Source organism: Arthrobacter sp. UYCu712 (genome assembly GCF_040547005.1).
In the GTDB taxonomy this organism is placed as follows: Bacteria; Actinomycetota; Actinomycetes; order Actinomycetales; family Micrococcaceae; genus Arthrobacter.
In genome coordinates, this window is the sequence record NZ_JBEPOZ010000012.1 from 1 (window position 1) to 112,391 (window position 112,391).

A 112,391-nucleotide genomic window follows, 5' to 3' on the forward strand; every position below is an offset into this window, starting at 1 on the left:
TCCGAACGAAGCCTCCAGCCCACGCTTGACTGGATCACCGGGAATATCAAGCACAGCATGACAGTCTCTGAGATGGCGCGCATCGCTGGCATGCCTGAAAGGACCTTCGGGCGCCGTTTCGCGGCGGAGATCGGCTGCGCACCACATTTGTGGCTTATCCGTCAGCGAGTTGCACGCGCCCAGGAACTGCTCGAGGAGACTCGTATGTCGGTGGAAGATGTCGCCTCTGAGTCTGGTTTCGGCGCAGCTCCGCTGCTACGGCATCACTTCATGCGGACGATCGGCATCACACCCACTGAATACCGCAGAAAGTTCTTTGACCAGAAGGATCTCCGGTACTAAGACCCGCCCGGAGAAACGGCGCTTCGAACCGGGATTTTTCCCTCACCAGCACGCCCCCTGTCATGTGGCCAGAGCGCCGTGTGGTCACGAGTTGCGAAGTTCCTCCAGCGCCCCCCCGTCGAGCAAGTGCGCGCGACGTGCTGGCAGCGCCCACACACCGCCGGCGGCCAGTTGGTAGTCGACCGGTTTCCGGCCCACTGCCTCGACCCGTGCCCAATACTCCCCCGCCCGGAACCGGCCGATCTGCCTCCGCCAGGCGCAGGAACGACTGATGTCCGGGGCGGTCAGGCGTTGGTGCTCACATCATTCCACTAGTCCTGGGCGGCATTTTCGTCTGACCTACGAGCAGATCAGTGTCCGGCGTAGGCGGGCACGTCGGAGATCAGTTCGCGGTAGCGCACTGCGTGGGCCGCTAGTTCATCTGGCGTAACCCGGTACGCCGAGTGCAGGATCAGAGGCTCCGCCAGGTCGAGGCCGCAGAGGTGTGCGGTGACTTCCAGCGGGCGCAGCAGCTCGGCCATGGTGAAGCGGTTGTGCCCCGAGGGCGTGTACGACGACTCAGGGGCGCCGGTGGAGATGACCAGCTGCAGCCGCTTGCCCTGCAAAGCATCGCCGCCGGCACCGTAAGCGAAACCATATGTGAGGACCTGGTCCATCCATTCCTTCAGCACGCCGGGGACGGAGTACCAATGCCAGGGGAACTGCAACACGATGGTGTCATGCTGACGCAATAGCTCCTGCTCCCGGATTGCGTCGACACGCCGGTCCGGGTAGGCGGCGGAGAGTTCATGGACCGTGACGTGTTCCAAGTCCTTGACGGCGGCGGAAAGCTGGGCGGTGATTCGCGAGGTTTTCAGATCGGGGTGGGCAACGATGACGAGGGTGCTGTGGGTTGCCCGTAGATCCGGGCCAGCGCGCGTTTCGCCGCGGTGTAGGGCTCAGCCGAGCCGGTGAGGAGCGAATGCGCATTGGCCGCCTCCAGGAATGCCGTCGTCTCGAACACCAGTTGGTTCACGTCGGCGCCAGATAGTTCTCCGGCGTCGGCCGCGGTCTGGATTTCCGAGGCCAGCAGGGAATGCCATTCCAGAACCGCCTTCGCAACAGCTTCCCTCACCGGGCCGGATTTGGAATCCAACTCCGTGCTGGCGGCCGTGAAGAAACATCCGCCGCTAAAGACCCGGTCGCGGCTGTAGGCAAGCCAGTCGTCCAGAAGGACCCGAAGTCTTGCCAGACCGGGTGCGGTCTTAAGGGCAGGCGCCACCACCGCGGCCATGAAAACTTCCCGCGCCGCCTCGACCGTCGCGAGTTGTAGCTGCTCTTTCGAACCGAACAGCACAGCTACCCCGCTCTTACTTAGCGCTGCACGGGCGGCCAGGCCCCCGATCGAAAGACCCTCGAGCCCCTCGATTGAGGCCATGTTCACCGCTTGCTCCAGGACAGTTTTTCTCGATTTCAGGCCTCTGGCCGTTCTGCCATCCATGTTGACCTCTCTTCGTGCACTTGACAGTGATTATACTGTACGATCGTCCGTATAGTGCGACCCCTGCCATGACGCCCGTCCAGCTTCGCCCCTTGATCGCGTCCCTCACGCCGGTCGCCAAGTAACCCTACCGAGCCCCCGGAGACCTGCCTGACATCGAACGCGGACAGAGGTGAGCTGAATGGATACCGACTACAGCAGTGACCCGGGTTGCTGCGACGACGATCAGGGGTGCTGCTGACCCGCTCCCGCCTGCCGGCCCCCACAGGACCGGCAGGTGCCTCCCAACAGAACCGCCACACCTACGGATGAAACAGAGGACACCATGGATTCGACGAAGAGCCTTCCCGTTGCCGTGATCGGTGCCGGGCCCGTGGGCCTGGCCGCCGCGGCCCACCTGATCGAACGCGGGATGGAACCGCTGATCCTCGAAGCCGGCCCCTCCGCGGGCGCCGCGATCGAGCAGTGGCGCCACATCCGGCTGTTCTCGCCCTGGCAGTACAACGTCGATGCCGCCGCCGTCCGCCTGCTCGAAGCCACCGGCTGGGAATCACCCGGGCCCACGGCCCTGCCCTACGGCGGGGAACTCATCGACCAGTACCTGACACCGCTGGCCGCGCTCCCGGCCATCAGCTCCCGGCTGCAGACCGGTTCCAGGGTCATCGCCGTGACCCGGGCCGGCATGGACAAGACCCACACCCGCTACCGCGCGAACACACCGTTCGTCGTCCGGGTCGAGCACGCGGACGGCGAAACCCGCGACCACGCCGTGGCCGGGGTCATTGACGCCTCCGGCACCTGGTCCACCCGCAACCCGCTGGGGACCTCCGGGCTGCCCGCCGCCGGCGAAGACACCGCCGCGGACCGGATTTCCTCGCCGCTCCCGGATGTCACCGGCCGTAACCGCGGCTCGTTTGCCGGCCGCCGGGTCCTGGTGGTCGGCGCCGGGCACTCCGCCGCCAATACCCTGATCAATCTTGCGGACCTGGCCACGGACGAACCGGACACCCGGATCCTCTGGGCGGTCCGCGGCGAGTCCGCCTCGAAGGTCTACGGCGGCGGCGACGCCGACGGACTGCCCGCCCGCGGCCAGCTCGGTGCCCGCCTGCGCCGCCTCGTCGAGGCCGGGACCATCGAACTGCACACCGGCTTCGGCATCGGCTCGCTGAAATCCCTCGCCTCGCACGTCACCGTCGGATCCGTGGACGGCCGGACCCTCGAGGCCGACATCGTCGTTCCCTGCACCGGGTTCCGCCCGGACCTGGACATCCTGCGCGAACTCCGGCTGAACCTGGACCCGGCCGTGGAGGCCCCCACCGAACTCGGCCCGCTGATCGACCCGGAATTCCACTCCTGCGGCACCGTCCCCCCGCACGGCGCGGCCCTGCTGGCCCACCCGGACCAGGACTTCTACATCGTCGGCATGAAGTCCTACGGCCGGGCGCCGACCTTCCTGCTCGCCACCGGCTACGAACAAGTCCGCTCCGTCGCCGCCGCCCTGGCCGGTGACCGCGAAGCAGCCGACACCGTCCAGCTCGAACTCCCCGAAACCGGCGTCTGCTCCTCCGACGCCGGCACCAGCTGCGACGTCCCGGCAGCCCACGCCGTCGCATCCGAGTCCTCGTGCTGCGCCGCTCCCGAGCCCGTGCTCGTCGGATTCCCCACCGGACTCTCCCACGGCCGCTCCGGCGACAACTGACCACCTTCCCCTGCTTGCGACCACTGAAGACACTGGAGAGCTGACATGACTGAACACCACGAACGCGGCATGAAACCAGCCGGGGGGCTGCAGGAGAACACCGAACTGCTCCGCCGCATCAGCTTAGTCCTCATGGACCAGCTCGTTGGTGGGTCCGTCACGGTGCACTCGGCCGGAACCAAGCCCGCCCAATCGCTGAACCCCCAGTCCGTGGAGTTCCTGAATGAAATCGGCATCGACATCACCGGCGAACACCCCAAGCCCGTCGGCGACGAAGTTCTGGACGCGGCGGATGTCGTCGTCGCCCTGGGCACCGAAGCCAAGCTCGAACCCCGCGAGGGCAAGCGGCTCGAGGTCTGGGAAACGGACGAGCCCTCCGATCGCGGCATCGAAGGCATGGAACGCAGGCGCCTGGTCCGGGACGATATCAAGGCCCGGGTCCAGAAGTTGCAGGCAGAACTGACGGGGAGCTAGGAAATGACTGCCCCGGCGTTATCCCGGACACTGGTCGCGGAGGGTGCACCGCGCGGCGGCCTCGCCGCACTGTGTATCACCCAGACCACCGGAGGGGGCATCCTCTACTACGCCCTGCCCGCAGCGGTTCACCCGATCAGCATGGACACGGGCTGGGACCCCGCCCTCGTCACCGGAGCCTTCTCGGCCGCGTTGTTCGTCTCCGCCGCCGCCGGGATTCTCGTTGGCCGTGTCCTGGACCGGACCGGGCCGCGCAACCTCATTGTCGCAGGCTCCCTCACCGGCGTGTTCGCCCTGATCCTGGTCGGGCTGGCACCGAACCTGCCGGTGTTCTATGCGGCCTGGCTGGTCGCCGGAACCGCGCAGGCCGCGGTGCTCTACCAGCCGGCGTTCACCGTGATCAGCCGCTGGTACGGCCCCGCCCGCATCCGGCCCCTGACCATCCTGACCCTCACCGCAGGATTCGCATCCACCATCTTCGCCCCACTCATCGCTGCCCTCAGCAACAGCATTGGCTGGCGGGCCGCTTTTCTGGTCCTCGCCGGCCTGCTCGGTGTCATCACAATTCCCCTGCACGCCCGTTACCTCAACCGATCATGGACCTCAGCTCCGCACCGAGACCTTATCGCCACCGATAGGACAGTGCTCAGAGCCGTCCGCCGCAGCCCTGCATTCATCGGTCTGCAGGCCCTGATGGTTCTGCTGTGCTTCGGGCTCTACGCTGTGACGCTGAATCTCATCCCTGTCCTTATGGAAAAGGGCGCCGACTACACCACGGCCGCGCTCGGCTTCGGACTTGTAGGAGCAGGAGAGGTCGGCGGCAGTCTGCTCTTCGCCGCCATCCCGGCCACTGCACGTATATCTGTCGTCACCGGAACCGCCACTGGTGCCATCCTCGTGCTGGCTCTCCTGCCAGGACCGGCACCCATGCTGATCGCCGCCGGCATGCTGGCCGGTGCCGTCCGCGGCTGCCACACCCTGTTGCAGGCCACCGTCGTGGCCGACCGGTGGGGAACAACGAGCCTCGGCACCCTGCAAGGAAGCTTCGCCGCACCCATCACGGCCGCCGCAGCCCTTGCCCCGGCAGCCGGCTCAGCAATCGCAAACTGGCTCGGCAGCTACACCTCCTTGGCCTACGCGATGGCGGCCATCACCGGAACCGCTGCACTCATCGCCGCCACGCGCCTCTCCAGAGGCCCCAAAGTCAGATGAAGGATGACCGGACGGACCAATCGTGCTCGGAGTCGGGTGGAAGTGCCCATTGCACCTGATCGGCACCGCCGCGAAGTTCGCAGCTGCCTGGAACAGAATCTGAGATTCTTGACCTACCGGCTGTGTGTCGATTCGCTGGCCCGCATCGGATACTGTCTCCATGGATGTAGGCACCACAACGGCACAGCACGGCAAGGAGACCCGGCCGGATGATTGAACTGGTCCCCGAAAATTGGACTGGCCAAGTAAGACCCTAGGCCGCGAGGGCCTGGGTCCGGTATTGCATCGGGCTCAGGCCCTCCAGCTTTGTCGAGATCCGTTCGGTGTTGTACCAGCGGATGTATTCCTTCAGCTGGGCTGCCAGCGCGTCGGTGCTGATGAACCGGACATGGTGGAAGAGCTCTTCCTTGAGGTGGCCGAAGAAGTTCTCCATCACCGCGTTGTCGTAGCAGTTGCCCTTGCGGGACATCGATTGAACAGCACCGGCGCCTTGCAGAAGGTTCCGCCACGAGGCGTGCTGGTACTGGAAGCCCTGGTTCGAATGCACGGGCGGTTGCTGCCCGCCCTAGAGCGTGGCCAGCGCCTTGCGCAATGAGGTGGTGGTGGGCTCCAGGTTCGGGGTTGAGCTGATGGTGTGGGAGGTGATCTGCCGGTCGAAGAGGTCCATGACCGGTGAGAGGTAGAGCTTCCGGTCGCCGACGCTGAACTCGGTCACCTCCGTCACCCACTTCCGGTTCGGTGCCTCGGCGTCGAACTCGCGGTTCAGCACGTTCGGGGCAATCCTGCCCTGCTCGCCCTGGTAGGAGTTGTACCGCTTCCTCCTTCGGACCTTGCAGACCAGCCGCAGTGCACGCATGAGTTTCTGCACGGTCTTCTTCGCGATCGTCCACCCTTGCTTGGCCAGTGCAGTGTGGATGCGGCGGTGCCCGTAGCGGCCATGGTTCTGCTCGAAGATCTCTGTGACTGCGGCCTTGAGTGCCGCCTGCGGATCGGGGGCCTGGAGGCGGGCCTGGTGATAGAAGAACGTGGACCGGGCCAGACGGGCGACCTGCAGCAGAACCGGGAGCGGGAAGTCAGCCTTGAGGGCGATGAGGGCCTGGACCTTCACCGTCGTTGTTGTGCCCTCAAGGCCCGTAATTTTCCCAGGTAGGCCACTTCCGCCCGTAACCGTTCGTTCTCCCGTCGCAGCCGTTCCAGCTCGGGCAGCTCCGCCGGCGGCGGGGAATCGGGCTTCCTGGGTCTGCCTTTGGGGTTCGGGCGCAGGGCATCCGCGCCCTCGCGGCGATAGGCAGCTGCCCAGTTTTCAGTAGGCCGGACGAGGGCTGCCGGCCTCCGCCGCGAGATACTGGGCAGTCTCGCCCGCGGTGAACCGTTCGACCAAGGCGAGCTTGAATTCGAACGAGTACACCTGTTTCGTCGGCTTGGCCGCCAGTGCTCCTCGACCATGGATCTTCCACGGCAGATAGAGAAGCTTCACCGGTGAGTGAGACACACCCAGCAGCCGCGCAGCCGCTTTATCCGCGATGCCCTTCTCAAACCACGCTACAGCGGCCTCGCGCTGATCTTCGGATATCGGACTCCGTGCATGCATAAAACTGCTCCCCGAGAGTCAGAACTGATTTCTCAGTCCAACTTTCGGGGAGCAGTTCAGATCCGGCCGGGGCTCCCCTTGCATCAGCTCAGCTTGTATCAGGGCTCCTTTGCATCACGTCCAAGGATCAGGCAGACGCGCGGGCTTCCTCCTGTGAGCGGACGGCCTTCCATTCCACAATCCGTGCCTGCTGCAGCGGGGTCTTCCGGTTGAAGTGCCAGGCCGCACCCAGCAGCAGGAACCAGATGGGGGTCACGAAGAGTGCCATGCGGGTGTCATCGGCTTGCGCCAGGGCCACCAGCATGAAGACGAAGAACGCGAGCACCACGTAAGGCATGAAGGCGGAGCCGGGCATCTTGAAGGCCGAAGCCTCGTGCAGGGCCGGCCGCCGGCGGCGGAAGGCGATGTAGCTGATCAGGATCATGGACCACACAAACATGGTCAGCACGGAGGCCACGGAAGTGACGATCGTGAACGCGCCGATCACGGAGTCGCCGGAATAGAGCAGGATCAGACCGGCCAGCAGGAAGATGCAGGAGAACAGCAGCGCGTTCTGCGGCACCTTGCGGATGCTGAGCTTTCCGAATGCCTTGGGCGCGTTCCCGTCCTGGGCGAGCCCGTAAACCATCCGGGACGTTGAGTAGATTCCGGAGTTGGCGCTGGAGGCGGCGGAGGTCAGGACCACAAGGTTGATCACCACTGCGGCGATCCCCAGCCCGGCGAGAGTGAACATGCCGATGAACGGGCTGGTCGCGGGATCGATGGTGCGCCACGGGTTGACAGCCATGATGACCACCAGGGCGCCCACGTAGAAGAGGAGGACGCGGACCGGGATGGAGTTGATGGCCCGCGGGAGGTTCTTCTCCGGGTCCTTGGTTTCGGCGGCGGCGGTGCCCACCAGTTCGATCCCGGCGAAGGCGAAGATGGCGATCTGGAAGCCGAGGACGAAGCCGAACATGCCGTGCGGGAACATGCCGCCGTCGTTCCACATGTTGGCGAGGTTGGCTTCCGCGCCGTTCGGGGACGTGAAGTGCGTGGCGATCATGACCGCGCCGGTGATGATCAGGGCCACGATGGCGACCACCTTGATGATGGCAAACCAGAACTCGGCTTCACCGAACGCCTTCACGGTGGGGAGGTTCAGGAGGATCAAGACCACGGGCGTGAGCAGCGCCGGGATCCACAGGGGCGTGCCGGGTGCGAGCTTGTCCAGGTATCCGGCGATGGCGACGATGTCGGCCACCCCGGTGACCACCCAGAAGAACCAGTAGGACCAGCCGGTGAAGAAGCTGGCCCAGGGCCCGAGCAGGTCGCCGGCGAAGTCGCTGAAGGATTTGTAGTTCAGGTTGGAGAGCAGGATCTCGCCCATCGCACGCATCACGAAAAACAGCATGGAGCCGATGATCATGTAGACGAAGATCACGGACGGTCCGGCCAGCGAGATGGTCTTGCCGGAGCCCATGAACAGTCCGGTGCCAATTGCGCCGCCGATGGCGAGCAATTGGATGTGGCGGTTGCCGAGGGCGCGGGCGAGGTGCGGTTCGTGGTTCCCGGCGCCGGAGTCACCGTTGGCGGAGGCGGCAGTGTCAGATTCTGAAATGGCCGGAGCGGCCGAGGTGGTGCGTTCAGACATGAGGCTTCTTCCTTGTCACGGGCGGTCGCAGCGGGCGGGGGTTGCGCAGTGCGGGCCGCACGGAACCGTCAGGGTGTGACGGAGTTAACAGTTTTGGCGGGTAAATCAAGGTTAGGGCCGGTATTTCGTGGTCCCCGTTGTCGCGACGGCCCCCGCAGTGGGCCCGGCCGGCAGGGGAAGTGGTGTGGCACTGCCGGCGGAACGGACCCCCGGAAGGCGCGTTGCGGCTGTGGCCATTGGTTAGCGTGTATAGATTGCGCGCGATAGCTTGCCCTAGTAACTCTCCAGGATCGTTTGGGTCGTCACGACGGCGGCAAAGTCTCCACCAAACAAGTTGGTTGCTGTGACCTTAGATAGGTCCGCCGCTTTCATCACCACACCGTCTGGACCTTGAAGGTCAAAGGTATGGCAGGCGTCGATTGCCACAACCGTGCCGAATCCCAGGTTGTCGGACATGCGTGCCGTGGTTTCCACGCACATGTTGGTTTGTATTCCGCATAGGACGACCTCCTCGATTCCGCTGGTGGTGAGCCAGTCAGCAAGATCGGGTGACCCATAGAATGAGGAATTTACCGTCTTGGTGACGGCTAAAGTCGGTTCGATGCCAGCCAAGAATGGTTTAAGTTGGGAACTACTCCGGTCTGGGTGAAAGGTTGATTCAGGACGCTCGGACGTGTGTGTCACCATGACAAGGGGAAGTCCGTGTTCTTGCCAGTGTTCGACTAGACGGAGGATGTTCTTTTCAGCGTCCGGGTTGTCTCGTTTTCCCCAGTAGCTGTGATCATCAAAAGTCTGTTGCACGTCGATGACGATGAGTGCCGCATTCGCAGACACTCGAAAATCATGGCTTCCAGCAAGCGAACTCTGCGCTGATGCGTGCGGGGGGTCTGTAGGAGTAGCAATATTCAAATCAGCTGTATTCATGGGTACTACTCTGCCTGCGCTCATTCACCACAGGTGAGTGGCAGTTATGGCATTGTGCGATGGTTTCCCGCCATATACTGATCTGATGCTCTCCGTCGCTCTTCTCCTACTTCCAGGCGCCCGGCTGTTTGATGTTGCCATCATCACCGAAACTTGGTCACCCGACCGCCTTTCTTCGCCGCCCCTGGCCATCGAACTGCGCCGCTGTTCCGACGGAACCGGCTTCGTTCCGCTGACCGAAGGGGCCCATTGTGCCCCGGACGCACCCTTGGCTTGGGCTGAGACGGCCGACGTAGTCCTAATCCCTGGCCTGGGCGACTGCGGCGTGATCCCGGACGCCAAGTATCTGCGAGCGATCACCGAAGCGCACCGCCGCGGTGCCATTATCGCGTCCCTCTGCTCGGGTGCGTTTGTCTTGGCAGAAACCGGCCTTTTGGACGGTGAGACCGCAACGACCCACTGGGGATTAACCAGCACGCTGTCTGCACGTTACCCCGCAGTCCGCGTTGACCCGTCGGTGCTCTTTGTCGGCAACAACCGTGTATGGACATCGGCCGGCGTCGCTGCAGGAATCGACCTGAGCATCCACCTCATCCGAATGCTCTGCGGTGGGCAAGCGGCAACGGCGGTAGCGAGGTCTATGGTCATGGCGCCCCATCGGGCTGGTGGGCAAGCACAATTTGTGCGTTCCCCAGTGGCCGTGAAAGAACCCGACGGGGAAGCCTCGGATGTGGTTCGGTCGTTGTTGGCGGCCGACCCCCGCCAAACGCGGACGGTGGCAGAGTTTGCCCGGAACGCATGCATGTCCGAGCGCACATTCGCTCGACGGTTTATTGCCGAAACTGGAACGACGCCCCACCAATGGGTGATGAACTGGCGCATCGACCAGGCCAGCCAACTGCTGGAAGAAAGCGACGCATCCATAGCGGAGATTGCCAGCGCCGTTGGATACGCGACGCCGGTGTCTTTCCGCCAGCGGTTCCGGGCGGTCAAAGGTGTGGCGCCGTTGGAATATCGCAGAGCGTTTCAGATGCGAGGCTAGGCTCCCGCCCGGTGCTCACAGTTGTGAAAGGATTCTTCACGCCGAGGAATCACACGGCGTGGTGGCGGCCACTTTGGTGTCGGATGCCGTCTCTTGCCGAGTTTTACGGGGTCGTCTACGACTGGGAATTAGCAGTCATCACGGCGGAAGGCTACGCCCGATTTGACGTTGCCCGAGCGCTCCGCACCGGTCGCGTTTAGGAACCACCGTCCAGATGAAGGCTCACCGCTCGAGTGTCGCCTTCTTTCGTTTACTTGGTCATCAGGGAAGCGTTCCCGCGGCCGGCCATCCAACCGGAGAGGCCACTGTCATCTTTTGATGGCGTTGCAGCCGTCCCGTTTGAGCAGCCCGCAGCGGGATAGCCGCCTTAAGGCCGGTCCGAAGAATGAGTGATCGCGGCCCGCCGTCCGTCGCCGGGAGCTTCTATACGATGGCCTGGGTGAGCGCCGCGATAGCTCTGGACATCGATCGACGAATCAGCTCGTCACGGACTAGTCCATGTTCATCGATGGATTGCCTGGATACCGGGACGTCGACGCAGGCGCTATCTATCAGAGTCGCACCCGTATACCCCAGAACGATCGCCAGCGACGCATATGTCTTTTCCGCCCTGAGGGGGTTTGTCGATGGATTGATCCACCCTGTTGGTTTATCGGAAATCTCGGTACCGCCTATCGTCCACTCCAGCAGATTCTTGAGGGCACCAGGCATCGCCCCAGCATATTCGGGCGTGCTGATCAGCAGTGCAGACGCATCTCGAATTGCCGCCCGCAGTTCTGTGACCTCAGATGGGAGGGCTGCGTGATCCAGGTCCGGATTGAAATGCGGAAGGCCACCTAGTCCATCGTAAGTATCTGTGGCGAATGGCGTCCTCACCAGATCGGCAACGGTCGCGATGACCGCCGCGTTGACGGAACCGACCCTGACACTCCCACAGATCAGCAGGATTGAATGAACCACGTCTCGTCCTTAGAATCTTCAAGTTCAACGTCCCGGCTTTTTAGCTGGCACCAGGGCATCCGTAGTGAGGAGCATACGGGTACCCGAGCATCAATGGCCGCAACGCACAGCTTCAGCCAAAGCCGGGAGGGCGATACGCCGAGTCGGTAACTATACGGACGATCGTATAATACAATCGCGAATGTGAATACTTCTTCCTCGCCCCTCATCCTTGGTCCCCGCGCCGCGCTGGTGATCGTCGACGCCCAAAAGGCCTTCGATGACGCCGCCTACTGGGGTCCGCGCGATAACCCCTCCTGCGAGGCAAACATCGCCGCCCTGCTGACGCGGTGGCGAGAAACCAGCCGCCCCATCGTTTTCGTACGCCACGACTCCACCGCCCCGTCTTCGCCCCTGCATCCGGACAACCCAGGCAACGCGTTCAAGGACATCATCACCGACACCCCGGATCTATTGGTGCGCAAGAGCGTCAACTCCAGCTTTCACGGCACTCCCGATCTACACGCCTGGCTGCAGGAAAACGGCATCGAGGAACTGGTCGTTTGCGGAATGACCACCAACCACTGTTGCGAGACCACCGCCCGAGTCGGGGGCAACCTCGGTTACCGGGTGTTCTTCCCGTTGGATGCCACCCACACCTTCGACCGCACCGCTCCGGACGGTGAGGACGTCGCCGCAGCTGCCCTATCCCGGATAACCGGGGTGAATCTACACGGGGAGTTCGCCACGGTAGTAACCACCGCCGGCCTGCTCGAACAGGTACCGCAACTTGCAGCCACCGCTCAGTAGCCGGAGCGGACGGGACTATCCGTCAACGCTCCCCTATCGGTATTGATCAACAACTTCGGCGCTTTCGGAGACGGCTAAATCCGACGACGCGTTTCAATCACGATCCCGCCTTCGACGAAAGTGAGTCCATCTCCATGGGCAACGAAACAGAAGGATTTTCAGACCCGCTGATACATGTCACCGTTGATGGCCCGGCCACGGAGGACGTCCGCGTGGCGTCCGCGGCCACGATCCGTCCCATGCGCGACGGCGACTGGCCGGCCGTGCAACGGATCTACCGTGAAGGCATCGCCACCGGCCACGCCACATTCGAAGCAGAGGCGCCCGACTGGGAAAGGTTCAACACCTCGAGACTGCCCCGCCACCGGCTCGCCGCCGAAACCGCAGACGGCAGGATCCTTGGCTGGGCTGCCGTCTCCCCCGTCTCGACCCGCCCCGCATACTCGGGCGTGGTCGAACACTCTGTCTACGTCGCAGCCGTTGCACGCGGGCAAGGCCTGGGCACAGCGCTGCTGCGGGCCTTGGCAGACTCCACAGAGGGTGACGGGATCTGGACCATCCAGGCCAGTGTCTTCCCCGAAAACGAAGCCAGCCTCAGACTCCACCTCGCCAACGGCTACGTCGTCGTCGGGCGCAGACGCCGCATCGCCCGCATGACCCACGGTCCGCTCACCGGGAAGTGGCGCCACACCATACTGATTGAGCGCCGCTCCCCCATCATCTGAACGGCCACGTTGCCGGACCTACCTCAAATGACCGGCGAATACTGAATTCCCCCTGGCCGACAAATGCTCCGGCCCGTCCCGTCGCGACCCATTATGGAGCCATGCGCAGCGGCTCGAGGACATCCAAGCCTGAAGAAGGTTACTGCACGGCGTGGAACCAACCACTGCGGACATCCTGGCGGATACAGGCAGGCCCACACGCCCTTGACACCTGGTTGGGTAGCGCCACGGTTGCGGATCATCGCCGCCGGAACAACGGAGTCCGGCGAACCAATGGAGAAAGTGCCTAGTTTTCGGATAAATGGTCATCCACACCCTGCTTACGATGGTCCACGTCCTCAGCCCTTCCGAAACCGGTCGACGTAGCGTTGGCCGCCGACCTGAACGCCGGAACCCGAGCCTTTGGCGTCATCAATTTGCGGGGGCTAATGGTACGGTCTTCATCCACAACAAGCACTCACGGACCATCTGGACCACGCTCGCGGCCAATACTTAGCAGGAGGACCGGGGCGCATGGTGAGCCACTGGGACCCCGACGAATGCTTCGATGTTCGCCGTGATCCCGCCGAACGGCGAGTCGGTCCCGGAAGTGCTCACGCCACCGTAGGCCGCATCGGCTTCGCCCAAGACGGTTTGTTGGCTGACGGGGACCCTCCGTGAGAATCGAGACGGATCCCCCTTAAAAAAATATACAGACTGGTCTATTATCCTCGTATGTCTTCGCTTTCCTCGAAGGGCAGCGCTACCCGGCAGCGGCTGACCGGATCGATGCTCCAGCTCATCCAGACCAAGGGCTACCATGGTGCCGGGCTCACCGCGGTGCTGGAACACTCGGCTGCGCCCAAGGGGTCCCTGTACTTCCACTTTCCCGGGGGCAAGACGGAACTGGGGAGCGCGGCAGTCTCACTGGCCGCCGAGCAGTTCAGGTCATCGATCGCGGATGCCATGGCGGTGAGCAGGTCCTTCGAAGAACTGGTCGACGTCGTGATCAGCGGGCTCGCGGGCCTTCTTGTGAGCAGTGACTACCGGGCAGGCTGCCCGGTCGCAGCCGTCACCCTCGACGCCGGAGCCGAGGACGAGCAGCTTCGTGCGGCGTGCAGTGATGCCTACGCATCGTGGGTCGCAACCTTTCACGCCTACCTGGTGTCATCCGCCGGCGACACGGATGACACCCGCAGCCTCGCCACCTCGGCGGTCTGCCTCATCGAAGGTGCGCTGGTAGTTTGCCGCGCACAAAGGACCACGGAACCGCTCGTGTCGGCTTCACGGACCCTCAAGGGTCTGCTCGGTCCGATCCTTGAGCAGGGAGGGGCGCAGTGAGCGCGTCTCGGATGGCACTCGTCTTCGGAGCGAACGGTTTCATTGGCCGCTGGCTCGTGCGCGAACTCCTGCTGCAGGGCCTCGCGGTCGTGGCCGCCTTGCGAAGCGCAGGATCCCACGCCCACCTGGCCTCGTGGCTCTCGGACCACGGCGCGGGGCAGCCCTTCGATCATGTCGTCGTCGATTTCGACGACGACAGCCTGGGCCTCGACCCGGTCGGCCCGGTACTCGCCGGAGTTACCGAGGTCTACAACGTTGCAGGTTCCTACCGTTTCGGGATGACCCCCGATCAGGCACGGGCGGCCAATGTTGGATCCTCCGAGCGGATTGTGGTTCTCGCCTCACGGCTGCCGTCACTGGGCCGCCTGGTGCACCTGTCCGGCTACCGTGTGGGCGGCCAGGACCCAGCCGATGTCCCCTGGCCGGCCGAACGGGTGCGCTCCGAGTACTCGCGGCTGGGTGCTTATGAGGCATCCAAGGTCGAGTCGGACGCGGTGGTCCAAGCGACTGCGTCCAGGCTTGGGGTTCCGTGGACCATCGTTAATCCGGCCACCGTGATCGGGGACTCGGTCACCGGCGAGTCTGAGCAGATACTCGGCCTCGCCGGCACCATCCGAGACCTCTGGAACGGCGATCTCGCAGCCTTGCCGGGAGCAGAAGACACCTTCGTTCCCGTCGTGACCGTGGACTATCTCGCCGCGTTCATGGCGTTGATCCCGATCGCAGCCGACACACTGGGGCGCTCCTATTGGCCACTGGACGATTCAACACCGGCGCTACCGGTCATGCTGTCGATGCTCGCTGACCATCTGGGAGTCCGGACACCACGACTGCGCATACCGATCCGACTCCTGCGCGCGCTTCCCTCATGGATCACCCGGGCCCACCCCGAAACGCTGAGTTTCCTGTCGACGGAGCGGTACCCAACCTCCTCGGCCGACCACCTCGCGGAACGCCACGGACTGCACCACTCTGATGTCACCGCCTCCCTCACGCGCTGGGCCGACCACCTCGTCACCCACCGCTTTGGCGCGATTCCCGGCTCGGGACCGGTGAGAGGATTCACGCGCGAGTCCGGCATCCGGACACTGTCCGTCGGGGATTCCGGGGCCTGCACAATCATCCTGCCCGGGCTGCCCGTCAATGCCGACACCTGGTCCGAAACCGCCGCCCTGGTCGACGGCAGGGCAGTCGACTTGCCGGGACTGGGCGCCAGTTCAGGAACGCCGGATGATTGGCACCATTGGCTCGACGCTGTGATCGGCGGCCGAACGGGCATTCACCTCGTGGGCCATTCCGTGGGTTCCGCGCTGGCGCTGCAATACGCGTCTGAGCATTCCGACGCCGTCGCGCGTCTCTGGCTGGTCTCGCCCCACTTTCTCCAGACGCGGGCAGCTCTCCCCCAACGACTGGTCCCGCTCACCCGGCTCTATCTCAGGAGGGTCTCAGCGGCGCGGCTCGCAGGAATTCTCACCGGGAACGGGGACCGGACGGAGCAGCTCGAGTCGAGCGCCGCAGATCTCCGCCGCGCGAGTGCCCCGACCGCCGCGCGGCTCCTGCGCCGGGCGTCCAACCCGGCCCAGCGCGCGGACCTGGCTCGGCTGCTCGCCAACTATCCAGGCCAGATGCACCTGATCGTCGGGTCAGAGGATCCCCTGCTCATGGACAGGAAGAACGCCGCCGTGACGGGGCGTAATGGGCATCCGGTGCCCGTCCATGTGATCGATGGCGCCGGCCACCACCCTCAATTGACGCATCCCGATGCTGTGGCGCGGCTCATCGGCGTCGCCCCGGGGCGTCAATAGGCGCGGACCTCTCGTCGCCCCCGAAGATCTCTGGGGCATCGACAGCGTCCCGGTCAAGCAGGACCTCAGTCCGGCAACGTCGACGTGGGATTCCGGAAGCGCAGGTTGCTGGTCCCCGCGGCCCCTGCTGGAGATCAGTGGAGCGCAAGGACCAGATAGAGGAGCGCTAGGGCCAGCGTGGTGGGGGTCATGATGAGGCGTTCGGGCTTGCTGCGGGAAATCCCGTTCATGAAGACTCCGAGCACGAAGTATGCCGTCATCACCCACATGGTGACCGCAGTAAAGGATTCGCTGACCAAGACCGGGACCAAACCAGCCTTGGCCAGCGCTGCATAGGCAAAAAGGGCATACACGGCTATGGACAGGGCGCTCCCGATTCTCAGTTTGGCAGGGAGGACGCGGTGCTGTCCGCCCCACGCCGCTCTTCCCAGCGGAGCCCCGGCGATAAGCGCGCCCTGGAAGATGGTCAGGCCGGCCAGAAGTGCGCAGGCGAGTGTTGCGAAAAGCTGATCCAACGGCATCTAAATCCATCCTCTTGTCTAGTGCCAAGCACTTTATGGGGCGCGTTTCTTCCCGGGCCTGTGGTCGCTCTCCGTGATGCCGCCCCTCTGGGCCGTTTCCCTGCCTCGAAAGTGAGCGTGGCGTGAGCGCGGAATGAAGGCCGGCTAAGAGCCACCCGGGCAGCGGGGAAGACGGCATTGTGACCACGACCTTGCCGAAGTGCCGGCCATTTTCCAGGTGCTCGAGTGCCTCGTGGATCTTGTCCACTGTGTATGTCGAGTCGACCAAGGGCCGGACATCGCCGCGATCTTCACCAGCACTTCACCGGGCCCTGGTGCCGGCATCGGCAGCTGGCGTGGTGAGATCTTTTCGACCCCGTCACCGCGGGTGGTCCAGGCAGTCATGGGGCCGGCATGCCCGCATATCGCGGGCATGCTATTCACGGCCCTGGGACACGAAGCTGGGGTCCGCCGAGCGGGAGCCGACGACGGCGTCCGCGGCGGCGTCGAGCGTCTTCAGCTGCGCTGCGGTAAACTCGAGCGCCAGGGCGCCCAGGTTTTCGTCGATCCGGTCCGCCTTGCGCGTGCCGGGGATGGGGACCACAGGCAGCCCCAGCTGCCGGCCCTGTACGAAGAGCCAGGCCAGCGCTACCTGCGCGGGCGTTGCCTCCAGCTCGGCGGCGACCGATTGCAGGGCCGCGACCACCCCCTGATTGGTGTCCAGGGCCGCCTCGGCAAACCGCGGGATGGTGCGGCGGAAGTCGTTGCTGCCCAGCGTCGAGGCGTCCACGGTGCCGGTGAGGAATCCCCGGCCCAGCGGCGAATAGGGCACAAAACCCACCCCGAGTTCGGCGGCGGCGGGAACCACATTGCGTTCCACGTCGCGGCTCCAGATGGACCATTCGCTCTGGACCGCGGCGATCGGGTGGATGCTGCTGGCCTCCCGCAGCTCCTCGGCCGTCACCTCTGACAGGCCCAGATGCCGCACCTTGCCGGCCTGCACCAGCCCCGCCATGGCCTCCACGGTTTCCACTATCGGAACGCGGAGGTCACGGCGGTGCATGTAGTACAGGTCGATCGAGTCGGTGCCCAGCCGCTGCAGGCTGCGGTCCACCGCCTGTTTCACGTAGGCGGCGTCGCCCCTGACTTCGCGGCGGCCCTCAGCCGGCCCGTCGACGAGGCCGAACTTGGTGGCCAGCTGGACTTCGCCGCGGCGTTCCTTGAGCAGCCGGGCAATCAGCTCCTCGTTGCTGCCGCCGCCGTAGATGTCCGCCGTGTCGATGAAGCTCACCCCGGCATCCACCGCGTGATGCAGGGTCCGCAAGGCCTCGGCCGGATCCACCTCACCGTACACCGGGGTCAGGGCCATGCCGCCGAACCCCAGGGGGCTGACCGTGAGGCCGTCGCCAAGATGGACTGTTGTTGCTTTATTCATGGGTTTCCCGTTCCTTCTGAATGCGGATGTCTCAGGCCTTCCCGGTCTTAACGTCACCGGCAAGGACAAACCCGCCGAGGCACCCGGCGGCCGTAGAACAATCTCAATGTCTTCCTGCCCAGCGGGCACGCCGCCGGCCATCCGCAGGCGGAAGCCGGCTGGAGGTGTTGATTATCATTGCCCGTAGATCCGGGCCAGCGCGCGTTTCGCCGCGGTGTACGGCTCGGCCGAGCCGGTGAGGAGCGAACGCGCATTGGCCGCCTCCAGGAATGCCGTCGTCTCGAACACCAGTTGGTTCACGTCCGCGCCGGGGAGTTCTCCGGTGTCGGCTGCGGTCTGGATCTGGGAGCCCAGCAAGGAATGCCATTCCAGAAGCGCCTTCACAACCGCTTCCCTCACCGGGCCGGATTTGGAATCCAACTCCGTGCCGGCGGCCGAGAAGAAGCAACCGCCGGTAAAGACCCGGTCACGGCTGTAGGAAAGCCAGCCGTCCAGAAGGACCCGAAGTCTTGCCAGACCGGGTGCGGTCCTAAGGGAGGGCGCCACGACCGCGGCGATGAAAACTTCCCGCGCCGCCTCGACCGTCGCGATTTGAAGCTGCTCCTTCGAACCGAACAGCACAGCCACCCCGCTCTTACTAAGCCCTGCCCGGGAGGCCAGGCCCCCGATCGAAAGACCCTCGAGCCCTTCGACTGAGGCCATGTTCACCGCCTCATCGAGAACAATTTTTCTCGATTTCAGCCCCCTGGCCGTTCTGCCATCCATACTGACCCTCTCTTCGTGCACTAACACCAATCATACTGTACGATCGTCCGTATAGTTACGAACTCGCCCCCCATCCCTCGTTGAAATTCAAGATTCAAAGGAAGACCCATGCAGACAACCCTGACGCATATCGGCACCGCAACGATGCTCGTTGAATTTGGTGGCCTCACGTTCCTCACCGATCCGGTGTTCGACCCCGCCCCCACTGAGTACGTATCGGGGCCGGTGGTTCTGCGGAGCACCACTGAGCCGGCCATAGCCGCAAGCGACCTTCCTCCATTTGACGCCGTGCTGCTCAGTCACGACGAACACCCGGACAATCTCGACGAGGCCGGCAGGAGGCTGCTGGAGGGAAAGCCCGTGATGACCACCGAAAGCGGTGCGGGTCGGCTGGGCGGCCAAGCAGTTGGCATCGCCCCCTGGAGCAGTCACACGCTCACAGTGGGAGAGAAATCCGTGATCATCACAGCGACGCCCGCCCATCATGGTCCGGCCGGTGACGTGGTTGGATTCATCCTCCGGGTCCCCGGGGAAGAGAAGGTCCTCTACATTTCCGGCGACACCACGTACGAAAGCGATCTTGATCAAATCGGGGAAAAATTCTCGATCGGAGTAGCGGCGCTGCATCTCGGCGCGGCAAAGTTCGCCATACTCGGGGACCAGATGATCAGCATGGACAGCGCGAACGCAGCGAAGTTCACTGCCTCCCTCGGCGCCCACACGGTGGTGCCGATCCATTTCTCCTCGTGGGAACACTTCACCGAAACGGAAGACGAGATCGCGGCCTCCTTTGCCGAAGCCGGCCTGACTGACCGCCTGAAATGGCTTACCCCGGGGGTGCCGCGGGTCCTTGAGATCTAACCACCAGAGCCGCGAAGGGATCCAACCTCGTAACCACCACGGCAGCGGTGACACCAGTGACTTCTGCTAAGACCCTCCGCCTGCCGGCCCTACGGGAGACCGGCAGGCACCTGCCAACTGAACCCGCCACACCTACGGATGAAACAGAGAAACAGAGATCACCATGGATTCAGCGAAGAATCTCCCCGTTGCTGTGATCGGCGCCGGCCCCATCGGCCAGACCGCCGCGGGCGCCGTCATCGAGCAGTGGCGCCACATCAGGCTGTTCTCCCCGCGAAACTGGAGGATGCAATGAGCGAGACCCATAAGGCGGTTCTTCAGGTCACGGCCACAGACCGCGTCAACATGGACTCCGTCCTTGGTCAGGCAGAGCAAAGGCTAAGGGATCGAGCCCTCAAGATGCGGAGGGGCGGCATCCTCATCACCAGGGAAAGCATGTCGTCGTTTTCACTCGAGATCACCGACGAGGTCCCGTTCGGTATTACCGTGGAGCGCCAAAGGTGGTCGCCCTAAAAGTTCGGAATCCTGCCCGGGCGTTCCGCATCCCGGGCTCCGGGCCAGGTAACCCGACGACTCCACGACCCGACGGATGCCCCAATGTGCACTCCTGTGCAATCGCTGCGAGCACTAGCAGAAAAACAGAGGCCGCCTTTCCAAGGCCATTGGTGTCATGTACCATTGCACATATGATGTGACATAGCCCACACGGGCAATGTTTACCTAGTCCACACATGGAAGATCGCTATGACCCTTTCAGAAATCGCGAACGCCACGCTCGCCCCCCGTACCGGCATCAGGCTGGACAATATCTCAAAGCGTTATGGCGACCACGTCGTCCTTGACGATGTCTCCCTGCACGTCGAGCCCGGGACGGTAACGGCGCTCATTGGCCCCTCCGGCGCAGGAAAGAGCACATTCCTTCGGTGCATCAACCTCCTGGAACGGCCTGACTCCGGCACCATTCAGGTGGGCGAGCACACCATTCAGCCGGGTCACGATGTCAACGCCCGGGACCTTGCCGCGCTGCGGCGCACGGTCGGCATGGTTTTTCAGTCCTTCAACCTCTTTCCGCACATGTCCACGCTGAAGAACATCAGCTTTCCGCAGCAGAAGGTTCTCGGCCGCAGTAAGGAAGAGGCCGATGAGCGTTCGATGCAGTTGCTCGAGCGGGTAGGCCTGACGGAGAAGGCGGCCCAGCACCCCGGCCGGTGCTCGGGAGGTCAGCAGCAGCGCATTGCCATCGCGCGGGCTCTGGCCCTGGACCCGGGCATCATGCTCTTCGATGAACCGACTTCAGCCCTCGACCCCGAGGTGGGTCTCGAGGTCCTGGCCGTGATGCGCGAGCTGGCAGCAGATGGGATGACGATGATCGTTGTAACCCACGAGATGCAGTTCGCCCGTGACGTCTCGGACACGCTTGTCGTGATGGCCGACTGCAAGATCATTGAGCAAGGCGATCCGAGTGCCATCATGAGAGACCCGCAGGAAGCCCGGACCCGCCGCTTCCTGCGTGCCGTGCTGGAGCGCTGACATGGAGGCGCTCTCCGCTCTCCTGCAGGGGCTGCCCATGACCCTGGGTCTGACGCTGTCGGCGTTTGCCATTGGTATTGTCGGGGCCGTTCCCCTCGCCATCTGCCTGTCATCGTCAAACTTCGCGGTGAGGCTGGTCTCCCGGTTCTTCGTTGACCTTGTGCGGGGAGTTCCAATCATCGTGTGGCTGTTCCTACTCAAGTTCGGCATCCAGATCGGCACGTTCAAGTTCAACCCGGTCGGCGCGGCCATCGTCGGCCTCGGTATCGTCTCCGTGGCCTACCTCGCCGAGATCCTTCGCGGCGGTCTGCAGTCTGTTCCCCGTGGTCAGGGCGAGGCGTCACACGCCTTGGGGCTGGCCCCGACCGCCACGTTCTACGGTGTGCTGGCCCCGCAGGCTTTCCGTATCGTATCCCCGTCCATCGCGACCTACCTGACCGGCCTGCTCAAGGATTCCTCGATCGCGTCGACGATCATCGTTGCCGAGATGGTTTTCCAGTCCCAGGCCTTCGCACGGCAGCACCCAACGGTCGAGGGGATCCTGCCCTACATCATCGTGGGCGTCCTCTACATCGTCCTTAGCCTGCCGGTCGCCTACCTCTCCCGTCGACTCGATTCCCGCATGAGGAAGGCGATCTACGTATGACCTGGCTTACAGAATGGGCGGGCTATCTCCCGCAGATGATGTCCGGCCTCGGCGTCAGCCTCATGATCGCAGGCATCTCAATCCTCTTCGGCCATCCGCTGGGTCTGGGCCTCAGCCTCATGGTGAACGCCGAGAATCTGGCCATCCGTACTCTCGGACTCGCCGTCGTCGAGATTGGCCGCGGCGCACCGGCCCTGGTGATTCTCTACCTCGTCTACTACGGCCTGCCGAAGTTCGGGATCGCATTCGAAAGCATCACAGCCGCCTGCCTCGCCCTCACGTGGAACTCGGCTGCGTACTCGAGCGAAATCATGCGAGCCGGCTTCCAGTCCGTGGCCCGCGGACAGAGAGAGGCATCCAATGCCCTGGGTCTGTCGCAGCGCGTCACCTTCTTCCGGGTCATCATGCCGCAAGGCATGCGGTCAGCAATCCCCGGACTGATGGGCGTCGCGATCCAGGTCTTCCAAGGCACGTCGCTGGCCTACGGCATCGCCGTCCCTGAATTGATGAAGACCGCCTACAACATCGGCAGCCAGGACTTCAACTACCTGCAAATTTTCACCCTTGCAGGCCTCTGCTACGCCGTCATCTCGATGCCGGCAACGTGGATCACCGTCTTCTTCGAGAAGCGGCTGGCCCGCCACACCTGACCGTTCCACCCAACACACTCGGCACCATCCCCAACATACCCAGGAGAAGACATGAAACCGCACCCACTCAAGACTGCCGGCATACTTACTGCCACCGCGATCACCCTCGGCCTCGCACTGACGGCGTGCGGCGGATCCTCGGAAGCCAGCACAACGTCGTGCACACCCCAGCATTCCGGAATCCAGACCGTCGCCCCGGGCAAGCTTACGGTGGGCGTTATCGATATCCCGCCCTTCAGCAGCTACAACAGCGGCCAACCCAACGGGATCGACATCGCAATCATCAACAAGATCGCTAAGGATGAGTGCCTCGAACCGGCCTACCAGCAGGCCACTTACGCGGATGCCGTCCAGTCCATTTCCGGTGGCAACATCGATCTGGCTGTCGGTACGATCGACGCAACAGAGAAGCGACTCAAGGCCGTTGACTTCTCCGCCTCCACCTATCTGGACGGCATGGGCATAGCCTCGAAGACCGGCGCCACCACTGTTACGGATCTCGAGAAGATGAACAAGGTGGGCACGGTCGACGGCTACCTGTGGGTTGAGGACCTCAAGAAGATCCTGGGCGATAAGCTTGCCACCTACCCCAGCAGTGTTGAGCTAAAGGCCGACTTCGATGCCGGCCGACTCGATGCGGACATCGACGCTTATGGCGTTCAGGTGCTCCAGTTCAAGGGCGCGGCCGGAGTCAATGTTGCGCTGTCGAATGACAAGCCCGACCCGCGGGTGGGGGCAATCGCCCACGCACCGGAGGCTGCGTTCCCGATGACCAAGGGCAACACGAGCCTGCGCGAAGCGCTGGACGCCGGCATTTCGGCACAGCGCGCCGACGGCACGATCACCAAGCTCCTGACCGACGCCGGCCTGTCCGAGGGGCTCGGGAAGGTTGCCGCTAAGCAGTACGTGGTCCCAGCAAGCTAACGCCGCGGACCGACGCAAGGTGCCGGGCTTCGGCCCGGCACCAATTTTAAACTGCATGTGCAATGTCACATGGTAGATTAGCTGTGAGGAAGCTCACGGCAAGAAATAACGGCGCCGTGTGTGCCCACGAAAGGACATCATCATGACGGAATCCCGCAAGCCCTGGCACGGCGTACTTGTCGCAACGGCCCTGCCTTTCCATGACGATCTGAGCATCGACTACGACGCCTATGCCGAACATATCCGGTTTCTGGCCAATGCAGGCTGCGACGGTGTGGCCCCCAACGGCTCCCTGGGCGAATACCAGACCCTGAGCGAGGAAGAGCGCGCCCGCGTGATCACGACGGCGGTCGAGGCAGCGCCGGAGGGTTTCACCGTCATGGCAGGTATTGGCGCCTACGGGGGGCTGCAGACTCAGAAGTGGGCGGAGCAGGCCGCCGCGGCCGGAGCCGGCGCGCTGATGCTGCTACCTCCGAACGCATATCGGGCGAATGATGACGAGGTGGTGGACCACTACCGCCGCGCCGCCGCCATCGGGCTGCCAATCGTGGCGTACAACAACCCCATCGACACCAAGGTGGACCTGACCCCCCAGCTCATCGCCCGTCTTCACGGTGAAGGCCTCATTGTCGGTGTCAAGGAATTCACCGGCGATGTACGCCGTGCCTACGAAATCAAGGAACTTGCCCCCGAGGTCGACCTGCTCATCGGTACGGACGACACCGTGGTCGAGATGGGCCTGGCTGGCGCCGTCGGCTGGGTGGCCGGCTATCCCAACGCCATTCCGGAGTCCACCGTCGAGCTCTACCGGCTCTCCACCTCCGGCGACGTTGCCGATCTAGAGCGCGCCCGTGAAATCTACCGCGATCTGCACTCGCTGCTGCGCTGGGACAGCAAGACGGAATTCGTCCAGTCCATCAAGCTGTCCATGGACGTCGTGGGCCTGCGCGGCGGTGCCTGCCGGCCTCCGCGCGGACCACTCACCGCAGCGGTCCGCGACGCCGTCGTCCGTGACACCGAGGCAGCCCTCGCCAAGGGCTACAAGTAACGCTCAGGCCCGAGCCAGATTCGCGGCCAAGCTGCCTTCCCGGTGCGGCGCCACGCGCCGCACCGGGAACCGACACCATAGGAACCAAAGGAGAACCCGATGAGGACCAATCGCATTTTCCACGCCGTGGACTCGCATACCGAGGGAATGCCAACGCGCGTCATCACGGGCGGCATCGGGACGATCCCCGGAGCCACCATGGCGGAGCGCAGGCTGTGGTTCATGGAACACAGCGACTGGATTCGCACCCTCCTCATGACCGAGCCCAGGGGCCACGCTTCGATGAGCGGAGCCATCCTCCAGCCGTCCACACGGCCGGACGCGGACTTCGGAGTCCTCTTCATTGAAGTGTCCGGGCTTCTGCCCATGTGCGGGCATGGCACCATAGGCGTCGCGACCGTGCTGGTGGAGACCGGAATGGTCGAGGTGGTCGAGCCAGTCACCACGGTGCGGCTGGACACGCCGGCTGGCCTTGTGATCGCCGAGGTATCAGTCGAGGACGGAAGGGCGGCATCGGTCACGCTGCACAACGTTCCATCCTTTGTGGACCGGCTCGATGCCAAGGTGGAAGTCCCAGGTTTCGGCACCGTTGCCTATGATCTGGCCTTTGGAGGAAACTTCTACGCCTTCGTAGACCTTGACAGCCTCGGACTGCCTTTTGAGCGCGCGCGCAAGGATGACCTGCTCGTGGCCGGCCTTGCGATCATGGACGCCATTAATGCGGCGGACGAGCCTGTGCACCCCGAGCGTGCCGATATCCGCGGTTGCCACCACGTCTATCTCCAGGCTCCCGGCTCCACTGCAGAACACTCGCGTCACGCCATGGCCATCCATCCGGGCTGGTTCGACCGCTCTCCATGCGGCACAGGAACCAGCGCCAGGATGGCTCAGCTGCACGCCCGTGGTGAGCTCGCTCTGGGCGCTGACTTCATCAACGAGTCCTACATCGGTTCCCACTTCACTGGCCGACTGCTCAGGGAGACAACAGTGGCCGGCCGACCCGCAGTCGTCCCCACCGTGACAGGCAGGGCCTGGCTGACCGGAACGGCGCAGTACTTCCTCGATCCCACCGATCCGTTCCCCGCCGGGTTCCTACTGTGAGCCTTCCCTACTTTGATGCGGCAGCGGTGCGCCGGGCCGCTCCGTGGACAACAGTGATCGCCGCCCTGGAGCGGGCCCTGAGGGATGGCGTGAATCCGGAGGAAGACAGCCCGAGGCTCTTCAGCCCTGCCCCGGGCGGGGAGTTTTTGCTCATGCCGGCGGTCGGCCGCAGTTTCAGCGGCATCAAAGCCCTCACCGTAGCGACGGGCAACCCTGCGCGCGGACTGGAAAAAATCCAAGGCGTCTTTCTCCTCATCGACTCCGACACCCTGGCGCCCCTGGCCGTGATGGACGGCAATGAACTCACCGCAATCCGCACGCCTGCCACCACGCTTCTGGCTGTAAAGCACATCCTGGCGGCCGCGCACGGGGGCGCACCCGAGGCTCCCCGTGTGCTCGTTTTCGGCGCCGGAATCCAGGCACTCAACCATATCCGCGCAGCGCACGCCGTCATCCCTGATGCAAACTTTTCAGTCGTCGGCCAACGCCCCGAGCGCACGCAGACGCTCATCGCACAGCTGGCCACCGAAGGCATCGAGGTCCGTCCGGGCACCGTCGCGGAGGTGCCCGCCGCGGACCTCGTACTCTGCACGACCTCTTCGCGCACGCCGCTCTTCGACGGCAACCAGGTCGCCCCCGGAGCCGTGGTCGCCGCAGTGGGCCAGCACGGACTGGACGCACGCGAAGTGGACGCCGCGCTCGTGCGCCGCAGCGACGTCGTCGTGGAAGGTCGCGCCTCGGCCTGGCGCGAGGCCGGGGACCTCATCCCGGCCCGAACCGCCCAGGAATGGGAAGCCATCCATCCCGCCAACCTTCAAGACCTCATCACCGGACGGTTCAACCGCACGCCCGGCCACCCCTGCCTGTACGCCGGTGTTGGCATGGCATGGGAAGACCTCGTCACCGCTGCCTTGGTGTATGAAAGAGGCAGCACGCCATGAAGACCGCACAAGGAGTTCCCACAGTGTCAGTAAACAACGAACTCCCCATAGCGCCCCTCGGCCGCCAGTACAGCCTGCGCGAGTCCGTCACCGAGTCCCTGCGCACCGCCATCATTGCCGGCACACTCAAGGAAGGCACCTTGTACTCGGCGCCCGCCCTGGCCGCGGCCTTCGGCGTCTCGGCCACCCCCGTGCGGGAAGCCATGATGGACCTGACCCGCGAGGGTCTGGTCGAGACGATGAAGAACAAGGGATTCCGCATCACCAGCATGAGCGATCGTGAGCTCGACGAGCTCTCAGAGATCCGGCTACTCCTTGAGCCTCCAATGATGGCTGACATTGCCGGTACCATCCCACCCTCAGGCATCACCACACTTCGCTCGATGGCCGACGCCATCGTCAACGCCGCGCGCGAGGGGGACCTGGCCGCATACCTGGCTGCTGACCGCGATTTCCATGCCGAGCTTCTGCGCTACACCGGCAACAACCAGCTCGTCGAGCTCGCAACCAGTCTGCGTGCGCGCACGCGGATGTACGGTCTCAAAACTCTGAGCGAGAGCGACCGCCTGGCCGACTCGGCCCAAGAACACCACGAACTGCTCGACCTCATTGAATCCGGCGACGGTCCGGGGGCACGCGAGCTCATGCGACGCCACATCGGCCACGCCCGCGGTCTCTGGGCCACCGGCGAGAACGAAGAACCAAACCAGGAGCAAAAGCCATGAAAGCAGGCTGCGACGTGCTCGTCATCGGTGCCGGAGTCATCGGCGCGGCCACCGCGTACTTCGCCACACAACAGGGCCTGGCCGTCACCGTCCTGGACAAAGGCCTGCCGGCCAGCGGGACATCCTCCGCATGCGAGGGAAACATCCTCGTGTCGGACAAGGAACTTGGCCCCGAACTCGAACTGACGCGTTACTCCCTCGGGGTATGGCATGGAGACCTCAGCGAACACAAGAAGCTCTGGGAGTTTGAATCCAAGGGCGGGATCATAGTGGCCTCCAAAGAAAGCAGCCTCGCCTCCCTGCACCGCATCATGACCATCCAGACCGGCTACGGCGTCGCCGTCGAGGAGCTGGACCGCGACGCACTCCGGGAAGCCGAACCACATATCTCACCGGCGGCCCTTGGTGGGGCCAGCTACCCCGAGGACTGCCAGGTCCAGCCGATGCTCGCAGCGACCCACCTCGTTAGGCTCGCAGCCGAAGCTGGGGCCCGCTTCCTGGCCGAGACGCCCGTGACGGGTTTCCTGCGCAGCGGCGGCCGCGTCACCGGTGTGCGCACCCCACGCGGAGACTTCTCCGCCGGTGCCGTCGTTAACTGCACCGGCACATGGGCCGGTGAACTCGCCGCACTGGCTGGCGTCAACGTTCCGGTCCTGCCCAGACGGGGCTTTGTTCTGGTCACCGAACCGCTCCCCCCGATGGTCCACCATAAGGTCTACGCGGCAGAATACATCGACAACGTCGGCAGTTCAGATGCTGGCCTGCAGGCCTCTCCGGTGGTGGAGAGCACGCCCGGAGGAACCATCCTGATTGGCTCGACGCGGGAGCGCGTCGGCTTTGACCGCTCGGTGAGCACCAGCGCACTACGCTTGCTGGCCCGCAACGCGACCGCCCTCTTCCCTTTTCTCGGCGACGTCAAGGCAATCCGCCACTACCACGGCTTCCGCCCATATTGCCCGGACCACCTGCCGGTGATCGGCCACGATGAGCGCGCCCCGGGGCTCTGGCACGCAGCCGGGCACGAGGGCGCCGGCATCGGCCTGTCCGCCGGAACCGGCAAGCTCCTGGCCCAAGCCCTCGCCGGCCAATCCCCCGATCTGGACCTTTCCCCCTTCGCACCGGCCCGCTTCGGCTCGCCGGCTGACCCCACCGCCGCACATCACGAGGAGGCTACCGCATGAGCACCCAGGCACAGGGCGCGGCAGAGACGCCCGGAAGGCCCGCCGGTGCGTGTCCGGACATCACTCGGCGCAGCAGCGCATCTGATGCAGTAACCGTCAGCTTCGACGGCCGTCCACTCGAGGCTGCACCTGGCCAAAGCGTCGGCGCAGCCCTGGCGGCCAACGGCATCACTGCCTGGCGGAGCACCCGCATGGGAGCGCGGCCGCGCGGACTATTCTGCGGAATCGGTGTGTGCTTCGACTGCTTGATCACGGTCAACGGGGCGGAAAACCAGCGTGCATGCCTCGTTGAAGTAAGTAATGGCATGAAGATTGACGGCTCGTACCCCCAAGCCGAGGGAGGCCGACCGTGAGCCCTAACGAGGTGGGCAGCACCGTGAAAGCTGACGTAGCCGTCGTGGGCGCCGGACCCGCCGGTCTGGCCGCGGCAGTAGCTGCCGCCGAGGCGGGGTCGCTGGTTGCAGTTGTGGACGCCGGTGCGCAGCCCGGCGGACAGTTCTGGCGCCATCGCCCCGAGACCGTAGTGCCGGAACCAGACGGTGCCGGACACCACGGCTGGCGCAGCTACCTTGAGCTCCGTGCCCGCTTCGACACAGCACGCCGCCGTGGGCGCATCATCTATCTTCCCGGTCTCCAGGTCTGGATGCCGGAAAAGAACGGCACCGGCTTCACCTTGCACACGACACCGACCGTGGCCCGGGCACGACCCGAACACCCTGCGGTCCCCGGCGCAGGTCGGGCCGTCATCGCGCCCCGCCTGGTGCTGTGCCCGGGAGGCTACGACCGGCAGCTGCCGGTCCCCGGCTGGGAGCTGCCGGGGGTCATGGCCGCCGGAGGCATCCAGGCCTTCCTGAAAGGAAACGGAACACTGCCTGGCCGAAGATTCGTGATCGCCGGCACCGGTCCATTCCTGCTCCCGGTAGCGGCCGGAATCGCGGAAGCCGGGGGCCGGGTCCTTGCCGTACTCGAGTCATCGTCCGTGACAGCATGGCTGCCGCATCTAGGTGCGGCCGCCATGGTTCCCGAGAAGGCCCTGGAAGGGGCCGAATATGCCACAGTCTTCGCCCGGCACCGGATCCCTTACCGGACCCGCAGCATTGTCACCGAGATTCTCGGCGAGGACCGTACCTCAGGGGTGCGGACGGCCAAAGTCGATGCCGACGGCCGGACCCGCCCCGGCACCGAAGGCATCTACGATGACGTCGATGTCGTCGGCTTCGGCTGGGGCTTCACCCCCCAGATGGAACTGCCCGTAGCCCTAGGGGCCGGTACCAGGCTCGACGCCGACGGTTCCCTTGTTGGCCTCGTCGATGAGAATCAGGAATCCAGTATCCCCGGCCTGTTTCTGGCCGGTGAGGTCACCGGCGTCGGAGGGGCAGTTCTGGCCGTAATTGAGGGTCTCACGGCAGGCGCGGCGGCAGCGCGGGAATCCGGCTCTGGGGCCTCCGTCAAACCATCCCCCGCCGCACGGCATCGACGTTTCGCACAGGCCATGCACCGGGCTCACCCGGTGCCCGCCGCTTGGCAGGAATGGCTCCAACCCGACACTACTGTGTGCCGGTGCGAGGAGGTCACGGCCGGCGAGATCAGAAAGGCCCGGGAAACCCTTCAAGCCCGCGACGGCCGCAGCCTAAAATCCGTCACCCGCGCCGGCATGGGCTGGTGCCAGGGCAGGGTCTGCGGTTTCGCCGCAGCCTGCCTCGGGGCCGGGCCAGGTGCTCCGGCCTCCGCCCAGTCCCTGAATGACGCCGCCAGGCGACCGGTCGGCGCGCCCGTCAGCATTGGTGAACTTGCCTCCCTCGAAACTGCAGACAGCTGGACTCAGGCCACTGACCCCGTCCCGAAAGGACTCCACACATGACCGCGATCGCCGCCATTTCGTCCACAACTGATGCCGAACTTGAGTCGTTCCTCGCCGCCGCGCACAGGGCCGCCGGGCCGCTCGCGGCCTTGCGCCCGGCCGAGCGCGCCGCCCTGCTCGACCATTTGGCAGACGCCCTCGACTCGGCGGCGGACCAGCTGATCCCGGTCGCCGAACGCGAGACCAACCTGCCCGAGGCCCGGCTCCGGGGCGAGCTGAAACGCACCACATTCCAACTGCGCCTCTTCGGAGAAGTCCTGCGCGATGGCGCCTATCTAGACGCCCGCATCGACCACGCCGACGCCGACTGGCCCATGGGCGCACCCCGTCCAGACCTGCGCCGCATATTGGTGCCTCTGGGCCCCGTTGTCGTGTTCGCGGCCAGCAACTTTCCCTTCGCGTTTTCGGTTGCAGGCGGTGACACCGCTTCTGCCCTTGCCGCGGGCAGTCCGGTGCTGCTCAAGGCCCATTCCGGGCACCCGGTCCTCTCCCGGATGACCGGCGAGGTAGTTACAGCGGCCCTCAGCGCGGCCGGCGCACCAGAGGGCGCCTTCGCCCTCGTCACCGGTACCGCTGCGGGCTCCGCTGCGTTGCGGGACGCCCGAGTCAAAGCCGGAGCGTTTACCGGCTCCATCCCCGGCGGCCGGGCACTCTTCGACATTGCCTACTCCCGGCCCGAACCGATCCCCTTCTTCGGTGAACTGGGCAGCAACAACCCGGCATTCGTCACCAGGGCCGCAGCGGCAGAGCGTTGCACGCAGATCGCCGAAGGGTTCCTTGCATCTGTCACCCTTGGGGCCGGTCAGTTCTGCACCAAACCCGGCATGCTCTTCGTGCCCGCCGGCTCGGGCGTCGTGGAGGCCTTGCGTAATGCCACCGTGCCGCCAGCCGCCGCACTGCTCAACGAACGGATCCAATCCGGCTACACCGCGGTGCTTTCTGCTCTGCGGACCAACCCCCGCGTCGAGGTCCTGATCCAGGGCGAGGCGCCACTGGCCACACCGCCCAGCCCCACTGTCCTGCTCACCACGGCCGCGGACGTGCTTGCTGAGCCGCAAACACTCCAGACAGAATGCTTCGGCCCGGCGGCCGTCGTGGTGACATACGACGACGAGTCCCAACTTCCGGAACTTGCCCAGACCTTCGAGGGGCAGTTGACCGCCACCATCCAGGGCACCGAATCCTGCAATGTCGGAGACCTGGTCGAGGTCCTCGCCAGCAAGGCCGGGCGCGTGGTCTGGAACCAGTGGCCGACAGGAGTCTCGGTCACGTACGCCCAACACCACGGTGGGCCCTACCCTGCCACGACTTCTGTTGCCAGTACCTCTGTCGGCACCGCCGCGATCGACCGCTTCCTCCGACCCGTCGCGTACCAGGGCTTCCCGCAGCACCTGCTACCCGACGCCCTCCGGGAGGACAACCCACTCGGGCTGGCACGCCTCGTGGACGGCCGCCGGATCGGCTAGCCACACCAAACCACAACAATGCCTTGCAAGGCGGACTCGGCAGCCTTTCACATCGGGCGACCATACGGGCCAAAGGGATGACCCCGAAGAAACACCGGCGCGGAGCGGCTCTCCCCCTCTGCATGAGCATCACGAAAAGGAACTGAGCTGATGGCATCCTCAAGCTGGCTGAATGCCGTTGTCTCACAGCTTGCTCGCTGGAGACGGCAGCCGGTGAGCCCGGAACAAGTGGTCCTTGGGCGGCGACTCTATGGCGATGACCCTTTCTGGTGGATACTCGCCGGCGGCATTCATGTTGACGGATTCGGCGCGTATAGGGGAAAGCAGCACGGCAATGAATTGTCAGTCGATTGCGGTCATCTACCAGTTAACACAAAGACGATCGATTAATAGGACGGTCGGGCAGCTTTCCAGTGGGCGTCGGGACTGTCGAGGATCGCGCGGTTCGGCTCGGACCTCCGCTGCTCAAAAACCGTCCGCACAGGCAGTCTCAGAACGAAAAATTGTCCGGGATTACTCGGACTATGAGAATACTGGGGCAGTCATCGGGCATGCCGAAGTTTCCACCGCAGAACAGAACCTCGATCTGCGGCTCACAGCCCTCAAGGCCGCCGGCGCAGCCCAGACCTTTGCTGACAACGGAGTCCGCGGGTCTCCGGTGGAACGTATCCAGCTTCCAAGGCCCTGGACCGTGGCAAGGCGCCGTTCCTGTTCGCCAACGGGGCAGCTGACCATTCTGAAACCCCAAGTACGCCACGACGGGCGGGGTCATGACGGACATCCCTGTCATAACCGGCCACACGCCGTTGCCCAAGAAGCAGATGTGCCCGCGGTTAGCTCTTACCGAAGACCAAACACACGTTCTGGCCACCGAATCCGAATGAATTGGAGATGGCCGCGTTTTGTGTGCCGTGACGCGTCGCCATGGCGACGTCCAGCCCGATCTTCGGGTCGACATTTCCATCGTAGAGATTGCGTGTGGGGGGGATAACATCCTGCGCAATGCTTCGGACCGTCAAGATGGCCTCGACGGCTCCGGCGGCTCCGAAGAGGTGGCCCAAGGAAGCCTTGGGCGCGGTCACAACTGCGGCGTCACCAAAAACGGTCCTGATCGCCTTTGCTTCCGCTAAGTCACCGAGAGATGTGCCGGTAGCGTGCGCGTTAATGTGCCCTATATCTGCTGTGCTCATGCCTGCATCCTTGAGAGCCTTATGGATGGCGGTGATCTGACCCGCCCCGTCATCCGCCGGTGCAGTCATATGGAACGCGTCAGAGGCGATACCCACCCCCCGGAGGACCGCATGGACGACAGCACCGCGGGCCTTGGCATGCTGGGCGCTTTCCAGCACCAGAATGCCGGCACCCTCCCCCAGAACGAAACCGTCGCGGTCGGCCGCAAATGGACGCGATGCTGAGCCCGGGTCAGCGGTACGTGTTGATAGCGCACGGGTCTGGAGAAATGCTGCGACGGTAATCGGGGTGATGGCGGCCTCAGCACCGCCAGCTATGACCACGTCAGCTTCGCCGGAGCGAATCAGCCGGGTTGCCTGGACCAGCGCTTCCGCGCCCGAGGAACACGCCGAGACGGGCGTATACGAACCTGCCTTGGCGCCATAGCGAATGCTCAAAGCCGCAGCCGGACCATTAGCCATCAGCATTGGCACGGTTCGTGGTGAAACCCGGCGCAGGCCCCGGCTCTCAAAAACGTCGTCCTCCCGGAGCAGCGTCCCAATCCCTCCAACACCGGTCCCCACAACCACGGCCAGCCGGGTGCCATCGACCTCAGGAGTGCCAGCATCTGCCCAAGCCTCCTCCGCCGCAACCATGGCAGCCTGCTGAACGCGGTCCAACCGCTTCGCTTCCACGGGGCTAAGGGACATTGCCGGGTCTGCCGCCATCGGAGCGGCGATCGTAACCGGAAGCCCACTACCCTGCAGAAAGTCCATGCCGACGTCCCGGATCCCGGAACCTCCAGCCAGGAGTGACTGCCACGTCGTGGCCACGTTCCCGCCCAAAGGCGTAAAAGCCCCCACCCCCGTCACCGCAATATCTGTTGCATCCACAGCAATCACTCCATCCAGTTGAATATCTTGTATGGCATACAAGATATCGCTTTAGTTGTATGAAGTACAATTTTTGTATGGCGGCTGAACGCAACAGAAAACTTCGCCCGGAGGGACCATCTCAGGCCCGGGGACATTCAACCCGGCAAAGAATCCTTGACAGTGCCGAGAAGCTCTACCTTTCCAAACCAACAGGTGACGTCAGCGTGGCGGCCATCGCAGCCGCCGCTGGCGCTTTCCCCAACCAAGTGACCTACTATTTCGGCTCAAAGGACTCGCTCTTTATCCACGCAGCTTTCCTGGCCCTGCTCCACGACGCCGAGCGCGTTGAAGCCGTCGGGCTCACAGTGAAAAGTCCGTCATCATTCCGCAGCGCCATGGCTCGGACCGTGCTGATTCTGCCCGCCATGCCACTCGTTGTCCGCGCCTTGGCAGTGGGAACCTCACGTCCGGACCTTGCGACAGTCGTCGACCAGCACCTGAACTTACTGTTTCGCCAGTCAGAGCGGTACCTCGCCCGCCTATTGAGGCAACGAAACTGGGAAATCCGACGTCCCCTGCCGGTCGAAACCAGGACCTTTTGGAGCGCAGCATTCGGAGCAACACTCCTTTCCCAGGCTGGCGTTACAGGAAACGGCAATGACCTCGATCTTGCAGGAACTTTGACTGTAAGAAGTGATGAGAGCGATCCCATCACCCCCTGAGACCAGGCGGACAATGCCGCCGGAGACGATGTAGCAGGTGAAGCCGTGGGATTCGAGATACCGGACCAGTTCGATCATGGGCTGGAAGATGGCCACCAGCCGTGGCTGCACGGCCAGCGTTAAACGCTGGGTGACATCGTGGGACAACAGTGTCCACACCTCCGCCTCGACGGTGCAGATGGACCACACGGTTCCGGTTCATGAACCCTGGGGATCCGGGGAAGGGTGCTGGTCCCAGGCGCGTCGCCTGGCCTTCTACGACGACATCGGCGACACCCGCACCCTCAGCGCCCAGACGTCCGCTCTCACCTCCTCAAAGCAGGCCAGCGGGCCGGAGGCGTGGATGCCGCCGAAGAACCGCTGCGCGTACATCGGCCAGTGGGTGGCGGTGACGATCCGCTGGGGCCTTCGCGTTGACAGCACGGAGAAGGCGGCACTTGTCCGCTACGCAGACTCCTGCCCCAACGTCACCCTCACGGTTACCAACGCCTGATCGTCAGACGCCCTCCCCCGCACTCCCCTATGTCTACCCACGCCTACTAAACGGCACCAACTGTGCGGCATTCCATGGGCATCCGCCTGCCCATCGACAGCCGATATCAACTGGCTGTCGAACAGCGGTCGGGCGGCCTTATCGCTTAGGAGTGGGCGTCGTCGTAGGCGTTCTTGATGTCCTGGCTGATACGCCCGCGGGAGCTGGGGCTGTACCCGTTGGCCATCGCCCACTCCCGGCCGTTCTGGGTATCTTCGCTTCCGCTCGAGCCGGCGCGTACGCGCCGGCTCCCCGAAGCGCCGCGGACGCGCCGGCCGCCGGAGACGAACCGGGCAAACGCCTCGCGCAGTTCGGCTGCGTTCCCGGCTGACAGGTCTATTTCGTATTCGACGCCGTCGAGGGCGAATCGGATGGTTTCCTGTGCATCCTCGCCGGAAAGGTCATCAATCAACTGGACATGGGATTTTACGGGCCAACAGGGGGTCCTTCGTTTGTGGTTCACGCTGTCGTCTCCCCCAAAGCCAACTCCAGCCTCGTCCTCAACACTATTTCACTTCCACCATCGTTGAGACCGCAGACCAACCATCAGGTACTGGCGGCGGGATCGCCGTGGACGGGTGTCAGCCTGGCCCCGTAGAACCTCACGGCAAGGTATCAGGAAATGCCACATCAGACCCCCGCCTGACGCCCGCGGGCAAGATCACCTGACATCCGGTTGGGTATGCCCTAGGCTGACGATATTTGAGTCGGAGTCGGCCTTAAACCATGATGTGCAATTGTGAGTTCCTAGGGAACCGCAGCGTGCCCCTGGGCCAGCGCACTCTCCGGTCGGGCCGCCTCGCCCTGAGGCCCTGCCTGCGCGCTCCACGGTGCAGGACGACCTGTCGGGCGGCGGCCGGAAGCGAACTGGATTGAATGCATGCATGAAAGAAAGCTTGCATTCAAGCCTGCTCGCTTTCCACAAAGCATGCATTCATGCATGAAGGAAAGCCTGCAAGCATGCAGGCAGTCTCTCCTGGCGTCCCATGCCCGCAAGCTCGAATGCATGCTGTCATTCCAGCTTGCCTTCATGCATGAATGAAAGCCCCCGCCGTGCAAGACGACCGACCGGGCAAGCAAGCTTTCATGCATGAATGCGTGTTTGCCTTCTTGCATGGTGGCGTGTGGGTCATAACTACTGTGGTTCTTGGGCTGGTATTAACTGGATCGAGTTAATTCGAGGCCTGCAAGAAAGCCTTCCTGCAAGCTGGCTTTCAGGCCGGGCCCATTGCCTCCCATCTCTACTGGTTGGCGCCGGCGGCCGAGACTCCATTTAAGGCTACGAGTATCTGCGCGATAGCGGCAAAACCGCTGAAACACAGGGATCCGGAGTAGTGATCCTTCATGCATGCCTGCTTTCTTTCATGCATGAAGGAAAGCTGTCTTTCATGCCAGCTTGATCACAGTGGGGGAGTGGTCGGCGTGGCTCCTTGTAACGCACATGTGCGCCCTGAAAACTGGAACGCATGCAAACAATCATGGTGTACAGCGAAGCCGGCGGCGCCACCAAAACCACATCAGCGGTCTCCTTGGCCGCTGTTACCGCGGCATCCGGACGCAAAGTTGTCCTGGTCGATCTCGATCCGCGAGCAGCGGCAACAAAGTGGATCGGCGTCGAACCGAAGGAAGAAGGCCTGCACGTCGGGGCTATCCTGGGCGATACCGACCCTGAAGGCTGGGCGCAAGACCTGGCTGTGGAATCCAAATGGTTTCCCAACCTACGCGTGGTCCCGTCCGCCCGGAGTGTCTCCAACCGGGAAGCTGACCGCGCCGATCATGCCGAACTGCGTCTGCGCACCTCGCTCATCGGGATTGACGCCGATGTCGTCGTCATCGACTGCCCAAACCGCCAGGGCGGTCCGCTGACCCTGTCGGCGTTGAACGCCGCCGACACGATCGTGTACGCCGCCGGGGCCACCGTCGACGGTGTGGACGGCGTGGCAGGGGCCCGCAAGAGCGTCGAGCAGTTCCGCATGTCCCGTAAGCGCATCGGCGCTCCGGACAACCTTTCCGAGGCTGGCATCATCGTCGGCGCTGTCGCCTCCACTGTCATGTCGCGCATCGCGGTGGCCAGCATCGAGGAGATGCGCGAAACCGGAATGCTACTCACGCCGCTGGTGCCGCACCGGACCATCGTCCAGGAAATGCGCATGACCCAGGAGTGGTACGGGGACTACCGGAAGGGCCTGCCCGTCGTGGAGGCCTACAACGAGCTGATGAAGGAGATCGTCCGATGACTGAGGGACTCAAAGACCGTCCTGCACTGCTGCGCCGCACACCCCGGCCGGCTCCCGATGAGAAAGTCGACCCTGTCGACTACTCGCCGACGGCCATCGCCCCTGCACCCGAGGCGGCACCAGTAGCCATTCCGGCAACGACGCCGGCGAGCGGGGGAGTGGACCCGGTTCCAGCGGCCGCCCCCGTACAGACTCACACCGAGACGGCGGAAGAACCTGCAATGCAGCCGGCGCAGGTCACGGCCCCTGCCCCGGCGCCCCGTGCGCCGCGCCAAGCTGCACGGACCCCGAAAGCGTCCAAGGCGCCGACCTCGAGGAAGTCCAGCCGCCGAGAGGTGACGTTCCCGCTCAGCACGCGGATTTCCGAAGAAGTCAGCGACATCCTCTACGCCGCTGCTGAGGACGAGGATATCTCCGTTCGGGAAGCGATCGAACAGGCAATCAAGGCTCGCTGGGGCCGGGACTAGGAGAGCGGCCGTCGGCGCATGCTTGCATGCAAGCATGCAAGCATGCAAGGAGGCATGGTCCCGGCAGTCACTGCGGCCCAACACCGGGGAGTGGTCGGCGCCGGGTTGGAGTATATTGAGTGCCCTGGATTCCGATCCCAATCCAATACGGCCGCGGATCGGTCCGAGGCACGAGCCCGGATCCATGCTGACCACCCGCGGGACTTCGGGAGAAAGCGCAGTCCGGCGTTCGTCGAACAAACGCCTGAAAACCCCAGGTCTGTACTTGGCGCGATGGCCCAGCACGCCTTCGCCAAGGAGACTCATTCGCGCTCGACGAGCGAGGAATGCGCATGGGTGATCTCTCTCCGGCCACCGGGCTTGAATACCAACGGCTTACCCTCATACTGCGGGGGAGTGCCATTATGCGTATCGAGGACATCGGGATGATCTCAAGGGTGATGCCCGAGGTATTCCAGGCTGGCGTCACCGCCATGGTGAAGTTGGCTTCCGCTCCTACCCAGCACGACTGAACGCGATGTCGGAGAGGGCCCAGTCATCGGGCGGACCCTCGAAGGCCTCCCATGGGTAGTCCTCCCCGGGGGAGAGGAGCTCGGCGACGGTGTTGACGTTGCTGGCAAGCCATTCGCGCCAGATGATCCGCTCGATCCGGTAACGCTGCAGCTGCGCGGCGACGGCTTCGAGAACACCAAGGTGTTCGGCGAGCTGCCTCAGCGACGTCGTTGCCACCACCGCCCAGGACTTGCAGGCGTTCCGTGTCACCAGGTTCCAGGCGGCAAGTATTTCCAGAGCCTCGTTCACTGCTGAGCGGGAGAGCCGGGTGACCCTGACGAGTTCGGTAATCGCCAGTGCGGGGGAGTGCTCCAGGGCTTCGTAGACGAACGCGGCCGGCAGGCCCAATTCCCGGAATGCCGGGCGCAGCGCGTGGATTTTCCCTTTCCGCCAGGACGCATCCTCGGCCGCGGTCTTCAGCTCTTCGGGGACTGTGAGCATATACAGATCACCCTTTGTCCCGCGGGCTTCCTCGACCAGGGTGATGAGGGGATCTTTCTCCGCCCGGAGGGCCTTCAAGTGCAAAGCCACGGTCGTGTGGTCGAGTCCGGTAGCGACGGCGATGGACCGGACACCGAACTCAATGAACCTAGATGCTGTCATGTGGGCCGCCTCCCCCAGCGATCTCAGCACCATTCTTCGTGCCATCCCTATCCGGGACTCCGTGTAGTTCACCTCCCTGATTCGTAGCGCATTCCGCCAGGTCCGGATGAACCGATGCTCAGCATCGGGATTTGTCGAAATTGGATTCAAGCCCTTTAGTTCTGGGGGCTGTGTATTTGGCGGGCTTGTGGGGGATCTGCGGACATTGTTATTCCCGTCCCCGTTTGAGTGGTTTTTGCCCAGGTAGCTGACTGCATTGATCCAGTCCCTCCGCAGTGCAGGAACACGGTGCTTGGAGGCATAACGGGCATAGAAGGAGGCGAGTCCTGGCCAGGTCCCCTGCATCATGCGGCGCTCCACGTCCAGAAGCTGGAGGCCGGCGGCCGCGGCCGCCGTGACGATCGCCTGGCGGGCATCCGAATCGGAGGCGTACCGGTTCGCGTCGTAGATTCCGGTCTGCGCCATGATCTGCATGGCCCGGGACATTCGTCCGGCCGGGCGCTTGACGGCCGGGGCTTCCTCGGTCACCGGGGTGAAGGTCGCCTCGAGTCGCAGCGCCCGGACCGCGTTGATCTCCCCCGCCAAGTCAGCGGTCATCGCGGCCCAGACGTCGGCGGAGTTGGGCCGGCGGGCGACGTCATAGGCCATGGACAATGACATGGCGAGTTCCTGGTGGCCGCCGCGCTTGTGCGGGGAACCGGGTGTACGCATGCAGCCGTGCAGGAGGTTCTGGTGCGGGGTCTTGTCCAGGGTCCGGTACCGGGTGCCCAGCGCCTCGACAAGATCACGCCCTTCAGTAAAGGTGACCCGCTGCGCGAGCGGGATGTAAACGTGGCGGCCGCCGTTGGGGGAGTAGTCCTCAATCCAGCGGGCACCGACCGAGTGCAGCCAGGTCTGGACGGCCCGGACGTCAGCCAGAACCCAGTCGACGCCGGCTACCGAGGAGTCGAAGTCAAGGAATATCGCGGCGCACGTTCCGTCTTTTCCGAAGATCCGGACGGCAGCAGGGAATGTGGGCAGCGCCTCAGTGAGAGCCCGCTCGTGCTTCTGCGGGTAGGTCTTTCCGGCGTCCCTGGAGAGCCGAACACGCGGCTGACCTGCGAGGATAGGCGCCAAGGCGGCCCACGCGTCAGCGGGCGAGTATGCCGAGTAAGAGTTGCGCGACACGCCAACGGTAGATATAGCTGGCGGCGCACATGATTGTCCATGTACGATGTGTTTGTTCCTGTTCAGGGAATAGCAAAGGGCCGATCCTGCCAGATCGGTTTCATAGCAAAACTGAAGGACCTGAGAAGGTCCATCTACGATTTACGAACTGTCTCGCCGGCAAGCAAATCCAGTTCGTGAATCAGAGGCTTCGAAGGCCCGCCTAGTGCGGGCCTTCAACTTTTTAAGATGCTAATGCGATGGGGAGCTCCTGCTGGTACTCGTGCTGATCAAGTGCCGCCAGGTCAGACTGCAGCTGTGGTTCCACTGCCGACAGGACGTACTCAGATACGGTTAGGCCTTTGGCTGCTGCGACCTTAGCAATGCCGTCAGCGGTGCATTCCGGGCTTCGGAAGCCAATAAATTTGCGCAGGCCCTTGCTGGGGCGCCCGCCGCCTCGATTAACTGCTACTGCCGTCATGTGCTTAGTCCTTTGAATCTCGTACCGGAGCCGTAGAGCCGGTAGTGCTTCATCGTTCGTTGGTGCTGCAGCTGCTTCCGGATATAAACGAATCCTTCATGCGGCTGTCTTGAAGCTACCACCACGGAATTACAAGTTCGGGTATTTGTTTTCAGAAAACGGGCGCGTGTCGCGTTTTCTGAAAACGATTGACTTCGGCGCCGGGCCGACGACATTGGAGCTGCGCCGCACACAAACGGGCATGAACACATCCACCCGACCTCGCGTCGACAAAGGCGCCCCGACCACGAACTCCGACTTCGTCGCCCACCGCCTCGGTGAGTTCGGCTTCGCCGGCCACATGTCCGCCGAAGAGATCCCCAGGTCACCGCCGAGCTGAACGCTTCGCCAGCCTTCCGGGATGAAAACATTACCGCCGTTGCCGACCGGGTCCATTACGACACGGCCGGACACATCGTCAGCGACGCCCTGGCGGTAGACAAAGCATCGTCCACCTGACCGCTCGGGCACGAGGACCAGGCCGCCGCCCTCCGCAGCGTGATGGCCAAGGACGACTAGGTACCGCTGCGTTGCCAGCCAGGTACCGCTGCGTTGCCAGCCAGGCTCGGTAACGCTGGTCTGGCAACAGAAGGCAGTTCGGTGGTGCCTTCTTCCCAATAAGCTTGGGCACGCGGTACTCCTCCATTTGTGCGAATCACCCTTACCCGGCTTCAGGGAACTGTAGCTGGGGTGGCTTGTGAAAAAGTGAAATATCCGACGCTAAGGGTTTGCGGGGCGTCGTAGTGGCCTGTATCTACCGGGTTTGATCTGGTTGGCGCGGGGCCAGGTGTAGTCGCCGGTGAGGTTGATGTGTTCCCAGCCCAGCGGTGAGAGGAACCGCAGGAGCTCCGGGTCGATGTCACCGCCGTTGCTGGTCAGGGTGGTGATGGTGCGGTCGAGGTAGACGGTGTTCCAGAGGACGATGGCTGCGGTGAGGAGGTTCAGTCCGCTGGCCCGGTAGCGCTGTTGTTCGAAGGAGCGGTCGCGGATTTCGCCGAGCCGGTTGAAGAACACGGCCCGGGCGAGGGTGTTCCGGGCTTCGCCCTTGTTCAGGCCGGCAGTGACTTTGCGGCGCAGGGCGGGGTCTTGGAGCCAGTCCAGCAGGAAGAGGGTCCGTTCCATTCTTCCCAGTTCCCGCAGGGCGAGAGCAAGCCCGTTCTGGCGGGGGTAGGCGCCGAGCTTTCGCATCATTAGGGACGCTGTCACGGTGCCGGTTTTGATGGACGTGGCAAGGCGGAGGATCTCGTCCCAGTGTTGGGCGATAGTTTTGGTGTTGATCGTGCCACCGATCAGCGGCGCCAAGGCCGGGAGTCCTGGGCCGTTGGTGGGTGTGTAGAGGCGGGTGTCGCCGATGTTGCGGATCCGTGGTGCGAACCGGTAGCCGAGAAGGTGCATGAGGGCGAAGAGATGGTCGGTGAACCCGGCCGTGTCGGTGTAGTGCTCCTGGATGGCCAGGTCTGATTCGTGATAGAGCAGCCCGTCCAGGACGTAGGTCGCGTCGCGGTCTCCGACGTTGATGAGTTTGCTGTGGAAGGGCGAGTACTGGTCCGAGACGTGCGTGTAGATCAGTCGTCCCGGCGCGGCACCGTACTTGGGGTTCACATGGCCGGTGGATTCGGCTTTGCTGCCGGCACGGAACCGCTGCCCGTCGGAAGAAGAGGTGGTTCCGTCACCCCACTGTGCGGCGAGGGGGTGACTGTGCTGGGTGTTCACCAGTTCCACCAGTGCGGCGCTGTAAGTTTCGTCCCGGATGTACGAGGCCTGGTGGCGGTCCAGTTGGGCGTACGTGACTCCGGTGCACGATTCGGCCATCTTGGTCAGTCCCAGGTTGATTCCGTCAGCGAGGATGGCGGTGAGCAGGAGTTGCTTATCCTTTGAGGGGTGGCCGGATTTGAGGCTGGTGAACTGGTTGGTGAATCCGGTCCAGGTATCAACTTCCATTAGCAGGTCGGTGATCCGGATCCGCGGGAACATGGCGCTTGCCTGGTCGATCAGTGGTTGCGCGTGCGCGGGGACGATCGTCTCGAACGGGGTGATTTTAACGCCCTTGTCGGTGACCAGCACCCCGGGGAGTTCATCGCGGGCGGCGAGCTCGTTGACTTCCTTCAGCCGGTCCTGAAGGAGGGCCAGCCGGCCCTCGAGATATCGCGCGCTTCCATCGGTCGTGACCAGCGGCAGCTTCCCGGCGTTCTTCTTGCCGGTGTAGTCAACGCCAGCAAGAAGGTAGTCATCGAAGTCACGGAATTGGCGCGATCCGGTGACCCACATGTCTCCAGACCGCAGCGCATTCTTTAGTTCCGTGAGGGCACAGAACTCGTAAAACCCCCGGTCCAGGCCGTCATCGGTGAAAACCAGCGGCTTCCAGCGGGGCCGGATGAAAGAGACCGGCGCATCGTCGGGGACCTTCCGGGCGCCGGTGGTGTTCAGGGCGCGGATGACATTGATCGCTGCCAGCAGGTCTTGTGCTGCGGGGGCTGCGTGGAGGTCAAGGACGGCAAGAAACGCTGGGGTGTAGCGGCGCAGGGTCGTGAAGTGGGTGCTGACGAGCGCGAGGTGGTCGTCGAAGGCTGGCCTGGTCAGTTCCTTGGCCTGGGCGATGCTTTCGGCCAAGGATTCCCAGCCAATGGCTGTTTCGATCGCGGCGAAGGGGTCTTCACCGTTTTCCTTGGCCTCAAAGAGGACATCACCCAGCCTCGAGTGAATGCGCATCATGGTGGCGACTGTGGATCGGGACGCCAGGGTGTGCTGGTTTTGTTTGTTCTGCGCGGTCCGGATGAGCCGGCCAATGATGCGATCGTGCAGATCGATAATTTCGTCGGTGACCGTTGCCATGCTTTCCACTGCCATGGCAAAGAGGGTCGCGCACCGGCGTGCGGGTTCGAACTTGGACAGATCGGCCGCGGTCATGGAGGCACCCTCACGGGCAAGCTTTAACAACCTGTTCCGGTGAACCAGCCGGCTCGCTGCCCAGGGAAGATCAAGGGCACGCCAGGTGGTGAGCCGGTCAATGTGCTCACGCATCGCCCGTGCGTTGGGGCGCAGCGGTGCCTGCCGCAGCCAGCCGATTTCGGTCGATGAACTATCAGGGCGACGGAGAAGCAACCCGTCCAGGCGTTTCCGGTGCTCGACCGAGAAGTGGCCGCATAGCGTGGCGTAAATGTTCCGGTTCGCCCTGGTCAGGGCCTGTGCGCAAGCCCGTTCAATGACGCTGACGCCGGGCAGAGCAACCTTCTTTGCTTGCAGGAAGTCCCTCGCGCCTTCAACCAGGAGCAGGCCCTTGTCTGTTTGCGCAGCCACATCGCCCACGTGCTCCACGAGCTGGCGGAAGTCTGCAATTCCGAACGCAGACATGCCCAGATACGCGCGAATCTCCCTTCCGTGCTCCTGCCGCGTTTCCTCACGTTCCCCGTAGTCTGCCCATGCATCGGCGGGGACGACCAGACGGGAGGCCAGCCAGGAAACCAGTTCAGGCGGCACTTCGGTGTCTTCGGCCAGCGCGATTCCCGGGTGTCGCAGGAGACACAGCTGGACGGCAAAGCCCAGCCTGTTCGCTTCTCCGCGGCGTTGCCGGATCAACGACATATCCGCATCACTGAGCGTGTAGTGGGCTGCAAGGTCCTCTGTTCCAGCGGGCATTGCCAGGATCTGGCCACGCTCGGCAGCCGTGAGCAAAGAACGTAGAGCCACGTCAGAAGTCCTTATCTACTAAACGGCCGTGCCTCACGGACATGCCGTCGTTCTGCTGTGGCGCGCAAGGCCCACCACTCATGGTTTCGCGAGGTGCCGGTAGATCGTGGGCCGGGTGACGCCGAATTCATGGGCGATGTGCTCAACCGTGTGGGCCCGTTTCCCATCGGGGCCCTTTTCGTCATACATTTCGCGGGCCAGCTTGACCTGCCGGGGACCGAGTTTTGGTTTCTGCCCGCCGGTCCGACCCCGCGCACGGGCGGCGGCCAGCCCGTCACGGGTCCGTTCGGACATCAGGGAGTGCTCGAACTCGGCGATCGAGCCGAGGATCTGGAAAAACATCCGCCCAATGGAGGTGGACGTATCGATGCCCTGGTCAAGAACCACCAGATCCACACCGCGCCCCTGCAGCTTTTTGGACAAATCGATGAGGTTTTCCAACGACCGGCCGAGCCGGTCGAGTTTGGTGACGACAAGCTGATCACCGGCCCGGTTGGCCGAGAGTAGCGCCTTGTCGAGTTCGGGCCTGCGGGCCAGCTTCCCCGACGCCGTGTCGAGAAAGATCTGCTCGCAGCCAGCCGCGCGCAGGGCGTCGTGTTGGGCTTCGGGGTGCTGATCGCGTGTTGAGACACGGGCGTATCCGATTCGCATCGCCGAATCGTATCACCAACCGGGTTTAGCGTTACACAGACGCGTACACGGCAAGCATTACAAAATTGGCCCCGTGGTTCCGCCACTCTGCAAAGACGTCCGGAGTGTCTTACGAACGATCGTTACCGGGCGTGGAGGCCGGCACGAACACAGCCCAGGCCGCGTGCCCGGACTCCGCGCCACCGCTGGGCCGCACTGCTGGGGCCGCAGGAGTCCTGGAGGAGTACTCTGTGATATATCCGTCCTGCACGGACGGACCGCTCCGGTTATTAGGGGATGACGAAACGTGGCTGCTGATCCGGCACCGGGTCCATCGACGGGGCCGCGCCCCGCCTCCCGTCCGGCAAACAAACCTGCTCCTTCCAAGCCGAAACGCCCGCCCCCGGACAGGGCCGCGGACGTGACTCGGGCCGGGATGATCTGGGTTGCCGTGAGCGCCGGGCTGATCCTTCTGGTATTGCTCATCATCTTCATCCTGCAGAACCAGGATCGCGTGACCGTGCAATACCTTGGCGTCGCCGGGGAGCTTTCCCTGGGCATGGCGCTGTTCATCGCAGCGGTGGCGGGCGGGATCCTGGTCGCGATCGCCGGGGCAGCGCGGATTCTCCAGCTTCGAAGCCAACGCCACCAGCGGCCCCTGGCTTCTCCGGGACCGGCGTCAACCGTCCGGCACGAACCCACACCCGGGGCCTGAGTTCCCCCGCACTTATCGCGGCCCAGCTGCAGGGACCCTGCAGGGCGGCCGAATCCAACATTCAGGGGCGCACCCTGGAAACCGGCGGTCCCGGACACGCTGCCGCGGCGGCTCGCGTCGGGCCCCGGTTCCGACACTCCGCTCCGGCCGGGCCCTTCTCCTCCGCTGGGGATATGCCGCCGATGAAAGGCAGGATACCGTGGCCTCTTCGCCCGCTCCGGCCCCTCATTCCTCCCCGTGGCCCATGCTCGGCCGCCGGGCCGTGGCCGGAGCGCTCGGCGGCTTCGCCGGCGGGATCGTGTTTGGCTTCCTGATGGCGCAGATGGGCCTGCTCCCCGTGGTCGCGTCCCTGATTGGCTCCGACTCCGCCGGAGCCGGGCTCATCCTCCAATTGATGATCTCAGTCGTCGCCGGCCTGGGCCTGACGGTGCCCTTCGCGGGCAGGTTCCTCACCGGTTACCGCAACGGCATCCTCGCGGGTCTGGCTTACGGGGTCCTGTGGTGGGTCCTTTGGTGCGTGGCGGGGCTGCTGCCCATGCCGCGGATGCCGGGAATGCCCGTATCCGCCCTGGCGCTAATAGCGGCGCTGTCCCTGATGGGTCACTTGATCTACGGGGCTGTTCTCGGTCTGACGGCTGTGCGCGTACTCAAAGGCCGGACACGGCCACTGGATGAGACGCCATGACGGCCCGGATCGGGCGAAATTGCGGTCCTCAGGCGGTACCGCAGACAGCAGATGTGATTGACTGCCATCCCCAACTGACGGTCACGGGTCAGCAAAGCTTCTCCACCACCCGCTCTCGAATACAGCGGGGCCTGCAGGTTTGCGTATCAAAAATCCGGCGCGAGCACCCTGGCTGGTGCCCGATGGGGCGGGTCCTCGACCGGACAGGTCGTGCCTCACTTGCGCCGTTGCTATGATCCGCAGGGCTAAACGGCGGCCTTTTTCCTACCGCCCGCCACCGGATATTCGGCGCCAGAGCCTCCCCGGACGGGTCCGGCAACACGTCCGTGCCCGGGTCCCCGCATATGGACCTGACCGGGCACCGGCGGCCGAGGGCCCTGCTGCCGCGCTCCCTTCGCAGGGTCCCCTTGGACATGCCCGCGTGCTGGAACCAGGCCGTGGAAGCCAAGGCCAAACACCTCGAAGCACAAGACAACGGCTCAAAATAAACCGCACCATCCCCGTAGCCTGCCTCGCCCCGGGAGCACCCATAAGGTATGGGAAAGTCGTAAGGGATGGGAGAGTCGTGAGGGCGGAAACCGCAGCGCCGCCCTGCCCTGGGTGGGAGGTGTCCGGTTCGGATACGTCAGCACCTCAGTAACCGTTCCGTCAGGAATGTTGCTGACACCGGTCTTCGAGTTCAGTAATCCTAAGAGTTGACTGTCCGGGGATGAGTGACCCCCGGGATTAGCCAAGCACAACCCCGCAGCGCTGGACGATGGTAGCTGGATAGTCCTCAGTCGTTGTCGTTATCGCCGCTGGTGTTGATGCTTCCGTTGACCCCTGCCGGGAAGAAACCGCCAGAGGTGACCTGCTCGGAATCGAGGTAGGCGATGTTCAACACCTGGGCCGCGGTCCGGCTAAAGGCCAGCCCGTTCGCGTCGGTGGGAACGAGGTTGGCCGTAGCTGCTGTGCCGATGCCCTGGTCCAAATCGGTGGGCCCGTCCAGGCTGTCCCGGGCATCCGAGATCTTCTGCACCGTGGTGTAGATCGCAGGCGTTTCAACCCCCAGGGCGTAGAGGGTCGTGCGGATCTTGACGTGGTCATCGTGGGAACTGCCGTGTCCGAAGCTCAGTTCTGCCACCAACAGAGAAACGTTGAAGCCGATTCCGGCTAACAGGGAAACGCCGAAAACATCGATCCAGGTGAAGGGACTTGTCCAGGGATGCCCTGGTGGCCTTGGTGATGACCCAGGTCGTCCCGAGGATTCCTGCCGGTTTGCCCAGCACGAGCGCGGCAATGATGCCGACCGCCGGCGGGTCCGCAAGCGCGGAGCTCAGGCCGCCCCACCCGCCGACTGCGACGCCGGCGGAGAAGAACGCAAAGTTGGGGACGGCGATCCCGGCCGATATTGGCCGGAAGCGGTGTTCGATGATCTCCGAGAGACCGGGCCCGGCGTCCGGCCCGCCGCTGCCTTTTTGGAACGGATCACGGGAATCGCAAATCCATTGTCAGAATCACCAGCAAACGACTGGCCAAGCGGGTTCAGGAACAGGCTCTTAGCGAACCGGTTCAGAACAGGTAGTACCGCAGGAGCAGGTAGGGCACGCAGAGACCGATGGTGACGGCGGTGACCACCAGCCCGTATTTTGTGAACGTCCAGAACGAGATGGGGTGATCGTAGCGCTTCGCTATCCCGATGACGACGACGTTTGCACTGGCTCCGACGGCGGTGGCGTTGCCGCCGAGGTCCGCACCGAGGGCCAGCGCCCACCAGAGGGGCTTGGCTGCGGCGCCTCCTGCCTGCACAAGGTCATGCGTAATCGGAGCGAGTGTGGCCACGTAGGGGATGTTGTCAATGATGCCGGACGCGAAAGCCGAGCCTACGAGCATTGCGACGGCGGCGACGTCGTAGTTGTCCCCGATCAGGGAAGCCACAGCCGCTCCCACCGCGTCGATGACTCCAAGGTTGACCAGGGAACCGATCATGATGAACAGGCCCGCAAAGAACAGCAGCGTCTCCCATTCGACGTCCCCGAACACTTTTCGCGGTTCAAGCCGGGCCAGCAGCACCAGGAGCCCTGCGCCGAGCATCGCGACAACGGACGGTGCGAACCCCAGCACAGGGCGGGCAACAAAACCGATCAGCACCAGGCCCACCACCACGAGCGATTTGATCAACAATGACTTCTCCCCCAGCGCCTCCTTCTCGTTCAAGGCCATGACGCGCGCGGCACGGTCCGGATGGAAACGGAAGGCGGAGCGGAACATCCAGCGGCACAGTCCGATGAAGACGACGAGGAGCACCGCGACGATCGGCGCAAGGTTGATGATGAAGTCGTTGAAGGTCAGGCCCCCCCGGCTGGCGATGATGATGTTGGGCGGGTCGCCAATCAGAGTGGCCGTGCCGCCGATGTTGCTGGCCATCACCTCCGCAATCAGGAAGGGAACCGGCGGCGCGGCGAGCCGTTCACACACCAGGAGCGTGACGGGGGCGGTGAGCAGCACCGTGGTGACGTTGTCCAGTAGTGCCGAGAGCACCGCCGTGATGACCACCAGGATCACCATGATCCGGAACGGGTAGCCCCGGGCCTTCTTCGCCGCCCAGATCGCGAGGAACTCGAAGAGTCCCGTCTGCCGGAGGATGCCGACAATAATCATCATGGCCAGCAGCAGGAAGATGACATTCCAGTCGATCCCGCTCTCCGGCGAAAAAAACATTCCCGCGTCATTCGTGGCACCGATCAAAACCATTGCAGCTGCGCCGCCCAGCGCGGTGGTCATCCGCGGCAGTTTTTCGGTAGCGATCAGAACATACGCTGTGAGAAAGACACCGAGAGCAAGAATGACCTGGACCGTCACTGCTCCTCGCTCCGTGAGCCAGGGCCGCCGGCGCTGGCCAGGACAGCCTTGATGACGGCGGGAAGAGTGACAAACATCGGGGCATCCCGAGGTGAGTCGCGGACCAGGGCAATCTGGGTGCGGGCATCCACCATGCGCGCCGCGATCTCGACCAGGGTCGCGTCGGACTCGATGGAAAGGATCTTGCGGACGGCGACGCCCTCATCGTCAAGCATCTCCCCGACGGTCCGTTCTGCGAGGTATTCCCACAACTCGCCTGCCCCGGCCTCGTCGAACACGGCCGCCAGCGACACGTCATCCAGAAGGTAACCGGGCACCATGAGCCGCAGCACGTCCACGGCCGAGACTATCGCTGTGGGAACTCCCAGCTTGTTTGCAATAACCAGCCCCACCAGGCCGCTATCGGCGATCAGGCGTCCGGCTTCCACCGCATTGGTCTCGCGGCGCACAACGGGTAAAGCAACTTGCAGGTCGGCTGCGCGCACAGCGGCTCCTCATGCCTCCGAAGACAGAACGTAGGCCCATCCAACCACCGATTCCCTGCGCTTGGCAGGGGTTGTCTTCGTGTTCAGCGATCAGGCCACCTGCCGAACCCGTTATTCTGCAGGCACGGCCCTGGACGTGGCTTTGTCGCTTGCCTGTCCAGAATTACTCTCAGGCGCGTGCGTTCCCTTCCTTGAGGGGAAAGTGCGATCTTACCGGCCTCGATAGGGCCGGGCCAGAGGTGACTATGACCGTACCGATGCTACCCGTGTCGGTGAGAGCGGAGGTTGGTGGTTACTTTGCGATCCTGCCCACGATCTGGCGGGCCACCAGCCGATCGATGCCGGGCAGGTGCGTCCCCCGTATGATCCAGCGGCGCAGGAGTCGCTGGGTCCTGTTCGCGGGAAGGAACGACGACGACGCGCGCCTCCCCGCGGCCTGTGCTTCCTCCACGACCGGCCGCCAGCGCCGTTCGAACTCGGCCATGGCCGGCTCGATCCCGGACGGAGAGTCCACGGGCCCGAGGAGGTCCCCCAGAAGCGCTGCCCCGGCTATGGCGAGGGAGCCGCCTTGGCCGGCCAGGAGCGAGACTGCCCCGCAGGCGTCCCCGATCAGAATGGCTCTGCCTTTGTGCCAGGCGGGCATGACGATTTGGGCGACGACGTCATCGTATGGGTGCTCAGGGCACAGCTCGAGCAGCCTGTCGACGGCGTCGCCCAGGCCGGCGAACTCCCGGCGGAGCCGCTCCCGGGTACTCTGAGGCTGCCCGTCCCCCTGTGCTCTGTTGGCGTCACGGTAGACGAGGAAGGCGGCCACCTCGTCGGTGCGCAGGCTGTAGAGCCCGGCCATCCGGTCGAGGGTGTCGGTGAGCAGGAAGCGGTTCGCGAAGCGGGCGTTCAGCCCGGGATCGGCCACGATGAACGCGGCGGCGCGCATGCCCAAGGGGCGCAGGTAGTCCTTTTCGCGGCCGAACACGTGGGCGCGCACCTCGGAATGGACGCCGTCGGCGCCGATGAGGAGATCGGCGCCGGGCAGGGGCACCGCTGAGGCGTCGACGGCCACTCCCGCGCTGTCGTCGTCAGCCCAGGCGCCGGAGACCCGCGCCGCGTAGCGGACGCGGACCCGGCCGGAGGGAACGTCCTCGAGCGCGGTGAGGGCGGCGCGCTCCATGTCCGGGCGCAGCAGGCTCAGGACTTTCCCGCCAGCGAGCCGGGCGAACTGGTCGTAGTCCAGGCACGCGGTCGGGCGTAGCTCGGCGTCGACGTACTCGAATGCTTCGACGTGGTAGGAGTCGGCCGCCAGGCGCGGGTAGAGGCCGATCCTCTCCGATGCCTCGACCCCGGGACCGAAGAAATCCATCATGTACCCGTCACGTCGGGGGGCAGGGGATTTCTCCAGGACCTCGACCTCCCACCCCGCCAGGCCCAACTGGCGGGCTGCGACGAGCCCGGCAATTCCCGCCCCGGCGACTATGGCCTTCACGCCCTACCCCACTCCATCGGCTCGGCCCCAGAGAAGCCGCCGGCGCAGTGACGAGCACCGACGGCAGCTGTTGCCTCATTCTTGGACCCTCCAGGAGGCTCGTCAAGAGTGCAGGACACCCGCGAGGACCAGACGCGGATTCTGCTCGGTCCCTGGGGCAAGTCAAGGAGTCAAGCAAACAGTCCCAACAGCCAGCCGCCTAACTCCCGTCGGTACCGCTCAGCTTGAAAAATTCCGCGTCCGTCGTCTCGCTGGCCGATGCCATCGCTTCACCGTTCTGGCTGGAATCGCACACTCACATCGACCGGACGCGTTCCTGGACAGAATCAGCGACGAAGTCACCGACGGCTGGCGACCACGGGGTGCATTCGATCTCCTCCGGCGCTGGATGGACGAAGACTGGTTCCGGCATTCCGCGGATCAGAGACACTGGGGGCGTCCGCAGATACCGAAAAAGGGAACGGCTGGCGTCCTGGACGGAGCTCCCTGAAACCTTGAGTCGACCAGACTACTCGTGGCGGTGTTGCAGGGTCCCTGCCCGGATCTGGAGGTGCCCTCCCCGGGCCGACCGGCTATCGACTCCGACGCAGTCTTCCTCCACGAACTGCCAGGGGTGGGCGAAGATGTCTGCACCGCCAATCCTGCAGGCGAAACGGGCAAGCGGGGCAAGCCAGCGTGCGCTCCCGTACGGTTCTTGCATGTCGACAATACTGACCCGTGCCTCCGCGCCCAACAGGTTCTGGATGTTCGCCCATGCGGTCCGCCAGGCCGGCATCAGCGACAGCGAATATGTGGCAATGATGCCGTCCGAGGCCGGGGTGCCTCCTTGGCCGCTAACCTGCTCCATGACCGCCGACGCATCGAGGCTGATGATGTCCGCCTGCACCAGAATGATGTTGTCCCAGCGGTGCAGCCGGGCACGGCGGTGTGCTTGGCGGAGCATTCCGGGGCTGCGGTCGATACCGATAATTGTCCCCGTGGGGCCGATCCTGTCCTGCAGGAGCGGGAAGTTCAGGCCGGTCCCGCAGCCGATGTCCAGGATCTGGTCCCCGGGCCGGGGGTCGAGTGCGTCGATGCCCAGGATACGGCCCGCCCGGTACACGGCGAACTCGCCGGAGAGCACGTCGTAGACCGGTGCATAGATGTTGTACTTGTCCTTGACGGTGCCCTCCCGTTCCAGTTGGCCACACTCGGCCGATGGTAGTGACCGGGGCCTGGGTGCCAAACTTACCCGGCGACGGAGGGCACGGACATGGCGGACAGGGACGGGATTGTTGATTTGCTGGTGCTCGGCGGCGGCACCGCCGGGCTGGTCGGCGCGATGACGGCCGCCGGCGTCGGCGCCCGGACCGTTCTGGTCGAACGCGACCGGACCGGAGGTGATTGCCTGTGGACCGGCTGTGTCCCGTCCAAGACACTCCTGGCCGCCGCCGCCACGGCCCGCACCAGGGCAATGCTCACCGGGCAGGACCCGGACTTCTCCATCGTGCGCACAATGATCCGGGATGCCATCGCCACCATCGAACCGGCGGATTCCCCGCAGGCCCTGGAGGCTGCCGGGGTGCGGTTCATCAGGGGCGCTGCCAGATTCGAGGCTCCCGGCGTGGCCACCGTTGACGGCCGGACAATCAGATTCCGGCAGGCTCTCATCGCCACGGGCGCGGCCCCGCATGTCCCCGAGGTTTCCGGGCTCGCGGGCCCTTCGGTGGTGACGTCCGAAACCGTCTGGGACCTCCCCGCGATCCCGGCCCGCCTGGCCGTCATCGGCGGCGGCCCCCTTGGCTGCGAACTGGGCCAGGCCTTCGCCCGGCTCGGATCCGAGGTCACGCTGATCATCCGGTCAACGATCCTGCCCAGAGAAGACCGCGAAGCAGCCGCGCTGGTCAAGACCAGCCTGGAAGCCGACGGCATCCGGGTCCTGGAACACACCCGTGTGGAACGGATCAGCCCCGCTAAACCCGGTTCCCGCCTGGAACTGGGAGATGGCACGGTCCTCACCGCCGACACCGTGCTGCTGGCGGCCGGCCGCACGGCGCGCACAGCCGGGCTCGGACTCGAACATCTGGACATCTCCACCGACGCCCACGGCCAGATCGTCACTGATCCCGGGATGCGGACCACGAACCCGTCCGTCTGGGCCGCGGGGGATGTCACCGCCCATCCCCGCTTCACCCATGTCGCCGGAGTACACGCCAGCATCGCCGCCCGCAACGCCGTTCTTGGCCTGAACCTCAAAATCAGCCCGGTCGTGCCACGGGTCACATACACATCCCCCGAACTCGCCGCCGTCGGCGCCACACACCCTCCCGGGACACACGCCATGGTCCGGACCATCCACCACACCCACGTGGACCGGGCGGTCACCGACAACACCACGGACGGCTTCACCCGGCTGATCGCGGACCGGCGCGGGCACATCCTGGGCGCCACCATCGTCGGGCCGCGGGCAGGAGAATCCATGGCCGAGGTCGTCCTGGCCATGGAACACCGGCTGAAGACCTCCGACATCGCCGCAGCGACACACCCGTACCCCACGTACTCGGACGGGGTATGGAACGCCGCGATCGCCGACGTCCGTGCCCGCCTGCGCGCACCCGCCACGGCCGCCGTTATCAAAACACTGCTGTTGCTGCGCCGGTGGCGGGCCGACCTGGACACCCGGCTGATCCGACGATAACCGGCCACATGAGCGCACCGACGCCTGCCCGGCGGCACGATGGAGGAAGTGAATACCGTTTCGCGTCCGGAGAGCGATCCCCACCAGGCAGCCCTTCAGGCCGGGGTATGTATGGGTCCTGTTTGAGCCATCTGCGACCAGGCCCGGGCTAAGGGCGCCACGGTCCCAAATCAATGGCGCCGATCCTTGCCGATCCGAGCACGCAGATCATGACTGACCCTGGGATCGGCACCGCCACGCCCCTGCACGAGACCTGACGGCATTCCAGCCCGATAGGTTCTTCAGCTGCTGCCGTCCTCGCATCTCAGTGGGTTGGCGATGGAGAATATCTGCATGAGGGTAGAACTGCTGCACATCGATGAGTGCCCCAACTCGGCTGAAGCAGCCCAGCGCGTGGAAACTGCCCTGGCCGCTTTGGGCCATGGGGACACCGCAGTACACATGCGGCTGCTGGAGTCTTCAGCGGACACAGTGGGCACCGCCTTTGCCGGTTCTCCGACGATCACAGTTGACGGGGCCGACATTTTTCCCGGTGGGGCCCCGGCCAGCGACCTCGCCTGTCGGATCTACCGGACTTCAAGCGGCTTCGCGGGTCTGCCAACGGTCGATCAACTCAAAGAAGCGCTCAAAAACCATGGATTCTGACAGCGAATACACGTGCTCCTGTTGCGGCAGGACGATGCAGCGCAAAAAGCTGCATGCACTCGGAGCCGGACACACCTATATTTGCCGGCGCTGCGGCCTCTGGGTTGCACTTCGGCCTTGGAGGGATACGGCGCGGTCCGCCTGACTTGTCGCAGAGCCTCCCGAAGCGGGACGGTGTGATGTCGCTGCTGGGCACCAGCATCAAATCGACCAATGAGTCGGTGTAGTTCTTGTACCGCTGGAGAAACAGCAAGAACAACGAACCTTCATCCCGCTGCTGCTGGACTCAAGGTCCGCGCCCGATCAAGCACGGTAACCCCTGCCGGCCGGGACGGAAGCTTTCCGTTGTGTAGTGCAGATTACTGAACGCCTTCGGAGCCCGGCAATACCCTGGTGACTATGTCAATCTCATTCAGGTCCACTATGACGGCTTGATCCAGGTCCACCGCAGCGCCGGCCAGCAACCCGAGTGGCCCGCTGCAGGATCGGGGAGCCATCTGGGTGTCATCCGTCATCTGCACCAGGACATCGGAGCCAGAAGGTGGGTACCCGCGGTCGCGATCATCCTCGACGTCCTCGTCCTGACAGCTTTCATCGTGGTCAAAGGCCGGACAGGATGTACTGACGTTGACCGTAGCCGCGGGCCTCTCCCTGACCATTTTTCTTGGACAGTGGTGGGCCGTCCGACGACGCGATCAGAACGCCGAGACACACGAGGGCCAGCAGTCCCACCCCTGAGGCGGCCCCAACGGCAACACAGCGATAGTCAGGACACAGCCGGGGTCCCTCCGGGAATCACACCACATCCGTTTCGCGGTCTTTGGATATGGAAGCCGGACCGATACTAAGACAGGGAACGCCGTTGACCGTACGCTGGGTATTTCCGGTTCGGCCAGTTCGGTTAGCTGCAAGCGTGAGGACGGTAGGTTGGGGGAGCTGAACCGGCCCCGGGAAGCTGGTCTTTGCACAGGAGGAGCAGGAGCTTATGAATGAGGCACCGTCACTTCACACGGGCCGCTGCTGGTGAAAGGGCGTGCCGCGCACTGGCTGGATGCGCTGCAGACCCGGCTATGGCCTCTGCCGGCGTTGGCAGTTGCCCTGGCTGTAGTGCTGGGCGTGGCGCTGACTGCATTGGATTCCGCTGTCGACGGCAAGTTGCCCGGCAGTGTCAGTGTCTTTCTCTTCAGCGGCGGCCCCGAAGCAGCAAGGTCAGTCCTGCAGGCCATCTCGGGGTCCCTGATCACGGTGACGTCCCTGACCTTCTCCCTCACCGTCGTCACGCTGCAGCTGGCCAGCAGCCAGTTTTCGCCGCGTCTGTTGCGGACTTTCACCTCGGACCGGTTCGTCCACGGAACGCTGGCCCTCTTTCTGGCATCCTTCGCATTCGCGCTGACAGTCCTGCGCAGCGTCCGCGACGCAAGCAACGGAAACACCGCGTTCGTACCGGAACTTTCGGTCACCCTCGCGTTCGCCCTTGCCATCGCCAGCGTCGTTGCGCTGGTGCTTTTCCTGGCCCACCTCACCCGGGAAATCCGTGTGGAAACCATGATGCGCAACGTCAACGCCGAAACCCTCGAAACCATAGACCGGGTCTTCCCTAAGGACCGGCCCACACCCGGGCCCGGACCCGTCCCGGGCTCCGGTGCATTCCTCATCGAATCCCGCTCCTCGGGCTTCCTGACATCGTTGGATCAATGCGCACTCCTGAAGGCCGCGGAAGATTCCGGCGCCATGGTACGGATAGACCGGCAACCGGGCAGCTCCCTGGTGGAGGGCGTTCCCTTCGCCACCGCCTGGCCGGCCGAACCAGGAGCAATATTCGGAACCGAAACCCGCGGGAAGTTGGCCAAAGCTGTCAATGCCGCTGTCGCAACAGGGTATGAACGCACCAACGTTCAGGACGTCGGGTACGGGTTCCGGCAGCTGGTTGACGTCGCGACGCGCGCACTCTCGCCCGGCATCAACGACCCCACCACGGCAGTGCACGTCATCGGGCACCTCTCTGCCCTGCTGTGCCGGCTGGTGGGAAGGAACCCGGGCCCGGAACACCTCACCGACGAGGACGGGCGCATCAGGGTGGTGCTCTCACTTCCTGGGCTCAACGATCTGCTCGACATGGCGATGAACCAGCCCCGGCAATACGGTGCCGCGGACGCGGCCGTCGCCGGCCGTCTCCTGGGGCTCCTTCACGAACTTGCCTGGTGCGACCGGAAGGGCCAGTACCGGACGGAGATCCAGGACCACCTTGGCCGCATGCGCAACGCCATCGGCGCCGCGGACCACTCAGACCCCGAACGAAAAAACCTGCTGGACACGGCCGACTCCATAGAAACCCGGCAGAGATAGAACCAGTTCCCCGCAAGGGGAACAACGCGCTGTACCGCGAGTATCCATCCCTCTTTCCCCATCTTCTGTTTTTGGAAGCGACGTAGGTGCCCCACGCGGTTGCTGGATGGTGAGGTGCCGGTTCACGTTCATTACCGCCACCACAGGGACCGAAATCCGGCTGGGCATAATGTCCGAGACCCGCCAGCTGTCCTCGCGGCCCCGCCTGTACCGACTCTCCGAAGAATGACCCGTCATCGGATAGCTGATCCCCATCCGGTGACTAGGACAGCCCGGGCCCAGCTCAGCTTAGGCTTGGAAAGAATGAGGAGGTGCCTATGGCTACTGCATTACTGCTGTCCTTCGCTGTCCTGCTGCTGATCGGGGTACTGATCTCCGAACGTGCCCACCGGACAGTGCTCTCCACTGCCGTGCTCTTCCTCGTCGGAGGTTTTCTCCTGGGACCCGGAGCCCTCGGGGTAATCACGATCACGTCCAGCGACCCGATCGTGGGAGGGCTCGCCGAACTGGCGTTGTTCTCAGTGCTCTTCACAGACGGGATGCGCGTCGGGTTCCGCGATCTCCACGCGGCGTGGCGGCTCCCCGGCAGGGCCCTGCTGCTTGGCCTGCCCCTAACTCTCGCTCTAACCGCTGTCTTCGCCCACTACATCGTCGGGCTGCCCTGGCTGGAATCCTTCCTCCTCGGCGCCATCCTCGCCCCCACGGACCCTGTCTTCGCCGCCGCCATCGTGGGTAGGGAAGAAGTCCCAGGCCGGCTGCGGCACCTGCTCAACGTCGAATCCGGCGTCAACGACGGCTTGGCACTGCCCATCGTGCTGATCCTGCTCGCCGCCGCCGGCGGCGGCAATGCCCAGGGCGAAGAACTCCTCTTCGAAATCGTCCTCGGCATCGCAGTCGGCATCATCGTCCCGGTGATCGTACTCGGGCTCGAACGCCTCCCCTTCCTGCAGGCGATACGATCCCTGCAGCCCTTGCTTGCCGTCTCCATCGGACTCCTGGTCCTGGCCATCTGCCAGGCAACCCATGCCAATCTCTTCCTGGGCGCCTTCGCCGCCGGGATCACAGTGGCCACCTTTGGCACGGAACTCCGCCACGAATTCGAACAGTTCGGCGAACTCGTCACCGAACTGTTCAAACTGGCCGCCATCATGGTTTTCGGCGCCCTGATCACCCCGACCTTTCTCTTCGGCGAGATTCCCTTCGCCGGCTGGGTCTTCGCCATACTCGCCCTCCTCATCGCCAGACCTCTCGCTCTTCTGGTGTCCTTTATCGGAGCCAAACTCAGTTTCGGAGAACAGGTCACCGCGATGTGGTTCGGCCCGAAAGGCTTCGCTTCGGTCGTCTATGGCCTGATCATCCTCGAATCAGGCATCGCCCTAGCCGACCAGATCTACCACATGGTCGCCCTCGTCATCGTCCTTTCCATCCTGTCCCACTCCTCCACCGACGTCGTCATCGCCCGCAGATTCGGTCGCAGCCAGGGACTGACGCCGGCAGACACCATAGGCTGATGGGACCTCATCGACTAGGTCTCCCACATGGTCGGTAACGATCGTTCGCAAGACACCGTTTGAGATCCCTTCCGGCCCAAGGAATACAAGGGCCCGTCGTGTAACGGTTGCCGCGTACGCACCAACGCAACGGGTACCGGCCTTCGCGATACACCAACCCCGCGAAGGGCAACGCTTACTGGCTACGAACCGGCCCGGTTGCCAGGCAGGCCAACGGCTGATCGTTTCTGCTGAAATATCGCTAACGTCGGATATTTCACTTTTTCACAAGCCACCCCTAGCTATACAGGACGTGTTGGCCGGCGGCATCGACTTGAATCCCCCAAGAACTCAAGTAAGCGAAAGCCTACAGACATGCTCCGCACATGCACAACTCAGTAGTTACTCATGGCCTATACGCTATGAATGTCATCAGGTAAAATTTTGTGTCAGCTGTCCGCCTGCTCTGTGTAGTGGCCACACCATAAGCAGCTGACCTTGGCTGAAGGAGCTTTAACGATGGGAAATGGGGCCCGCAGCGTGTTCCTTACGCAACAACAGAAAAAAGAGCGCCTAGCCGATCGCATGGGCATCCTGGTCGATATCTGGGAGTCGGACAACAACGCGGCGCTCACTTACCCTCATGTGGAGGAAGCACTTTCGACCCACGGAATCCAGCTGTCGCGAACACGGTGGTCATACTTGATCAATGGCACTGGCAGCCTGGTGACCGACCAGGAACTCCTGAAGGGCATCGCAGAGTTCGTTTTTGCCGTACCGGCCAGTTACCTCTGTGATCTCAACAGTGAGACTCCTCCCGAGGTAGAAGCGCGGATGGAGTTCCTTGTGCAGATGCGCAAGCTCAAGGTGAAGAACTTCGCCGCGAGAAACCTGGGCGCGACTTCGCCGGAAACACTGAGGACTATCACAAGGATTATCGATGCGTCGATGAACGGCGAGGATGAATGACTCTCCCTCCGGTTCAGGACAAGGTTCGGGAGTTGTGCGGTACCGGCACGACGTCGATGAAGGAAGTCGTCGAACGCTTGACCGTGATCTGCGAGAAGCCGATCAATCTGATCGAGTACAACGAGTCCTGGGGTGCGCTCACGGCCTTCAAAGCCGAATTTGAAGATCGCATAAACGTCTATTTCCCCCCGCAGAAGTCGCAGCAATACAAACTTCACTGCATCTATCACGAGCTCGGACACATCTACTTGGAGAGCCTTCGGATTGCCCTGGCTCTGCCGGATCTCTCTGAAGAGATGCTGAGGGAAACCGCGGACGCAATTAGTGTCACCTGCCGGTCCGTTCCGAATCATCCTGTCGAAAGGTGGGTGGAGGATTTCGCTTTCGAGATGTCGAAGAAGTCCCGTTCACGCAGCTCGTCCGATTCTGATCCTTTTCTCTGATAGACCATGAAACTGTTGCTCTTTGCGCTGCTGAGTGCCTTATGCCTCCTTCGGATCCCATCGGTGGTCAAGGTGGCGGAGTCCCGGGCCTCGTGGGTGGCATCGATGTTCGGCCTCGCGGCGCTCTATGTCCTGGGAACGGTTACACCGCTAGTGGATATCGACCGCTACCTCGGTGGCGCCAACGTGACGAACCTGCTTCAAGCCATCTTCGCGCTACTAGCGATCTTCTTCTTCAACGACAGCGTGCGGCGTTTAGCGAACGTACCCATTGTCAGATGGACCTACTACGCGCCGTTGCTGAGTATTCCCATCATGATTGTCAGCTTCGCTCTGATTGAGGGCAAAGCTCCAACGGCTGCTGACTTCATTGATACCCACATGGACCAGCTCGCAACTGCCGTGTACAGCGGCACGTACATGCTCGCGTTGTTGTTCACCGTGCTCAGGATCGTCTACATGCTTCGGCACAAGGCAAAGGGCCTGTACGCAACATTCTCTGTCGGCCTGATGGTGGTTGTGGTGGCTGTTTCATGCCACATTACGTACGTGGTGCTGTTCCACTTCTCGCCCTGGGTCGCCCGAGCGATCGGAAGTTGGTTTGACCGCCTTTTCTATGTAGGCCTCTCAGTGACGGCGGCAGGGTGGCTGATTCTTTTCCTATCGAAGCATCTCCCGAGGTTGCGTCTCTGGATGATCGATGCTCTGTGGCTGACCGCATTGAGGATGCGGGTTAATGCAGATCGATCACGAGTCAGTCCGGCATGGGACCTATTCAATGAAACGCTCGAAAATGGCGTCTATAAAAGCCTCATTGTGTTACACAACTACGAGCGGGTGAACTTGATGGACTTCCCGGAATCTGTTCAGGGCAGGATCAGCCACATTGAGGCCAAGCTAGACACGCAGACCTAGCTCCGCTCAGTCAAGATCGTCCTGCTGACCCAACTCGTAAGTTCCTTGGTGAAGGTAGAAGGCGAGGCATTCCACTCCTGGGTATGGTGAGCCTCGGGCAGTGAAATCAAGGTGACGGTGGCCGGATTCGCACGTTGGAACGCGGCCGAGATCTCCCACGGAACCTCTAGGTCTGCGGTCGAGTGCAAGACCAAGGTCGGGACTTTCACCCGGTTAGGTACGTCCACCCAGTCAAGTGCATCGAAATCGATCGGTTCCTCCAGCCCGAGCATCCTCGCGAATGAGGGAGCCTGCAACAGACGCATAACAAGGCCGGCACCAATCGCCGGCACCCCGGCCCGCACCGCCCCTGCGGAGATGGCTTTACGCCAGCTCGTGACAGGACCTACCAGGACAAGCCCTACGATCCGGTCCCGGTGGGCGCTGCGCTCCGCTGTGAGCAGGGCAATGGTCCCACCCATTGACCAGCCGGAGAGGATGATGCGCCTGGCTCCACGAGCGACGGCATAGGACACAGCGCTATCCACATCACGCCATTCCGTTTGCCCAAGGTGACTCGATTCCGCCTGTGGTGGGCTGACTTCGGCGTCGCTGCGAAATGTGGGAACCAAGGACGTGAATCCCAATGAACTGAAGGCATGGACATCTCGGAACATAATCGATCGGTCGGTCCAACTGCCATGGATATGGATCACCCATACGTCCGTGTCATCAGCTTCAAATAGCCATGCAGGCGCCGCACCATAGGCGGTGGGGATGTCCACCTCCTCGTAGCGTCCACTGACAGCAGAGGGTTCGAAGAACACATCCGGGGTCCAATCGACGATAGGCCCCAGACCTCCCGTCTCGGAGCCACACGGATCAATCCTCCGTTCTACGTACTTTTGATCCTCATTGATCAGCGTGACCTCGCCGACTCGCGTGTACTTCTCCGTCACGGGGTCGAACACCCCGAAGTCGCCCGGGACTTTGGTGTAGTCATCCAAATCGATGCGGATTCCTCGTCCGTCTTCCAGCACCTCGGCCCGGCGATAGTCCCTTGGGCCCCGCTTGACGATCTTGCGGGCCATGACGACAGCGAACCCCGCTAGCCCGGCCGCCGGCACAAGGAACGCCAGGCAGGCCAGGATGCGCCGTGGCGTCAGCATTAGGTCTTCATCCTCCAGGGCTGATCAAGGCAGAACAACGGAACCCAGACATCGTAACGTCCATCATTGCCTGATACAGGCATAAACCATGCTCACTACATGCGTTGCACATGTTCACCACAGGCATGTAACGTGCTTAGGGAAACAAGAAGGTATTGCTCTTCGACAAGCTTGTTATGAACAGCGGGCGCTCATCTGCCGCGGAGATAGTTGACATAGGCAGGAAGCATCTCGAACTCCACTGCGTCAATATTGGCCTCGTATTTCACGCGTTTGCCGTGCCGTTGGCCCGCGGGGAAGTTGGCCGCGACAGCACCGGTAGCTTCGAGCGCTTCCAGGTGGTGTTGGAGGCTGGGCCGGGTCAGCGCCTTGTTGCCGTCCAGGACTATTCCCCTGAGGATTTCGCCGGTGGTGCAGGGGCCGTTCTGGTGCAGGTAACGCAGGATGGCCGCGTGGGCTCGGTTTCCGAGAACTTCGATGGCTGCCTCAACCTCCTGCGGGTGGTTGGGCTGGATGAGGCGCGGCATGCGTCCATCTTGCCCGATTATTCGGATAGCTCTGAGTCGCAGAATCAAGTGTATCGCTAAATGATGAACTTTGAGCTACAGTCAAATTGCAGGCCTTCTTCGAAAGAAGGACGTGCAGCGTCACTGTCGGAAGAGATCCTGCAGCCCGAAGCGATGCGACTCCTGGCGAGTGGACATGACAAGCAGCTTGGTGGGAACGAGAGAAAGACGGCGGCCAGCCAACGAGTTGTCGGTTGCTGGCAGTAGACGGGGAAGCGATGCCCAAGGGGGAGGGACAGTTTTTGAAGAACAAGCTGCCGTTCGATACACAGTGGCCGCTGGAAGCGCGCCGGCTGCAAGATGGCAGCTCGCGTCGGTCTGCGTACCAAGTTCGTAAAGGCTTCCGTTGCTGGGTGCTCGTATTTGCTGGAGCCACCTCATGAGCCACCGCAAATCTTTGGGTCTCGTGGCCCTTGTTGCCGTCCCGAGCCTGTTCTTCGGGCTGGTCTTCTCCATGATCCTTTTGTTGGCCCCGGCTAAGCCTGCTGCTGCTGACTGTGGCCCGGTCTCGGTCGTAGTGGACGGGAACACGAAAGTCGACGGGTACACGTCGGAGCAGTTGCAGAATGCCGCAGCGATCATGGGCGCCGGCAAGGCACTGGACTTGTCGGTGAAAGGGCAGATGATCAGCGTGATGGTGGCTCTGGGGGAGTCGGGGTTGCGGGTGTTGGATAGCGGCGACGGGGCGGGGCCGGATTCGCGGGGGTTGTTCCAGCAGCGGGACAACGGCGCGTGGGGCTCCTACGCGGACCGCATGGACCCCACCACAAGCGCGACAAACTTCATCAAGACCCTGCAGTCAGTGGCTGGCTGGGAGCTGTTGGAACCGACCATGGCCGGTAACAAGGTCCAGGGCAACGCCGACCCGTACCACTACCAGAAGTACTGGTCCGAGGCCGTCAAGCTCGTTCAGGCGCTCTCGAACTCGGAGTTCTCCCTGCAGGGCAGCGGCTGCGCCATCCCGGGACAGTCGGGCGTGGGGGATGACTACCCGTGGAAGAACTCGCCGACCTGGTTGCAGGTCGGCGCAAGCTCGGCCAGCACGTCGCCGCTGGGCATGTACTACCGCGAGTGTGTGGACTTCGCCCTGTGGCGGGTGAACCAGCAGATGGGCTCAACCAGCGCACCGTTCAAGTTCCTCAATGGCACGTTCCGCCCGGACGGGCAGGGCCTCGGCTCGGCCCTGACCTGGAAGGCCGGCTGGGATGCCAAGGGCTGGGCTGCCGGCAGCACACCCCGGGTCGGTGCCGTTGTCTGGTACGCCCCGGGCGCCGGGGGAGCGGACCCGGGCTTCGGCCACGTCGCGGTGGTCAAGGAAGTCAAGGACAACGGCACCTACGTCGAAGAGGGCTACAACGGCAACCCTGCTCCGGCGGACCACAGCTACTACACCCGGACAGTGGCCAAGACTGTCCCCTCAGCTTTCCTGTACTTGCCCAATCAAGAGGAGAAGAAGTGAAAAAGCCTTTGACCTTGGTCGCTGTGGCGCTGCTTTGCGTTTCCTGCGCACCGGTGGCGAACACGACGCCGGCACCGGCGGATTCAACCGGCACTAGGCCCACATCGTCCGCGCCGGTCTCACTGAGCGCCAACAGCGGGCCACAGGCGCAGGGCGGCGCTATCCCGGCCACGATCGGCATTACGTGGGATCAGGCCAGCAAGGACGAAGCGGTGGACGTCGCGGGGAAAGCGATGGCGGACTTCGCCCGTCCCAGCGTGGAGGAAAAGCAGTGGGCCAATGACCTGGCCCGCTGGCTGACCCCGCAGGCCACCGCTGACTACTCGGCAGTGGACCCGGCCAACATCCCGGCCAGCCGCGTCACCGGCCCCGCCACCCTGAGCGTCGATGAAACCAACGGCTTCGGCGTCACCGCCACGGTCCCCACCAACGCCGGGACCTACACGGTGCAGCTGCTCCGCACCGGCAAGGACGCCCCCTGGAAGGTCAACCGCCTCACCCCGCCCGCCTCCTAAACGCCACACCCTCCATCCCACACACGTAAGGAAGAAGCTCATGGGTACTACGCCAACCGAGGTCATGGCCTTTCCGAACATCCGGGCCATCGTCCGCGACAACGGCACCGCCGAGGTCATCCTCGCGGGCAACTCCCGCATCGTCCCTGCCGGAGACTCCATGCAGGAACTCCGCAACAACGCCCTGGCACTCATCGTGGGCGAAGCCCAGACCCTCCGGCGCCCCGTCCGGGTCCGCATCGAGGACCCCGAAGGGCATGGTGAACTCATCGTCCACCCCGACAACAAGATCGAATCGGTCTCCTATGAGCCCGCTCCGGCCCGCCGCCGGGCGGAAGCCCCCGAAACCACGCCCGCGACCGCAGCGCCGGCCGTCATTGAGACCGCCCCCGCACCCGCACCGGAGCCCATGGCCGCTCCTGACCCTGCAACGCCGGTGGACGCCCCGCCGTGGCCGCCCGCCCCGGAACCGCAGACAGCAGCGGTTGCTGAAGAAGCAGCGCCGATCCGGCGCAGCCTGAAGGAAACCTCATTCCTGGTCAGCGCCCCGGCACTGAAACCGGCCACACAGGGCTGGCGCGGAACACTCACGCGCCTGGGGCTCCGGATGGACCCCTCAGTGGAAGAACTCACCGAACGGGAAGACATCCGCACGGTCAGCCAGCACTGGCCCGGCCCCCGGACCATCGCCGTGGTCAACCGCAAGGGCGGGGCCAACAAGACCCCCACCGTGGTGATGCTCTCGGCCATCCTCGCCCGCTACAGCGGCGCCGCCACAGTCGCGTGGGATAACAACGAGTCCCAGGGCACCCTCGGATGGCGGACGGAAAAGGGCTCCCACGACCGCAGCGTCCTGGACCTGATCGACGCCTCCACCGACCTGCTCTCCCCGTCAACGAACGCGGCCGAAATCGCCAAGTTCGTCCACCATCAGACCGCCGACAAGTTCGACGTCCTGCGCTCGGATGAAAACGAGGAAGGCGACCATGAAGTCACCGCCGAGGAAGTCGATATCGCCCATCAGGTGCTCACCCGCTATTACCGGCTAGTGGTCATGGACTCGGGCAACACCGCCCGGGCCGCGAACTGGCGGCGGATGATTGACCACACCAACCAGCTCGTCGTCCCGGTCACGGCCATCGAGGACCGCGCCGAAGCGGCCCGGCTGACGCTGCAGACGCTGGAATCCCGGGGCGGGCACGACGCGGAGCTGGCCCGCAACGCCGTCGTCATCGTCTCGGAATCCACCGACGCCAAGCGCAGCATGAGCGGGGAGGCCCTGAAGCGGGCCAGGGACGAGGCCCAGCGGATCGCGGACGGATTCGCCCCGTTCGTCCGCGCGGTCGTCCGGATTCCCTACGATCCGGCCCTGGTCAACGGCCCCATCCGCTATGAAGCACTCCAGCCCGCAACCCAGCGGGCATGGCTCGCGGCCGCGGCCGCCGTCGCCGACGGCTTCTAAACCACCCACCACGGACTCTGAAAGGAGGCAACCATGCAACAGTCCCTGAACCCCTGGATCACCCACCCGGCCCCCGACGGCGCGGACACCGCAGCCCCGGAAACGCACGAACCGCCGGCGGCCGTGATCAGTGGACCGCTGAGAGGAATGGTCGAACCGGACGCCGCAGACCGTCTGGCCCGACGCACACTGGCAGGTTCCGCAGCACTGTGGGTCACCGGCGCCCACGGTGGATCCGGCGAAAGCCGCATCGCTGACCTGACCGGCGGGGCACGGGCCACCGGTCACTGCTGGCCCGTCCTCCTGGACGGCAGCAGACCCCGGGTGCTGCTGGTCTGCCGCGCAGACATGCGCGGCCTGACAGCGGCACAGAGCGCCCTGACGCAGTGGGCATCAGGCGCGGCACCCGCGGTTGATCTGCTCGGCCTCGCCGTCCTCTCGGACGCGCCGGGGAAGACGCCCAAACCCTTGCGTGACTTCGCCGCCATCGTTAGCGGGGGAGCCCCCCGGTTCTGGACCCTGCCCTGGGTCGAGGCCTGGCGGCAAGGAGGCTCCACCACCCCACCGCCCGCCCGCGAATACCAACGCTTCATCACTGACTTAGCCGCCCTGGCTACCGACACCACACCCAGCACCACCCACTGAAAGGTCTCACCATGAACCCCTTCGCCGTATTTGACGGAAGCGTTATCCCCAACCCCACCCCGGTCGTTCCGGCACAGGCGGGTGGCCTGCTCACGATCCTGAACTGGGCGTCCGGCATCGGACTGGTCCTCGGCGTCCTGGGCGTGATCATCGTCGGCATCGGCATGGTCATCCAGCTCCAGCGCGGCGAGGGCGCCCAGGCCATCGGCAAGCTCGGCTGGGTCCTGATGGGCTGCATCATCATCACCGGCGCCGCCGGCATCGTCCGTGCCTTCGTCTAAACCAGCACCAACAAAAACGGGAGGTTCCCCATGAGCCAGTCAACAGAGAGCAGCACCGAAAGCAATCCGTTCAGCAAACCCGGTTTCATCATTGCTGCCGCGCTGGTGGTCGCGCTGATTGCAGCAGCCGTCGTTATCTTCCTGCTCCCCAAAGGACAGGACACTGCCCAGCCAGCGCCGGGAACAGCAGCGTCCGCCAACCCGGCCACAGCTAGCCCCAGTGCCAGGGCAGGTGCCGGCAAGAGCGTCTGCGGTCTGCCCTCAAGCACGGAAACTGCACTGGGAGCAGCTCCTAAATCCAAGTGGGAACTCGTCGGAAAAATTGCCGCACCCACCGACCCCAAGACCTTCGGTCCGGGCGTGACTGACGAAGATGGCTTCAGATCATGCTTCGCAAAGTCCCCAACCGGCGCCCTCTATGCAGCCACTAACATCTTGGCCATGGGCTCCTCCGGAGATCCTGTCCTCAATCGGAAGGCAACAGACCAGCTCTTGATGCCCGGGCCGGGTCGGGATATCGCCAGGGCAGACTCGTCGTCAAAGTCCACGTCGAACTCAACCGTTCAATTTCGCGGCTTCGTAATCAAGAGTTACTCACCTTCCGCAGCAAACGTTGACATCGCCTTCCAGACCGACAAAGGGCTGCTTGGGCACGCGGCCCTTCCTTTGCAGTGGGCCGATGGGGACTGGAAACTGGCAATTGCCGACTCCGGCCAGTTGATCAATGAAATAGCCCAACTTCGAGACCTCAGCGGCTTCATCCCCTGGTCGGGAGCCTGACCGTGGCGGAAAAAGCATGCGGACCCATAGATGCCGAATGCGCAGTCGGGAACTGGGTCTCAGGACTAGCCGATGACGCCATGGGCAATATGGCGAAGGCCATCATGGAGGGCATGAGTCAGATGGTGACGACTCTGTCGACCTTTTGGGTGTCGATGCCCACGGTGAATCTGGCTAGCTCCGACGGTGCGACGCCGAGTCCCATCGTCTCCATGGTGAACAGCGAATTGATGCTCTGGACTCTGACGCTGGCTGTCCTCGCGGTCATTCTCGGTGGCATCCGAATGATCTGGGAACAACGCGGAGCACCACTAAAGGATCTGCTCCGGTCCCTCATCACACTGGCTTTAGTCTCGGGCCTTGGTCTGGGGGTCATCTCCATTCTGGTGATCGCCGCGGATGCATTCTCGGCAGCCATCATCGACCGATCCACGGACGGTAAGGGCTTTGCCGAGGCGATGAGCCTCCTGGTCGTGACCGGCCAGACAGGGATCGGCGTGTTCATCCTCATCGTTCTGGGACTGATCGGTCTGATTGCCTCCCTCGTCCAAGTCGTTTTGATGGTGGTCCGCAGCGGCATGTTGGTGATCCTGGCGGGCATCCTGCCCACCACCGCGGCCTTCACCAACACCGAGATGGGGAGGCAGTGGTTCCAGAAAGCAGTTGGCTGGACTATCGCGTTCATCCTCTACAAACCTGCCGCAGCCATTGTCTACTCGGTCGCATTCCTCCTCATGGGTAACAACAGTGGGGAGGATTCATTGATCACTTCCATCACGGGCTTCACGTTGATGATCGTCGCTCTGTTCGCTTTGCCGGCGCTGATGCGTTTCGTCACCCCGATGGTCGGGGCCGTCGCCTCCGGCGGGGGAGCAGGGGCCGGAGCTGCCGTTGGGGCCATGGCCACAGGCGCCGTGTCCATGGGCCGCAGCGGCAGCGGTAAGGGCAATGCCGCCCCGACACCGGCAAGTACACAAGGCAACCAGTCAGGCGCGTCTCCGAAGGGCAGCAATGGAACGCCTGGCCCGAAGGGAAATGGCGGCCAGCCGACGCCCGGGGCTACCGGTCCGGGCGGGGCCGCCAGCGCCATGGCCGGCGCAGCAGGCACTACCGGAGCCGGGGCAGGGGCTGCTGCCGGTGGCGGTGCCGCGGCGGGTGCGGCGAAGGCTGCAGGCCCGGCGGGCATGGTCGTCGCCGTAGGAGCACAAGCAGCGTCCAGGGTTTCTCAGGCCGCACAACAGACCGCGCAGGATTCAACCGGGGAGGGCCCCAGTGGCAGCAATTAATACCGAATACAAGGAACCGTCCTACGGCAACTGGCGCGTCCCGCGCTCGGCCGGGCTGGGCAACCTCGGCGCTATCGGCACCGGCATTGTCATGGCCGGCTTGTTGGCCGGGATCATCAGTTTCGCCATCTGGGGCCTGTTCCCTGGCCTTGCAGTCCTGGCCGTGGCCGGGGCGGCCGCCCTGTTGCTGACGGTCAAGGACAAGCACGGCCAGTCCGTTGTTGACCGATTCGGAACCCGGATGAGCTTCCGTCTCGCCAAGTCCTCCGGAACGAACCTCTACCGTTCCGGCCCCCTCGGTGTTACGGCCTGGGGCATGTACCAGCTCCCGGGCCTCGCCGCGAAGTCCACCCTGTACGAATTCACCGACTCCTACAAGCGCCCCTTCGCGCTGCTGCATGTGCCTTCCACCAGCCACTACACCGTGATCTTCTCTACCGAACCGGACGGTGCCTCCCTGGTGGACCCGGAACAGGTCGATGCGTGGGTGGCGAACTGGGGCGGCTGGCTCGCCGGCCTCGGGGACGAAGCGGGCCTGGACGCCGCCGCCGTAACGGTCGAGACCGCACCGGATTCCGGCTACCGGCTCCGCAACGAGGTCATGATGAACATCGACCCGAATGCCCCGGATTTTGCCAAGAATGTCCTCAACGAGGTCATCGACACGTATCCGGAAGGTTCGGCCACGGTCCGTGCCTGGGTATCCCTGTCCTTTAACGCCTCCCTGCGAACCGGATCGAAGAAGCGCACACCCGAAGATATGGCCCGTTACCTCGCGTCCCGCATCCCCGGTCTGTCGGCACGGCTGCAGTCCACCGGCGCCGGTATCGCCCGTCCGATGTCCGCGCAGGAACTCTGCGAGGTCGTCCGGATCGCCTACGACCCGCCCGCTGCCCTGATCATTGACGAAGCCCACTCCGCCGGCTCACCGGTGTCCCTGACCTGGGGCGAAGTCGGACCCTCCGCGACGCAGGCGTCCTGGGATGACTACCGGCACGACAGCGCGTTCTCCGTCTCCTGGACCATGACCGGCGCCCCGCGCGGGTCGGTGAACTCCTCGGTCCTGTCCCGGCTGCTGGCCCCGCACGGGGACATCGACCGCAAGCGGATCTCGCTGCTGTACCGCCCGATGGATTCGGCCCGTGCCGCCGCCGTGGTCGAGCGAGACCAGAACAACGCCAACGTCCGCATCACCTCCGGAAACCGCCCGTCCGCCCGTGCCCTGGTCGATGCCCGCTCCGCTGCGCAAACGGCACAGGAAGAAGCCCAGGGCGCCGGGCTGGTGAACTTCGGCATGGTCGTCACCGCCACCGTGACCGACAAGGAACGCCTCCCCGATGCCGTGGCCGCCGTGGAACAGACCTCCGGCACCGCCCGGGTGCTGCTGCGCCGGGCCTACGGCACCCAGGACACCGCGTTCGCCGCGTCCCTGCCGCTGGGTCTGGTCCTTCCCAAGCACAGCCTCCTGCCCTCCGAAATTAAGGATGCCCTGTAATGGCCCGCATGAAACTCTTCACCCGCCCTGCCAGGAAAGCTGCGACACCGGCCAAGGCCGCGCCGAAGAAAAAGGCTGAGAAGGAACCGCGCCAGCCCGGGCCGGCAGCCCGGGGCTGGACCGGACGCGGCGGCGGCATGGCCCAGCTCGTCCCATCCGTGAAGGAATACCGGGGAACCACGGTCCAGGTCTGCGGCCTGTGGCCCTTTTCCTCCGGAGCGTCCTCACCCATGATCGGCGTCCCGCTCGGACGCCACGAAGAAACCCAGGCCACGGTCTGCTGTGACCCGATCAGCTGGTTCCAGCGCGCCCGCCTGATTTCCAACCCTTCCGCGTTCATCCTGGGCAAGCCGGGGCTGGGAAAGTCCACCGTGGTGCGCCGGATGTTCATCGGACTCTCCGCCCAAGGCGTCCACCCACTGATCCTGGGTGACCTCAAAGGCGAACACGTCAAAGCCGTTGAAGCCCTCAACGGGCAAATCATCAAGCTCGGCCGCGGCGTCGGCTACCTGAACATCCTCGATCCCGGCCAGGCCGTCGAAGCGGCACAGCTGCTCGAAGACAGCGGCCACCATGAAGACGCCACCCGCGTCCGCGCCGACGCGCACGGCCGGCGCCTGACCATGGTGGTCTCCCTCATCACCATCAGCCGGAACAACCCGCCCACCGATCAGGAACAGACCATCCTGGACCGTGCCCTCCGGGTCCTCGATGACCGGTTCGACGGCGTCCCTGTCCTCAAAGACCTGCTCGACGTGATCATCTCCGCACCCGATGAACTGCGCCAGGTCGCCCTGGACCGCGGCGACATGAACGTCTACCTGCAGGAAACCCGCGCCCTGGAAGCAACCCTGCTGGGCCTGACCGGAGGCGGGAAGCTCGGAGAAATCTACTCCCGGCACACCACCAACCCCATGATGCGCGACCGCGCCGTGGTCTTCGACGTCTCCAGCATTGACGAGACCGAAACCGACCTCCAGGCAGCAATTCTGCTCGCGTGCTGGTCCTACGGTTTCGGCACCGTCAACGTCGCCAACGCCCTAGCGGACGCCGGCCTGGAACCGCGCCGGAACTACTTCGTGGTCCTGGATGAACTCTGGCGGGCGCTGCGCGCCGGCAAAGGCATGGTGGACCGGGTGGACGCCCTGACCCGCCTCAACCGCTCCGTGGGTGTCGGGCAGATCATGATTTCCCACACCATGTCCGACCTGCTGGCCCTGCCGGCAGAAGAGGACCGGATGAAAGCCCGCGGCTTCGTCGAACGCTCCGGCATGGTGATCTGCGGCGGCCTCCCGGCCTCCGAGATGCCGTTACTGACCTCGGCCATTCCACTCTCCCGCCAGGAGCAGCAGAAACTCATCTCCTGGCAGGACCCGCCCGCATGGGACTCACGCGGACTCGACGTCGAACCTCCCGGACGCGGGAAGTTCCTGATCAAGGTCGGCGGCCGGCCCGGAATCCCGGTCCTGGTGGGACTGACATCTTTGGAGCAAGGCCCGGATGGAGTCAACGACACCGAAGGAAAGTGGCATGAGGCCCCGGAAACGCTCCTCGAGCCAATGACCCCTGACGTACCGGCTGAGGGAGGCGCGCTATGAGTGCACCGAACCGTAAAGGAATGGGCCTCGGGGATGCCCTGCTGGTCTGGATGGCCATCGGCTTCATCGTCGTCTTCGGCGGCGGCGCGTACGCCGCCGTGCACATCGGATCCTGGATGGCCGGCCTGCCAACACCGCCAGGACACCCGATAGACCTGATCGCCGGCCTCGTGAAGGGCCGGGTCGTCTGGCCGGTCCAGTCGACCATCGTTGTGGCCGTGATCGTGGGCCTGATCCTGGCGCTGGCTATCGTCGTGTTCTGGGCTTGGCGGAAGGGCGCCTCCAAGCGCGCTCGGGTCGACAAAGCTGCCCGGTACCTCGGCCGCGGCAAGTCCCTCACAGCGTTCTCCGAAAAGGGCGCCAAGGCCACCGCCGACCGGCTGGGCGTCACCGGCAACCCGGGCATCGTTGTCGGCAAGGTCGTCTCCACCGGGCAGACGTTCATCCAGTCCTGGGAAGACCTCAGCCTCGACATCTGGGGCCCCCGGACCGGCAAGTCGACCTCCCGGGTCATGCCGGCGATCCTGGACGCACCGGGCGCGGTCGTCTCGACCTCGAACAAGCGCGACGTCGTTGACGGGACCCGCGGCGTCCGCGTGGCCACTGCGCCGGTCTGGGTCTTTGACCCCCAGAAAATTGCTCAGGAAGAACCTGACTGGTGGTGGAACCCGCTCTCGTACGTCACCGACGAAGAGAAGGCCTACAAGCTCACCCAGCACTTCTCCGTCGGCTCGCGGGTTCCCGGTTCCAAGCCGGACGCCTACTTCGACCCCAAAGCCGAAGACATCCTCTCCTCCTACTTCCTGGCCGCCGCCCTCGGTGAGCTGCCGATTACGCAGGTCTATTTCTGGGTCACTGAGCAGGTCAGCCAGGAACCAATCGAGATCCTGAAGGAACACGACTACGAGCTGCAGTACCGCGGCTTGGAGTCCACGCTGAAACTTGCGGACAAGCAGCGCGACGGCATCTTCGGCACCGCCGAAAAGATGATCCAGTGCCTCAAGAGCCGCAACACACTCCGCTGGGTCGCCCCCACCGGAGGGGCCACGGTTGCTACGGACGCACGCCGGCAATTCAACCCCCACGCCTTCGCCGCGTCCCAGGAAACCATCTACATCCTCTCCAAGGAGGGGGCCGGCTCCGCCGCCCCGCTCACCACTGCCCTGACCGTGGCCATCGCAGAAGCGATGGAGGAACGGGCAGAGCGCAGCGGCGGACGCCTCCCCAAGCCGGCGCTGTTTGCTCTCGATGAGCTAGCCAACGTCGTCCGCTGGGCCGGCCTGCCGGATCAGTTCAGCCACTACGGCTCCAAAGGCCTGATCGTCATGGGCATTCTGCAGTCCTGGTCCCAAGGCGTCGAACTCTGGGGAGAGGCGAACATGCGCAAAATCTGGTCCGCCGCGAACGTCAAGGTCTACGGCGGCGGCGTCGCCGAAGAAGGCTTCCTCCGCGCCCTCTCAGATCTGATCGGAGACTACAGCTACACCAACGTCTCCATCAGCTCCGGTAAGTCCGGGTCCAGCCGCTCCCGCCAGGAGGGGAAGGAACGCATCTTCGACGTCTCCAACCTCGCCGAGCTGGACCGCGGCCGCGCCGTCGTCCTCGCCTCCGGCGCACCCGCCACACTGGTCCGCACCATGCCCTGGTACACGGGGGCACACAGGGAATCTGTGGAAGCGTCCGTCAAGAAGTACAGCCCGCGCCCCGAAGAGGAGGCAGTAGCCGTATCTGCCGCTATGGGTTCCAATCCCTGGGTCACAGGTTAAGGGGAGCTGAGATGACTACCGAGATCGGTCGCTTTGGCTCAGTCGACGCTGAAACACCCGCAGATGCTCCGGCAGAGGATCAGAAGGCACCTGAGCTGGTTTACGGCTCGGCCGAGGAATTTCTTCACGAGCAGCTGCTACCGACATACGTCCGCGACGTCGACGGCCGCGCCGCCAAATGGTGCATCGAGTGGTACTTCCACCCGGAAGCAGTCAGTCGGATAGAAGCCCTGTGGCGGGCCTGGGAACACCTCAGGTTGGACGGGGCAACGGGAATCAGCGTCTGGTTCAAGGACCACGCAGACCACCACATGAGCGTCCTGCTAGATCCGCGAGGACCTTTCTACAAGTGCGACATGCAAAAGCACCGCGACCCAGAACACCTCGAACCAAGAAAGGCCCCGGCTGGCTGGTTCCCGGACGTGAGGACTATCTCCGCCTAACCAGAAACGTTACTGGCCGTTGTCGACTTCCCAAGACATCCCCTTCATCTTGACGGCGGCGACATTTGCCCTCGTCGTTGCCAGTGCGACAGAGGAAGTTTCCATGGCTCTCACACACTGGTTCCATGTAGGGGCAGGATAAATAGTCGGCTCCTTGCCGTGCAGCGACGCCTGGAGACATGCGGTTGAAAAAGCCGCCAGCTGAGATACGAGCCGATCCAGCATACTGTTGGCCGCTATTTCGCCATCCCTGTGAAAGAGATTTTTGGTGAGCCTGAGGAGGACGGCGATGCGATCGATAGTGCTCGGATGGGTGTCGCCCTCTCCCAGGAACCAGTGGTGTTTGATGTCTGCTTCAGCGAGCAATGCACATACCGCTCCGATCACTGCTCGCTGGACCGCGATTGCCTTAGCGCTACCTCGGCTTATGCCTACAAGTTCCAGGCCGAGGATATCGGCCAATAGCTCTTCCTTCTGGAGGACCAATGGGTTCTGGGGGCGCAATGGAGTTGGATTCTTTACGGCGACGGGCTCAGTTGTCTGGGAAGCAGAGCGCAAGAAGACAAGCCTGTAGAGCCCGAGTTTCTTCAGCTCATCACGAAGGTGTTCGGTCAAACGGAAGCTCTTCGCGCGTTTACTCGTGTGTCCGAGAAGATGATGTCCATATTCGTGACCAATGATGAACATTTCCGCAGCTAGAACTACCTCGTCGTAGTACTCCGCATTGCGACCGCGCGGGCCCGTTGACAACGTTGGGTGTGTACCGGCGAAAGTGTCCTTGTCGGCCCACGAGGACCGTGAAATTGCGATGCCAGCGAAGGCGTCCATGATGGGGGCGGGGTCATCATTTTGGGTCGTTTGGCGCCGTTGAAAGGCTGCTGTCCACCGGTCGTATGCTGCTATATACGCTGGTATGGCACTTGTGTATTGGAAGGAGATCCCTACCCATGCTTGGCCGCGTCTCTGCTTGGAATCAGCGTTGACTTCAGTCTCCAGGGTGCGCCCGACGAAGATTGAACCTAAAAAATCTGACCAAGTCTTCGGAAGTTCCTTGTCCTTCAATAGCCTCGATATTTCTCCATCGAGTTCAGGGCAGTTCGACAGGTTTGGCACCCAAGTGAGCACATCCTGCAGTTTCTCAGATGCCAGCTCTTCGTTCTTACCCTGGCTCTTCAACAGGTAATACCAGAAGCTCCGGTCTGGCATTCCCCTGTGCGTACCCAGGAATGCTTTCCTACCCGACTCAAGACTCCACGTCATGCTTCACTGCCCCCCATAGTTCGCTTATCTTAGCCTCACCGGATGACGATCCTGGGTCGATTGACAGGGTGAACGGAACCGGAACTATTGCTCAGCCGGACGGCAGGCGCAGCAAGGACCCCTTTCCTGCCGTTAGGGGCAGTTGCCCGGATCAGCGTGACAGGCCGCCTTTACCCCGTTCCGCACCCACAGACGCGCCGGTGCGGGACTTCCGGGCCTTGGTTACAGCCTTACCTGACGCAACGGCTGCGCTGGGGTGCGTGCCCTCGCTGCGGGCCGCGGCAAGCCGACCACGGACCTGGGCTTCATTCGCCCCAGTGCTCTCCAATGAATCCGCGAACTTCCCCAGGTGCTCCGCTGAACCGTAGCCGGCGGCCGACGCGCTTTCTGCCTTTAGACCCTGATTCTTTAGCCGGCTGCTGTCGTGGCCGGTGACCCGGTCCTCGATTTCGCGGCCGACGCTTTCCATGCGGGTGAAAAGTTCCTTCTCGGCTTGCTCGTACCGCTGTTCCATCGGGGTCCGCTCGGAGCCCGTGAAGCCTGCCTCTGCCAGGAGCTTGGTTTCGTGCATCTCTTTGGCGGCCCGGACGAACCCGAGGTCTTCGAAGTGCTGTTTGCCGGCGCCGTTGACGCTTTCGGCGGTCTCTTTGCGGAGCTGGTCAATGTCGGGGCCATTGACTCCGTCTTTGCCGATCAGGAAGAGGCGTTCCTTCACGGTGGCGTCGGCGGCCTCGATGGCCGCGGGAGTCTTGGCTTCGCGGGCCATCTGCAGAGCTGCGGCTAGTTCCGGGTTGGCCAGGTATTCGACTGGCACCTCGTGGCGTTCCATCTCAGGCGCCAGGACTGCAGCCTGGGCGCGGAGTTCTTCGATGCGGGACGCAGCGAGCAGGGCCATGGCCTTTTCGTGCTCGGCGGCTGCCGCGCGGGTCTCTTCCTGGCTGCGCTGAAGCGCTTCGTGTCGTGCTCGTTCGGTGGTGATGGTCTGTATGCCTGACTCGAGATAGGCGGCGTCCGTTCCAACATCTCGGGTATCGATGCCGTAGCGGTTGAAAACCTCCTGCCGGATCTTCTCCGAAGCGGCCAGCGCAGCGGGGTCGTGGTCCTTCCAGGATTCTGCGGCGGTGTACGCCGTGGTGATGTCCCGGGGCTGCGCCTTGTCCCACCACTGTTCTTTGTCGACCGGGGCGAGGGCCGCCCGCGCTGCGCTGCGCTCCGCTGCCAAGCGGGCGTTCGCCTCATGGGCTGCCTGGGTAGATGCGTGCTCTTCATGGCGCTGGGACTCCTGCCGGCGGCGGGCCAGCGTTTCGGCAATGCGTGAACCGATCATCAGCGACTGCCGCAGGCCGCCGTCGACAACGTCATCCATTCCGTCCGAATCACTCATCGTGTTCCCCTTTGCACTAGGTCGTGTCCGTCTTTATCGGTCCAGGCCCGACGCGGAATCACGTCGGCTGGGTTGGAAAGTTTTGGTCTGCGTCGCCGGTGTCGGCGTCTCCGGCAGTACCGATCCAGGACGGATCGGCGCCATGCCGCGCCGGGCAATGTCGACGGCCCTGGGCGGCACTGCCGCTTCTGTTGCAGCGCCCTGTTCCGCACCCACCAAGACTGGCTTGGGCATGGTGGCGGTGAACGGAGCCAGCTGCTGCTCGACTACTGCCCGGATGCGCTGAGCCTCACGGGTGCGTCCGGACTGCTGGTGCATTTCGTAAACCGCGAAGGCGGTGTTGATCAGCTGAACCATGAGTGCCGTCTGCGCCGCCGTCTTGTTTTTGCTGGAAGCTGCCATGAACAACATGGCGGTACCGGCAATGGAGGGCAGGGCGACCGGCTTACCGTGCTGTCGGGGCGCCCGGAGCTGGGCGGTGCGGGACAGTTCCGCGGCGGTGGCGGCGAGCGGACCCGGCGTTGTTTCGAGGCGGTGGGACCATGCTGCGAACGCACCGGAAACGTCCCTCGCCGCTTTCGCCCAGGTGGCGTGGTCGTCACGGGGAATGGTCCTCAGCTGATCCGCCAAGGCGGTTGCGTTCCGGGTGTACTCGACCCACATCTGTTCCGGCGGGGTTCCGTTCTCGGGACCAATCTTGGAGACGGTGCGGCGGTTCCGGGCCGCGGCGTTCCACTCAGCTGCAGCAGCAGTGGCCAGCTGCGGGGAGTCCATCCAGTTCTCACGCAGGGCACCGAGCTTGAGGTCCGAGGCGAGGGTTCCGCCGCCAAACCAGACGGGCCGTTGTCCAGGCTTGGGTCGTTCGGCCACGGAGTAGCCGACGATAACGTCGGTGGTGTTCTTCGCGTAGCGCGGCCGGACCAGCATGCCGGTGTCGCGGGCGCGTCGGACAAACTCATCTTCGGTCGCGGAGGCGCTGGCACTGGCACGGACTTTTCGTGCCAGAGAGGACCGGTGCATCTCTCGTTCGTCGCGGCCAGCGGTGGCCTTCTCGGCGCGGTCGTAGCCGCGGGTGGCGTGCACGCTGGAGAGCTGTTCGAGACCGTACTTGACCTCCAGCTCACGGCAGGTCTGTTGTGCCCGTTTGTAGTCTCCGTGGGTCGATGCCTTGGTGCCGTCTTCACGGATCAGAGACACGGCCAGGTGGATGTGGTGGTTGCCGTTCTCACTCGTGCCGTGGTTGATAGCCGCCCACCGGCAGCGGGCCTTTCCGCTGGCTTCCGTGAAGCCCATGGCATCCACGAAGTCGTTGGCAATATCGCCCCACTGCTGGTCCGTCAGCGCACCCTCTTCGGCGCGCAGGCTCAGGGAGCAGTGCCACACGCTGGCGTCCTTGTAGCCGACATGAACGCGTTCCTTCTTGGCCGCATCCCACTGCATGTCTTTGATCTGAACGGACACACTGTATGCCTTGCGCGGCTGGTCAAGGTGCTTGGCAATGGCAAGGGCGTCGTCACGGTCCAAGACACCGTCGTCGTACCAGGCCATGATCGCGGCATCGCCGGCGACAATCAACTGCGAATGGCTTGCAGGTTGTCGACTTGAGAGAGTATTTCGTTCGTAGTTGCCTCGATGCCTTCCTGGGTAGCCACTGTCCGTCCTGCTTCGTCCGGCTGGAGGGGTTCGAGTGTCTCCAGCTGGGAGTTGAGCCTGGTCATGATGCTGCGCAGAGCCGAGGACGAGGTCCGGCTGGATAGGGAGCTCGCATCCCTGGCCAAAAACCAGCTCACGGCGCCTGCAGTTCCGCGGAGAGCCCTACAGAGCCAAAAATGCCCTGATGAAATAGGCACACCGCCGCAATGGCAGGAAATCTAGCCACGTGGCCTGTTCTTACCGCCGAACTGGCCGACTCAAAGTTGACGAAACACAACCGGCGGTAACCCCAGCCTCGCCGGCTTGTCCTTAGCGATCAGCTCCGCGGGTCGGGCACCGGTCCGCCGACCAGCCGGGCGTTGGCGATGGGCAGCCATTGGTCGAGTTGGGCATTAAAATCGGCTGGGGAGGTGAAGGTTCGGCCGGGCAGGAAGGAGGTCTCCAGGAACTGGTTGGCCCCCTCCACCACGCCCTTGGACTCCGGATCGTAGGGTTTGATCTGCACGATTCTGGTGGCCAGGACCCCGGCGAATGCCGCGACGCCGGCCGCGTAGCTGTTCCGCCTCCCGATGCCGTTTCGTTGTCCCAGATCGGTCTCCGCGGGACCGTGCCGAGGGACCGGATCAGTTCCCACATCCCGGCCAGCAGGTCCCCGGTCATCCGGGACGGGATCATCAGGGCCATGATGAACCGTGAATGCGAAGACCCCATCACCAACACTGGCAGGAGCCGGGGCTTGCCGGTCCCGACGGGTATCCGCACCTCGGGAAACCACAGGTCGCCTGCGCCAGATCCACGGGTTCGTAACTGGCCGGTCCGCGGCCTCTACACTGCCAAACTGCCCGTTCGGTATAACGGAGGATCTTGACCGATTGGACGGCCGGGCCTTGCGTTAGCTGGAACACATCCGCCTGGCTAGGCCGAATCGGCATCGACCCATCCCTTGCAGGCAGGCTGCTGCTGGCGCAGCATCGAACACGAGTCATTGACGATGGTCGGTACAGTACAGCTTTTGTTGTGCTTAGGCCCAGGGATTAGTCCCGTCGCGCAGCCATTGGAGGGTTCCGAGCCAGAATGTGCCACGGAAGCGGCTGTGGAAGAGGGCAAAATGTCCGATTTCGGGGCTGTTGAGGTCGTGGGGCTTTAGCTGCACAACGATGGCGGGGCTGTTCGGGTAGTACTTCAGTCCCCGCATGATGGCGTTCTCGGATGCGAACGGATCGTCCGTTGCAGAAACGGCAAGGGTCGCGGCTGTGAAGGAAGCCTGATGCTCCTTTACCACCTTCCGCATAGGGCCTGCCCCGGCGGGGAAGTCTTTAGGGCTTCTCGCCCAGTTCAGGGCAACGCCTTTAGGCAGATCTTCGAGCCATCCGAGACTCTTGCCGGGGAAGTAGCCGTGCCAAAGCGTTATGGCTGGCATCAGGATGTGCCAACGCCACCAAAAGTGCAGCCGGTGTCCGGGCCGGTAGTCCCTCCAGTGGGCGTGTTGAGCGCCGACGGTTAGAAGTCGTTTTACCTGTTGGCCGTGTTTTGCCAGACCGACGCCGAATCCGCCAAAGCTGTGGCCGACAACGTGAAGGTCTTGGCTGACGTTGTCAATGGCCCAATGAAGAACTGCGTCAATGTCCTTCAGTCCCCAGTCGTACCAGCTGGCTTGGAGGTTCTTGATGTTCGCTTCCCTGGACTGCCCGATCCCGCGGTAATCGAAGGTGATGGCGGTAAAACCGTTCTCCGCGAGGAAAGAGGCGTAGCGGTGGTAATACGAGGCTAAAACTCCGGTGGCACCAACGACGACGACCGCGCGGCCGGGCAATTGCCCGTGGAGGGAGCAAGGTTCCCAGATGTGTCCTCGGAGTTCGTAGCCGTCTTCGCAGCGAACTGTCAGGGGTCTACCGGTCATAGCTGTGGGTCCTTCCAGTCTTCCTTAGCACGCCGTCGTTCGGAGTCACTGCAAGCCGACGTGTGGGTAGACATCTAAATTCCTCCTGAGAACTGCCGGTGATCGAGGTGCTCCGTCCGGACGAGCTGTTTAACCGGTCGACGAAAAACGTCCTGGAGACCGCTCTGGATGCGGAAATGGAAGAACACCCCCGGCCACCGCTACTCCGACCGCGACGATAGCGTCACGATTGTCTGCATGGTCGTCAGAATCTTGAATTTGAACGTGCCGATGTGTCCGGCATTCACAGGTCCAGCGAGGGGGGAGGCTGGACGGGCGATATGGCGAACCACCAACTATATGGACGATCGTACAGTATAATTATTGTTAAGTGCACAAAGAGATGAGGTCAGCATGGATGGCAGAACGGCCAGGGGCCTGAAATCGAGAAAAATTGTGATGGATGAGGCGGTGAACATGGCCTCAGTCGAAGGGCTCGAGGGTCTTTCGATCGGGGGCCTGGCCTCCCGGGCAGGGCTTAGTAAGAGCGGGGTGGCTGTGCTGTTCGGTTCGAAGGAGCAGCTTCAAATCGCGACGGTCGAGGCGGCGCGGGAAGTTTTCATCGCCGCGGTCGTGGCGCCCTCCCTTAGGACCGCACCCGGTCTGGCAAGACTTCGGGTCCTTCTGGACGGCTGGCTTTCCTACAGCCGTGACCGGGTCTTTACCGGCGGTTGCTTCTTCGCGGCCGCCGGCACGGAGTTGGATTCCAAATCCGGCCCGGTGAGGGAAGCGGTTGTGAAGGCGCTTCTGGAATGGCATTCCTTGCTGGGCTCCCAGATCCAGACCGCAGCCGACACCGGAGAACTCCATGGCGTCGACGTGAACCAACTGGTGTTCGAGACGACGGCATTCCTGGAGGCGGCCAATGCGCGTTCGCTCCTCACCGGCTCGGCCGAGCCGTACACCGCGGCGAAACGCGCGCTGGCCCGGATCTACGGGCAATGGTAATCAACACCTCCAGCCGGCTTCCGCCTGCGGATGGCCGGCGGCGTGCCCGCTGGGCTGGAAAAAGGTTTGAGAGTCTTCTACGCCCGTCAAGGGACTCGGCGGCCTTCGCCGCACCCCGTACTGTCGGCACAGCCCTCGTCCCAACCGCCGGCCCGGCGATGGCTGTTTGGTTGGGCTCCTCTACACGGCCATGGCCTACGCCGTGGCGACTGCAACTGGAACTGACCTGCTCATCGTCGCCGCCGCGCGTCTCATCCGAGGTTCTTGTGTCCCATGAGGACTGGTTGGACGGACCTATCGTGCCCGGGGTCGGGTGAGGCTTGTCAAGGCACTTGATCCGCAGCGCTGCAGCCCTCGCACCCGCTCTGGGAGAGCATCTTGTCTGTGTCTTGGTGAACCCGTCCGGATACCGCACCGAATGGGAGCCGGAGCCCACGAACAGTTCTTTCCTTTGACAGTCACGGCAGCCATTCGATGAGGCGGTAGGGATCCTCCGCATGCTGGCGTGCCAGCATGCGGAGGTCATAGAGAAACAAAGTTAGCGCCTCCCGTTTCCCCTGAGTTTCCTCACTTTCCAATGCGAACCAAGTCACTGAACCCGTTCAGCCCTTGCCGCAAGCCAATGAATATCAAAGGATAAGCAATGCCGCTAGTTAGAATCGACTTACGGGAGGGCAGGAGCCCCGAATACCGCGCAGAGATCGGCGATATCGTATACGGCGCTCTCGTTGATGTCGTGGGAGTAGCTGCCAACGACCGGTTCCAGGTCATACAGGAACACAAGTCCCACGCGCTTGTTGCAGACCCCAATTATCTGGATATCAGCCGCTCCGATGACGTGGTCTTCATCCACATAACTCTCAACCAAGGCCGATCCGTGAAACAGAAACAGAGCTTGTACCGGACTATAGCCAACCGTTTGCACACCCGCCTTGACATGCGCCGTGAAGACGTATTCATAGGCCTTATCGAAGTGGCCAAGGAGAATTGGTCCTTCGGGAACGGTGAGGCCCAGTACGTTCGGTGATCACACGCTCAGCAGTGTCGTCGGGTGGCAGGAATTGGCGTCAGTTTCCAGGTTGAAGAGTCCACTTGGACGCTGGAAATCCTAAAGCCCGTTGCCGTGCCCACGAGCCGGCATCCTGCCAACACGGCTCGCCCAGGCGGCTACGAGGCCCGGCTAAACGCTGAACTGCCACCCGGCACGACAAGGGAAAGCTGGGCCGCGTCCTCCGCAGGCTTCGACCTCGTATGCGTCGGCTGCGGCCAGCTCGTAGGGGGTTAGAGCCAGCAGCCCGCCGGATACCGTGTCACCTTCGCGCCGGACGAGGCCGAGGTGAACGTTCTTGCCACTCTTGGCAATCACATCCAGGTCGCTGATGACGACATCTGTGGTTCCGTGCCCGATTAAGGAGTCCTTGACCATGTTGACCCGGGTACCGAACAGCGACTGCTGCACCTTCTCATCCAAGAAGGTGCCGAACGAGAAGACCAGCTCGGTCGGGGCAGAGGTTGTAGTGGGTTCCTGGTGGGCCAGGCGGTGCTCCCTGGGCAGAATTTTCGTCACTCGGATGCGCCGTCAACGAACGGACGTCCTCTGGGAGCGGCCCATCGGACGGCCTCACTGAATGCCGGGCGAAAAGTTATCCTCGTCATCCGCTCCATCGAAGTTCAGCCATGACTAACGAGTCACGGACTTGAGTATGGCGCTGATAACGTCGGGAAATCGCATTTGGACTTCCGCGGTCCTTGGCCAATTAAGCCGGCTGTTGCCTGGACCGGGTTCCTGGCGGATGAGACCAGATTCCCGGAGCACTTTGAAGTGTGCTGAAAGCGTGGATTTGGAAAGTTCGGTTTCGAAGGTTCCACAGGTCTTGCCGGGTTCGGTGTTGATGTCGGCAAGCAACCGAAGCCGAGTTGGATCGGCGCAGGCGTGCAGGATTGTGGACAGGTCCAGGTCATCTACCCGGGGGTGAAACAGGGGTTTCATGCAGGCCTTTCGTTCGTCTCACCATCATGTACAGTGTTCGTGTATTCGTCAATTCACGAACACTTGGAGTCGCCATGACCCGCACCCATTCACTCGCCGCCGTAGGCGGCCTGGCAACCGCCCTGACCTGGGGAGGCATGTTCACCATCGCCAAAACCGCATTTCCCCATCTGGGACCGTTCCAGCTGACGGCCGCCAGGTTCATCCTGGCAACGATCGTCTTCATGGTCATACTCGCCCTCAAAGAGGGGCCCCGGGCACTCATCCCCGGCCGGAGGGCCGGCAGCCTGTGGCTGGTGGGAACCATCGGCTTCGCAGGATTCAACATGCTCATGTACGCAGGCCTGGCCTACTCGGCGCCGCAGACCATTTCCTTGGTCATGGCGACCTTGCCGATGGTCACGCTGTTCATCATGTGGGCCCGCACCAGGAAACGCCCCGCCGGCCTGGTCTTCCTCTTCTCCGCCATCGCACTCGTCGGTGTCACCCTGGTTCTGGGGAACGGCAACCCGGCCGCAGTCCTCCACGGTAGTCTCGGCCTGGGCGTTCCGCTGACCTTTGCCGGCGTGATCGCATGGGTCATCTATACGACCAGCCGCGGCTCTTTTTGTGAGTTGAGCCTGCTTCGGTTCACCACGCACACCTGCCTGCTGGGAACGGGTTCCATCCTCGTCCTCACCACCTTAATGACGTGGAACGAGCCGCCCATATCGGGCGGGGACGTCGGCGCCGTCCTGTGGCAGATCGTCTACATGGCACTTCCGGCCACGGTACTCGCCGTACTCACCTGGAATTATGCCGTCGCCACGTTAGGGGCATCCAATGGTGTGCTGTTCATCAACCTTGTCCCCATCACGGCCTTCACCATCGAAGCCATCCGCGGACACCAGCCCACGGGCGGCGAAATCGCAGGAGTGGCCCTCACGCTCGCTGCGCTTCTGGCCGTAAACCTGGTCACGCGCCGCCAGGCGAAAGCCACCCCACGGATCGAGGTCGCCCAGGCCCGAAGCGATGCACCCCGGGAATACAAAGCCTCCGCCAGCTAGCCGCGAAACTTCGACAGTTAAAAGTTGATGTTCCAGCCGGAGCTGGGCAGTGAGCGACTGGGAGGATTCAGATGATGATTGACTTCGGTGAACGGGCTGAGCTTGCTGGGCGCCAGCTTGAGCACGGAGTATGCCGCCAGCTCGCCGCTTGTCCGCTTGCGTGCCACCGCACAAGCGAAACGCTGCCCGCTCGCCTTATTGTCGGTCGAAGTTGGAGTGGATTTTAAAGCCGCAAGTTCGCCGCGTGCGTTCGGTGCTGGCGGTCAGCATCCCCACACGGAAGAAGACGAAGCCAGTTCCATGCCGCTGACACCTTGCTCTTTTCTTTCGCGGGCAAGCTCGCCCGGCAGTGAGTAGCGCGGCGCGGCGGCGGCCGAACGGGCGGCGTGAGTGACGATCGAGTCAGTGAGCGACTTGACCATGTCCAGCCGCGGGTACTCTGCGTGGATGCGTTGCTCCTGTGACATGACGACGTCGGCCTTGTGGCCAAAGTCGATCCCGATCCCTTCCGTTGTCAGGTAGGCGAGAAGCCCTCGACGCTCGGCGATGCCCGGTGAACTGTGCAAGGCGATCGCTTCCCAGACCCGGTCAACGTCCCCCGCCGCCACACCATGCTGGGTCAAGACTTCGGCTGCCAGATCGGCGCCTTCCACCTCAAACCGCTGCTGGCCAGGTGCTTTGGTGCCGGTACCCAGATCGTGCATGACGCAGGCGGCGAAGAGAAGGTCCCGGTCATATGCCGCATCGTTCAGTGCGCCTTCGTGCCTCGCGAGGAGTTCCGCAAACAGGAAGCTCCGAATGCTGTGATTGGCTACCGAGGGACTCTCCGAAGCCTGTACTACAGCGAGTGCCGTGCGGGCGACCGGGGTGGCCGGCAGGTCGATTGAACTTGTCATGTCCCCACGCTAACGATTGGCCGTCCGTATTAAAATGGCAGAAATGACAGATATCAACTATATACTGCCATTCCTTTGGGGGCTTTTGCTGACCAGGTGAGGGGCGAGCTTCAGGTAAAGGACTCCTGCGAGCAGCTGGAGGAAGCCGTGCACGATGATGAAGCCCGGGATTGCCACGCCGGGGAGGAGAAATCCTGCTATAGCGTCGCGATCAGCACGGCGTCCAGAATTCCTGCAATTCTGCCGTGGACGGGGAGAAACGGGAGAAAGTGGATGCCGACGAGGGCGAAGAGTCCCAGCCAAAAGTGTCCTCGGACTATCGGCGAAGAGCACCGAGGACAGCCCCGCTCCGACGGCTGGCATCAGCTGTCCGAGATTGGACCAAAAACAGACCGAACTGCTCGAGATCATCCTATTCCTGGGCTGGTACCTCCACTCCTGAAGCCAGCAATCGAGGGCGAACAAGCGCATGACTGTTGCCGACCTGCAAGCGGCGATGCGGCACTGTCGATTCACGTATGGAAAACCAGAGTCGGTGGTGGATGAGCTGTTTGAAGCCGCCACGGATAGCATGTGCGCTCTCACGAGCAAGACGGCGAGCCAAGATCATCAGGGCGGCGGCGTCCCTGGCGGTGGCACCGATGTTATCGCCGGGTTCCAGAGCCGCCAGCGCCCACTCCCGGCCGAAACCTCGGGACGTTCCGGTGGTAAACCACGTCTTTGTCGCTCATGCGATGCCTCCTGGTTCCGGCAGGTCGGCTGCTCGGTGGATGAACTGAAATGGCTCGCCCGGATTCTCGGCCAGACACCGTGTTCGTAGCCGGCAACATCCACTCCGGCTGGGCCTGCGGCATCCCCGCGGATCCCGCCAACTACCCGGCAACCGGTAATTCCGTGGCCGAGGAACTGGTCCGCACTTCTGTCACGAGCGACAATCTCGCCGACATCCTGAACGTTCCGCCCCTACCCGGATCCGTGGGCGTCGAAGACGCTTTCACAGCGGCCAACCCGCATGTGAAGGTACCTGGGCTTCGATTCGCACGGCTATTCCGTTCTCGACGTAACACTCGATGAAACCCAGGTTCAGCGGTTGCATTGCCGATTCCAGGGCGCACCGCCCGTGACAATGGCAACCTTGTTTTCCCGCCGTCGCGTCCCTTTCTCCGGAGAGATGTGTCAAGTGTTCGAGATCTGCCAGAAAAGGCGCGCCACTGCGACCTTGGTAATTCCTGCAGGCTCAACATATCAATGGCGGTGGACACGCCACCATGACCATGTTGGATTTTGAGGCTCGGTTCCGCAGGCCGGATCGAAGGAGCACTCATTCTCAATATTTGAGATTAGGATGACCCATTGTGGAGTCCGTCGCCTACCGTTCAATGTAGCTTGCATCACGTTATCAAGCTCAGGTTTGGGACGCGGGTCCCACTTTTGCACAGGAGATGCTATGTCGTCAGACAGCACCACGCCATTAGGACAAGGCACTGAAAACCCCGGTGCTGAGCCCGGGCGCCAAGTGCACCGTCTCAAGGCCAACGCGATTGGCCTTGTCGGTGTCCTCTTCCTCTCGGTGGCCACGGCCGCCCCCATTACCGCCATGGTCGGCAACGTCCCCATCGCTATCGGGTTCGGCAACGGCGCCGGGGCCCCTGCGGGCTACCTCGTTGCAACCATCGTTCTTGGCCTCTTCGCCATCGGCTACGCGTCCATGGCCAAGCACATCACATCCACGGGCGCGTTCTACGGGTTCGTCTCACAGGGGCTGGGGCGGATCCCCGGGCTAGTCGGCGGATTTCTCACGTCCCTGGCGTACATCGTTTTTGAGGCAGCCTTGGTCGGAATCTTCGGCTACTTTGGCCAATCACTGGTATTGGACCTGTTCCACGTCGATGTGAGCTGGGTGTTCTTCTCCGTCGGCATGCTGGTCGTCAACGCGATCCTGACCTACTACGACCTCAGCCTGGCGACTAAGATTCTGGGCGTGTTCCTCGTCGCCGAGATCTTCATGCTGGCCCTGCTCGCTGTGAGCGTCGTGATTCATGGCGGAGGGCCGGAAGGCTGGTCCTGGGAATCACTGAATCCGCTCAGTGCCTTCAACAACGTGGCCGGGTCCTTCACCAACCCGATGACCGGCACGACCGTTACGGCCGTCGGAACAGCGGGTATCGGACTGTTCTTCGCGTTCTGGTCCTGGGTCGGGTTCGAATCCACCGCCATGTACGGCGAGGAATCCAAGAACCCGAAGAAGATCATCCCTATCGCCATCATGACCTCGGTCCTAGGTATCGGCATCTTCTACGTTCTCGTTTCCTGGCTCGCCATCGTCGGTACCGGCCCCACCAACGCCATCGCACTGGCCCAGGACAGCGCCACGGCGCCATGGGTATTCTTCGGGCCGGTGGAGCAGAACATCGGTCACTGGGCCGTGGTCATGTTCCAGATACTGCTGCTCTCCGGTTCCTTCGCCTGCGGCATGGCCTTTCATAATTGCGCCGCCCGATACATTTACGCCATCGGCCGCGAAGGACACCTTCCTGGGTTGGCTGAAACCATCGGGCGCACCCATCCGCGCCACGGTTCCCCGCATATTGCCGGTTTCGTCCAGAGCGGCCTCGCCACCGCCATCGTCCTGTTCTTCTTCGCCACGGGCAGGGACCCCTACACGGGCCTGTACACGCTGATGGCGATTCTGGGCACCGGTGCGATCCTCATCGTCCAGGCGATGGCGGCCTTTGCCGTCATCGGTTACTTCCACGGACGCAAGGAACATCCCGAGACCGCCCACTGGTTCAAAACGTTCCTGGCCCCTGGCCTTGGCGGCGTGGGCATGCTGTATGTGTGCTATCTGCTGTTGGAGAACGCGGCGTTTGCCGCCGGAACCGCGGTGGGGGATCCCGTCTTTATTGCCATTCCCTACGTCATCGGCGCTTTTGTCCTCGCGGGACTGGTTCTTGGGTTCTGGTTGCGGGCCAAGAAGCCTGCAACCTATGCCCAGGTCGGCCGCGTCACGCTCGAGGAGACCGATGAGATTTTGCCACCCGTGTACTCCGAACACCCCCTACTACTGGAAAAGAAATAGGACATGTCCACACACCTATCCGAAAGTGACACCGTGAACGCCGTGAATGCCGTCGACCACCCATTGGGCAACCTCACCGTCCAGGAGATGGAATCCCTGCGCGCCATCATCGCCGATGCTGGCCTGCTCAAGGATTCGACGCGGTTCGTCCACGCCGGACTCGAAGAGCCCCACAAGGACGAGGTCCTGGCTTTCCAACCCGGCGATGCGGTCCGGCGCTGGGCCCGCGTTATCCTCATCAACCTGGCCGACGGCACGTCCCAGGATGTCGTCGTCGACATCAGCGGATCGGCCGTCGTCTCGGTCAACGACATCGCCCCGGAGGACGGCCAGGTCGCCATCTTGGACGAGGAATTTGAGCTCATCGGCCCGATCATCCAGGCCGATCCCGGATTCCAGGAGGCCATCAAGCGCCGCGGCATTGATCCGGCCAAGGTCATCTCCATCCCGCTCTCGGCCGGCCACTACGGCTTTGAGGACGAAATCAACCACCGCATCGCCCGGTCCCTGTTCTTCATGCAAGACCACCCGAAGGACGCCTGCTGGGCCCACCCGGTCGACGGCCTCTGCGCCTACGTGGACATGACCGAAGGCCGGGTCGTCAAGCTTGTTGACTTCATGGACCTGCCCGTCCCGGCCGAGGCGGGCAACTACGACGACCCGGACTTCCGCGGACCCGAGCGCACCAGCCTGAAGCCATTGGAGATCATCCAGCCCGAGGGCCCCTCCTACCAGGTCGACGGCGAGGTCGTCACTTGGGAAAACTGGAAGTTCCGCATCGGCTTTGACGCCCGCGAGGGACTGATCCTCCGCCAGCTCTCCTTCAAGGACCAGGAGAAGGAACGCCCGATCATCTACCGCGCCTCGATCGCGGAAATGGTCGTGCCCTACGCCGATCCCAGCCCGGTCAGGTTCTGGCAGAACTACTTTGACACCGGGGAATACATGTTTGCCCGCTACACGAACAGCCTCGAGCTCGGCTGCGACTGTGTTGGGGAGATCAAGTACTTCGACGGCGTCATCATGGACGAGCAGGGCCGCCCGAAGACCATCAAGAACGCCATCTGCATGCACGAGGAGGACTATGGAATCCTCTGGAAGCACTCGGACTTCGTGACCGGGTCCAACGAGACGCGCCGCCAACGCCGTCTGGTGATCTCTTTCTTCACCACCGTGGGCAACTACGACTACGGCTTCTTCTGGTACCTCTACCTCGACGGCACCATCGAGTGCGAGTCGAAGCTGACCGGCATCCTGTTCACCTCCTCCTACCGGGGCAAGGACTACCCCTACGCCAACGAGGTGGCCCCGGGCCTGGGTGCCCCTTACCATCAGCACCTGTTCTCGGCACGGTTGGACATGATGGTGGACGGCACCAAAAACACGGTCCAGGAAGTGGAAGTCAAGCGCGTGCCGGCCGGCCCCGGAAACGAGCATGGCAACGCCTTCACGAATGCCGTCACCACCATTACGAGCGAATCCGAGGGCGGCCGTATGGCCGACGCCAGTGTCGGCCGGACCTGGCACATCACGAACCCGGGCAGCCTCAACCGCTTTGGCGAGCCGGTGTCCTACGTGCTGTTCCCCGAGCAGAACCCGACGTTGCTCGCCGACGAGGCGGCATCGGTGACCACGCGGGCCGGATTCACCACCAAGCAGCTGTGGGTCACACAGTACGATCCTGCCGAGCGCTACTCGGCCGGCGACTTCCCGAACCAGCACAGCGGCGGCGGCGGCATCCCGGAGTTCCAGAAGGCGAACCGATCCCTGGAAAATGAGGATGTTGTCCTGTGGCACACCTTTGGGCCGACCCATTTCCCGCGGCCGGAGGACTGGCCGGTCATGCCGGTGGACTACGCCAAGTTCACCCTGAAACCGCACGGTTTCTTTGACCGCAACCCAACCCTGGATGTGCCGGCCTCCGCGTCGCACTGCAAGACTGAACCCGCTGCCGACGACGATGGGCATTCATGTCACTGATGACAGCAGCTGCGGCCATACTCTCCATCGCAGGTATGGCCGCAGCCGTCGTTCGACGTGGCTGTTCCTGGATCCTGGCCACCACGGCGGTGGTAATCGGCGCGATCATGATGGCAGTGCTGGTACTGCCGGGTTTTTCGAACGTCGCGGCCGCGGCCCTGACGGTCGCGCTTTTGGTCCCCGTGGTGGGGGCATTTCTCTGGGCCAGGGTGAAAACCCGGCGTCCCCTGACCGGGTGGCAGAAATCGGCCGCCGGGTTGGCGGTCGTCGACATTGGGTTCATGGCGCTGGCCCTGTTTTTGATGCCGGTCCATGGGACCGGCCAACCGCAGGCCTCCGCTGCACCGATGGCAGGAATGTCCGGCCACATGGCGCATATGACCACGGGCACAGGATTGATGAGTGTGATGGTTCTGTTGGGCTGGATGGTGTGCGCGGCCGTCGTGGCGGTACCGGCCATCCGCCGGCGCACACGCGGAATGTCTCCCCACGCAGTATGCTCGGGCTGCATGATCCTGGCGATGGGCATCATGGCATTGTGACACCAGCCCCATGCTTGAAACCTCGGGACGCGCATAATTAAGTTTGAAGAAAGCTATGGGAAAAGTGGTGGATTGTGACACTGCGATCGTTGACCGAACGTCCGGAGGAACTTGATGAAAAATCATCGCCCCTGGAAAAGACGTTTGCCGTACTCGAGTTCGTGGCCGAGCGCGGCGGTGCCACCGCAAAAGAAGTGTCCGATGCCCTGGGCTACCCCATGCCCAGTGTCTACCGTCTCGCGAAGGCACTCGTCCAGACCGGGTATCTGGTCCATCTGAAGGACAAGGGTCGCTTTGAGCTCGGCTACAAACCGCACCAGTTGGCCGTATCCCTGCACCGCCAGATCGGCGTCCCGTCCCCAGTCAAGGCGGTCATTGCGGACCTTCACCACCGAGTCTCCATGGCGGCCTACTTCGCGGTGTATCGGGGCGCCGACGTCGTGGTCGCCTACATCGTTGATTCCCCCGAGCACCCGCGGTTGACCCCGCTGAGCTTCGGTTTCCATGAGGCGGCCCACGCCACAGCCTTTGGCAAAATCATGCTGGCCGGAATGAACGACCTGCAGCGGGACCAGTATCTGGCCGTCCACGGAACCAGGCCCCTGCAGGAGGCCACGATCACGGATCCGCAGGAGCTTAGGGCGCATCTGGACACGGTGATGCTCGATGGCATCGCGTGGGAACACGAGGAATTCGTGCCCGAAAAAACGTGCGCGGCGGTCGGCGTGCACAACGGGGCGGGAATGGTGGTCGGTTCCGTGGCGGTCAGCACCGACACTCACCTCATGAAAGGGCGCGAGCACCAGGTTGAGCTTGCACTGAGGGAGACCGCCAATATGGTCAGCAAATACTTCCGTATGGGCTCGGCCCGCTGACCACCGGGTAGCTGGTCTGGAAAGTCCCGGCCGCGGGAAAAGCCACCAACAATGTTGTTGGCGGCTTTTCACATGCATGCGAACGCCAAAACGGCGGGGAGGCCGGATGGCCACCCCGCCGTTCGTCGTACTACTTGGCTTCCCACCAGGGGGTGATGACCGCGCGCGCCAGGGTGTGGCCGGAGAGGTTGAAGCCAAGGAACGCCGGGGTTGCATTCTCGGGGAGGTCAAGCCTTTCGACGTCGAGAGCGTGGACCGCGATGAAGTAATTGTGCTTGCCACTGCCCGCGGGCGGAGCGGCGCCCAGGTAGCGCTTCAGGCTGGCGTCATTGTTGAGCTGAAGGGCGCCCTCGGGCAGGGAGGAAGCCTCGCCGTCCCCCGCTCCGGTGGAAAGCTCCGTCACGGACGCGGGAATGTTGGCCACGGCCCAGTGCCAGAATCCGCTGCCCGTGGGTGCGGTGGGGTCGTAGACCGTCACGGCGAAGCTCTTGGTCCCCGCCGGGAAGCCCTCCCAGGACAGCTGCGGGGAGGTGTCCGTGCCGCCGGCACCGAAGATGCCGCTGACCTGGGGTGTGGGAAGGGTTTCGCCGTCCTTGACATCGGTGCTGTTGACGCTGAAGCCGGGTACGGTGGCGATCAGATCGTAGGGTGTGGTTGACATGTGTAGCTCCTTGGGAAGTTATTGGCTGGTGGGGTTTAGGGGATGAGAATGCCGCGGCCGCGGATGCGCCCGTTTTCAAGGTCCGCGATGGCATCCAGAGCGGAGTCCAAGGAGTATTCGGCCGTGTGCAGGGTCATGCGCCCTTGGGCGGTGAGGGTCATCAGCTCGACCAGGTCGCTGTAGGTTCCGACGAGGTTTCCGATGATGTTGATTTCGCGGGAGATGATGTCAATGGTCGGGACGTTGACCGCGCCGCCGTAGCCGATGACGTAGTGCGAGCCCCGGTTGCGCAGCAGCTTGGGGGCCAGCAGTTCTGCGCCGCCTTCCCCGACGAAGTCGAAGAGCACGTGGGCCCCGCCGCCGGTGACATCAAGCACCTGTTTGGTGACAGCGCCGTCGTCGGTGGCCAGTACCGTATGGTGGGCGCCGAGCTTGGACGCCAGCTCCAGGGCCTCCTCGGACCGGTCCACGACCGTGATTTCCGCCGAGGTGATGGCAGCAAGGCTTTGGACCCCGATGTGGCCGAGCCCGCCGGCGCCGATGACCACGGCATGAGTGCCCGGATGCAAAAGCTCAGAGGCCTTGCGGACGGCGTGGTAGGCCGTGAGGCCGGCGTCCGCGAGAGCTGCCACGTGGCGAGGTTCCAGCCCGGCGTCGAGCTTGACCACTGCCCGGGCATTGGTGAGGAGCTGGTTGGCCATGCCGCCGTCGACACTGACGCCGGGGAAGGTGGCGTCTTCGCAATGCGAGTCCTGTCCGATCCGGCATGCCGGGCAGAGGCCGCAGCTCGTCAGCGGGTGCATAATCACGGCGTCACCCGGTGCGACGTTTTGGACGGCGCTGCCCACCGCCCTTACCCAGCCGGCGTTTTCGTGGCCTAGGGTGTAGGGAAGGTGCGGGTTCTGGATGCCGGACCATTGGCCTTCAATGATGTGCAGGTCTGTACGGCACAGGCCTGCCGCACCAACGTCGACAATCACGTCCCACGGGCCGGTGATCTTCGGCTCGTCTACTTCGTCCAGCGTGGGGTGCTCCCCGTATGCATGGAGTCTCAGGGCTTTCACGTGGCTCCTCCTCAAAGTCATGCATCAGAGGGATCCCCGATGCGCCATTCCTAGACTCGCGGATCCTGGGCCTCCACCGGAATATTCGCTCTCGGATATTGAGAAAAGCAGCCATGGACTTTGCCTCACCGCGTGTCACGACCAGGGGCGGGACTTCTTTATCGGCGGTAGGACTCGTCGAAGGATTGTCGGCACAGCCCAGAGCTTCAGCCACTGGGGCCAGGAGGTCGAGAACTGGGGGAGTGGAGTCATGGGCCGGCTGGCCGAGAACCTGAGGGCGAAGTTCCCTAAAATGAGGGGACTTTCCCGGTCCCACCTGCGCGGGTTCGCTACTGCCTGGTCCGACTCAATTGTCCAACCGCTTGTTGGACAATTGCCGTGGGGCCACATCAAGCCTGGTTCCAGGGCATGAACCCGCATCTGGACGACGTCCCGCCGGTACGGCTGCTGCGGGAGATCAGCGGACTATTTTGATATAGCGGCCCTGAAAGGCGCCCGGCCGCGTCGCCTTACCCAAGGTGTTTGCGTTCGAATTCGAACTTAATTCGTGGCGGTCATCCCGATGTTTTGCGGGCTCATCCCAATGCAGCCGGGGCCGGTACATCTTCGCCCTCGACCGGCGAATGTAGCTGTTACTTCCGCGACGTCGGACACTTCCGGCGACGATACGGCCGAAGCCAGGGACGGCACAATCGCCAATTTCATGCAGGACAACAGGCTACATTGACGAACGTCGATATATCTGAGAAGCTTTCAATATTGATGTATATCGATATTGATAGCCCTTGGGCCTATTGAGAGGACAACTTCCGTGAACTATATTCCACCCGAGGAATGGCTGAAGCTGCAGCACCAAGAGCGTGAACATCTCGTCAGGCAGCTACGCGGCGACCGGGCTGCCACATCCGCCGCAGGCCGGGACATCCGGAATGGCCTGAGGGTTCTTAGGGCTGGGCGATTTCTAGCCCTCCGGGAATTCTGGCGCACCTCGTCAACAACCGAAAATCAGGCCTGCTGCTGACGCCCGCATCGGATTCGTCGCGGAAAGATCGCCGGCCACGTTGAGCTGAAGGCCTTTGTCCAGACGATGCTGGACCGGTGGTGGAGTCCTGCACTGATCTGCCGGCAACCCCGAAAGCCTTCCTAGACGCAAAGATCTGCACATCCTTCACGAGAATCGGCGGAGACTCCCACTGCCACAGGTTCGACCAGTGTCAGCCTTACCGGTTCCTTGTCGCTGTCGAACCGGTCGAGGGCGGTGCCTTTCCGTGGGCCAGGGGTGGCGCCCCGGGGAATGCGGCCACGGCGCCATTTCCGCGCAGCTGCAGTCTTCAACGGTGTGGACCTACCGACGATCCACAGCTCCCCGTCCAGGACCAGCCCGGCCACGACCTCCCGGGGTTCGGTGATCGGCCCGACGACTGCTCCGCAGATGATTTCCACGGTTTCGCGGTGCTTGAGTCTCAGCCAGGAACGGGCCCCTGGTGTGTAGGGCGGCTGGTCGTTGCCCTTGATGACCAGCCCCTCAATCCGGTGTGGGGCAGGTCCTCGAACCACTCGAACAGTAGGAAGGGCCACCTATCCCGGGGTGCGCGCGCCGAACATCGGCTCCTATCTCTGCGAGAGGAATCACCGAGTAGGTTTTCCTCCGGATCGGAATTTTCGCTCGACACGATCGGAAGCGCCAGTACAACATCGACAGACCGTTCCACTGCTTCTCGGGCGGTCCGATCTTGCCGGCCGGAGATCGAATCACTCGGCGACCTGCCAGCCGAGGTAGTGCATCTGCACCAGGCGTGGCTATCTTCCTTTCTTCGGCGTTGCGGAGCAGGCAGAAAACACGTTACTGTACGAACGTTCGCACATGTAGTAGGAGAGGTGTTTATGAGCGTGCCTAGCTGGACCGTTCCCGTAGCGATGCGGTTGTTGGACGCAGTAAGCCCTTACATCGCTGCCCGCCTAGCATCAGTGCTGTTTTGGCATCTTGGCAGGCCATCTTCCGTCCGAGCCGTAGACCGAGAGATCCACGAGTCCGCCGCCGTGGAGCAGGTGGTGTTCGGCCGCACGGCAGTGACGGTGTACACCTGGGGCACCGGTAACTCGGTTATTCTTCTTGTGCACGGTTGGCGGAGCCGGGCGTCCCGGTTCAGTCATCTTGTGAAGGCACTGATGAGCCGTGGTCACATGATCGTTTCGTTTGACGCTCCCGGCCACGGGGCGTCGGGGAAGGGGCCTTCCAACGTAGTCGAATGGGCAGGCATCATTCGGGAACTGGAAGCACGTTATGGTCATTTCGATGCGGTTGTCGGGCATTCATTCGGCGTTCTTGCCGCTTTCCACGCCGTGCGGATGGGGATCACCACGGGCCGGATGGTGACAATCGCCGGTGTGCATAGTCTTGAGCACCTCGTGACGTCCTTTACCCGAGTGATCCGGTTGCCGACGCGGGCCCGTGTGCGCTTCCGAGACCGGATCAATCAGCTGGTGCTTGTCGACAGCAGCTTCGAGTGGGGGCAGATTGTGTCCCAGCTTGATTCAGACAGCAGCTGGATGCCTCTTCTCGTGGTACACGATTCCTCAGATGCTGTAGTCGGCATCGATCAGGCTGGTCTCATTGCCGACGGCCACGCTGGTTCCGCTTCGGTATTGTACACCGAAGGACTCGGTCACAACCGCGTCCTGGCCGATCAACGCGTCGTGGATGCCGTCACCGAATTCGTTTCAACGCAAGTCGAGTCGCGCGTCCAAAACCTTGTACAACAGAAAATTGGAGTCTCGAACAGGCCGCCCCGGATCACATAGGAGCCCGGCGTCGACGGCGCGTACTTAGGCGGTGCTGTCCCATGTACCGATACCAGGAAGAAACCAAGGCTGTGAAAGTAGCACGTTGTTTAGTTGACGGGAGCGTATGGACGGCTATAGAGCTCGGTGCGATTCCTTCATCGACGAGGCGTGCGCTGCGTGCAGGACTTGTCTGCCTCGGTTGCGGAGCTACTGTGGAGCTCCAGCGAGGACACAATATCGGGCCTGCCAGGTTTTGTGCTGAACATGATCCGACCTGCCCTGCAGTGGCGTCTACGGCAAGCGTTTTCCGATTTCTGCAATAAGGATGCACTTCCACCATGCCCTCTTAGGGCCAGAAATACTTGACACAGTCACTCGGCCTAATCCGGCGAATACCAACGAAGCGATACGTGACAGCGAGGTTCACGATGACAGCGACAGGCTATAGGGAATTCACCGCAGCACGATTCCTCCTTTGGGCCGCCGTCGCCCTGAGCAGCAAGTTGCCCGTCGCCATGGCCCCCCTTGCTTTGGTTTTTCTCGTCAGGGATACCGGCGGTGGCTACGCCTTCGGAGCGATACTCGCAGGGGTATACGTCGCGGGGGAAGTGGTCGGGGCGCCCGTCCTTGGTCGTCGTTACAGCCAAAATAATTCAAAGCGTGAAATTAGCGCAGGCCTGGCCATTGGGGCCCTGGCATTTGCTGCAATTACGTGGACGGCAACTGCAGCGGCGTGGCTGCCTATTCTTCTAGCATTCCTGGCTGGAGCAGCCCCTGCTGCTAGCACCGGCGCCGTCCGGATGATGCTGACAACCCAGACGACTGAAGCCAACGTCCCCAGGGCTCTAAGCCTGGAAACGACGCTAACCCAGATCACCTGGGCTGCATCTCCTGCCGCCGTCGTGACGCTGGCCTCGCATGCCAGTTCTGTAATACCCCTCTGGGTGGGTGCAGCATTTGCGTTGGCTTCCGCGGTCCTAGTTATGATTGTTCCCTTAAAAAATACCGTGCCTGAACCGTACCCGGAAGCTCAGCCCACGCATGCCGAAGGAACGACTCTGAGTGCCGGATGGCCAATATATCTTGCAAGTGCAGCCGCCATGGTGATGCTTTCCAGCGCTGAACTGGTGCTTCCGGCCCTGCTTGAGTTCCGCGGTATCGACGTCGGCTGGGCTGGCCCTCTCCTGACCGGCTTCGCTGTCTTCAGCGCCATCGGAGCGGTAATCTACGGTTTGAGGAAGTGGCCCGGTAAGCCGGAAACGCAGAGCCACGTATTCCTGCTAATCACGGCAGCGTCCTTCGGCACGGGATTGATCTGGCATGAAGTAGCACCAATTGCAGTCGCCTTGGCGATCGGGGGCCTTTTCCAATCGGGTGTGCTGGTAACCCGCAATCTGTCCCTCCGAAAATTGCTGCCTCCGCAGTTGCATGCAGCGGGGTACTCCGTTATGTACGCCGTTCAGGGCGTCGGATATGGATTAGCTGCGTCGATGTCGTCAGTGCTCATGATCGCAACCAATCCCGTGGTCGCGTTTGCTGTCGCTATTGGCCTAGCGGTCGTGCTGACTGCCCTGAGCGTCTATGGCGAGAAGCGGACAAAAAAGATGTGGCGGATGCTTCCAATTCCCGGCGCTGAGTTCTCATCCCAAGTCAGGTAATATGTCACTAGCGGGAGAGAAGCGGGATCTTGCAGGTATTGGCTGGCGCGTTCAACCAAGCCCTTCGATTCCGGGCCGTTGCCGGCTTCGTTGTCCCAGAGGAGTTTTCTTGGAACCGCCATAAGGCTTTCCAACAGCAATGACATGCCCGCCACCAGGTCTCCGTGGTGCGGGAAGTCAGCACATGGGCCGTGAGCCAGCGCGGATAGCCGGAGGCCATGGTGAGCGCAGGTGGCGAAGGCATGGCACCGTGCCCCCGTGGGAATGATTCGCTCGGTGGGAGACCATAGGTCCCATTGGATCATTTCCCTGGGATCGAAGCTGCGGTCACTTGAGAGATCCGGGATGGTCAGGGTGGCCCTAATTTCGGCGGTCGTGGCGTGAAAGACCGAATGTCCGCCCGTGTAGCCAACCGGCTGGCGATTTCGCACACACACATACAATCGCCGGATCCCAGCCCGTTCACCGACGTCAATCATCGTCCGAATCCTCTCAGTCGCTCACTGCTCGGCTCCGGCTGGATCATCACGCTTCACCTGTCGAAGTTTCGCGGTTAGCTGGCGGATGCTTTATGTTCCCGGGGTGCACCGCTTCGGGCCTTGCGCGACCTCGATCCGTGGGGTGGCTCTCGCCTGGCGAATCGACGAGGACAGCCAGCTGCTGGAAGAAAATGTCGCATCCCTAGCGGAGACTGCCCGGGCCGTTCGATTCGCGACACCCGTGACTTTTCGCCAGCGATTCCGGGCGGTAATAAGGTGTGGCGCCGCTTGAATATCGCAGAGCGTTTCAATTGCGAAACTAGGCTCCCGCCCGCTTACCCCCAGTGGTGATGCGGGCGTTGGCCGTTCAGGCCGTGTTCGTAGGCGAAGATGACGGCGTGCACGCGGTCGCGCAGCCCGAGTTTCATCAGGATACGGCCCACATGGGTCTTCACCGTTGACTCGGCCACGAACATGCGTTCCCCGATCTCCGTGTTAGAAAGTCCTCCGGCGATGGCGGAGAGGATTTCGCGTTCCCTCGGGGTCAGGGACGCGACGGCTTCATCGCCTCCGGCGGGTGGACCGGCGGGAAGCCGTAGGCTGAAGAGGTCCAGCATCCGGCGGCTGACCCTGGAGGAAATGGCGGCGTCTCCTCCGGCGACAGCCCTGATGGACGCAAGCAACTCAGCTGGTCCCACATCCTTGAGCAGAAAGCCGCTGGCACCGGCCCGGAGCGCCGCGAAGGCATACTCGTCGAGATCGAACGTCGTGAAGACAATAACCCGGGACTGCGGACACTCCTCAACAATCGTGCTGGTGGCCCCGATGCCATCCATGCCAGGCATCCGCACATCCATCAGCACCACATCCGGCGCAAAGGTGCGACACATTTCGATTCCCATCCTGCCGTCGGCGGCTTCACCAACGACCTCGATTCCGTCCTGGGCGTCGAGGACCATTCGGAATCCCATGCGGACGAGAATCTGGTCATCGACAAGCAGCACGCGGATCGGTCGCCGGGGTGAGGCAGTTACCGGTTCCATGAGGCTCCCTCCTGCGGGACGAACCGTGCGGTCACGGACCATCCATGGCCTGCCATTGGGCCTGCCTGCATCGTGCCGCCATACAGCGCGACGCGCTCACGCATTCCCACGAGGCCACGTCCGGGATGGTCTGCAGGAATGACCTCGTGTTCGCCGTCGTCGGTCACCGAGACCGTAAGCTCGTCGGCGCTGAACTGCAGGCCGACAACCACCGCCGATGCTTCCCTCGCGTACTTAAGAGCATTGGTGAGCCCCTCCTGGACGACGCGGTAGATTGCCAGCTGGATCCCGGGGTCGGTCGGAGGAACACCGGCTGATCGCAGGGCCACCGGAAGGCCCGTGGAACGGAAAAGCTCCACCAGGACCGGGACGTCCCCGACGCCGGGCGCCGGCACTACCGTGCCGGGTGGTTTCCCGGTGGTGCCTACGTTCAGCACTCCGAGCATCCGGCGCATGTCCGCCACCGCGGTGCGGCCCGTCTCGGCCACCTGGCGCATGGCCGCGGCGGCGCGGGCAGGATCAGAGGGGGCAATCTCTGCAGAACCATGGGCGAGGGAAATCATCACCGCCAACCCGTGCGAGACGATATCGTGCATCTCCCGGGCGATCGCGTTCCGCTCAGCGGCTGCGGCGAGGCTGGCCAGGTGCTGCCGTTCCCGCACCAGCCGGTCGGCGCGGTCCACGAGGGCGGCCACGTAGCTGCGGCGCGAGCGGACGTTGAAGCCGATCAATGCCGCGATCACGAGCACTGCGATTGCCTGGCCGGCCTGGCCCGGGTCAACTATTGACCCGGGCAGGAGGACCGCGGCCAGAAGGAGGACGCCGCTGGTTCCCAGCAGAGCAAAGGCTGCGTGCCGGGTCGACCTGTAAACGGCGACGGCGTACAGTGCCATGGCTGTCGCCACCGCTGCGAAGCTTGTCGGCGCCGGGAACGTAATGAGCATGATGCCCGCGGTGGCGGCCAACGAAGATACCGGAGCCCGCCGACGGAAAAGCAGGGCAGTTCCGGAAATCACCACAGCGAGCAACTGGAGAACGAACCCTAGGCCATTGGTCTCGTGCACTATCGCGGTCGCCGCCAGGGCCGGCCCTGCGTACAAGGCAGCGATCAGAAGGTCTGCCATTCGGGGGCGGGAGCGCCATGGGCGTTGCCTGATCGCGCCAAGGGGGCCCGGCAGAGGCAAAGCCGGTTCCGCCGACGCCACCTTGCCCTTCCCGTCTCCTGCCCCGGTCATGCCTCGGACTCTACCGGTCGTGACGTGCATAAAGGTCCTCCGGTCTTCAGTTGGCGGGTCACGGGTAGTGCCGGCGTCGAAGTTCATTGGAGTGCAAGGACCAGGTAGAGGGCTGCAAGGGAAGCTGCAATGGGGGTCATCACGAAGCGTTCAGGTTTGCTGCGGGAGATGCCGTTCATCAGGACGCCTAGCGCGAAGTAAGCCGTCATCACCCACATGGTGACCGACGTAAAGGATTCGCCTATCAACGGCGGTGCCACGCCAGCCTTGGCCAGCGCGGCATAGGCGAAGAGTGCGTACAGGCCTATGGAGACCGCACTCCCGATTCTGAGGTTGGCCGGGAGGATACGGTGTTGTCCGCCCCACGCCATCTTCCCGAGCGGAGCCCCGGCAATTAGAGCGCCCTGGAAGACGGCCAGGCCTGCCAGAAGCGCGCAGGCGAGTATTGCGGAAAGCTGATCCAACGGCATTACAAACCACTCTCCTGTGCGCTGGAGGGCAATCCATGCCCCTGCTTGTGTTCGGCATATTCGCGAAAGCGGAGCATCATGGCGATCGCCATCAGCGGGATCATTGTTGCATGGCTGAGAGACATCAGTGCCCCGGCTGTCATAACCCCCAGAAGGTAGGGGATCGTTGTCAGGGCTGCTGGAAGAAGCATCGCTGCCGACATTTCTACGATGGCCCGCCGCTGGTGGCGCCGATGGCGCATGTACAGGACCATCGGCACAATCATGTTGAACGCCATGATGATGTTCGAGAGGACAGGCAGCCGGCCCCACGGGTCGTCGACTCCAGCAAGGGCGACCGCCATCTCGTAGACGGGGTCCAGCACGAACATTCCCCCGTACATCAACGCAACCATCACACCGAAGTGCCTGGCGAAGTAGACGTATCCCGTCCGGACCTTCGGGGCGGCCTGCGCGGCCCCACCCAGGGAGGCGGCCGGGCGCTTACGGAAATCGGGGATGTACCGGCTCATTTCATCTGCCCCTCTGCCCGCCGCCGGACGGCGGAGCGAGCGACCGCCGGCAGGGCACCGATGAGGATGGCGAGCAGCAGGCCGAGCACGATCAGGACCGGAACCCGGACAGAGGTGCCACCAGCCGGAAGGTTCAGATGCGTAGTGGGATAGTCGATCATCTTGGCTGCCGACAGGGCCGTGGCACGGTCGGTATGCTGCGCCAGATACTCCAAGGCACCATCGAAGCCGAGCACACCATCAGCGCCAGCAAAGGCATCGGCGGGAACGTTGCGGGACGCAGCCCAGTCCCTCAGCTGGCGGTTGATGTCCTCGCCCCGGGCCGCGCCCGGGGCGATGACCCTGTCCACTTGGGGTGCCCGGGTTTCCGGGATTGTGAGGAGAACCATACCGTGCTTGGTGGTGACCGTCTCCGTCGCGGCGATCGGCACGGCGCGGGCTGCAAAAGACATATTATAGACCTCGAACGCGCTGGCGACGTCGGCTTCTCCTACTCCGTTGAAGAGGCCGACGGCGATCGTCGGCCGGAACCACGGGACGAGGGCGTTGAGTCCGACGGGGATGTCCGAGAGTGCGAAGGACTGAACGGGTATAGATTCTGACGCCGTGAGCGACCAGCCCGGATAGTTCATCAGGCGGCCGACCCGTTCCGCTTCGTCAGCGCCGGCCAGGTCCTCCATGACTTTCAGCGCGCCCGGAATGCCGGACGTGACACCGGCTGTGGTGGTGATCATGCCGTCCTGAACGTATCGCAGGCCTTCCGACCAATGAACCTGGGGATGGCTCTTCTTCAGATAACCCAGACGTGACCAGTGGCCTGTCGCCTTATGTCCGTCGAGGATACCGGTCCCTGCAAGGACGTTTGATCCGTTGCAGACGCCAAGGATGCGCGCTCCGCTGCCTGATTGCTCCACGATCCACTCCCGCATCGCGGTTTCTTCCGGCCCCTCCGGAGCACCGACGGCCGGGACAACGACGACATCCGGCTTCCGGGCCCTGCCCGATCGAACGTCCTCAAACGTGTACGTCGGCACAATCGCAGGACCTCCGTCAACTGGCGCAGGATCTGCCTGCGCTGCAATCGTGTAGACGGAGAATTCCGGGGAGCTGGCAAACACCTCGTAGGGAGCCAGAACGTCGCTCCCCACGGTGCCAGACGAGCCCAGGACAACGGCGACAACGATCTCGCCCGAGGAGGATGGCCGGTTCGCCGGGAATCCTTGCTGGCCCCGCTGTGGCGGCGTGACATGGCTTTGCGCATCAGCCACTGCTGCGCCGGCGAAGGCCAGCGCAGCCACAGCGGTCAGGGATAATGCCACCGAGAGAGCGGAGTAGAAAAGGCGTCGTGAGCGGGAGGCCATGAGCGGGGTCTCGATTCTGTGGACGTGCGGGCTGCCACCGTGCGTGCGCCCTGCGTTGCTCTTCACGCTACGGATTGCCCGTTTCCCAAACATCGGTCCAGCGGATACTTCCCAGCAAGTGCATGTGGTACCGCGGTACTACGCGTGTGCCATTTCGGCTCCGCCGGCTTACGGATGCCCGTGCCCGCCGGGTTGTTGCACGGCGTGGACGCGATGTCACCCACCGGCATTTCGTTAGGAGAGGCAACCAAAATCGACGTTTGCCAACGTTGCACCAGCAACGAAATCGACAGTGGCGGTGCTCAAAGACATCGGCTTGGGCAATCGGGCCGGACTCACCCGGGCGGTCCTTCCGGCGATCAGGGCCGAGGACAGTCGAAGCTTTCTCGCGGCCGAGGAAGGCGGTAATGGCCATGAACGACTACGGCAACATTGTTAGTACAGCACCGGCAGGACTAAGTACGGCCAGGGGCCAGATCCGCACGGTACAGTCGCCGGTAACTGGTGGGCGTCATTGAAAGCTCGCGCATGAAATGCAGCCGCATGTTCGTCGAAGTGCCGAGGCCACAACGGCGGGCAATGGCTTCCACGGTCAGATCACTGACTTCAAGGAGCCTTCGGGCCTCCGCCATCCGTTGCCCCGTTAGCCACCTCAGCGGTGTCACGCCCGCTTCCGCCAGAAACCGCCGGGCAAACGTGCTCGGTGCCCATCCGGCATGGCCAGCCAAGTCTCCGACCGATATAGGGCTGGAGAGGTTCCTCCGAGCCCACAAACAAGTCGCTCCGAAGAGTCCAATCGGGACAGCGACAGGATTCTCGATGAACTGAGCCTGTCCGCCTTCCCTGTGTGGCGCGACGACCATTCGGCGGGCAATTCTGTTGGCAGCCTCGGTTCCAAAATCGTTCCTGACCAGATGGAGGCAAAGATCTATCCCGGCGGCAACACCAGCGCTGGTACAAACCCCGCCCTCATCTACGTAGAGCACGTCAGCATCGACCGTCGTCAACGGATACAGTGCGGCCAGCCGTCCGGCATCCAGCCAGTGAGTTGTGGCGCGCTTCCCATCCAGGAGCCCTGCGGCTGCCAGAGCGAACGCGCCCCGTGCAAACGGAGACGATTCGCACTCCACGACGACGGGCTTGGCGGAGCGCAATACTCACTTTTTCCGGAGGGTCGTCCAACGGACTGAAACCCGGAACGACCACAGTGCCAGCAGTGTGAAGTACGTCAAGACCATGGGTTACTTGGATGGCGTAGCCCGTCGTTGTGGGAACCAGACCAGGCTCTGCGGCGCACACCTTGAACGAATACCGCTCTCGCTCGTCTACGTGGCCGAAAACTTGGGCCGGTATTGCGAGATCGAATGCCACTACTTCCGGCAATGCCAGAGCCACCACGTTGTGCATGGCCATCGCTGTACAGGTGAAAGAGGCCGTCGGCAGAATCGTTTTGATACGCGGCAATTCTGCCCATACTTTTTCCAGAACCCGGCTGACAGGGTCGTACGTATGGAAATTTTCCCTCTTACAGCTCCAAGTAACACCCGACGCGTCGTGGACCTGAGCCACACCATTGCAGAAGGCGTTAAAACGGCAAGATCTATTACTAAGGAAAAGAATCAAATGCGTGATACATGGTTCACCGTCGAGGACAACAACCGAAAGATATTCTCGACGGACCAGGTACAGGTCACGTTTAGGAAGGATCCAGAAGTCGGAAGACTGTGGACTATGTCGCATGCCCAGCTGGCCGGTCTTCAGAGCGCCATCGTTGCCTACTTTGGGATGGCTGAGTAGCTTACGGTCCACTCCCAGTTCTGTGGGTCACCACAACAGCATCTTTTCCTAACGCTGGCACGGTAGCTCACGGGGTGGTGCGGGAGCTTACAGATCAGTTCTGAGGCCCAGAGGTCTTGCGGAGCATGACTGGAGCAAAACGCCAGGACAGTCTCTTCGCGGTTACTCCCCCAACCAATCTTTAGTCGCCGATAATGGACCTTCTGTAAAGCTGACGAAGCGCGCTTCAGGTACCGCTGGGCAGCCCGGGACGAGTTTTTCAGTGCAGTTTGGCGTGACGCTGCGATACGGATGTAGGGATTCTGGAACGCTGGGAGAGGGCTACACGCGATCGAGAGAGCCGCTCACCCCAGCGGAATCCCCACGAGCCCTCTGGCTGACCGAACTGAAGGCCTTGGCCATGCACGCCTTTCGCGCAACGGACACAACGCAAATCCTGCACATCACTCACTTGTCGGCTCGCGCCCGCGAGCCGGTCGCCTGGTGAAGGTCGCATGCCAGTCCGCAGCGTTGACTGAATCTGACAAGCTACCGGTATTCAGATACCGGTGTTCAACAGATCAACACGCCACTCGTGCTCCATGAGGGGCAGTCCCTGCGGTTCTCACGTCAGGCTTGTGGGACGGCTGTAGTGGCGGAAGTCCGTCTCGGCGACAAATCCTTCCGACTCATAGAGCCCTTGAGCGCGGGAGTTGTCCCCAGCAGTTTCCAGGGCAACGTTTACGGCACCGGCGGCGGCTGCTTCGGCAGTGATGGTGCGTAGAAGCGCGCGGCCCACGCCGGAACCTCTCGCAGCGGAGTCCACAAACAAATCATTCAAGACCCATGATCGTGCCAGCGAAAGAGACGAGAATGTCGGGTATACCTGCGCTACCCCGACGGGGTATTCATCGGCAAAGGCAAGGTAGATCAAGCTGTCACCTGCTGTGAGTCGATCTTGGACGAATTGTCGGCCGGCTTCGCTTGAGTGGTCTTGGGAGTAGAAGCTCAGATACCCCTGAAATAACTTGAGCGCGGCGCACTTCACGCGGAAAACGCTCCGGGTGCGCAGGACTGCTGACATCGGATTGTTTTGGACGGCTCATTCCCGGAGGCCGCGCACTCCACATCGGCGTGACGGGTTGTAACCTCCCTCTGTTCGGAGGTACAACCCGGCCCCTTCCTCTGGAACCCTCCGAAGAAGTTTTGGCGCAGCCGACCACCGCAAAAGGCTTTACTTTGGTGATGAAGCGCCAGTCACTCCAGCAGCATTCAAGAGCTTGACGCATATACCCCCTATGGGTATACCATGAGCTGCACCCATACCCCGTATGGGTAATGTAGGGCGTCTACCGTCCGTAGTTTTCAGGAGGAAGTCAAAATGTCTACCCAACCACCCCTACCGCCAGCTAAGCGGTGGCTCGGCCTGTTGCTGATCGCTACAGCGCAGTTCGTCGTCATCATGGACACCTCGATCATCGGTGTCGCTCTGCCCGATATTCAAAAAGACCTCGGGTTCACACCTGAGTCACTCTCGTGGGTGTTCAACGCCTACGTGGTCGCCTTCGGCGGCCTACTCCTGCTGGGAGGTCGTCTTGCGGACGCCTTCGGCGCGCGGAAGATCTTTGTGTTGGGCTGGCTCGTCCTGATCGCGGGATCGCTGCTTGCCGGAGCAGCCAACACTGTCGGACTCGAGATCGCAGGCCGCGCTATCCAAGGCGCCGGTTCCGCACTGATCGCACCAGCGGCACTTACTCTGCTGATGATGCTTTTTGGCGGCACGTCCGACCTTCCCAAAGCATTCGCAGTCTACGGTGCCGCGGCGCCAATCGGAGGCACTGCAGGCGTCTTCCTGGGAGGAGTGCTGACCGAATATGCGAGCTGGCCGTGGGTGTTCTACGTCATGATACCGATCGCGGTCTTCGTACTCGCATTTACAGCAACGACACTGCCCCGAACCGCCGGAAAGGCGTCGGGGTCAATTGACATAGCCGGGGCCGTCACAGTGACAGCCGGGCTCGCCGCGACCGTCTACGCCGTTATTAACGCCCCGGAGATCGGGTGGCTCACGTTCCCCACCCTCAGCGTGCTGGCCGGAGGCCTCGTCCTGCTCGCGATCTTCTTCATCATCCAGGCACGAAGCGGCAACCCTTTGCTGCGCCTCGGACTGCTTCGCGCACCCCAGCTCGGGGCCGCCAACACCGCCCAGCTACTGCTGGGCGCGGCATGGGTATCCATGTGGTTCTTCCTGAACCTGTACCTACAGCAGGTTCTCGGCGCAACTGCCTTCGCAGCCGGCGCCGCGCTTCTCCCGATGACCGGCCTCGTAGTTCTCGTCATGATCGCGTGGGCACCCCGGCTTCAGGGAAGGTTCGGCGCGAAACCGCTGATTGTCACCGGCCTCCTCGTACTGGCGGCAGGTCTTGGTTGGCTTTCCTTCGTCCGTCCTGACGGCAATTATGCTGTTGACGTTCTACCCGCATCGCTGCTGGCCGCCCTCGGAATGTCACTGGCGTTCATCCCTTCTCTCGGTACCGCGATCAACGCGGCACCGCCCGCCGAGACAGGCGTTGCCTCGGGGCTCGTGAGCACCAGCTATCAGATCGGCTCCGCACTTGGGCTCGCTGCCCTCACGGCGATCGTTTACGGCATCTCCGGTACTGACCCCTCCCGGGTCGAGCTGACCCAGGGGTACTCCGCAGCCTTCATCGGCGCAGGAATTATTGCACTAGTGGGAGCAGTGATCACAGCCGTTGCGATGACTAAACCACGGGCCTCCACCCCTGCCTCCGACGAGTCAATCTCGGTGTAGCGGCCCGAGACGGGCCGTGAATCGGCGCGCCCTCGCCGAGTCATCCCCATAGGCAGACCACCCGCAACCAGTCCGACCACTAATGATGAGAAGGGAAGCACAAATGTCCACCCCTAAACTGCTAATCGCCTACGACGGGTCACCCAACGCACAGAGTGCAATCCAAACCGTCGCCAGCCTCTTTCCCGGCGCTACAGCAGTACTGCTCTACGCCCGCCAACCGCTGGAGGGCTTCGCCTCGCATCTGGAAGGTCATCCGGCGCTGGAGGAATTAAAGGAACTCGACGCTGCAGCGCTTGACGTTTCAGAACAGATTGCCGCCGATGGCGCTCAACTGGCCCGCAGGCTCGGTCTGATCGTTGAACCGCTAGTCTCTTCCACGATGGCCACAGCATCCGAAGTCATAGTGGACACGGCCGAAGAAAAGAACGTCGATTTGATCGTTCTTGGCTCCCGCGGGTTGCGTGGTTTCAAGGCAACCCTGTTAGGAAGCACATCGGCAAACGTCCTTCACCATGCCACCCGACCAACCCTCGTGATTCCCTCGGAAGCCGTGGCTTCGTCTCGCCGCAACAGCCGGGTGTTGACTGACACGAAATAGGCAATCGCCACGGCAGGTTGCCGGATCCTCGAGCAGAAATGCATGTAGGACCCGGCAACCTGAAGCGGGTAAACGGACCCTTCGTAGCTGAACGAAGGACTCGGCCACCGGGGGCGTGGAGAAAGTGACGGTGGAAATTGCCGTTTCGTTTCTGACTGCGCTGTTCGGAAGCTATGCCCAAGCTTGCAGAACCGCAGGTTGTCCGCGTCGCGGACCCATTCCGGTGGCGGACCGGTGTGCCAGCGGCGCGGAAGATCTACGGCGAGCCGAACCCACCCGCAACTTCTCTTTTTTGGCGTACCGGGGAGCACTTCCGAAAGTATCAAAACCTTGAACAATCCGAAAGGCAGATTGATGATCGCTAATTCGTGCGGCGGCATTGGAAAAGGAGCCTTCGCGCACCTACCGCGAAACGAATCCCAAGCAATAATTCAACCGTTGATCCTCGAAGTTTCGGTCAAGATCAGCCGCTTGACTGCGCTCTTGGGGGCGTCGTCGAATCACCCTGCCCAAAGCTTCGAGGACTTGGCCGCCCTCGCATGGATCCGGCAGTCCCTGGAAGACATTGAAGCCACCATTACTGGACTGTCGGAGGCAGACCGCTGCCGTTCCGCCGCGTTCCAGAATCCTGTCCCTTCTTCTCCTGGAACCGGATTCCCTAACTTCCGCCGGGCCACCGGGCCGAATGGATTTGGGCCGGTTGACCAGGCCAGCGGGCTACCGCTCTCCCCTCAATTCCAAGGGCATCTGACCACCAAAGCACGCGCGCAGCACCCGAATGTCTCGTCATCACCGTAAACATCAGAGAGAATTTGTCGTCGTTCTGGAGATGCGGTAGATCTCCTGTAGCCGGCAGCGATGACTAAACAAGTCGGCATCTCTGTGACGCGGTTGGCCCGGGCCGCTATGAAGCACTTCTGGACAGCGACGCTCCCGGGCGTGGCAATCGAAATGAGGTCGGGCCTCATGCCCGTCCTACCTGATCCCGCAAGTCGCTCGGCTCAGTTGGACGTTGACCGACGCACCTGACCCCTGGCTGGGGTCGAGAACTCCGGTTTCTACGACGGTGACTATTTTGGAACGCGCCCGCGCGCAGCACTGGGCCGCGGAGAAGCCGAACGCCAGGGTGGAAGTTGTGGTCGAGGCGGACGCGAACTGCGAACCACGGCTTAGGCCAACCATACGGTTCCGGTTCAAGACGAACATCACTGTTCACAGACGACCTCGCGAGCTCAGAAACCTTGAAGAAGCTGCTGGATCCGGGGCCCGTGGATGCATGAACTTCAGATGCGTACTCTCCCAGCCCCTCCGTGGGCTGGTCTGGCATCCATTTTCCTGGATGAAGTGGCGAGCGGTTCAGCCAGCGAATCCTCAGGCAGCCACTAACGCCCAGCACAAGAGCAGACAGCCCTCGAAGTGACCATCCCGTCACACCCGATGGCAGACATAGGACCGTGGCCTTGCGCCTGCGGATAGCGCTTCCTTTCATCTGCGGTCCATCTGGGCTATGGCCGCCACGGCCACCGGGACAATGAGGGCGGTGCTTAGCCCGTTGAATCCAATAAGTGCGAGAATGGGGCCCGCGGCGGCGCCGCCTGCGGCTCCTGCCAGATTCAGGAGTGAATCCGAAATGCCCTGTAGCCGAGGTCGATGAACGGGCTCGACCGCTGCGCTGACCATGGCGGAGCCAGCCATAGTGGAGGCCGACCAGCCCAAGCCCAGCAGGAATAGACTCACCGATACCAAAAGGTGGTTGTCGGATCCCAGCATGGTCAGCAACAAGGCTGCAAGGAGCGTGCACTGCCCCGTCAAGACAACCACGCGTCCGCCAAACCTGTCCGTGAGGTAGCCAAAGGCGGGGGAGAACGCGAACATGCCGATCACATGCAGGCTGATCGTTAGCCCGACCAGGCTCAGGGAGGCGCCATGTCCGGTCAAGTGCACGGGTGTCATGGCCATGAGCGCGACCATGACGGCGTGACTTAGGGCCAGGGCGAGCACCGCGCGTTTCGCGGCCGGTGAAGATCTCAACAGACTGAAACCACCGACTGAAGTTCTTTTAGTCCGGCGCACGGAAGCTCCCCCAGCACTGTGGGCCTTAGCTGCGGTGAGCAGCGGATCCGGCCGCAGGCCAATGAGGTAGACGGCGGCGCCCAGCAGCTGCGCGATGCCGCCAATGATGAACCCGCCGGTGAACGGTGGCATCCCCATGACCTGGCCCAGTCTTTCTCCGGGCTCGAATAGGTTCGGGCCGGCTACTGCCCCAATGGTTGTAGACCAAACAACAAGGGAAAGGTCCCGTCCCCGAGTTGCTTCGGTAGCGAGGTCCGTTGCGGCGAAGCGTGCCTGCAGGTTCAGTGCGGAACCCGAGCCCATCAGTGTCATGCCAACCAGCAGCAGCAGCAGATTTGTCATGGTGGCTGAGACGATCACAGTTACCCCGCCGGCCACAGCGATCCACGCTCCTGTACTAAGCGAAACACGCCTGCCCTTGGCCTGTGCCAGACGGGCAAGGGGTATCGCCAGCAGCGCAGCGCCCAGAGCCCCCATCGTCATAGCCATACCGGACCAGGCTGAAGAGCCTGAGACGTCAGTGATCAGCATCGCCCCGAGGCTCATGGTGGCTCCCGTGCCGATTGCTCCCAGGATCTGGGCCATGGCCAGTACGCGGAGAACTTTCCGTTGCAGAGTGCGGGCGGGGTTGGTATCGGGGAAGGTATCGGCGGACATGTGCTACCGCCGGGTGATGTTTGCGCGAAGGGTGACGTGCAAGCCTTTGGCTTCCAGCGTCGAATCAATGAAAGTTAGGTGGCCAACTTCCACCATTGTCGCGATACGCGCATGCATCATTTTCATGACCTTCCTGATTGATTCCCCGATGGCGCCGGTCATCCCTTGGCCAGTACGGGGAGAGCTGGCGAAAGGTAGGACCGGGGTGCGGCCGGCTTCTTCACGGCCAGCCGGATCAGACCGGTGCGCTTACCGGTCTGCACGTACCTTGGCCATGTCGAGCTCCCTGACGCCCTCGATGACTTTTTCCAAGTCACCGCCCGGCATGGCTCCGGGCTGGGAGAACACCAGAACCCCTTCCCTGAAGACCATCAGTGTGGGGATGGAGGTGATCCCGGCCGATGAGGCCAGTGCCTGTTCAGCCTCAGTGTCGACCTTGGCGAAGACGATATCGGTGTGCTTCACGGAAGCCGCTTCGTAAGTAGGGGCGAACATCCGGCATGGGCCGCACCAGCTGGCCCAGAAATCGACCATGACGATGTTGTTGTCTTCGATGGTGCGGCTGAAATCTTGTTCGGTGAGGTTAATGGTGGACATGGTCTTCTCCTTTATCGGTGGTTTGATGGAGCTGGGATGGACCGCTTCTGCGCCCTTGCGGTGACGGGGTCTGGGCAGGAGCCAAGGGGCTGCGAAACGCGGTCCGCATGGAAATTGGTGATGCCATGGAACGCGCCAAGGACTACGTTCTGAGCGATGACCAACACGGCGTCGGCGATCTCGCGGCTGGTGTATCCGACGTTGCGTAGGGCTACGACCTGCCCGGCCATGATGGTGGTGGAACTGGCATGGATGGCCAGAGCTATCTCGATCAGCGTGGCGACCGCAGGGTCTGGAGAAGTGCCGAGGCGGGCTGCTTCGATCAGAACCTCGTTAGCGCCGGCAGACCGGGCAGTGGACTCGTGGAAGGCCAGGCAAGGGCCGCACTCCTGGCGGGCTTGTATCGCGATCGAGACCAGTGCGCGGGTGCGCTCGGGCAGTGTGGGGGACAGGGCCATGGTGACTGCCATGTGGCCGGGCTCTACCTGTCGGGCAACGACGTCGGTCACCATGTCCCAGGCTGCTCCCGCAGCCTTTGCGGGGGTCATCGGATCCATCCGGCTCACCGGCTCTCCAGCACGGTTCATAGGGTCGTCGTCTTTCCGGTGAAGGGGCGAGTGCCGCTGGGCAGCGGAGGCTTGAGGTGAGGTCGCGAACGTCATCGGTGTCCTGATCAGCAAGGGATCCCATCAGAGACAGGGATGGCGATCTCGCTTCGCGCGGCGAGCAGCTCGCTGAAGGCACCAAGTCCGGCCACCGCTGTCATGGCGCCACCGGGTTCGTGGAAACTGGTCAGCACCGCATCGGGATCGCCGGTTTCGAGCTGACGCTCCTGGCTGCCGGGCGAGATCGTACCGTAAGCGGCCGCGGCATGCCGGTGGACGGTGAGTGTGAACCCGGTGTCGGGGGTGTAAGGGCCGGGGTCGGGTGCGCCGGTGAGGTCATGCAGAACTGCGCGCGCGGCGTGGGCGCCCTGGGCGACGGCCGCATCCCAGTGGTCGATGCGGTAGAGCTGCCCGACGCTGGTGGTGTGAAGGGCGACACCGCCAGCGGCATAGACGCGTTCGTGACTAAGGGCCCGGAGGCGGGAGTCGACGCCGATTCCCTTGT

General features: G+C 63.1%; 111 protein-coding genes and 2 pseudogenes (1 of these 113 running past the window's edge). 65 read left to right on the plus strand and 48 right to left on the minus strand.

The window, feature by feature from the left end; all coding sequences use genetic code 11:
- Window positions 1-342, plus strand: a 342-nt coding sequence (locus ABIB51_RS12985; RefSeq protein WP_354188622.1) for a helix-turn-helix domain-containing protein, incomplete at its 5' end; no start/stop codon positions are given.
- Between the two features lie 350 nt (window positions 343-692).
- On the opposite strand, the gene ABIB51_RS12990 is transcribed toward ABIB51_RS12985, so the two are convergent.
- Both ABIB51_RS12990 and ABIB51_RS12995 read right to left on the minus strand, forming a co-directional pair.
- The gene (locus ABIB51_RS12990) at window positions 693-1,217 is read right to left on the minus strand and encodes an NAD(P)H-dependent oxidoreductase (protein WP_354188832.1); all 525 of its coding nucleotides are present in this window, start codon (window positions 1,215-1,217) and stop codon (window positions 693-695) included.
- Window positions 1,196-1,759: a TetR/AcrR family transcriptional regulator gene (locus tag ABIB51_RS12995; protein WP_502916134.1), complete on the minus strand. Its 564-nt coding sequence runs from the start codon at window positions 1,757-1,759 to the stop codon at window positions 1,196-1,198. The genes ABIB51_RS12990 and ABIB51_RS12995 overlap by 22 nt, the downstream gene beginning before the upstream one ends.
- A 388-nt stretch (window positions 1,760-2,147) precedes the next feature.
- Here ABIB51_RS12995 and ABIB51_RS13000 point away from each other — a divergent pair, with 388 nt between their 5' ends.
- The 3 genes from ABIB51_RS13000 to ABIB51_RS13010 all read left to right on the plus strand — a co-directional run bounded on the left by ABIB51_RS13000 (window position 2,148) and on the right by ABIB51_RS13010 (window position 5,207).
- A complete protein-coding gene (locus ABIB51_RS13000; protein ID WP_354188834.1) occupies window positions 2,148-3,521 on the plus strand; it encodes an FAD-dependent oxidoreductase in 1,374 nt (457 codons plus the stop codon).
- Between the two features lie 69 nt (window positions 3,522-3,590).
- Complete coding sequence (locus ABIB51_RS13005; RefSeq protein ID WP_502916135.1) at window positions 3,591-3,995, plus strand: arsenate-mycothiol transferase ArsC; 405 nt, start codon at window positions 3,591-3,593, stop codon at window positions 3,993-3,995.
- A 3-nt stretch (window positions 3,996-3,998) separates the two neighbouring features.
- A complete protein-coding gene (locus ABIB51_RS13010; RefSeq protein ID WP_354188628.1) occupies window positions 3,999-5,207 on the plus strand; it encodes an MFS transporter in 1,209 nt (402 codons plus the stop codon).
- Between the two features lie 253 nt (window positions 5,208-5,460).
- Here ABIB51_RS13010 and ABIB51_RS13015 read toward each other — a convergent pair whose 3' ends face one another.
- From ABIB51_RS13015 to ABIB51_RS13035, 5 genes are all read right to left on the minus strand, one after another.
- Window positions 5,461-5,754 carry an IS3 family transposase gene (locus ABIB51_RS13015; RefSeq protein WP_354188630.1) on the minus strand — a complete coding sequence of 98 codons (294 nt, stop codon included), beginning with the start codon at window positions 5,752-5,754 and terminating at the stop codon, window positions 5,461-5,463.
- Window positions 5,755-5,772: 18 nt separating this feature from the next.
- Complete coding sequence (locus ABIB51_RS13020) at window positions 5,773-6,315, minus strand: IS3 family transposase (protein ID WP_354188632.1); 543 nt, start codon at window positions 6,313-6,315, stop codon at window positions 5,773-5,775.
- Window positions 6,316-6,510: 195 nt separating this feature from the next.
- Window positions 6,511-6,798 (minus strand): hypothetical protein, encoded by a 288-nt coding sequence (locus tag ABIB51_RS13025; RefSeq protein ID WP_354188634.1) that lies wholly within the window; start codon window positions 6,796-6,798, stop codon window positions 6,511-6,513.
- Window positions 6,799-6,925: 127 nt separating this feature from the next.
- Window positions 6,926-8,431 carry an amino acid permease gene (locus tag ABIB51_RS13030; RefSeq protein WP_354188636.1) on the minus strand — a complete coding sequence of 502 codons (1,506 nt, stop codon included), beginning with the start codon at window positions 8,429-8,431 and terminating at the stop codon, window positions 6,926-6,928.
- A 273-nt stretch (window positions 8,432-8,704) separates the two neighbouring features.
- Window positions 8,705-9,355: an isochorismatase family protein gene (locus ABIB51_RS13035; RefSeq protein ID WP_354188638.1), complete on the minus strand. Its 651-nt coding sequence runs from the start codon at window positions 9,353-9,355 to the stop codon at window positions 8,705-8,707.
- A gap of 85 nt (window positions 9,356-9,440) precedes the next feature.
- Here ABIB51_RS13035 and ABIB51_RS13040 point away from each other — a divergent pair, with 85 nt between their 5' ends.
- Window positions 9,441-10,397: a GlxA family transcriptional regulator gene (locus ABIB51_RS13040; RefSeq protein WP_354188640.1), complete on the plus strand. Its 957-nt coding sequence runs from the start codon at window positions 9,441-9,443 to the stop codon at window positions 10,395-10,397.
- A gap of 423 nt (window positions 10,398-10,820) precedes the next feature.
- Here ABIB51_RS13040 and ABIB51_RS13045 read toward each other — a convergent pair whose 3' ends face one another.
- Window positions 10,821-11,357, minus strand: coding sequence for an NADPH-dependent FMN reductase (locus ABIB51_RS13045; protein WP_354188642.1), 537 nt, complete (start codon window positions 11,355-11,357; stop codon window positions 10,821-10,823).
- Between the two features lie 183 nt (window positions 11,358-11,540).
- Between ABIB51_RS13045 and ABIB51_RS13050 the strand changes: the two genes are divergently transcribed.
- The 4 genes from ABIB51_RS13050 to ABIB51_RS13065 all read left to right on the plus strand — a co-directional run bounded on the left by ABIB51_RS13050 (window position 11,541) and on the right by ABIB51_RS13065 (window position 15,996).
- Window positions 11,541-12,146, plus strand: coding sequence for a cysteine hydrolase family protein (locus ABIB51_RS13050; RefSeq protein WP_354188644.1), 606 nt, complete (start codon window positions 11,541-11,543; stop codon window positions 12,144-12,146).
- Between the two features lie 239 nt (window positions 12,147-12,385).
- Window positions 12,386-12,871: a GNAT family N-acetyltransferase gene (locus ABIB51_RS13055; RefSeq protein ID WP_354188836.1), complete on the plus strand. Its 486-nt coding sequence runs from the start codon at window positions 12,386-12,388 to the stop codon at window positions 12,869-12,871.
- Between the two features lie 714 nt (window positions 12,872-13,585).
- On the plus strand, window positions 13,586-14,191 hold the full coding sequence (locus ABIB51_RS13060; RefSeq protein WP_354188646.1) for a TetR/AcrR family transcriptional regulator: 606 nt from the start codon (window positions 13,586-13,588) through the stop codon (window positions 14,189-14,191).
- On the plus strand, window positions 14,188-15,996 hold the full coding sequence (locus ABIB51_RS13065) for an alpha/beta fold hydrolase (protein WP_354188648.1): 1,809 nt from the start codon (window positions 14,188-14,190) through the stop codon (window positions 15,994-15,996). The genes ABIB51_RS13060 and ABIB51_RS13065 overlap by 4 nt, the downstream gene beginning before the upstream one ends.
- 134 nt (window positions 15,997-16,130) lie before the next feature.
- On the opposite strand, the gene ABIB51_RS13070 is transcribed toward ABIB51_RS13065, so the two are convergent.
- The 4 genes and pseudogenes from ABIB51_RS13070 to ABIB51_RS13085 form a co-directional block, all read right to left on the minus strand.
- Window positions 16,131-16,517: a hypothetical protein gene (locus ABIB51_RS13070; RefSeq protein ID WP_354188650.1), complete on the minus strand. Its 387-nt coding sequence runs from the start codon at window positions 16,515-16,517 to the stop codon at window positions 16,131-16,133.
- Between the two features lie 193 nt (window positions 16,518-16,710).
- A pseudogene (locus ABIB51_RS13075) lies at window positions 16,711-16,794 on the minus strand (hypothetical protein); the annotation flags it as partial.
- A gap of 138 nt (window positions 16,795-16,932) precedes the next feature.
- Window positions 16,933-17,931 (minus strand): aldo/keto reductase, encoded by a 999-nt coding sequence (locus tag ABIB51_RS13080; RefSeq protein WP_354188652.1) that lies wholly within the window; start codon window positions 17,929-17,931, stop codon window positions 16,933-16,935.
- A gap of 174 nt (window positions 17,932-18,105) precedes the next feature.
- Window positions 18,106-18,696 carry a TetR/AcrR family transcriptional regulator gene (locus ABIB51_RS13085; RefSeq protein WP_354188654.1) on the minus strand — a complete coding sequence of 197 codons (591 nt, stop codon included), beginning with the start codon at window positions 18,694-18,696 and terminating at the stop codon, window positions 18,106-18,108.
- Between the two features lie 108 nt (window positions 18,697-18,804).
- Here ABIB51_RS13085 and ABIB51_RS13090 point away from each other — a divergent pair, with 108 nt between their 5' ends.
- The 15 genes from ABIB51_RS13090 (at window position 18,805) to ABIB51_RS13160 (ending at window position 31,630) form a co-directional block, all read left to right on the plus strand.
- Window positions 18,805-19,557 (plus strand): MBL fold metallo-hydrolase, encoded by a 753-nt coding sequence (locus ABIB51_RS13090; protein ID WP_354188656.1) that lies wholly within the window; start codon window positions 18,805-18,807, stop codon window positions 19,555-19,557.
- Window positions 19,558-19,720: 163 nt separating this feature from the next.
- Complete coding sequence (locus tag ABIB51_RS13095) at window positions 19,721-19,852, plus strand: hypothetical protein (protein WP_354188658.1); 132 nt, start codon at window positions 19,721-19,723, stop codon at window positions 19,850-19,852.
- Complete coding sequence (locus ABIB51_RS13100) at window positions 19,849-20,070, plus strand: hypothetical protein (RefSeq protein WP_354188660.1); 222 nt, start codon at window positions 19,849-19,851, stop codon at window positions 20,068-20,070. The genes ABIB51_RS13095 and ABIB51_RS13100 overlap by 4 nt, the downstream gene beginning before the upstream one ends.
- Before the next feature lie 231 nt (window positions 20,071-20,301).
- Window positions 20,302-21,087 carry an amino acid ABC transporter ATP-binding protein gene (locus tag ABIB51_RS13105; protein WP_354188662.1) on the plus strand — a complete coding sequence of 262 codons (786 nt, stop codon included), beginning with the start codon at window positions 20,302-20,304 and terminating at the stop codon, window positions 21,085-21,087.
- A gap of 1 nt (window position 21,088) precedes the next feature.
- A complete protein-coding gene (locus ABIB51_RS13110) occupies window positions 21,089-21,733 on the plus strand; it encodes an amino acid ABC transporter permease (RefSeq protein WP_354188664.1) in 645 nt (214 codons plus the stop codon).
- Window positions 21,730-22,383 carry an amino acid ABC transporter permease gene (locus ABIB51_RS13115; protein WP_354188666.1) on the plus strand — a complete coding sequence of 218 codons (654 nt, stop codon included), beginning with the start codon at window positions 21,730-21,732 and terminating at the stop codon, window positions 22,381-22,383. Before ABIB51_RS13110 ends, ABIB51_RS13115 begins: the two co-directional genes overlap by 4 nt.
- Window positions 22,384-22,434: 51 nt before the next feature.
- Window positions 22,435-23,307, plus strand: a complete 873-nt coding sequence (locus ABIB51_RS13120) for a substrate-binding periplasmic protein (protein WP_354188668.1) — start codon at window positions 22,435-22,437, stop codon at window positions 23,305-23,307.
- Between the two features lie 142 nt (window positions 23,308-23,449).
- Window positions 23,450-24,355: a dihydrodipicolinate synthase family protein gene (locus ABIB51_RS13125; RefSeq protein ID WP_354188670.1), complete on the plus strand. Its 906-nt coding sequence runs from the start codon at window positions 23,450-23,452 to the stop codon at window positions 24,353-24,355.
- 99 nt (window positions 24,356-24,454) lie between these two features.
- A complete protein-coding gene (locus ABIB51_RS13130; protein WP_354188672.1) occupies window positions 24,455-25,456 on the plus strand; it encodes a proline racemase family protein in 1,002 nt (333 codons plus the stop codon).
- A complete protein-coding gene (locus ABIB51_RS13135) occupies window positions 25,453-26,397 on the plus strand; it encodes an ornithine cyclodeaminase family protein (protein WP_354188674.1) in 945 nt (314 codons plus the stop codon). The genes ABIB51_RS13130 and ABIB51_RS13135 overlap by 4 nt, the downstream gene beginning before the upstream one ends.
- 23 nt (window positions 26,398-26,420) lie before the next feature.
- The gene (locus ABIB51_RS13140) at window positions 26,421-27,122 is read left to right on the plus strand and encodes a GntR family transcriptional regulator (RefSeq protein WP_354188676.1); all 702 of its coding nucleotides are present in this window, start codon (window positions 26,421-26,423) and stop codon (window positions 27,120-27,122) included.
- Window positions 27,119-28,303: an NAD(P)/FAD-dependent oxidoreductase gene (locus ABIB51_RS13145; RefSeq protein WP_354188678.1), complete on the plus strand. Its 1,185-nt coding sequence runs from the start codon at window positions 27,119-27,121 to the stop codon at window positions 28,301-28,303. The genes ABIB51_RS13140 and ABIB51_RS13145 overlap by 4 nt, the downstream gene beginning before the upstream one ends.
- Window positions 28,300-28,656: a (2Fe-2S)-binding protein gene (locus ABIB51_RS13150; RefSeq protein WP_354188680.1), complete on the plus strand. Its 357-nt coding sequence runs from the start codon at window positions 28,300-28,302 to the stop codon at window positions 28,654-28,656. The genes ABIB51_RS13145 and ABIB51_RS13150 overlap by 4 nt, the downstream gene beginning before the upstream one ends.
- On the plus strand, window positions 28,653-30,164 hold the full coding sequence (locus tag ABIB51_RS13155; protein WP_354188682.1) for an FAD-dependent oxidoreductase: 1,512 nt from the start codon (window positions 28,653-28,655) through the stop codon (window positions 30,162-30,164). Before ABIB51_RS13150 ends, ABIB51_RS13155 begins: the two co-directional genes overlap by 4 nt.
- Window positions 30,161-31,630, plus strand: coding sequence for an aldehyde dehydrogenase (NADP(+)) (locus tag ABIB51_RS13160; RefSeq protein ID WP_354188684.1), 1,470 nt, complete (start codon window positions 30,161-30,163; stop codon window positions 31,628-31,630). The genes ABIB51_RS13155 and ABIB51_RS13160 overlap by 4 nt, the downstream gene beginning before the upstream one ends.
- Before the next feature lie 833 nt (window positions 31,631-32,463).
- Here ABIB51_RS13160 and ABIB51_RS13165 read toward each other — a convergent pair.
- Window positions 32,464-33,693, minus strand: a complete 1,230-nt coding sequence (locus ABIB51_RS13165) for a beta-ketoacyl-[acyl-carrier-protein] synthase family protein (RefSeq protein WP_354188838.1) — start codon at window positions 33,691-33,693, stop codon at window positions 32,464-32,466.
- Between the two features lie 77 nt (window positions 33,694-33,770).
- Between ABIB51_RS13165 and ABIB51_RS13170 the strand changes: the two genes are divergently transcribed.
- Together ABIB51_RS13170 and ABIB51_RS13175 are read left to right on the plus strand one after the other, a co-directional pair.
- Complete coding sequence (locus tag ABIB51_RS13170) at window positions 33,771-34,397, plus strand: TetR/AcrR family transcriptional regulator C-terminal domain-containing protein (protein ID WP_354188686.1); 627 nt, start codon at window positions 33,771-33,773, stop codon at window positions 34,395-34,397.
- Between the two features lie 76 nt (window positions 34,398-34,473).
- The gene (locus tag ABIB51_RS13175) at window positions 34,474-34,890 is read left to right on the plus strand and encodes a hypothetical protein (protein ID WP_354188688.1); all 417 of its coding nucleotides are present in this window, start codon (window positions 34,474-34,476) and stop codon (window positions 34,888-34,890) included.
- Between the two features lie 145 nt (window positions 34,891-35,035).
- On the opposite strand, the gene ABIB51_RS13180 is transcribed toward ABIB51_RS13175, so the two are convergent.
- Window positions 35,036-35,341: a histone-like nucleoid-structuring protein Lsr2 gene (locus ABIB51_RS13180; RefSeq protein ID WP_502916129.1), complete on the minus strand. Its 306-nt coding sequence runs from the start codon at window positions 35,339-35,341 to the stop codon at window positions 35,036-35,038.
- Between the two features lie 1,054 nt (window positions 35,342-36,395).
- Between ABIB51_RS13180 and ABIB51_RS13185 the strand changes: the two genes are divergently transcribed.
- Window positions 36,396-37,166, plus strand: coding sequence for a ParA family protein (locus ABIB51_RS13185; protein WP_354188692.1), 771 nt, complete (start codon window positions 36,396-36,398; stop codon window positions 37,164-37,166).
- Window positions 37,163-37,633: a hypothetical protein gene (locus tag ABIB51_RS13190; RefSeq protein ID WP_354188694.1), complete on the plus strand. Its 471-nt coding sequence runs from the start codon at window positions 37,163-37,165 to the stop codon at window positions 37,631-37,633. Before ABIB51_RS13185 ends, ABIB51_RS13190 begins: the two co-directional genes overlap by 4 nt.
- A gap of 495 nt (window positions 37,634-38,128) precedes the next feature.
- On the opposite strand, the gene ABIB51_RS13195 is transcribed toward ABIB51_RS13190, so the two are convergent.
- Window positions 38,129-39,955: a helix-turn-helix domain-containing protein gene (locus ABIB51_RS13195; RefSeq protein WP_354188696.1), complete on the minus strand. Its 1,827-nt coding sequence runs from the start codon at window positions 39,953-39,955 to the stop codon at window positions 38,129-38,131.
- Window positions 39,956-40,178: 223 nt separating this feature from the next.
- Window positions 40,179-40,415 carry a hypothetical protein gene (locus ABIB51_RS13200; RefSeq protein WP_223987982.1) on the minus strand — a complete coding sequence of 79 codons (237 nt, stop codon included), beginning with the start codon at window positions 40,413-40,415 and terminating at the stop codon, window positions 40,179-40,181.
- A gap of 241 nt (window positions 40,416-40,656) precedes the next feature.
- Between ABIB51_RS13200 and ABIB51_RS13205 the strand changes: the two genes are divergently transcribed.
- Window positions 40,657-40,794, plus strand: a complete 138-nt coding sequence (locus ABIB51_RS13205; RefSeq protein ID WP_354188698.1) for a hypothetical protein — start codon at window positions 40,657-40,659, stop codon at window positions 40,792-40,794.
- A gap of 380 nt (window positions 40,795-41,174) precedes the next feature.
- Here the strand turns inward: ABIB51_RS13205 and ABIB51_RS13210 are convergent, their stop codons facing one another.
- On the minus strand, window positions 41,175-44,141 hold the full coding sequence (locus ABIB51_RS13210; protein ID WP_354188700.1) for a Tn3 family transposase: 2,967 nt from the start codon (window positions 44,139-44,141) through the stop codon (window positions 41,175-41,177).
- A gap of 78 nt (window positions 44,142-44,219) precedes the next feature.
- Window positions 44,220-44,792 carry a recombinase family protein gene (locus ABIB51_RS13215; protein WP_354188702.1) on the minus strand — a complete coding sequence of 191 codons (573 nt, stop codon included), beginning with the start codon at window positions 44,790-44,792 and terminating at the stop codon, window positions 44,220-44,222.
- 400 nt (window positions 44,793-45,192) lie between these two features.
- Here ABIB51_RS13215 and ABIB51_RS13220 point away from each other — a divergent pair, with 400 nt between their 5' ends.
- Window positions 45,193-45,486 carry a LapA family protein gene (locus ABIB51_RS13220; protein WP_354188704.1) on the plus strand — a complete coding sequence of 98 codons (294 nt, stop codon included), beginning with the start codon at window positions 45,193-45,195 and terminating at the stop codon, window positions 45,484-45,486.
- A 199-nt stretch (window positions 45,487-45,685) separates the two neighbouring features.
- On the plus strand, window positions 45,686-46,171 hold the full coding sequence (locus ABIB51_RS13225) for a hypothetical protein (RefSeq protein ID WP_354188705.1): 486 nt from the start codon (window positions 45,686-45,688) through the stop codon (window positions 46,169-46,171).
- Between the two features lie 1,069 nt (window positions 46,172-47,240).
- On the opposite strand, the pseudogene ABIB51_RS13230 reads toward ABIB51_RS13225, so the two are convergent.
- The 5 genes and pseudogenes from ABIB51_RS13230 to ABIB51_RS13250 form a co-directional block, all read right to left on the minus strand.
- Window positions 47,241-47,657 (minus strand): annotated as a pseudogene (locus tag ABIB51_RS13230) (Na+/H+ antiporter NhaA); the annotation flags it as partial.
- A gap of 65 nt (window positions 47,658-47,722) precedes the next feature.
- On the minus strand, window positions 47,723-49,012 hold the full coding sequence (locus ABIB51_RS13235) for an ArsB/NhaD family transporter (RefSeq protein WP_354188706.1): 1,290 nt from the start codon (window positions 49,010-49,012) through the stop codon (window positions 47,723-47,725).
- A complete protein-coding gene (locus ABIB51_RS13240; protein ID WP_354188707.1) occupies window positions 49,009-49,497 on the minus strand; it encodes a CBS domain-containing protein in 489 nt (162 codons plus the stop codon). Before ABIB51_RS13240 ends, ABIB51_RS13235 begins: the two co-directional genes overlap by 4 nt.
- A 292-nt stretch (window positions 49,498-49,789) precedes the next feature.
- Complete coding sequence (locus ABIB51_RS13245; RefSeq protein WP_354188708.1) at window positions 49,790-50,977, minus strand: FAD-dependent monooxygenase; 1,188 nt, start codon at window positions 50,975-50,977, stop codon at window positions 49,790-49,792.
- A 508-nt stretch (window positions 50,978-51,485) separates the two neighbouring features.
- Window positions 51,486-52,202 carry a class I SAM-dependent methyltransferase gene (locus ABIB51_RS13250; RefSeq protein WP_354188709.1) on the minus strand — a complete coding sequence of 239 codons (717 nt, stop codon included), beginning with the start codon at window positions 52,200-52,202 and terminating at the stop codon, window positions 51,486-51,488.
- A gap of 27 nt (window positions 52,203-52,229) precedes the next feature.
- Here ABIB51_RS13250 and ABIB51_RS13255 point away from each other — a divergent pair, with 27 nt between their 5' ends.
- The 7 genes from ABIB51_RS13255 to ABIB51_RS13285 all read left to right on the plus strand — a co-directional run bounded on the left by ABIB51_RS13255 (window position 52,230) and on the right by ABIB51_RS13285 (window position 60,462).
- The gene (locus ABIB51_RS13255) at window positions 52,230-53,654 is read left to right on the plus strand and encodes a dihydrolipoyl dehydrogenase family protein (protein ID WP_354188710.1); all 1,425 of its coding nucleotides are present in this window, start codon (window positions 52,230-52,232) and stop codon (window positions 53,652-53,654) included.
- A gap of 333 nt (window positions 53,655-53,987) precedes the next feature.
- Window positions 53,988-54,299 carry a thioredoxin family protein gene (locus tag ABIB51_RS13260; protein ID WP_354188711.1) on the plus strand — a complete coding sequence of 104 codons (312 nt, stop codon included), beginning with the start codon at window positions 53,988-53,990 and terminating at the stop codon, window positions 54,297-54,299.
- A 1,023-nt stretch (window positions 54,300-55,322) separates the two neighbouring features.
- Window positions 55,323-56,645 (plus strand): DUF2254 domain-containing protein, encoded by a 1,323-nt coding sequence (locus ABIB51_RS13265; protein ID WP_354188712.1) that lies wholly within the window; start codon window positions 55,323-55,325, stop codon window positions 56,643-56,645.
- A gap of 317 nt (window positions 56,646-56,962) precedes the next feature.
- Window positions 56,963-58,156 (plus strand): cation:proton antiporter domain-containing protein, encoded by a 1,194-nt coding sequence (locus ABIB51_RS13270; RefSeq protein WP_354188713.1) that lies wholly within the window; start codon window positions 56,963-56,965, stop codon window positions 58,154-58,156.
- A 477-nt stretch (window positions 58,157-58,633) separates the two neighbouring features.
- Window positions 58,634-59,104 carry a hypothetical protein gene (locus ABIB51_RS13275; RefSeq protein WP_301226389.1) on the plus strand — a complete coding sequence of 157 codons (471 nt, stop codon included), beginning with the start codon at window positions 58,634-58,636 and terminating at the stop codon, window positions 59,102-59,104.
- Complete coding sequence (locus ABIB51_RS13280; protein ID WP_354188715.1) at window positions 59,101-59,547, plus strand: hypothetical protein; 447 nt, start codon at window positions 59,101-59,103, stop codon at window positions 59,545-59,547. Before ABIB51_RS13275 ends, ABIB51_RS13280 begins: the two co-directional genes overlap by 4 nt.
- Before the next feature lie 6 nt (window positions 59,548-59,553).
- Complete coding sequence (locus ABIB51_RS13285; RefSeq protein WP_354188717.1) at window positions 59,554-60,462, plus strand: hypothetical protein; 909 nt, start codon at window positions 59,554-59,556, stop codon at window positions 60,460-60,462.
- On the opposite strand, the gene ABIB51_RS13290 is transcribed toward ABIB51_RS13285, so the two are convergent.
- Window positions 60,459-61,610 carry an alpha/beta hydrolase family protein gene (locus ABIB51_RS13290; RefSeq protein WP_354188719.1) on the minus strand — a complete coding sequence of 384 codons (1,152 nt, stop codon included), beginning with the start codon at window positions 61,608-61,610 and terminating at the stop codon, window positions 60,459-60,461. The two genes, ABIB51_RS13285 and ABIB51_RS13290, sit on opposite strands and share 4 nt — an antisense overlap.
- A gap of 191 nt (window positions 61,611-61,801) precedes the next feature.
- On the minus strand, window positions 61,802-62,137 hold the full coding sequence (locus tag ABIB51_RS13295; RefSeq protein ID WP_354188721.1) for a winged helix-turn-helix domain-containing protein: 336 nt from the start codon (window positions 62,135-62,137) through the stop codon (window positions 61,802-61,804).
- A gap of 418 nt (window positions 62,138-62,555) precedes the next feature.
- Between ABIB51_RS13295 and ABIB51_RS13300 the strand changes: the two genes are divergently transcribed.
- The 11 genes from ABIB51_RS13300 (at window position 62,556) to ABIB51_RS13350 (ending at window position 73,906) form a co-directional block, all read left to right on the plus strand.
- Window positions 62,556-63,635, plus strand: a complete 1,080-nt coding sequence (locus ABIB51_RS13300) for a CHAP domain-containing protein (protein ID WP_354188723.1) — start codon at window positions 62,556-62,558, stop codon at window positions 63,633-63,635.
- A complete protein-coding gene (locus tag ABIB51_RS13305; protein ID WP_354188725.1) occupies window positions 63,632-64,150 on the plus strand; it encodes a hypothetical protein in 519 nt (172 codons plus the stop codon). Before ABIB51_RS13300 ends, ABIB51_RS13305 begins: the two co-directional genes overlap by 4 nt.
- Before the next feature lie 40 nt (window positions 64,151-64,190).
- Window positions 64,191-65,612 (plus strand): chromosome partitioning protein ParA, encoded by a 1,422-nt coding sequence (locus ABIB51_RS13310; protein ID WP_354188727.1) that lies wholly within the window; start codon window positions 64,191-64,193, stop codon window positions 65,610-65,612.
- Between the two features lie 33 nt (window positions 65,613-65,645).
- A complete protein-coding gene (locus ABIB51_RS13315; RefSeq protein WP_354188729.1) occupies window positions 65,646-66,257 on the plus strand; it encodes a DUF6668 family protein in 612 nt (203 codons plus the stop codon).
- An 11-nt stretch (window positions 66,258-66,268) separates the two neighbouring features.
- A complete protein-coding gene (locus ABIB51_RS13320) occupies window positions 66,269-66,538 on the plus strand; it encodes a hypothetical protein (RefSeq protein WP_354188731.1) in 270 nt (89 codons plus the stop codon).
- A 30-nt stretch (window positions 66,539-66,568) separates the two neighbouring features.
- Complete coding sequence (locus tag ABIB51_RS13325) at window positions 66,569-67,318, plus strand: DUF8175 domain-containg protein (RefSeq protein WP_354188733.1); 750 nt, start codon at window positions 66,569-66,571, stop codon at window positions 67,316-67,318.
- 80 nt (window positions 67,319-67,398) lie between these two features.
- Window positions 67,399-68,604, plus strand: coding sequence for a TrbL/VirB6 family protein (locus ABIB51_RS13330; protein ID WP_354188735.1), 1,206 nt, complete (start codon window positions 67,399-67,401; stop codon window positions 68,602-68,604).
- Window positions 68,591-70,099 carry an SCO6880 family protein gene (locus ABIB51_RS13335; protein WP_354188737.1) on the plus strand — a complete coding sequence of 503 codons (1,509 nt, stop codon included), beginning with the start codon at window positions 68,591-68,593 and terminating at the stop codon, window positions 70,097-70,099. Before ABIB51_RS13330 ends, ABIB51_RS13335 begins: the two co-directional genes overlap by 14 nt.
- Complete coding sequence (locus ABIB51_RS13340) at window positions 70,099-71,697, plus strand: putative type IV secretion/conjugal transfer ATPase (RefSeq protein ID WP_354188739.1); 1,599 nt, start codon at window positions 70,099-70,101, stop codon at window positions 71,695-71,697. The genes ABIB51_RS13335 and ABIB51_RS13340 overlap by 1 nt, the downstream gene beginning before the upstream one ends.
- Entirely contained in the window at window positions 71,694-73,463 is a 1,770-nt protein-coding gene (locus ABIB51_RS13345) for a type IV secretory system conjugative DNA transfer family protein (RefSeq protein ID WP_354188741.1), read from the plus strand. Before ABIB51_RS13340 ends, ABIB51_RS13345 begins: the two co-directional genes overlap by 4 nt.
- 11 nt (window positions 73,464-73,474) lie before the next feature.
- Window positions 73,475-73,906: a DUF4913 domain-containing protein gene (locus ABIB51_RS13350; RefSeq protein WP_354188743.1), complete on the plus strand. Its 432-nt coding sequence runs from the start codon at window positions 73,475-73,477 to the stop codon at window positions 73,904-73,906.
- A gap of 9 nt (window positions 73,907-73,915) precedes the next feature.
- Here ABIB51_RS13350 and ABIB51_RS13355 read toward each other — a convergent pair whose 3' ends face one another.
- The 5 genes from ABIB51_RS13355 to ABIB51_RS13375 form a co-directional block, all read right to left on the minus strand.
- The gene (locus ABIB51_RS13355; RefSeq protein WP_354188745.1) at window positions 73,916-75,166 is read right to left on the minus strand and encodes a M48 family metalloprotease; all 1,251 of its coding nucleotides are present in this window, start codon (window positions 75,164-75,166) and stop codon (window positions 73,916-73,918) included.
- Between the two features lie 151 nt (window positions 75,167-75,317).
- Entirely contained in the window at window positions 75,318-76,550 is a 1,233-nt protein-coding gene (locus tag ABIB51_RS13360; RefSeq protein ID WP_354188747.1) for a hypothetical protein, read from the minus strand.
- Between the two features lie 33 nt (window positions 76,551-76,583).
- A complete protein-coding gene (locus ABIB51_RS13365; RefSeq protein WP_354188840.1) occupies window positions 76,584-78,098 on the minus strand; it encodes a relaxase/mobilization nuclease domain-containing protein in 1,515 nt (504 codons plus the stop codon).
- Window positions 78,099-78,519: 421 nt separating this feature from the next.
- Window positions 78,520-78,837, minus strand: coding sequence for a hypothetical protein (locus ABIB51_RS13370; RefSeq protein WP_502916130.1), 318 nt, complete (start codon window positions 78,835-78,837; stop codon window positions 78,520-78,522).
- Between the two features lie 387 nt (window positions 78,838-79,224).
- On the minus strand, window positions 79,225-80,103 hold the full coding sequence (locus ABIB51_RS13375) for an alpha/beta hydrolase family protein (RefSeq protein WP_354188749.1): 879 nt from the start codon (window positions 80,101-80,103) through the stop codon (window positions 79,225-79,227).
- Window positions 80,104-80,496: 393 nt separating this feature from the next.
- Here ABIB51_RS13375 and ABIB51_RS13380 point away from each other — a divergent pair, with 393 nt between their 5' ends.
- Both ABIB51_RS13380 and ABIB51_RS13385 read left to right on the plus strand, forming a co-directional pair.
- Window positions 80,497-81,090 carry a TetR/AcrR family transcriptional regulator gene (locus ABIB51_RS13380; protein WP_502916131.1) on the plus strand — a complete coding sequence of 198 codons (594 nt, stop codon included), beginning with the start codon at window positions 80,497-80,499 and terminating at the stop codon, window positions 81,088-81,090.
- A 643-nt stretch (window positions 81,091-81,733) separates the two neighbouring features.
- The gene (locus ABIB51_RS13385; protein ID WP_354188751.1) at window positions 81,734-82,117 is read left to right on the plus strand and encodes a tautomerase family protein; all 384 of its coding nucleotides are present in this window, start codon (window positions 81,734-81,736) and stop codon (window positions 82,115-82,117) included.
- Window positions 82,118-82,270: 153 nt separating this feature from the next.
- On the opposite strand, the gene ABIB51_RS13390 is transcribed toward ABIB51_RS13385, so the two are convergent.
- Window positions 82,271-82,657, minus strand: a complete 387-nt coding sequence (locus ABIB51_RS13390; protein WP_354188753.1) for a gamma-glutamylcyclotransferase family protein — start codon at window positions 82,655-82,657, stop codon at window positions 82,271-82,273.
- 114 nt (window positions 82,658-82,771) lie between these two features.
- Window positions 82,772-83,080, minus strand: a complete 309-nt coding sequence (locus tag ABIB51_RS13395) for an ArsR/SmtB family transcription factor (protein WP_354188755.1) — start codon at window positions 83,078-83,080, stop codon at window positions 82,772-82,774.
- Between the two features lie 74 nt (window positions 83,081-83,154).
- Between ABIB51_RS13395 and ABIB51_RS13400 the strand changes: the two genes are divergently transcribed.
- On the plus strand, window positions 83,155-84,126 hold the full coding sequence (locus tag ABIB51_RS13400) for a DMT family transporter (RefSeq protein ID WP_354188757.1): 972 nt from the start codon (window positions 83,155-83,157) through the stop codon (window positions 84,124-84,126).
- 263 nt (window positions 84,127-84,389) lie between these two features.
- On the opposite strand, the gene ABIB51_RS13405 is transcribed toward ABIB51_RS13400, so the two are convergent.
- A complete protein-coding gene (locus ABIB51_RS13405; RefSeq protein WP_354188759.1) occupies window positions 84,390-85,022 on the minus strand; it encodes an HD domain-containing protein in 633 nt (210 codons plus the stop codon).
- 197 nt (window positions 85,023-85,219) lie between these two features.
- Window positions 85,220-85,342, minus strand: a complete 123-nt coding sequence (locus tag ABIB51_RS13410) for a DUF6609 family protein (protein WP_354188844.1) — start codon at window positions 85,340-85,342, stop codon at window positions 85,220-85,222.
- Window positions 85,343-85,491: 149 nt separating this feature from the next.
- Between ABIB51_RS13410 and ABIB51_RS13415 the strand changes: the two genes are divergently transcribed.
- The 6 genes from ABIB51_RS13415 to ABIB51_RS13440 all read left to right on the plus strand — a co-directional run bounded on the left by ABIB51_RS13415 (window position 85,492) and on the right by ABIB51_RS13440 (window position 91,498).
- Window positions 85,492-85,842, plus strand: coding sequence for a hypothetical protein (locus ABIB51_RS13415; protein ID WP_354188850.1), 351 nt, complete (start codon window positions 85,492-85,494; stop codon window positions 85,840-85,842).
- Window positions 85,803-86,096, plus strand: a complete 294-nt coding sequence (locus ABIB51_RS13420) for an alkaline phosphatase D family protein (protein ID WP_354188761.1) — start codon at window positions 85,803-85,805, stop codon at window positions 86,094-86,096. Before ABIB51_RS13415 ends, ABIB51_RS13420 begins: the two co-directional genes overlap by 40 nt.
- 373 nt (window positions 86,097-86,469) lie before the next feature.
- The gene (locus ABIB51_RS13425; RefSeq protein ID WP_354188763.1) at window positions 86,470-88,101 is read left to right on the plus strand and encodes an APC family permease; all 1,632 of its coding nucleotides are present in this window, start codon (window positions 86,470-86,472) and stop codon (window positions 88,099-88,101) included.
- 3 nt (window positions 88,102-88,104) lie between these two features.
- Window positions 88,105-90,081, plus strand: a complete 1,977-nt coding sequence (locus ABIB51_RS13430) for a primary-amine oxidase (RefSeq protein WP_354188765.1) — start codon at window positions 88,105-88,107, stop codon at window positions 90,079-90,081.
- Complete coding sequence (locus ABIB51_RS13435; protein WP_354188767.1) at window positions 90,081-90,623, plus strand: hypothetical protein; 543 nt, start codon at window positions 90,081-90,083, stop codon at window positions 90,621-90,623. Before ABIB51_RS13430 ends, ABIB51_RS13435 begins: the two co-directional genes overlap by 1 nt.
- 89 nt (window positions 90,624-90,712) lie before the next feature.
- The gene (locus ABIB51_RS13440; protein WP_354188769.1) at window positions 90,713-91,498 is read left to right on the plus strand and encodes an IclR family transcriptional regulator; all 786 of its coding nucleotides are present in this window, start codon (window positions 90,713-90,715) and stop codon (window positions 91,496-91,498) included.
- A gap of 130 nt (window positions 91,499-91,628) precedes the next feature.
- On the opposite strand, the gene ABIB51_RS13445 is transcribed toward ABIB51_RS13440, so the two are convergent.
- Together ABIB51_RS13445 and ABIB51_RS13450 are read right to left on the minus strand one after the other, a co-directional pair.
- A complete protein-coding gene (locus ABIB51_RS13445) occupies window positions 91,629-92,159 on the minus strand; it encodes a YbhB/YbcL family Raf kinase inhibitor-like protein (RefSeq protein WP_354188771.1) in 531 nt (176 codons plus the stop codon).
- 35 nt (window positions 92,160-92,194) lie between these two features.
- On the minus strand, window positions 92,195-93,223 hold the full coding sequence (locus tag ABIB51_RS13450; RefSeq protein ID WP_354188773.1) for an NAD(P)-dependent alcohol dehydrogenase: 1,029 nt from the start codon (window positions 93,221-93,223) through the stop codon (window positions 92,195-92,197).
- A gap of 250 nt (window positions 93,224-93,473) precedes the next feature.
- Between ABIB51_RS13450 and ABIB51_RS13455 the strand changes: the two genes are divergently transcribed.
- Window positions 93,474-93,635, plus strand: coding sequence for a DUF1016 N-terminal domain-containing protein (locus ABIB51_RS13455; protein ID WP_354188775.1), 162 nt, complete (start codon window positions 93,474-93,476; stop codon window positions 93,633-93,635).
- Between the two features lie 731 nt (window positions 93,636-94,366).
- Here the strand turns inward: ABIB51_RS13455 and ABIB51_RS13460 are convergent.
- Window positions 94,367-94,780 (minus strand): hypothetical protein, encoded by a 414-nt coding sequence (locus tag ABIB51_RS13460; RefSeq protein WP_354188777.1) that lies wholly within the window; start codon window positions 94,778-94,780, stop codon window positions 94,367-94,369.
- A 483-nt stretch (window positions 94,781-95,263) separates the two neighbouring features.
- Between ABIB51_RS13460 and ABIB51_RS13465 the strand changes: the two genes are divergently transcribed.
- Both ABIB51_RS13465 and ABIB51_RS13470 read left to right on the plus strand, forming a co-directional pair.
- Window positions 95,264-96,025, plus strand: a complete 762-nt coding sequence (locus tag ABIB51_RS13465; RefSeq protein WP_354188779.1) for an alpha/beta fold hydrolase — start codon at window positions 95,264-95,266, stop codon at window positions 96,023-96,025.
- Window positions 96,026-96,435: 410 nt separating this feature from the next.
- On the plus strand, window positions 96,436-97,665 hold the full coding sequence (locus ABIB51_RS13470; RefSeq protein WP_354188781.1) for an MFS transporter: 1,230 nt from the start codon (window positions 96,436-96,438) through the stop codon (window positions 97,663-97,665).
- Between the two features lie 814 nt (window positions 97,666-98,479).
- Here ABIB51_RS13470 and ABIB51_RS13475 read toward each other — a convergent pair.
- The 6 genes from ABIB51_RS13475 to ABIB51_RS13500 form a co-directional block, all read right to left on the minus strand.
- On the minus strand, window positions 98,480-99,187 hold the full coding sequence (locus ABIB51_RS13475; protein ID WP_354188783.1) for a response regulator: 708 nt from the start codon (window positions 99,185-99,187) through the stop codon (window positions 98,480-98,482).
- A complete protein-coding gene (locus ABIB51_RS13480) occupies window positions 99,175-100,509 on the minus strand; it encodes a sensor histidine kinase (RefSeq protein WP_502916132.1) in 1,335 nt (444 codons plus the stop codon). The genes ABIB51_RS13475 and ABIB51_RS13480 overlap by 13 nt, the downstream gene beginning before the upstream one ends.
- The gene (locus ABIB51_RS13485) at window positions 100,506-100,892 is read right to left on the minus strand and encodes a hypothetical protein (RefSeq protein WP_354188787.1); all 387 of its coding nucleotides are present in this window, start codon (window positions 100,890-100,892) and stop codon (window positions 100,506-100,508) included. Before ABIB51_RS13485 ends, ABIB51_RS13480 begins: the two co-directional genes overlap by 4 nt.
- Complete coding sequence (locus ABIB51_RS13490) at window positions 100,892-101,404, minus strand: hypothetical protein (RefSeq protein ID WP_354188789.1); 513 nt, start codon at window positions 101,402-101,404, stop codon at window positions 100,892-100,894. The genes ABIB51_RS13485 and ABIB51_RS13490 overlap by 1 nt, the downstream gene beginning before the upstream one ends.
- Window positions 101,401-102,831 carry a DJ-1/PfpI family protein gene (locus tag ABIB51_RS13495; RefSeq protein WP_354188790.1) on the minus strand — a complete coding sequence of 477 codons (1,431 nt, stop codon included), beginning with the start codon at window positions 102,829-102,831 and terminating at the stop codon, window positions 101,401-101,403. Before ABIB51_RS13495 ends, ABIB51_RS13490 begins: the two co-directional genes overlap by 4 nt.
- Window positions 102,832-103,220: 389 nt before the next feature.
- Window positions 103,221-103,628, minus strand: a complete 408-nt coding sequence (locus ABIB51_RS13500) for a helix-turn-helix domain-containing protein (protein ID WP_354188846.1) — start codon at window positions 103,626-103,628, stop codon at window positions 103,221-103,223.
- Between the two features lie 646 nt (window positions 103,629-104,274).
- On the opposite strand from ABIB51_RS13500, the gene ABIB51_RS13505 reads away from it, so the two are divergent.
- A complete protein-coding gene (locus ABIB51_RS13505; protein ID WP_354188792.1) occupies window positions 104,275-104,562 on the plus strand; it encodes a hypothetical protein in 288 nt (95 codons plus the stop codon).
- Between the two features lie 604 nt (window positions 104,563-105,166).
- On the opposite strand, the gene ABIB51_RS13510 is transcribed toward ABIB51_RS13505, so the two are convergent.
- Window positions 105,167-105,625, minus strand: coding sequence for a GNAT family N-acetyltransferase (locus tag ABIB51_RS13510; protein WP_354188794.1), 459 nt, complete (start codon window positions 105,623-105,625; stop codon window positions 105,167-105,169).
- Between the two features lie 297 nt (window positions 105,626-105,922).
- On the opposite strand from ABIB51_RS13510, the gene ABIB51_RS13515 reads away from it, so the two are divergent.
- From ABIB51_RS13515 to ABIB51_RS13525, 3 genes are all read left to right on the plus strand, one after another.
- Complete coding sequence (locus tag ABIB51_RS13515; RefSeq protein WP_354188796.1) at window positions 105,923-107,353, plus strand: MFS transporter; 1,431 nt, start codon at window positions 105,923-105,925, stop codon at window positions 107,351-107,353.
- Between the two features lie 103 nt (window positions 107,354-107,456).
- Entirely contained in the window at window positions 107,457-107,954 is a 498-nt protein-coding gene (locus tag ABIB51_RS13520) for a universal stress protein (protein ID WP_354188798.1), read from the plus strand.
- 330 nt (window positions 107,955-108,284) lie between these two features.
- On the plus strand, window positions 108,285-108,752 hold the full coding sequence (locus ABIB51_RS13525) for a hypothetical protein (RefSeq protein WP_354188800.1): 468 nt from the start codon (window positions 108,285-108,287) through the stop codon (window positions 108,750-108,752).
- A 687-nt stretch (window positions 108,753-109,439) separates the two neighbouring features.
- On the opposite strand, the gene ABIB51_RS13530 is transcribed toward ABIB51_RS13525, so the two are convergent.
- The 4 genes from ABIB51_RS13530 to ABIB51_RS13545 all read right to left on the minus strand — a co-directional run.
- On the minus strand, window positions 109,440-110,684 hold the full coding sequence (locus ABIB51_RS13530) for an MFS transporter (RefSeq protein ID WP_354188802.1): 1,245 nt from the start codon (window positions 110,682-110,684) through the stop codon (window positions 109,440-109,442).
- Window positions 110,685-110,933: 249 nt separating this feature from the next.
- Complete coding sequence (gene trxA / locus ABIB51_RS13535) at window positions 110,934-111,281, minus strand: thioredoxin (protein ID WP_354188804.1); 348 nt, start codon at window positions 111,279-111,281, stop codon at window positions 110,934-110,936.
- Between the two features lie 11 nt (window positions 111,282-111,292).
- Complete coding sequence (locus ABIB51_RS13540) at window positions 111,293-111,829, minus strand: carboxymuconolactone decarboxylase family protein (RefSeq protein WP_354188806.1); 537 nt, start codon at window positions 111,827-111,829, stop codon at window positions 111,293-111,295.
- A 125-nt stretch (window positions 111,830-111,954) separates the two neighbouring features.
- Window positions 111,955-112,391, minus strand: partial view of an FAD-dependent oxidoreductase gene (locus tag ABIB51_RS13545; RefSeq protein WP_354188808.1) — the final stretch only. 748 nt of this gene lie beyond the right edge of the window; only the last 437 of its 1,185 coding nucleotides appear in the window; its start codon lies beyond the right edge, outside the window; the stop codon is at window positions 111,955-111,957.

What these genes read in the sequence shown, in the direction of transcription:
- ABIB51_RS13145 (WP_354188678.1), top strand. Translation starts at nt 27,119, where the DNA reads ATGAAAGCAGGCTGCGACGTGCTCGTCATCGGTGCCGGAGTCATCGGC.
- ABIB51_RS13000 (WP_354188834.1), top strand. Translation starts at nt 2,148, where the DNA reads ATGGATTCGACGAAGAGCCTTCCCGTTGCCGTGATCGGTGCCGGGCCC.
- ABIB51_RS13060 (WP_354188646.1), top strand. Translation starts at nt 13,586, where the DNA reads ATGTCTTCGCTTTCCTCGAAGGGCAGCGCTACCCGGCAGCGGCTGACC.
- ABIB51_RS13425 (WP_354188763.1), top strand. Translation starts at nt 86,470, where the DNA reads ATGTCGTCAGACAGCACCACGCCATTAGGACAAGGCACTGAAAACCCC.
- ABIB51_RS13505 (WP_354188792.1), top strand. Translation starts at nt 104,275, where the DNA reads ATGGAAATTTTCCCTCTTACAGCTCCAAGTAACACCCGACGCGTCGTG.
- ABIB51_RS13190 (WP_354188694.1), top strand. Translation starts at nt 37,163, where the DNA reads ATGACTGAGGGACTCAAAGACCGTCCTGCACTGCTGCGCCGCACACCC.
- ABIB51_RS13025 (WP_354188634.1), bottom strand. Translation starts at nt 6,798, where the DNA reads ATGCATGCACGGAGTCCGATATCCGAAGATCAGCGCGAGGCCGCTGTA.
- ABIB51_RS13255 (WP_354188710.1), top strand. Translation starts at nt 52,230, where the DNA reads ATGGCGGACAGGGACGGGATTGTTGATTTGCTGGTGCTCGGCGGCGGC.
- ABIB51_RS13160 (WP_354188684.1), top strand. Translation starts at nt 30,161, where the DNA reads ATGACCGCGATCGCCGCCATTTCGTCCACAACTGATGCCGAACTTGAG.
- ABIB51_RS13055 (WP_354188836.1), top strand. Translation starts at nt 12,386, where the DNA reads ATGCGCGACGGCGACTGGCCGGCCGTGCAACGGATCTACCGTGAAGGC.
- ABIB51_RS13295 (WP_354188721.1), bottom strand. Translation starts at nt 62,137, where the DNA reads ATGCCGCGCCTCATCCAGCCCAACCACCCGCAGGAGGTTGAGGCAGCC.
- ABIB51_RS13345 (WP_354188741.1), top strand. Translation starts at nt 71,694, where the DNA reads ATGAGTGCACCGAACCGTAAAGGAATGGGCCTCGGGGATGCCCTGCTG.
- ABIB51_RS13420 (WP_354188761.1), top strand. Translation starts at nt 85,803, where the DNA reads ATGGCTCGCCCGGATTCTCGGCCAGACACCGTGTTCGTAGCCGGCAAC.
- ABIB51_RS13400 (WP_354188757.1), top strand. Translation starts at nt 83,155, where the DNA reads ATGACCCGCACCCATTCACTCGCCGCCGTAGGCGGCCTGGCAACCGCC.
- ABIB51_RS13380 (WP_502916131.1), top strand. Translation starts at nt 80,497, where the DNA reads ATGGATGGCAGAACGGCCAGGGGCCTGAAATCGAGAAAAATTGTGATG.
- ABIB51_RS13010 (WP_354188628.1), top strand. Translation starts at nt 3,999, where the DNA reads ATGACTGCCCCGGCGTTATCCCGGACACTGGTCGCGGAGGGTGCACCG.
- ABIB51_RS13110 (WP_354188664.1), top strand. Translation starts at nt 21,089, where the DNA reads ATGGAGGCGCTCTCCGCTCTCCTGCAGGGGCTGCCCATGACCCTGGGT.
- ABIB51_RS13315 (WP_354188729.1), top strand. Translation starts at nt 65,646, where the DNA reads ATGCAACAGTCCCTGAACCCCTGGATCACCCACCCGGCCCCCGACGGC.
- ABIB51_RS12995 (WP_502916134.1), bottom strand. Translation starts at nt 1,759, where the DNA reads ATGGCCTCAATCGAGGGGCTCGAGGGTCTTTCGATCGGGGGCCTGGCC.
- ABIB51_RS13360 (WP_354188747.1), bottom strand. Translation starts at nt 76,550, where the DNA reads ATGAGTGATTCGGACGGAATGGATGACGTTGTCGACGGCGGCCTGCGG.
- ABIB51_RS13125 (WP_354188670.1), top strand. Translation starts at nt 23,450, where the DNA reads ATGACGGAATCCCGCAAGCCCTGGCACGGCGTACTTGTCGCAACGGCC.
- ABIB51_RS13320 (WP_354188731.1), top strand. Translation starts at nt 66,269, where the DNA reads ATGAACCCCTTCGCCGTATTTGACGGAAGCGTTATCCCCAACCCCACC.
- ABIB51_RS13415 (WP_354188850.1), top strand. Translation starts at nt 85,492, where the DNA reads ATGACTGTTGCCGACCTGCAAGCGGCGATGCGGCACTGTCGATTCACG.
- ABIB51_RS13150 (WP_354188680.1), top strand. Translation starts at nt 28,300, where the DNA reads ATGAGCACCCAGGCACAGGGCGCGGCAGAGACGCCCGGAAGGCCCGCC.
- ABIB51_RS13260 (WP_354188711.1), top strand. Translation starts at nt 53,988, where the DNA reads ATGAGGGTAGAACTGCTGCACATCGATGAGTGCCCCAACTCGGCTGAA.
- ABIB51_RS13270 (WP_354188713.1), top strand. Translation starts at nt 56,963, where the DNA reads ATGGCTACTGCATTACTGCTGTCCTTCGCTGTCCTGCTGCTGATCGGG.
- ABIB51_RS13395 (WP_354188755.1), bottom strand. Translation starts at nt 83,080, where the DNA reads ATGAAACCCCTGTTTCACCCCCGGGTAGATGACCTGGACCTGTCCACA.
- ABIB51_RS13300 (WP_354188723.1), top strand. Translation starts at nt 62,556, where the DNA reads ATGAGCCACCGCAAATCTTTGGGTCTCGTGGCCCTTGTTGCCGTCCCG.
- ABIB51_RS13285 (WP_354188717.1), top strand. Translation starts at nt 59,554, where the DNA reads ATGAAACTGTTGCTCTTTGCGCTGCTGAGTGCCTTATGCCTCCTTCGG.
- ABIB51_RS13405 (WP_354188759.1), bottom strand. Translation starts at nt 85,022, where the DNA reads ATGACAAGTTCAATCGACCTGCCGGCCACCCCGGTCGCCCGCACGGCA.
- ABIB51_RS13475 (WP_354188783.1), bottom strand. Translation starts at nt 99,187, where the DNA reads ATGGAACCGGTAACTGCCTCACCCCGGCGACCGATCCGCGTGCTGCTT.
- ABIB51_RS13515 (WP_354188796.1), top strand. Translation starts at nt 105,923, where the DNA reads ATGTCTACCCAACCACCCCTACCGCCAGCTAAGCGGTGGCTCGGCCTG.
- ABIB51_RS13115 (WP_354188666.1), top strand. Translation starts at nt 21,730, where the DNA reads ATGACCTGGCTTACAGAATGGGCGGGCTATCTCCCGCAGATGATGTCC.
- ABIB51_RS13340 (WP_354188739.1), top strand. Translation starts at nt 70,099, where the DNA reads ATGGCCCGCATGAAACTCTTCACCCGCCCTGCCAGGAAAGCTGCGACA.
- ABIB51_RS13350 (WP_354188743.1), top strand. Translation starts at nt 73,475, where the DNA reads ATGACTACCGAGATCGGTCGCTTTGGCTCAGTCGACGCTGAAACACCC.
- ABIB51_RS13040 (WP_354188640.1), top strand. Translation starts at nt 9,441, where the DNA reads ATGCTCTCCGTCGCTCTTCTCCTACTTCCAGGCGCCCGGCTGTTTGAT.
- ABIB51_RS13280 (WP_354188715.1), top strand. Translation starts at nt 59,101, where the DNA reads ATGACTCTCCCTCCGGTTCAGGACAAGGTTCGGGAGTTGTGCGGTACC.
- ABIB51_RS13520 (WP_354188798.1), top strand. Translation starts at nt 107,457, where the DNA reads ATGTCCACCCCTAAACTGCTAATCGCCTACGACGGGTCACCCAACGCA.
- trxA (WP_354188804.1), bottom strand. Translation starts at nt 111,281, where the DNA reads ATGTCCACCATTAACCTCACCGAACAAGATTTCAGCCGCACCATCGAA.
- ABIB51_RS13070 (WP_354188650.1), bottom strand. Translation starts at nt 16,517, where the DNA reads ATGCCGTTGGATCAGCTTTTCGCAACACTCGCCTGCGCACTTCTGGCC.
- ABIB51_RS13290 (WP_354188719.1), bottom strand. Translation starts at nt 61,610, where the DNA reads ATGCTGACGCCACGGCGCATCCTGGCCTGCCTGGCGTTCCTTGTGCCG.
- ABIB51_RS13185 (WP_354188692.1), top strand. Translation starts at nt 36,396, where the DNA reads ATGCAAACAATCATGGTGTACAGCGAAGCCGGCGGCGCCACCAAAACC.
- ABIB51_RS13355 (WP_354188745.1), bottom strand. Translation starts at nt 75,166, where the DNA reads ATGACGTGGAGTCTTGAGTCGGGTAGGAAAGCATTCCTGGGTACGCAC.
- ABIB51_RS13365 (WP_354188840.1), bottom strand. Translation starts at nt 78,098, where the DNA reads ATGGCCTGGTACGACGACGGTGTCTTGGACCGTGACGACGCCCTTGCC.
- ABIB51_RS13445 (WP_354188771.1), bottom strand. Translation starts at nt 92,159, where the DNA reads ATGTCAACCACACCCTACGATCTGATCGCCACCGTACCCGGCTTCAGC.
- ABIB51_RS13080 (WP_354188652.1), bottom strand. Translation starts at nt 17,931, where the DNA reads ATGAATAAAGCAACAACAGTCCATCTTGGCGACGGCCTCACGGTCAGC.
- ABIB51_RS13095 (WP_354188658.1), top strand. Translation starts at nt 19,721, where the DNA reads ATGGATTCAGCGAAGAATCTCCCCGTTGCTGTGATCGGCGCCGGCCCC.
- ABIB51_RS13005 (WP_502916135.1), top strand. Translation starts at nt 3,591, where the DNA reads ATGAAACCAGCCGGGGGGCTGCAGGAGAACACCGAACTGCTCCGCCGC.
- ABIB51_RS13310 (WP_354188727.1), top strand. Translation starts at nt 64,191, where the DNA reads ATGGGTACTACGCCAACCGAGGTCATGGCCTTTCCGAACATCCGGGCC.
- ABIB51_RS13090 (WP_354188656.1), top strand. Translation starts at nt 18,805, where the DNA reads ATGCAGACAACCCTGACGCATATCGGCACCGCAACGATGCTCGTTGAA.
- ABIB51_RS13085 (WP_354188654.1), bottom strand. Translation starts at nt 18,696, where the DNA reads ATGGATGGCAGAACGGCCAGGGGGCTGAAATCGAGAAAAATTGTTCTC.
- ABIB51_RS13325 (WP_354188733.1), top strand. Translation starts at nt 66,569, where the DNA reads ATGAGCCAGTCAACAGAGAGCAGCACCGAAAGCAATCCGTTCAGCAAA.
- ABIB51_RS13030 (WP_354188636.1), bottom strand. Translation starts at nt 8,431, where the DNA reads ATGTCTGAACGCACCACCTCGGCCGCTCCGGCCATTTCAGAATCTGAC.
- ABIB51_RS13540 (WP_354188806.1), bottom strand. Translation starts at nt 111,829, where the DNA reads ATGACCCCCGCAAAGGCTGCGGGAGCAGCCTGGGACATGGTGACCGAC.
- ABIB51_RS13175 (WP_354188688.1), top strand. Translation starts at nt 34,474, where the DNA reads ATGGGCTGGAAGATGGCCACCAGCCGTGGCTGCACGGCCAGCGTTAAA.
- ABIB51_RS13530 (WP_354188802.1), bottom strand. Translation starts at nt 110,684, where the DNA reads ATGTCCGCCGATACCTTCCCCGATACCAACCCCGCCCGCACTCTGCAA.
- ABIB51_RS13120 (WP_354188668.1), top strand. Translation starts at nt 22,435, where the DNA reads ATGAAACCGCACCCACTCAAGACTGCCGGCATACTTACTGCCACCGCG.
- ABIB51_RS13200 (WP_223987982.1), bottom strand. Translation starts at nt 40,415, where the DNA reads ATGACGGCAGTAGCAGTTAATCGAGGCGGCGGGCGCCCCAGCAAGGGC.
- ABIB51_RS13215 (WP_354188702.1), bottom strand. Translation starts at nt 44,792, where the DNA reads ATGCGAATCGGATACGCCCGTGTCTCAACACGCGATCAGCACCCCGAA.
- ABIB51_RS13500 (WP_354188846.1), bottom strand. Translation starts at nt 103,628, where the DNA reads ATGGTCGTCGCGCCACACAGGGAAGGCGGACAGGCTCAGTTCATCGAG.
- ABIB51_RS13105 (WP_354188662.1), top strand. Translation starts at nt 20,302, where the DNA reads ATGACCCTTTCAGAAATCGCGAACGCCACGCTCGCCCCCCGTACCGGC.
- ABIB51_RS13485 (WP_354188787.1), bottom strand. Translation starts at nt 100,892, where the DNA reads ATGCCGTTGGATCAGCTTTCCGCAATACTCGCCTGCGCGCTTCTGGCA.
- ABIB51_RS13435 (WP_354188767.1), top strand. Translation starts at nt 90,081, where the DNA reads ATGACAGCAGCTGCGGCCATACTCTCCATCGCAGGTATGGCCGCAGCC.
- ABIB51_RS13170 (WP_354188686.1), top strand. Translation starts at nt 33,771, where the DNA reads ATGGCGGCTGAACGCAACAGAAAACTTCGCCCGGAGGGACCATCTCAG.
- ABIB51_RS13035 (WP_354188638.1), bottom strand. Translation starts at nt 9,355, where the DNA reads ATGAATACAGCTGATTTGAATATTGCTACTCCTACAGACCCCCCGCAC.
- ABIB51_RS13130 (WP_354188672.1), top strand. Translation starts at nt 24,455, where the DNA reads ATGAGGACCAATCGCATTTTCCACGCCGTGGACTCGCATACCGAGGGA.
- ABIB51_RS13480 (WP_502916132.1), bottom strand. Translation starts at nt 100,509, where the DNA reads ATGAACTTCGACGCCGGCACTACCCGTGACCCGCCAACTGAAGACCGG.
- ABIB51_RS13510 (WP_354188794.1), bottom strand. Translation starts at nt 105,625, where the DNA reads ATGTCAGCAGTCCTGCGCACCCGGAGCGTTTTCCGCGTGAAGTGCGCC.
- ABIB51_RS13330 (WP_354188735.1), top strand. Translation starts at nt 67,399, where the DNA reads ATGGGCAATATGGCGAAGGCCATCATGGAGGGCATGAGTCAGATGGTG.
- ABIB51_RS13430 (WP_354188765.1), top strand. Translation starts at nt 88,105, where the DNA reads ATGTCCACACACCTATCCGAAAGTGACACCGTGAACGCCGTGAATGCC.
- ABIB51_RS13470 (WP_354188781.1), top strand. Translation starts at nt 96,436, where the DNA reads ATGACAGCGACAGGCTATAGGGAATTCACCGCAGCACGATTCCTCCTT.
- ABIB51_RS13455 (WP_354188775.1), top strand. Translation starts at nt 93,474, where the DNA reads ATGGGCCGGCTGGCCGAGAACCTGAGGGCGAAGTTCCCTAAAATGAGG.
- ABIB51_RS13205 (WP_354188698.1), top strand. Translation starts at nt 40,657, where the DNA reads ATGAACACATCCACCCGACCTCGCGTCGACAAAGGCGCCCCGACCACG.
- ABIB51_RS13100 (WP_354188660.1), top strand. Translation starts at nt 19,849, where the DNA reads ATGAGCGAGACCCATAAGGCGGTTCTTCAGGTCACGGCCACAGACCGC.
- ABIB51_RS13375 (WP_354188749.1), bottom strand. Translation starts at nt 80,103, where the DNA reads ATGACCGGTAGACCCCTGACAGTTCGCTGCGAAGACGGCTACGAACTC.
- ABIB51_RS13385 (WP_354188751.1), top strand. Translation starts at nt 81,734, where the DNA reads ATGCCGCTAGTTAGAATCGACTTACGGGAGGGCAGGAGCCCCGAATAC.
- ABIB51_RS13490 (WP_354188789.1), bottom strand. Translation starts at nt 101,404, where the DNA reads ATGAGCCGGTACATCCCCGATTTCCGTAAGCGCCCGGCCGCCTCCCTG.